109 protein-coding genes, 5 tRNA genes and 1 riboswitch are annotated in these 112827 nt (G+C 52.1%); of the genes, 59 read left to right on the top strand and 55 right to left on the bottom strand.

Annotated elements, in window-relative coordinates; translation table 11 throughout:
• Nucleotides 1–13: 13 nt before the first annotated feature.
• From AAGJ81_03455 to AAGJ81_03445, 3 genes are all read left to right on the top strand, one after another.
• Entirely contained in the window at nt 14–385 is a 372-nt protein-coding gene (locus AAGJ81_03455) for a hypothetical protein (GenBank protein ID MEM0965194.1), read from the top strand.
• Between the two features lie 98 nt (nt 386–483).
• Nucleotides 484–1041, top strand: coding sequence for a hypothetical protein (locus tag AAGJ81_03450; GenBank protein ID MEM0965193.1), 558 nt, complete (start codon nt 484–486; stop codon nt 1039–1041).
• A 152-nt stretch (nt 1042–1193) separates the two neighbouring features.
• Nucleotides 1194–1640 carry a GNAT family N-acetyltransferase gene (locus AAGJ81_03445; GenBank protein ID MEM0965192.1) on the top strand — a complete coding sequence of 149 codons (447 nt, stop codon included), beginning with the start codon at nt 1194–1196 and terminating at the stop codon, nt 1638–1640.
• A 61-nt stretch (nt 1641–1701) separates the two neighbouring features.
• On the opposite strand, the gene AAGJ81_03440 is transcribed toward AAGJ81_03445, so the two are convergent.
• The 6 genes from AAGJ81_03440 to AAGJ81_03415 all read right to left on the bottom strand — a co-directional run bounded on the left by AAGJ81_03440 (nt 1702) and on the right by AAGJ81_03415 (nt 11117).
• A complete protein-coding gene (locus AAGJ81_03440) occupies nt 1702–5703 on the bottom strand; it encodes an inverse autotransporter beta domain-containing protein (protein MEM0965191.1) in 4002 nt (1333 codons plus the stop codon).
• A gap of 336 nt (nt 5704–6039) precedes the next feature.
• The gene (locus AAGJ81_03435) at nt 6040–6594 is read right to left on the bottom strand and encodes an ABC-type transport auxiliary lipoprotein family protein (protein ID MEM0965190.1); all 555 of its coding nucleotides are present in this window, start codon (nt 6592–6594) and stop codon (nt 6040–6042) included.
• Complete coding sequence (locus AAGJ81_03430) at nt 6591–7586, bottom strand: MlaD family protein (protein MEM0965189.1); 996 nt, start codon at nt 7584–7586, stop codon at nt 6591–6593. Before AAGJ81_03430 ends, AAGJ81_03435 begins: the two co-directional genes overlap by 4 nt.
• Nucleotides 7583–8356 carry an ATP-binding cassette domain-containing protein gene (locus AAGJ81_03425; GenBank protein MEM0965188.1) on the bottom strand — a complete coding sequence of 258 codons (774 nt, stop codon included), beginning with the start codon at nt 8354–8356 and terminating at the stop codon, nt 7583–7585. The genes AAGJ81_03430 and AAGJ81_03425 overlap by 4 nt, the downstream gene beginning before the upstream one ends.
• Complete coding sequence (locus AAGJ81_03420) at nt 8353–9498, bottom strand: MlaE family lipid ABC transporter permease subunit (GenBank protein MEM0965187.1); 1146 nt, start codon at nt 9496–9498, stop codon at nt 8353–8355. Before AAGJ81_03420 ends, AAGJ81_03425 begins: the two co-directional genes overlap by 4 nt.
• The gene (locus AAGJ81_03415; GenBank protein ID MEM0965186.1) at nt 9495–11117 is read right to left on the bottom strand and encodes an aspartate:alanine exchanger family transporter; all 1623 of its coding nucleotides are present in this window, start codon (nt 11115–11117) and stop codon (nt 9495–9497) included. The genes AAGJ81_03420 and AAGJ81_03415 overlap by 4 nt, the downstream gene beginning before the upstream one ends.
• Nucleotides 11118–11188: 71 nt before the next feature.
• Between AAGJ81_03415 and AAGJ81_03410 the strand changes: the two genes are divergently transcribed.
• A complete protein-coding gene (locus AAGJ81_03410) occupies nt 11189–11494 on the top strand; it encodes a hypothetical protein (protein MEM0965185.1) in 306 nt (101 codons plus the stop codon).
• Nucleotides 11495–11649: 155 nt separating this feature from the next.
• Nucleotides 11650–12708, top strand: coding sequence for a DNA polymerase IV (dinB, locus tag AAGJ81_03405; protein ID MEM0965184.1), 1059 nt, complete (start codon nt 11650–11652; stop codon nt 12706–12708).
• Between the two features lie 10 nt (nt 12709–12718).
• Here dinB and AAGJ81_03400 read toward each other — a convergent pair whose 3' ends face one another.
• From AAGJ81_03400 to AAGJ81_03390, 3 genes are all read right to left on the bottom strand, one after another.
• A complete protein-coding gene (locus AAGJ81_03400; GenBank protein MEM0965183.1) occupies nt 12719–13087 on the bottom strand; it encodes an HPr family phosphocarrier protein in 369 nt (122 codons plus the stop codon).
• 66 nt (nt 13088–13153) lie between these two features.
• Nucleotides 13154–13870, bottom strand: coding sequence for a DUF374 domain-containing protein (locus tag AAGJ81_03395; protein MEM0965182.1), 717 nt, complete (start codon nt 13868–13870; stop codon nt 13154–13156).
• Nucleotides 13870–14901, bottom strand: coding sequence for a hypothetical protein (locus tag AAGJ81_03390; GenBank protein MEM0965181.1), 1032 nt, complete (start codon nt 14899–14901; stop codon nt 13870–13872). Before AAGJ81_03390 ends, AAGJ81_03395 begins: the two co-directional genes overlap by 1 nt.
• Nucleotides 14902–15042: 141 nt before the next feature.
• On the opposite strand from AAGJ81_03390, the gene AAGJ81_03385 reads away from it, so the two are divergent.
• Nucleotides 15043–15119: transfer RNA gene (locus AAGJ81_03385), tRNA-Asp, on the top strand.
• Between the two features lie 39 nt (nt 15120–15158).
• Here AAGJ81_03385 and AAGJ81_03380 read toward each other — a convergent pair.
• The 7 genes from AAGJ81_03380 to AAGJ81_03350 all read right to left on the bottom strand — a co-directional run bounded on the left by AAGJ81_03380 (nt 15159) and on the right by AAGJ81_03350 (nt 20532).
• Nucleotides 15159–15232: transfer RNA gene (locus tag AAGJ81_03380), tRNA-Gly, on the bottom strand.
• A 94-nt stretch (nt 15233–15326) separates the two neighbouring features.
• Nucleotides 15327–15812, bottom strand: coding sequence for a hypothetical protein (locus AAGJ81_03375; GenBank protein ID MEM0965180.1), 486 nt, complete (start codon nt 15810–15812; stop codon nt 15327–15329).
• Nucleotides 15812–17212, bottom strand: a complete 1401-nt coding sequence (gene dnaA, locus AAGJ81_03370) for a chromosomal replication initiator protein DnaA (protein ID MEM0965179.1) — start codon at nt 17210–17212, stop codon at nt 15812–15814. The genes AAGJ81_03375 and dnaA overlap by 1 nt, the downstream gene beginning before the upstream one ends.
• Before the next feature lie 546 nt (nt 17213–17758).
• Nucleotides 17759–18718: an HPr(Ser) kinase/phosphatase gene (gene hprK / locus AAGJ81_03365; GenBank protein ID MEM0965178.1), complete on the bottom strand. Its 960-nt coding sequence runs from the start codon at nt 18716–18718 to the stop codon at nt 17759–17761.
• Between the two features lie 84 nt (nt 18719–18802).
• A complete protein-coding gene (gene lptB / locus AAGJ81_03360; protein MEM0965177.1) occupies nt 18803–19543 on the bottom strand; it encodes an LPS export ABC transporter ATP-binding protein in 741 nt (246 codons plus the stop codon).
• Complete coding sequence (locus AAGJ81_03355) at nt 19536–20063, bottom strand: LptA/OstA family protein (GenBank protein ID MEM0965176.1); 528 nt, start codon at nt 20061–20063, stop codon at nt 19536–19538. The genes lptB and AAGJ81_03355 overlap by 8 nt, the downstream gene beginning before the upstream one ends.
• Before the next feature lie 13 nt (nt 20064–20076).
• A complete protein-coding gene (locus tag AAGJ81_03350) occupies nt 20077–20532 on the bottom strand; it encodes a hypothetical protein (protein ID MEM0965175.1) in 456 nt (151 codons plus the stop codon).
• A 77-nt stretch (nt 20533–20609) separates the two neighbouring features.
• Between AAGJ81_03350 and pdxH the strand changes: the two genes are divergently transcribed.
• The gene (gene pdxH / locus AAGJ81_03345) at nt 20610–21251 is read left to right on the top strand and encodes a pyridoxamine 5'-phosphate oxidase (GenBank protein ID MEM0965174.1); all 642 of its coding nucleotides are present in this window, start codon (nt 20610–20612) and stop codon (nt 21249–21251) included.
• A gap of 22 nt (nt 21252–21273) precedes the next feature.
• Here pdxH and AAGJ81_03340 read toward each other — a convergent pair whose 3' ends face one another.
• From AAGJ81_03340 to AAGJ81_03290, 11 genes are all read right to left on the bottom strand, one after another.
• Nucleotides 21274–21741 (bottom strand): tRNA (cytidine(34)-2'-O)-methyltransferase, encoded by a 468-nt coding sequence (locus AAGJ81_03340; protein ID MEM0965173.1) that lies wholly within the window; start codon nt 21739–21741, stop codon nt 21274–21276.
• Nucleotides 21734–22639: a homoserine kinase gene (thrB, locus tag AAGJ81_03335; protein ID MEM0965172.1), complete on the bottom strand. Its 906-nt coding sequence runs from the start codon at nt 22637–22639 to the stop codon at nt 21734–21736. The genes AAGJ81_03340 and thrB overlap by 8 nt, the downstream gene beginning before the upstream one ends.
• A 10-nt stretch (nt 22640–22649) precedes the next feature.
• Nucleotides 22650–23126, bottom strand: a complete 477-nt coding sequence (gene smpB / locus AAGJ81_03330; GenBank protein ID MEM0965171.1) for an SsrA-binding protein SmpB — start codon at nt 23124–23126, stop codon at nt 22650–22652.
• 101 nt (nt 23127–23227) lie between these two features.
• The gene (locus AAGJ81_03325) at nt 23228–23443 is read right to left on the bottom strand and encodes a DNA-directed RNA polymerase subunit omega (protein ID MEM0965170.1); all 216 of its coding nucleotides are present in this window, start codon (nt 23441–23443) and stop codon (nt 23228–23230) included.
• Nucleotides 23444–23550: 107 nt separating this feature from the next.
• Nucleotides 23551–25281, bottom strand: coding sequence for an ABC transporter ATP-binding protein (locus AAGJ81_03320; protein MEM0965169.1), 1731 nt, complete (start codon nt 25279–25281; stop codon nt 23551–23553).
• A gap of 123 nt (nt 25282–25404) precedes the next feature.
• Nucleotides 25405–26637, bottom strand: coding sequence for an ABC transporter permease (locus AAGJ81_03315; GenBank protein MEM0965168.1), 1233 nt, complete (start codon nt 26635–26637; stop codon nt 25405–25407).
• Nucleotides 26634–27347, bottom strand: a complete 714-nt coding sequence (locus AAGJ81_03310) for an ABC transporter ATP-binding protein (protein ID MEM0965167.1) — start codon at nt 27345–27347, stop codon at nt 26634–26636. Before AAGJ81_03310 ends, AAGJ81_03315 begins: the two co-directional genes overlap by 4 nt.
• A gap of 107 nt (nt 27348–27454) precedes the next feature.
• Complete coding sequence (locus AAGJ81_03305; protein ID MEM0965166.1) at nt 27455–28552, bottom strand: efflux RND transporter periplasmic adaptor subunit; 1098 nt, start codon at nt 28550–28552, stop codon at nt 27455–27457.
• Nucleotides 28549–30165 carry a TolC family protein gene (locus AAGJ81_03300; GenBank protein MEM0965165.1) on the bottom strand — a complete coding sequence of 539 codons (1617 nt, stop codon included), beginning with the start codon at nt 30163–30165 and terminating at the stop codon, nt 28549–28551. The genes AAGJ81_03305 and AAGJ81_03300 overlap by 4 nt, the downstream gene beginning before the upstream one ends.
• Nucleotides 30166–30207: 42 nt before the next feature.
• Nucleotides 30208–30912 carry a ribonuclease III gene (rnc, locus tag AAGJ81_03295; GenBank protein MEM0965164.1) on the bottom strand — a complete coding sequence of 235 codons (705 nt, stop codon included), beginning with the start codon at nt 30910–30912 and terminating at the stop codon, nt 30208–30210.
• A complete protein-coding gene (locus AAGJ81_03290; protein ID MEM0965163.1) occupies nt 30905–31699 on the bottom strand; it encodes a ParA family protein in 795 nt (264 codons plus the stop codon). The genes rnc and AAGJ81_03290 overlap by 8 nt, the downstream gene beginning before the upstream one ends.
• Before the next feature lie 50 nt (nt 31700–31749).
• Between AAGJ81_03290 and AAGJ81_03285 the strand changes: the two genes are divergently transcribed.
• Nucleotides 31750–32565 carry a hypothetical protein gene (locus tag AAGJ81_03285; GenBank protein MEM0965162.1) on the top strand — a complete coding sequence of 272 codons (816 nt, stop codon included), beginning with the start codon at nt 31750–31752 and terminating at the stop codon, nt 32563–32565.
• A gap of 108 nt (nt 32566–32673) precedes the next feature.
• Entirely contained in the window at nt 32674–33162 is a 489-nt protein-coding gene (locus AAGJ81_03280) for a hypothetical protein (GenBank protein ID MEM0965161.1), read from the top strand.
• Nucleotides 33163–33226: 64 nt separating this feature from the next.
• On the opposite strand, the gene AAGJ81_03275 is transcribed toward AAGJ81_03280, so the two are convergent.
• The 3 genes from AAGJ81_03275 to AAGJ81_03265 are packed head-to-tail and all read right to left on the bottom strand — an operon-like array spanning nt 33227 to nt 36796.
• Nucleotides 33227–33988, bottom strand: coding sequence for a succinate dehydrogenase/fumarate reductase iron-sulfur subunit (locus AAGJ81_03275; protein MEM0965160.1), 762 nt, complete (start codon nt 33986–33988; stop codon nt 33227–33229).
• 20 nt (nt 33989–34008) lie between these two features.
• A complete protein-coding gene (locus AAGJ81_03270; GenBank protein MEM0965159.1) occupies nt 34009–35988 on the bottom strand; it encodes a fumarate reductase/succinate dehydrogenase flavoprotein subunit in 1980 nt (659 codons plus the stop codon).
• A 22-nt stretch (nt 35989–36010) separates the two neighbouring features.
• Nucleotides 36011–36796: a succinate dehydrogenase cytochrome b subunit gene (locus tag AAGJ81_03265; GenBank protein ID MEM0965158.1), complete on the bottom strand. Its 786-nt coding sequence runs from the start codon at nt 36794–36796 to the stop codon at nt 36011–36013.
• Nucleotides 36797–37607: 811 nt separating this feature from the next.
• Between AAGJ81_03265 and ilvE the strand changes: the two genes are divergently transcribed.
• The 4 genes from ilvE (at nt 37608) to AAGJ81_03245 (ending at nt 42789) form a co-directional block, all read left to right on the top strand.
• A complete protein-coding gene (gene ilvE, locus AAGJ81_03260; GenBank protein ID MEM0965157.1) occupies nt 37608–38474 on the top strand; it encodes a branched-chain-amino-acid transaminase in 867 nt (288 codons plus the stop codon).
• A 181-nt stretch (nt 38475–38655) separates the two neighbouring features.
• Nucleotides 38656–39168, top strand: coding sequence for a UvrB/UvrC motif-containing protein (locus AAGJ81_03255; GenBank protein MEM0965156.1), 513 nt, complete (start codon nt 38656–38658; stop codon nt 39166–39168).
• Nucleotides 39152–40240, top strand: a complete 1089-nt coding sequence (locus tag AAGJ81_03250; GenBank protein MEM0965155.1) for a protein arginine kinase — start codon at nt 39152–39154, stop codon at nt 40238–40240. Before AAGJ81_03255 ends, AAGJ81_03250 begins: the two co-directional genes overlap by 17 nt.
• Nucleotides 40241–40302: 62 nt before the next feature.
• Nucleotides 40303–42789, top strand: a complete 2487-nt coding sequence (locus tag AAGJ81_03245; protein ID MEM0965154.1) for an ATP-dependent Clp protease ATP-binding subunit — start codon at nt 40303–40305, stop codon at nt 42787–42789.
• A gap of 16 nt (nt 42790–42805) precedes the next feature.
• On the opposite strand, the gene AAGJ81_03240 is transcribed toward AAGJ81_03245, so the two are convergent.
• Nucleotides 42806–43579, bottom strand: a complete 774-nt coding sequence (locus AAGJ81_03240; protein MEM0965153.1) for a class I SAM-dependent methyltransferase — start codon at nt 43577–43579, stop codon at nt 42806–42808.
• 37 nt (nt 43580–43616) lie between these two features.
• On the opposite strand from AAGJ81_03240, the gene AAGJ81_03235 reads away from it, so the two are divergent.
• The 3 genes from AAGJ81_03235 to glgA are packed head-to-tail and all read left to right on the top strand — an operon-like array spanning nt 43617 to nt 46380.
• Nucleotides 43617–43871: a hypothetical protein gene (locus AAGJ81_03235; GenBank protein MEM0965152.1), complete on the top strand. Its 255-nt coding sequence runs from the start codon at nt 43617–43619 to the stop codon at nt 43869–43871.
• Nucleotides 43868–44920, top strand: coding sequence for an exosortase/archaeosortase family protein (locus tag AAGJ81_03230; protein ID MEM0965151.1), 1053 nt, complete (start codon nt 43868–43870; stop codon nt 44918–44920). Before AAGJ81_03235 ends, AAGJ81_03230 begins: the two co-directional genes overlap by 4 nt.
• A 2-nt stretch (nt 44921–44922) precedes the next feature.
• Nucleotides 44923–46380: a glycogen synthase GlgA gene (gene glgA / locus AAGJ81_03225; protein ID MEM0965150.1), complete on the top strand. Its 1458-nt coding sequence runs from the start codon at nt 44923–44925 to the stop codon at nt 46378–46380.
• Between the two features lie 158 nt (nt 46381–46538).
• Here the strand turns inward: glgA and AAGJ81_03220 are convergent, their stop codons facing one another.
• Entirely contained in the window at nt 46539–47738 is a 1200-nt protein-coding gene (locus AAGJ81_03220; GenBank protein ID MEM0965149.1) for a porin, read from the bottom strand.
• Nucleotides 47739–47965: 227 nt separating this feature from the next.
• Here AAGJ81_03220 and AAGJ81_03215 point away from each other — a divergent pair, with 227 nt between their 5' ends.
• The 4 genes from AAGJ81_03215 to AAGJ81_03200 all read left to right on the top strand — a co-directional run bounded on the left by AAGJ81_03215 (nt 47966) and on the right by AAGJ81_03200 (nt 53190).
• Entirely contained in the window at nt 47966–49198 is a 1233-nt protein-coding gene (locus AAGJ81_03215; protein MEM0965148.1) for a serine protease, read from the top strand.
• Between the two features lie 184 nt (nt 49199–49382).
• Nucleotides 49383–50027: a hypothetical protein gene (locus AAGJ81_03210; GenBank protein ID MEM0965147.1), complete on the top strand. Its 645-nt coding sequence runs from the start codon at nt 49383–49385 to the stop codon at nt 50025–50027.
• A complete protein-coding gene (locus tag AAGJ81_03205; protein MEM0965146.1) occupies nt 50024–51361 on the top strand; it encodes an AarF/ABC1/UbiB kinase family protein in 1338 nt (445 codons plus the stop codon). Before AAGJ81_03210 ends, AAGJ81_03205 begins: the two co-directional genes overlap by 4 nt.
• 161 nt (nt 51362–51522) lie before the next feature.
• Nucleotides 51523–53190 carry a DNA repair protein RecN gene (locus AAGJ81_03200; protein MEM0965145.1) on the top strand — a complete coding sequence of 556 codons (1668 nt, stop codon included), beginning with the start codon at nt 51523–51525 and terminating at the stop codon, nt 53188–53190.
• 49 nt (nt 53191–53239) lie between these two features.
• Here the strand turns inward: AAGJ81_03200 and AAGJ81_03195 are convergent, their stop codons facing one another.
• Nucleotides 53240–54235 (bottom strand): hypothetical protein, encoded by a 996-nt coding sequence (locus AAGJ81_03195; GenBank protein ID MEM0965144.1) that lies wholly within the window; start codon nt 54233–54235, stop codon nt 53240–53242.
• 427 nt (nt 54236–54662) lie between these two features.
• Between AAGJ81_03195 and AAGJ81_03190 the strand changes: the two genes are divergently transcribed.
• Together AAGJ81_03190 and AAGJ81_03185 are read left to right on the top strand one after the other, a co-directional pair.
• Nucleotides 54663–55574, top strand: a complete 912-nt coding sequence (locus AAGJ81_03190; protein ID MEM0965143.1) for a TIGR01777 family oxidoreductase — start codon at nt 54663–54665, stop codon at nt 55572–55574.
• A 24-nt stretch (nt 55575–55598) separates the two neighbouring features.
• On the top strand, nt 55599–56009 hold the full coding sequence (locus AAGJ81_03185; GenBank protein ID MEM0965142.1) for a hypothetical protein: 411 nt from the start codon (nt 55599–55601) through the stop codon (nt 56007–56009).
• Between the two features lie 248 nt (nt 56010–56257).
• Here AAGJ81_03185 and AAGJ81_03180 read toward each other — a convergent pair whose 3' ends face one another.
• Nucleotides 56258–58462 (bottom strand): TonB-dependent receptor, encoded by a 2205-nt coding sequence (locus AAGJ81_03180; protein ID MEM0965141.1) that lies wholly within the window; start codon nt 58460–58462, stop codon nt 56258–56260.
• Between the two features lie 35 nt (nt 58463–58497).
• Nucleotides 58498–58613, bottom strand: a riboswitch (TPP riboswitch).
• Between the two features lie 151 nt (nt 58614–58764).
• A complete protein-coding gene (locus AAGJ81_03175) occupies nt 58765–59289 on the bottom strand; it encodes a rhodanese-like domain-containing protein (GenBank protein MEM0965140.1) in 525 nt (174 codons plus the stop codon).
• A gap of 271 nt (nt 59290–59560) precedes the next feature.
• Here AAGJ81_03175 and yidD point away from each other — a divergent pair, with 271 nt between their 5' ends.
• From yidD to AAGJ81_03160, 3 genes are all read left to right on the top strand, one after another.
• The gene (gene yidD, locus AAGJ81_03170; protein ID MEM0965139.1) at nt 59561–59812 is read left to right on the top strand and encodes a membrane protein insertion efficiency factor YidD; all 252 of its coding nucleotides are present in this window, start codon (nt 59561–59563) and stop codon (nt 59810–59812) included.
• Between the two features lie 90 nt (nt 59813–59902).
• The gene (locus AAGJ81_03165; protein ID MEM0965138.1) at nt 59903–61708 is read left to right on the top strand and encodes a phosphoenolpyruvate carboxykinase (GTP); all 1806 of its coding nucleotides are present in this window, start codon (nt 59903–59905) and stop codon (nt 61706–61708) included.
• Nucleotides 61709–61752: 44 nt separating this feature from the next.
• Entirely contained in the window at nt 61753–61932 is a 180-nt protein-coding gene (locus tag AAGJ81_03160) for a hypothetical protein (protein MEM0965137.1), read from the top strand.
• Between the two features lie 175 nt (nt 61933–62107).
• Here the strand turns inward: AAGJ81_03160 and AAGJ81_03155 are convergent, their stop codons facing one another.
• On the bottom strand, nt 62108–63847 hold the full coding sequence (locus tag AAGJ81_03155; GenBank protein ID MEM0965136.1) for an ABC transporter ATP-binding protein: 1740 nt from the start codon (nt 63845–63847) through the stop codon (nt 62108–62110).
• Between the two features lie 174 nt (nt 63848–64021).
• Between AAGJ81_03155 and AAGJ81_03150 the strand changes: the two genes are divergently transcribed.
• The 3 genes from AAGJ81_03150 (at nt 64022) to AAGJ81_03140 (ending at nt 65561) form a co-directional block, all read left to right on the top strand.
• Nucleotides 64022–64098, top strand: a tRNA-Met gene (locus AAGJ81_03150).
• A 421-nt stretch (nt 64099–64519) separates the two neighbouring features.
• Nucleotides 64520–65182, top strand: coding sequence for a hypothetical protein (locus tag AAGJ81_03145; protein MEM0965135.1), 663 nt, complete (start codon nt 64520–64522; stop codon nt 65180–65182).
• Between the two features lie 97 nt (nt 65183–65279).
• Nucleotides 65280–65561 carry a hypothetical protein gene (locus tag AAGJ81_03140; GenBank protein MEM0965134.1) on the top strand — a complete coding sequence of 94 codons (282 nt, stop codon included), beginning with the start codon at nt 65280–65282 and terminating at the stop codon, nt 65559–65561.
• Between the two features lie 74 nt (nt 65562–65635).
• Here AAGJ81_03140 and AAGJ81_03135 read toward each other — a convergent pair whose 3' ends face one another.
• Nucleotides 65636–68755 (bottom strand): efflux RND transporter permease subunit, encoded by a 3120-nt coding sequence (locus AAGJ81_03135; protein ID MEM0965133.1) that lies wholly within the window; start codon nt 68753–68755, stop codon nt 65636–65638.
• Nucleotides 68756–68762: 7 nt separating this feature from the next.
• Nucleotides 68763–69848: an efflux RND transporter periplasmic adaptor subunit gene (locus AAGJ81_03130; GenBank protein MEM0965132.1), complete on the bottom strand. Its 1086-nt coding sequence runs from the start codon at nt 69846–69848 to the stop codon at nt 68763–68765.
• A gap of 69 nt (nt 69849–69917) precedes the next feature.
• Here AAGJ81_03130 and AAGJ81_03125 point away from each other — a divergent pair, with 69 nt between their 5' ends.
• Entirely contained in the window at nt 69918–70625 is a 708-nt protein-coding gene (locus AAGJ81_03125) for a TetR/AcrR family transcriptional regulator (GenBank protein ID MEM0965131.1), read from the top strand.
• A gap of 150 nt (nt 70626–70775) precedes the next feature.
• Here the strand turns inward: AAGJ81_03125 and AAGJ81_03120 are convergent, their stop codons facing one another.
• The 3 genes from AAGJ81_03120 to AAGJ81_03110 all read right to left on the bottom strand — a co-directional run bounded on the left by AAGJ81_03120 (nt 70776) and on the right by AAGJ81_03110 (nt 74577).
• Nucleotides 70776–71564, bottom strand: a complete 789-nt coding sequence (locus tag AAGJ81_03120; GenBank protein ID MEM0965130.1) for a class I SAM-dependent methyltransferase — start codon at nt 71562–71564, stop codon at nt 70776–70778.
• 9 nt (nt 71565–71573) lie between these two features.
• Complete coding sequence (locus tag AAGJ81_03115) at nt 71574–72953, bottom strand: polynucleotide adenylyltransferase (GenBank protein ID MEM0965129.1); 1380 nt, start codon at nt 72951–72953, stop codon at nt 71574–71576.
• 67 nt (nt 72954–73020) lie between these two features.
• Entirely contained in the window at nt 73021–74577 is a 1557-nt protein-coding gene (locus AAGJ81_03110) for an MFS transporter (GenBank protein ID MEM0965128.1), read from the bottom strand.
• A gap of 317 nt (nt 74578–74894) precedes the next feature.
• On the opposite strand from AAGJ81_03110, the gene AAGJ81_03105 reads away from it, so the two are divergent.
• The 3 genes from AAGJ81_03105 (at nt 74895) to AAGJ81_03095 (ending at nt 77722) form a co-directional block, all read left to right on the top strand.
• Nucleotides 74895–75635, top strand: a complete 741-nt coding sequence (locus tag AAGJ81_03105; GenBank protein MEM0965127.1) for a class I SAM-dependent methyltransferase — start codon at nt 74895–74897, stop codon at nt 75633–75635.
• 222 nt (nt 75636–75857) lie between these two features.
• Nucleotides 75858–76964, top strand: coding sequence for a chorismate synthase (aroC, locus tag AAGJ81_03100; GenBank protein ID MEM0965126.1), 1107 nt, complete (start codon nt 75858–75860; stop codon nt 76962–76964).
• A gap of 17 nt (nt 76965–76981) precedes the next feature.
• Nucleotides 76982–77722, top strand: coding sequence for a hypothetical protein (locus tag AAGJ81_03095; GenBank protein ID MEM0965125.1), 741 nt, complete (start codon nt 76982–76984; stop codon nt 77720–77722).
• On the opposite strand, the gene AAGJ81_03090 is transcribed toward AAGJ81_03095, so the two are convergent.
• Nucleotides 77719–78105, bottom strand: a complete 387-nt coding sequence (locus AAGJ81_03090; GenBank protein ID MEM0965124.1) for a type II toxin-antitoxin system VapC family toxin — start codon at nt 78103–78105, stop codon at nt 77719–77721. The two genes, AAGJ81_03095 and AAGJ81_03090, sit on opposite strands and share 4 nt — an antisense overlap.
• Before the next feature lie 311 nt (nt 78106–78416).
• Here AAGJ81_03090 and AAGJ81_03085 point away from each other — a divergent pair, with 311 nt between their 5' ends.
• The 5 genes from AAGJ81_03085 (at nt 78417) to AAGJ81_03065 (ending at nt 80763) form a co-directional block, all read left to right on the top strand.
• Complete coding sequence (locus AAGJ81_03085) at nt 78417–78554, top strand: hypothetical protein (protein MEM0965123.1); 138 nt, start codon at nt 78417–78419, stop codon at nt 78552–78554.
• Between the two features lie 116 nt (nt 78555–78670).
• A tRNA-Leu gene (locus AAGJ81_03080) sits at nt 78671–78757 on the top strand.
• A gap of 360 nt (nt 78758–79117) precedes the next feature.
• Nucleotides 79118–79372: a GIY-YIG nuclease family protein gene (locus AAGJ81_03075; GenBank protein ID MEM0965122.1), complete on the top strand. Its 255-nt coding sequence runs from the start codon at nt 79118–79120 to the stop codon at nt 79370–79372.
• 26 nt (nt 79373–79398) lie between these two features.
• Nucleotides 79399–80070 carry an ion transporter gene (locus AAGJ81_03070; GenBank protein MEM0965121.1) on the top strand — a complete coding sequence of 224 codons (672 nt, stop codon included), beginning with the start codon at nt 79399–79401 and terminating at the stop codon, nt 80068–80070.
• 156 nt (nt 80071–80226) lie between these two features.
• On the top strand, nt 80227–80763 hold the full coding sequence (locus AAGJ81_03065) for a hypothetical protein (protein MEM0965120.1): 537 nt from the start codon (nt 80227–80229) through the stop codon (nt 80761–80763).
• Here the strand turns inward: AAGJ81_03065 and AAGJ81_03060 are convergent, their stop codons facing one another.
• Nucleotides 80764–80976 carry a hypothetical protein gene (locus AAGJ81_03060; GenBank protein ID MEM0965119.1) on the bottom strand — a complete coding sequence of 71 codons (213 nt, stop codon included), beginning with the start codon at nt 80974–80976 and terminating at the stop codon, nt 80764–80766.
• Nucleotides 80977–81261: 285 nt separating this feature from the next.
• Here AAGJ81_03060 and AAGJ81_03055 point away from each other — a divergent pair, with 285 nt between their 5' ends.
• The 8 genes from AAGJ81_03055 to trmD all read left to right on the top strand — a co-directional run bounded on the left by AAGJ81_03055 (nt 81262) and on the right by trmD (nt 88145).
• Complete coding sequence (locus AAGJ81_03055; protein MEM0965118.1) at nt 81262–81942, top strand: glutaredoxin domain-containing protein; 681 nt, start codon at nt 81262–81264, stop codon at nt 81940–81942.
• A 528-nt stretch (nt 81943–82470) separates the two neighbouring features.
• Nucleotides 82471–83145, top strand: a complete 675-nt coding sequence (locus AAGJ81_03050) for a DUF4136 domain-containing protein (protein ID MEM0965117.1) — start codon at nt 82471–82473, stop codon at nt 83143–83145.
• Between the two features lie 21 nt (nt 83146–83166).
• Nucleotides 83167–83637 (top strand): putative molybdenum carrier protein, encoded by a 471-nt coding sequence (locus AAGJ81_03045; protein MEM0965116.1) that lies wholly within the window; start codon nt 83167–83169, stop codon nt 83635–83637.
• A gap of 255 nt (nt 83638–83892) precedes the next feature.
• The gene (locus AAGJ81_03040; protein MEM0965115.1) at nt 83893–85092 is read left to right on the top strand and encodes a nucleoside monophosphate kinase; all 1200 of its coding nucleotides are present in this window, start codon (nt 83893–83895) and stop codon (nt 85090–85092) included.
• Nucleotides 85093–85182: 90 nt separating this feature from the next.
• On the top strand, nt 85183–85839 hold the full coding sequence (locus AAGJ81_03035; protein ID MEM0965114.1) for a prepilin-type N-terminal cleavage/methylation domain-containing protein: 657 nt from the start codon (nt 85183–85185) through the stop codon (nt 85837–85839).
• Nucleotides 85840–85848: 9 nt separating this feature from the next.
• Nucleotides 85849–86427, top strand: a complete 579-nt coding sequence (locus AAGJ81_03030; protein MEM0965113.1) for a hypothetical protein — start codon at nt 85849–85851, stop codon at nt 86425–86427.
• A complete protein-coding gene (locus AAGJ81_03025; protein MEM0965112.1) occupies nt 86427–87359 on the top strand; it encodes a type II secretion system protein in 933 nt (310 codons plus the stop codon). The genes AAGJ81_03030 and AAGJ81_03025 overlap by 1 nt, the downstream gene beginning before the upstream one ends.
• 120 nt (nt 87360–87479) lie before the next feature.
• Nucleotides 87480–88145: a tRNA (guanosine(37)-N1)-methyltransferase TrmD gene (gene trmD, locus AAGJ81_03020; GenBank protein ID MEM0965111.1), complete on the top strand. Its 666-nt coding sequence runs from the start codon at nt 87480–87482 to the stop codon at nt 88143–88145.
• Nucleotides 88146–88304: 159 nt separating this feature from the next.
• Here trmD and hemE read toward each other — a convergent pair whose 3' ends face one another.
• The 4 genes from hemE to AAGJ81_03000 are packed head-to-tail and all read right to left on the bottom strand — an operon-like array spanning nt 88305 to nt 92568.
• Nucleotides 88305–89390: a uroporphyrinogen decarboxylase gene (gene hemE / locus AAGJ81_03015; GenBank protein MEM0965110.1), complete on the bottom strand. Its 1086-nt coding sequence runs from the start codon at nt 89388–89390 to the stop codon at nt 88305–88307.
• Complete coding sequence (gene hemF, locus AAGJ81_03010) at nt 89345–90319, bottom strand: oxygen-dependent coproporphyrinogen oxidase (GenBank protein MEM0965109.1); 975 nt, start codon at nt 90317–90319, stop codon at nt 89345–89347. Before hemF ends, hemE begins: the two co-directional genes overlap by 46 nt.
• A complete protein-coding gene (locus tag AAGJ81_03005) occupies nt 90319–91191 on the bottom strand; it encodes a substrate-binding domain-containing protein (GenBank protein MEM0965108.1) in 873 nt (290 codons plus the stop codon). The genes hemF and AAGJ81_03005 overlap by 1 nt, the downstream gene beginning before the upstream one ends.
• A gap of 12 nt (nt 91192–91203) precedes the next feature.
• Nucleotides 91204–92568 carry a sigma-54 dependent transcriptional regulator gene (locus AAGJ81_03000; protein ID MEM0965107.1) on the bottom strand — a complete coding sequence of 455 codons (1365 nt, stop codon included), beginning with the start codon at nt 92566–92568 and terminating at the stop codon, nt 91204–91206.
• A gap of 429 nt (nt 92569–92997) precedes the next feature.
• On the opposite strand from AAGJ81_03000, the gene AAGJ81_02995 reads away from it, so the two are divergent.
• The 8 genes from AAGJ81_02995 (at nt 92998) to guaA (ending at nt 101229) form a co-directional block, all read left to right on the top strand.
• Nucleotides 92998–94032, top strand: a complete 1035-nt coding sequence (locus AAGJ81_02995; GenBank protein MEM0965106.1) for a sugar phosphate isomerase/epimerase family protein — start codon at nt 92998–93000, stop codon at nt 94030–94032.
• Nucleotides 94033–94075: 43 nt separating this feature from the next.
• Entirely contained in the window at nt 94076–95263 is a 1188-nt protein-coding gene (locus AAGJ81_02990; protein MEM0965105.1) for a Gfo/Idh/MocA family oxidoreductase, read from the top strand.
• 320 nt (nt 95264–95583) lie between these two features.
• Nucleotides 95584–96438 carry a glycosyltransferase gene (locus AAGJ81_02985; protein MEM0965104.1) on the top strand — a complete coding sequence of 285 codons (855 nt, stop codon included), beginning with the start codon at nt 95584–95586 and terminating at the stop codon, nt 96436–96438.
• A gap of 37 nt (nt 96439–96475) precedes the next feature.
• Nucleotides 96476–96883, top strand: coding sequence for a hypothetical protein (locus tag AAGJ81_02980; protein ID MEM0965103.1), 408 nt, complete (start codon nt 96476–96478; stop codon nt 96881–96883).
• A gap of 33 nt (nt 96884–96916) precedes the next feature.
• A complete protein-coding gene (locus tag AAGJ81_02975) occupies nt 96917–97474 on the top strand; it encodes a shikimate kinase (GenBank protein ID MEM0965102.1) in 558 nt (185 codons plus the stop codon).
• Nucleotides 97475–97498: 24 nt separating this feature from the next.
• The gene (locus tag AAGJ81_02970) at nt 97499–98215 is read left to right on the top strand and encodes a response regulator (protein MEM0965101.1); all 717 of its coding nucleotides are present in this window, start codon (nt 97499–97501) and stop codon (nt 98213–98215) included.
• The gene (gene creC / locus AAGJ81_02965) at nt 98212–99660 is read left to right on the top strand and encodes a two-component system sensor histidine kinase CreC (GenBank protein MEM0965100.1); all 1449 of its coding nucleotides are present in this window, start codon (nt 98212–98214) and stop codon (nt 99658–99660) included. The genes AAGJ81_02970 and creC overlap by 4 nt, the downstream gene beginning before the upstream one ends.
• Nucleotides 99661–99687: 27 nt before the next feature.
• Nucleotides 99688–101229, top strand: coding sequence for a glutamine-hydrolyzing GMP synthase (gene guaA / locus AAGJ81_02960; protein MEM0965099.1), 1542 nt, complete (start codon nt 99688–99690; stop codon nt 101227–101229).
• Between the two features lie 42 nt (nt 101230–101271).
• On the opposite strand, the gene AAGJ81_02955 is transcribed toward guaA, so the two are convergent.
• The 6 genes from AAGJ81_02955 to AAGJ81_02930 all read right to left on the bottom strand — a co-directional run bounded on the left by AAGJ81_02955 (nt 101272) and on the right by AAGJ81_02930 (nt 105475).
• Nucleotides 101272–102675, bottom strand: a complete 1404-nt coding sequence (locus AAGJ81_02955) for a tetratricopeptide repeat protein (GenBank protein ID MEM0965098.1) — start codon at nt 102673–102675, stop codon at nt 101272–101274.
• A gap of 67 nt (nt 102676–102742) precedes the next feature.
• Nucleotides 102743–102817 (bottom strand) — tRNA-Cys (locus AAGJ81_02950).
• 93 nt (nt 102818–102910) lie between these two features.
• Nucleotides 102911–103450, bottom strand: a complete 540-nt coding sequence (locus AAGJ81_02945; GenBank protein MEM0965097.1) for a fasciclin domain-containing protein — start codon at nt 103448–103450, stop codon at nt 102911–102913.
• A 99-nt stretch (nt 103451–103549) separates the two neighbouring features.
• Entirely contained in the window at nt 103550–104362 is an 813-nt protein-coding gene (locus AAGJ81_02940) for an energy transducer TonB (protein ID MEM0965096.1), read from the bottom strand.
• A gap of 8 nt (nt 104363–104370) precedes the next feature.
• Nucleotides 104371–104778, bottom strand: a complete 408-nt coding sequence (locus tag AAGJ81_02935; GenBank protein MEM0965095.1) for a biopolymer transporter ExbD — start codon at nt 104776–104778, stop codon at nt 104371–104373.
• A 10-nt stretch (nt 104779–104788) separates the two neighbouring features.
• Nucleotides 104789–105475, bottom strand: a complete 687-nt coding sequence (locus AAGJ81_02930) for a MotA/TolQ/ExbB proton channel family protein (GenBank protein MEM0965094.1) — start codon at nt 105473–105475, stop codon at nt 104789–104791.
• A 237-nt stretch (nt 105476–105712) separates the two neighbouring features.
• Here AAGJ81_02930 and AAGJ81_02925 point away from each other — a divergent pair, with 237 nt between their 5' ends.
• The 4 genes from AAGJ81_02925 (at nt 105713) to AAGJ81_02910 (ending at nt 109454) form a co-directional block, all read left to right on the top strand.
• Nucleotides 105713–106843, top strand: a complete 1131-nt coding sequence (locus AAGJ81_02925; protein ID MEM0965093.1) for a carbohydrate kinase family protein — start codon at nt 105713–105715, stop codon at nt 106841–106843.
• A gap of 125 nt (nt 106844–106968) precedes the next feature.
• Nucleotides 106969–107628: a dTMP kinase gene (tmk, locus tag AAGJ81_02920; protein MEM0965092.1), complete on the top strand. Its 660-nt coding sequence runs from the start codon at nt 106969–106971 to the stop codon at nt 107626–107628.
• Nucleotides 107621–108553, top strand: a complete 933-nt coding sequence (locus AAGJ81_02915) for a hypothetical protein (protein ID MEM0965091.1) — start codon at nt 107621–107623, stop codon at nt 108551–108553. The genes tmk and AAGJ81_02915 overlap by 8 nt, the downstream gene beginning before the upstream one ends.
• Before the next feature lie 79 nt (nt 108554–108632).
• Nucleotides 108633–109454, top strand: coding sequence for a DUF2470 domain-containing protein (locus AAGJ81_02910; GenBank protein ID MEM0965090.1), 822 nt, complete (start codon nt 108633–108635; stop codon nt 109452–109454).
• A gap of 276 nt (nt 109455–109730) precedes the next feature.
• Here the strand turns inward: AAGJ81_02910 and AAGJ81_02905 are convergent, their stop codons facing one another.
• Nucleotides 109731–110441, bottom strand: a complete 711-nt coding sequence (locus tag AAGJ81_02905; protein MEM0965089.1) for a PEP-CTERM sorting domain-containing protein — start codon at nt 110439–110441, stop codon at nt 109731–109733.
• 298 nt (nt 110442–110739) lie between these two features.
• Here AAGJ81_02905 and AAGJ81_02900 point away from each other — a divergent pair, with 298 nt between their 5' ends.
• On the top strand, nt 110740–111123 hold the full coding sequence (locus tag AAGJ81_02900) for a VOC family protein (protein ID MEM0965088.1): 384 nt from the start codon (nt 110740–110742) through the stop codon (nt 111121–111123).
• A 3-nt stretch (nt 111124–111126) separates the two neighbouring features.
• Entirely contained in the window at nt 111127–112023 is an 897-nt protein-coding gene (locus AAGJ81_02895; protein ID MEM0965087.1) for an alpha/beta fold hydrolase, read from the top strand.
• A gap of 118 nt (nt 112024–112141) precedes the next feature.
• Here the strand turns inward: AAGJ81_02895 and AAGJ81_02890 are convergent, their stop codons facing one another.
• Entirely contained in the window at nt 112142–112702 is a 561-nt protein-coding gene (locus AAGJ81_02890) for a transposase (protein MEM0965086.1), read from the bottom strand.
• Between the last annotated feature and the right edge of the window lie 125 nt (nt 112703–112827).

Raw genomic sequence — 112827 nt, 5'->3', positions numbered from 1 at the left:
GTGGGGTGAAAAAATGAAACCGAAACCAACTTTCAAAGGCGGTCGCAACATAGCGATGAAAGTACCACCCCATCAGTATGAAGAAACGGTGCGTTTCTACCGAGATTTACTTGGACTGAAGCAGTTAAAGGAGCATTTGCCCGCAGTCGGTTTCGAGTTCGGACGAAATCATCTTTGGATCGACAGAGTTCCAGGCATGAGCCAGGCGGAAATGTGGCTGGAGATAATGACTGATGATATTTCCGCTAGTTCGGAATTTTTTAGGGAGGAGAATGTGACTCGCTGTGATGAAATCGAAGACTTACCAGATGGATTCGAAGCCTTCTGGATTTCTAGTCCAGCATCGATCATTCATCTTGTCTGCAAGGAAGTCGAATCACGGTAAGCGAAGAGTAGCCTTAGCAGTCCGTTCGATTAAACGGCTGCAACTGTTCTGCGCTGGCTTCCCCGCATCCTCTCTACTATTTGAGTAACAGAATGAAAATGGTAGTACTGCTAGTTGTTCTCGCGACCACTTTAGCCAAGGGGTCAACCGAGATAGTCTACCTTCCGTCTTTGTCGGAAATTGTGGTCAAAGAGGACACCCTTGGTCCAGAGTGGAAAAGAATCGACGGGCTGGTTATTCCCTTCTTCAAGGACCTAAGCGGACTTGATGAAGAATCCAGAAACCAGGCCCTTCTACTCAGAGACCGCTTTTTATCCAAGGGAGTGAATGGAGTGGCTGACTTTTCATTCAGCAAGCGAAAATTCCCTCTAGACACTGCTACCTGTCGGATCTTCGTTTTCGCGTCCCCCGGACACGCAAGAAAGTGGTGGGAACAGAAATACGAGTTCCCGGGATGGGAGGAGAAGTATGAAAAGCACCCGCATCCAAACGGTTTTTATCTGGATTCAAAGTCGGAATCGAATCCTAAGAGAATCATGCTGCTATCCAATTTGATGATTTCTTCCCACCACATACAGCCTGGGGATGAACACCTTGCACTTTTAAAGGCGATTCTAGAAGAGCTAAGGAGGTATGGCGTGAGTGAGTCGGGATAGGCAACTTCCGGGGTTAGGCGCGCCACTTTCAGCAACGACCATGAGAAAGAATAACCGGCTTTTGCTTTACAGTAGCCACCGGCAATCATGCTACGCTTAGGGGCGTTTGAGAAGTGGGTTGAAGACTAAAACAGCCGGAGAATCCAATGGAAATGGACGAATCCAAATACACGATTACAGAAAGAAGACCCACCGCTGAAGAGTTTATTGATCTAATTGAATCGGTCGGGTGGAGTCGGTACACGAACCGTAAAGCGATACCGGATGCACTTAATGGCACACTCGTCTCTTACGTGGCAACCTGTGGTCAGTCTGTGGTTGGGATGGGACGTTTGATTGGTGATGGATACCGTTTTGTCTATATCCAAGATCTCGTGGTTCATCCCGATCACCAAAGAAGAGGAGTTGGAAGTGCCGTGATGGATAGAATCGTCGATTACATTAACCGTAATTGTCCAAAGAAGACCTACGTCCACCTGTTCACCACAAAGAAGGATTCTCCTTTCTATTCTCGCTATGGTTTCAAAGGTCCCGAGCAGCCTTTTTCCGGAATGTCCCTCAAAAAATTCGATAAGCCAATCGAAAGGAAAGGGGACTAGGCGAAAAGAAAAATCACTAGAATAACTCCTAAAGCTACTGGCTTTCGGTTGATCTTCCCGATTACGGGTAAGCAATCGTGTTGATCAGGATACCGTCTCCACCTGTGAAAGGTGCGGTCCCGGCGTCGTTGAATGGCACTGGGGTCGCATCCACGTAGACATTGTTCCCCAAGCTGGCACCGCTGAAGATGAGTCCGGCTGATTGCATCTCCGCTCGGACCGCTGCAGCACCGGTTGTCTGGATGAAGTTGGAATCAATGGTCACTTCCTTGGGTCCTTGCGTCGAAACGTTGATCGCGTTGGCTCCCAGACGTGCGAGACTGTTACTAGTCACAACTGCGGACTGGTCCTCTGTGCTAAAGAGGGTCATCCGAATTCCATCTTGAGAGGTATCGGAAATAGTGTTTCCGGAGAGGAGGATGCTTGCTGTGGTGGAGTCGCTAGTCTCGATCTGGACACCTTGCTGGGCAACGGGTCCGATTTGATTATTTTGGATTTGGATGACCGCGTCGTGGTCATCCAGATACGAGCCACGGATACCGCTCGCGTTCCCGGTTGAGGAAATCAGGTTGCCGCGGGCTTCGAAGCGGCTCGAGGAGTTGTCGGATCCAGTGAAGAGAATGCCTTCCTCGGTTGTGCTCGAAATATTGTTGTTCTCTGCAGTTAGATTGACGATTGATCCAGATTCAGCGTTAGCGAAGATCCCAGCTATCCCTGTATCCGAAATTACATTACTATTAGCGACAACAGAAAGGACTCCGTTGTTCAGTCCGACCAATTCAATTGCTGCTGCTACCGTTTGAGCGAACGTGTTCCCCGTCACTTCAATGCTTGCGTTGCTATTGTTCGCAGCACGGAGGCGCGCTCCGTAAGTGCCGGAGTTACTCGTCACATTGTTGACGAGGGTGGCAGATAGATTACCCGTCCCAGCGGAACGAATGAGAAAACCTCCATCCGAAGTGTTGGAAGTTCCGTTACCGGAGAGCGATGCTGTGACGCTGGCCGTCCCCCCTGAACGGATGTGAAATCCGTTGTTGGTAGCCGTATCAATCGTATTGTTGTTAGCGATAACTTCTGCAGATCCAGCAGTTGCATTGATAAAGATCGCCGTTCCGTCGGTAGCGGAAATTTCGTTTCCGGAAACTTCGAGGGTCTGAGTGTTGGTGGCTTCGAAGGCGATCGAGACAGCGTTTGTAGTGCTGTTGTTGACCGAGTTTTGACTGAAATGGGTGTCGGACGCGGCTGAATTACTAACCTGCAAGGAAAGTGCGGACTGGTTGCTCTCTAGGACGTTGTTGCGCATCTCTGAGACCAGCTCGGCAGAGTCGGAAACGGCGAGGGTGAATACACTGTCTGGATCGTTTTCAAAGCGAGTGCCACTAACTTTGAGGGCAATGTTCGAACTACCGGAGGCCGCGGTGTCGACACCGCCTCCGTCGATGGACGAGTTGGCGAGGTTGGCTGTTCCTGAAGCTGTAGAGTCTGCACTCACGAAAAGCCCCGAGTTCGCAAGTCCCGACGCTCCGGTCCGTGTGACTGTAACGTCGAATGAGGCGCTGTCTGTGGCGTGGATTCGAACGGCGTTGCCTCCGAGGTTTTCGAAGCCGGAATCCGAGACCTCGTAAGTGCCTTCAGCCGAATCGGCAAAGTCGAAATGAATACCGTGGTTCCCAGCATTGAAGATTCCGTTGGATGCGAATGTCCCCCTGCCGGAGATGGTTCCGCGGTTGATTACTTGAATGCCCGTTCCCCCAATGGTGTCGATTCGGTTGGAAGAGGCGACGGCGTTCTCCACGTTTACGAAAGTGATCCCGGCAAAACTCGCTGCCGTGTGGCCCCCCGTGATTTCGTAGCCCCTGACGCTCCCCTCTGGAATGATAGGGGAGGCCGCACTGGCTGGAAAGGAACCGAATAGGAAACCGCCGTTTACCACCGGACCGGGAAAGGTTCCCCCGAACACGCCTCCTCCCTGGCCTTGGATAGGTATCGCGTTGGAGATGAAACGAACCGAATCGGTAACCGTCACATTCTCATTGTAAGGGCCGACTCCTCCTTGAGTCCACACGGTCCAGATTCGACCGGAAGCACCGAGGTTGGCAATAGCGAGATCGGCTCCGCTCTGTATAGAGTTCAGTGGGTTTTCAAAGGTGCCCGCGCCGCTGATCGAGCCACGGGAGGCGTCCACGAAGATCAAGCGTGAAGCGAGTAGATTGCTTCCTGTAATAGAAGTGGTTGTGCTAAAGGAGCTAACGGAAACTTGTCGCCTAGCTTCGTCCTCAATGAAGGGGGAATCTATGATGACGGACCGGTAGTTCCGTGGGATTCTCTCAACCAACCGGGATTGGAACGAGGCGTAGGGGTTATAGGCCTCTAGCTTCGGTCCCTCCGTCGCGTCGTGAAGTGGTTTGGAGCTCTCGGGAGAAGCCGGTCCACCTCCGATAGTCATTCGCGCCCTTGCCCCAAGGAACCAAGTCGATCCGAGAAGCTCTTCGTCCTGATACCAGGATGCATCGAGGAGAAGGAACGAAAAAGGCCTTGCTTCAATACGAGCTTTTGGACCGGAGATGTCTTCGCCAAAGGGATTGTCGAATGAGTAAAAACCTCCGTAAATCCGTATGGGAAACAGGGTCAGATTGTCCGGGATCAAGATGCCTGCTTCTCCATCAAATCCCTCCAATGCTCTCTCGTATTGTTCAAAGAATCGGGTAGTTGTCGTCCGGCGGGTTATTGTGGTTTCGGTGGTGGTAAAGGGTTGCACCACCGTAAAGCCGGTAGCAAAAGGTTGCTCGAAGGTCGTCGTGCTTGTGGTTGAAGAGTTGCTCGACGTTCTCGAAGAGGAGGTTTCGGCAATCTGGTTTTCCGTATCCTCAGGAAAGTAAGCGTTGATCCGCAGATCCAGAAAAGGAGACATCCACTCAAGGCCTGCACCGAACTGATTGTAGTCAAAATCCCGTGAGGAGCGGGTGAAGTCGTAAAAAACATTGGCACCCATGATCCAGGGAAAACTATCTCCAAGGAAAGTTCCTTGCCCGTGCAGGCTCCGGACTCCAAGTCCGACCGATCCGTTGTTGATGTCTTCTCCGTCTGCTAGTCGTGGTGCGACGAAAAAGATCGTACGATAGGACTCATTTCCGATTTGGTAGAATGGAACAAGGGCATCGATGTAGATGTCGGAATTGGAATCTGCGAGCGTGGCACCCACACCGACTACGGCTGGAGAGGAGTGCTTTAGCAAAGGGTTGCTCGCGGGGACCTCGTTTTGCCGGTCCATATTTGCAGTCTGCACCGTAGTTTCGGCAGGGACTGGCTCCTTTAGTGTAGCTGAGGGAATTGCACTCGGGTCAAATCCCGGAATTTCGAGAGTCAGCGGAAACAGGATGCTCTCGTCCCGATCCGCCGAGACTTCCCGGTCCCCTAACTCGGCGAGAATAGAAGGCTCGACTCCTTCTGGACTAGTCCCAACCGAATCGGCAGTAGGGGGTGCTGGAAAACCTGCTGCGGTATCAATCACCCCGTCGGTTCCTAGGGGTTTTTCTGGCTGGAGAAGGAAGGTCGGTCGATCTTCGGATGCAGAGGCGATGTCCGAAAAGCCCGCAGACTCTCCAGCGGTCGTCTCCACATGCTCCGGAGAAGGAGCCTCGGAGAACTCTGCGGGAACTGATGAGGTATTTGATTGAACGGCAACTTCAGTGGGTAAAATCGCGGGAAACTGCACGGCTACATCATGAGGAGCGGTTTCACTTCGGTTACTCAATGAGGAAGGTGTGGCATCATTTGGGACCGTTTCTACGGTCGCTACAGGACGTAGCTCTTCGACTTCGGGAGATTGTTCTTCGGCAGAGATACCAGTGAGTGGATCGAATACCCGGTCCGAGACAAAACGGTAGCCGGTGAGAGGAGAGGGGCTTTCTTCGGACTCTATGGTTTCAGTGTCTGATCCCTTCGACTTAGAGGCGGATTCAACGTCTGGCTCTTCTGATTTAGCGGCGATTTGGAAGATGATAGAGAGGACTAATGCAGATACAGCTAAGCAGGAGAAAGAGTATTTTCCGAAAGTCTTCACAAAATCTGTTGGAGGATTTATCGGCTAGAATGAACGAATCGGCAAGGATTTACAAAGGACGCGAGGATGTCCGTTTGCCCACCGACCGCGGTTGAGCGATGAGTTGGGCACTTCGACACGGCCGGTCACGTCGTAGGCAAGTGCGCAGCGCGTCGCTTCGCCTCGTTGGAGGCCACAATCATCTTAGTCTGATAGTTCAAACAAACCGCAAGCACTCTAAACGAACCTTCCTGAATTCGGTATCACCAGGGCATCCTGTTTGAACTGCCTTGCCGGGATTTGTTACGGCCGAGTTAGAGTTCTCCAAACAAATCCAGGCAAATACTCCGCAAACCGTCACTTCTGCTCCAAAGAAGTCTCCATCTCCTTGGAGAGCTCTTCCGCAAGATCGCTCAGCAGTTTCTGGTAGCCTTTCAAAAAGGTTTTCGGTTCATCAGGATTCCAGATTTCCTTTGGTTTTACCGCAACAGCCGGAAGCATGTTTGCACCGTATGTCCCTGAAACCGAGACCTCTGCGACCGCGATACCAGAACCGTCCGAAAGGAGATTGAAGCGACCCAAGTACACGTTGATCCGAGTGCTCGGATGGAAGGCCTCATCCGAAGAAAGGGCGATTGCCAACTCACGCCGAACAGCGCGGTTAAGGGACTCTGCCCAGACGAAGTTAGGGAAGCTATACAGTCTTCCATTGGGGTCAGAATACCAAATGGTGCCCTCATTGAGATAGGAGGGAAGTGAGACTTCGAAGACAGGTGCCGCGAAAGAAGAGCCTGAGTCGATATGCTCCTCAAGAATCAAGGTAAAGCGTTCAGCGGTGTCGCTAACCGGCTGAAGGCTTACGCATCCGGTCATCCCGACCGTTAACAGAGTAAAAAATAGGAATGGCTTCATGGCTGTTGTTTTCCAAAGATAAGGGCGTTGGGATGGCGCCGAAGAAACTCGAGAAGCGACTGGAAGGCCGCGGTTGCTGAGCGAACTTCGTCGAGAGTTTGGTCAAGGCCCACGATTGGGCCGCTGCGGTTTTTGATGAGGAGGGAAACATCATCAAGCATTGCGCTGATTTGGCCTGTCGTGTCGGCAAGCTCACGGATTAGATCGGATAGTGGTTTGCCGAGGTTTCCTTTACCTTCTTGAATATCGACCAGTGCTGATTCGAGTGAGGAGGCCGTCTCCGTAAACTGGATGACCATGTTTTCAATCTCACCTGAATCGATCAAACCCTGCACAGAAACGAGGACACTGTTTACGTTCTCAGCAAGTTGCTCAGGCTCAATCTGCAATACTACGTCGTTCAGAGTAACGAGAAGAGCGTTCAGATTGTTTCCCAACTCTGGAAAGTCGATCTCGCTGACGTCGTTGATGATCTTCATGCTCTGGTCAGTGACGTCCGAAAGAAAAGAAGGAAGAGAGGGGATGTAGTGAAGGTTACCGTTGATGATCCACGGCTTCTCTGTGTTTGTCCCCGGACGAAAGTCCAGCTCGATGAAGAGCTGGCCCGTGAGGAGACTGGCGGACTCCAATTTTGCAGTCAGTCCGTCACGAATGGCGTTCTCGTAGGTTTCCTTATCCGCAAGATTTTCAAAGATCCCCAAGTTTTTCTGCAGATTGGTCATATCGATCTCGTAGGTCACCGGGATTCCGTCTGCGGTAATCTGCTCTCCCAGGCTGAGACGAATATCGGTCACCTTTCCAACCTCGACTCCTCGAAAACGGACAAGAGATCCTTTCGAAAGGCCGCGGACAGATTCTCCGAAAAACGAGACCATGTGCACTTGTTTTTCGAATAGGTTGGTGAGTCCGAAAAAAAACAGGCTGCCGATAAACAGGGCGATCGCCACTATAATGAAGAGTCCGATACGAAACTTCAGGATCGTTGGATTCATGATGCGTTTGCCGATTCCGGCTTCTTGCGGTTTAGGAAGTCACGGATTCCCGCGTAGGTCGATTCTGTTTTCATGATTCTGGGATCTCCCACCTCGATTTGCCTCTTGGTGGCGGCATCTAGAAAAACGCATCGGTCTGCGATGCTGAAGATGCTCTCCAGTTCGTGGGAGACGATGATGGTCGTCGTGCCGAGGCTGCTATTGAGTTCCAGGATGGTGTCGTCGAGCTGGCTGGAGGTCAGAGGGTCTAGCCCTGCAGAGGGTTCGTCGAAAAAGAGAATAGAGGGATCGAGGGAAAGTGCCCTCGCGAGACCAGCCCTTTTCATCATACCACCACTGATTTCATGGGGAAACTTAGCCGTAGCGTTCGAGAGGCCAACCAGACTCAGTTTGTACTCAGCAATTTCGAGTAGGTTCTTTTCGGAAAGACTAGTGTGAATACGAAGAGGCAAAGCGACGTTCTCCTGTAGCGTCATCGAGCTAAAAAGGGCACCACCTTGATAGAGAACTCCAGTATCCCGAAGAATGGCTGCTTGGGTGGTTGGATCGTTATCAGAGAAGGGCTTGTCTCCATAATGAATGGTTCCCGAAACAGGAGGAATGAGGCCAATCAAGGTCTTGAGGAGGGTACTTTTTCCTGAGCCGCTACCTCCCATGATGAAGAAAATCTCTCCCCGGGCGATTTCCAGATTGATTCCTTGCATGATCGGCTTTCCGCCGTAGCCGATGTTCAGGTCGGACATTTGGATCGCTGGATTCTCTCCGCTCATATGCCGAAAATGCTGAAAACTACCGCGAAGAGTGCGTCCGCGATGATGATCCAAATGATGGAAGTGACCACTGCAGAGGTTGCTGCCTGACCAACCGACTCGGCACTCGAACCTGCTGCCATGCCCCGATAGCAGCCGGTCAACGCGATAATTCCACCAAAAAAGACGCTTTTTACCGTCCCCGAAAGGAAGCTACCCCAGCCGAGTGAGTTACTGGTGCGGTCGAGGTATTGAACGGTAGTCAAATCGAAGAAACCAGTAGCGACCAGAAGTCCGCCAAAGACTCCGGAGAGGTTCGCTAGAAAAGCCAGTATGGGCATCATCAGGACGAGAGCGAGAAATCTGGGCAGGACGATAAAGTCAAAAGGGGATACACCCATGGTCTGGAGTGCGTTGAGCTCGTCGTTTGCTTTCATGCTGCCGATTTGCGCGGCAAATGCTGATCCAGTTCTCCCAGCAATAATGATACCCGTCATCATGGCTCCCATCTCGCGGAACATTGCGAGAGCAACAAGGTCAGCAATGAACACGTCGGCACCAAACTGGACGAGTTGCATGGCACCGACAAAAGCCATGATCAGACCAGTGAGGAAGCTGATCAGAAAAACAATTCCGATCGCTCTCCCTGTGGTTTCCCAGAGAAGGGCGAGGAAATCTGCGCTCTGGTAGATGGCCTTGCGCCGAACGAATCGAGAAAGGCTTTGGGCCATTTCCCCGAGAAAGACACAAAAGGAGGAAAAGCCTTTCCAGTTAGTAAGACCCCAATCTCCGAGGCGAACAATCGGACCTTCCTTATCCGTCTCAGTGACGAGATCGGTGCCGCCCGCATTCTCGCCAGCCCGATCCAGAAGCGCTTCGACGGAAGATGAGAACCCTTCAAGCCTAACCACGCCACTCTTTTGAGTCACCAAGTTCCTCAACCGTTTTAAATGGAGAATGAGCGCACTGTCCCACAACTCAATGGAACTACCGTCTACGATCACCGATCTGCCTGTAGAGATTTGGTTTGAAATGTCAGGTAGATCTGGCTGTGAGCCCTGGATAGTGAAAGAGCCGGAAAGGCGGATGCGCAGCGCGGTTTCGGAATCTTCTACCGAGTAGACGGGTGGAGAGTCTTGTAAGCTGTCTTCTCTTGCTCTCACAGGCCGAATGCCGAGGTCACCAAAAGTTTTGCAAAAACTGTCATGAGAATCAACGCTGCGGGATAGGCAGTCGCATAGCTGACGATTGGAATGGGGGAGTCAGTCTTGGAGCTGATCACTCCCAGAGCCGGAGTAGAGGTCATGGCACCGCAAGTTCCTCCCAGAGTTTGTAGGAAGGTGAGACGGAGAAAGCGTCGACAGAGATAAAACGCTAGGCAAAGAGGAAGCAGGACGATCAGAGCCCCAGCAAAAAGTAAGGTCCATCCCTGGGTTTCGAGAGTATCCACTATTTGGGCACCTCCCTGTATCCCTGCAGCCGCGAGGAAAAAAGCGAGGCCGAACTCTTGAAGGAGAAGGCGGGTAGGCCGTGGGATGTAGCCAGTGAGCCTGCCAACTCGTCCGAAATGGCCAAGAATGAGGCCTACCAGAATCGGTCCACCAGCCAGTCCGAGAGTAACGGATCCAGATCCCGGAAGGGCGAAGGGAATCATTCCGAAGAGGATTCCGAGTGAAAGGCCTATGGTAAGAGAAATCAGATCGGTCTCGCCCAGACTTTGCGGGCGATGCCCTACGGTTTCGGCAAACGCAGCCAGTTTGTCTGGTGGGCCTACAGCAGTGATCTGATCTCCGTTTTCGATCCGGGTGGTGCCGGAGGCTACGAACTCGTAGTCCATCCTTCGCACCCTGGTAATGATGACTCCATGTTCCCGGAGAGGATCGATTTCCCGAAGGATCCTTCCGACTACGTTCTTCCCGGTCACCAAAAGTACCCGGCGCTCATTTCCCGCTCCATCAGGCACCCGCTCGCTGCTAGCCTCTCCGAGGTAATCAACGGCGATCTGTAGTTCGCGTCCTTTTCCGACGAGATAGAGTTTTTGTTCGAGGCGAAATTGATCTTCGTAACTCAGTGGAACCAGTTGGGTGCCCCGCATCACCCGGGAAACATTGACCGAGTCAAGAACAGTAAGACCGCTATCGGATATGCGTTTGCCAACCAGGTTTGGGTTGGTGACGCGAACCAGCACGGTTGCTACGGTTTCTTCTTTCTCTTCTTCCCGGGATGCCTGCTCTTCCCGTTTGAGATCCACTTTGAGAATCCGCGGAAGAAGCTGAACGAAGAGAACCACCGCGATGACTCCGAACGGATAGGAAATTCCGTACCCGACCACAAGGTTCGACCTACCTGCCGTGTCGAGCGCTTCGGTTGCAGCTGCGAGGGCTGGTGTGCTAGTGAGGGCTCCTGCAAAGAGACCGCCGGCAAGATCGGCCGGGATATTGAACAGCCAGCCTACCACCAAGGTCACTACAGCACCGAGGGTAACGACGACCAGAGAGAGTTTCAGAAGGGAAAGTCCCTCCCGTTTCAAAGAGGAAAAAAAACGGTTGCCTGCTCCCACGCCAACGCAGTACGCGAACAACAGTAACCCGATGGTTCCGGCCCCTTCCGGGACAGAGTAGCCGAAATGGCCAGCCGCCAGAGCAAAAAATAGGACCCCTGAGGTCCCCAGGGTGATTCCTCCTACGGAAATTCGTCCAAGAGCCATCCCTGCGCCGACAAGCAGAAACAGCAGGAGATATGGATTTCCGAGTGTCGTTTCGATAAAGCCGGTTTCTGGCATGCTCGCCCAATCCAGTAGACGGCGACTCCTGTGGATGCAATCGGGAAAGCGACTGACTGTCTTGTCATAAAGTGCTGAAGTCTGTTAAACTAGGGCTTTCTTTTAAGTACGTGAATGCTGAGCTGATCTTTCTGGTGTTTGAAATCGGATTGCTGATTGCAGTGGTTGGATTCGGGTTTCGTTTCGTGATTTACGATGAAGATGGCCCCAATTTGGATTCTCTCTACGTCCGGTATTTCAATGGTCGCGTGCGAAAAAATCATGCTGAGTTTACCCAGACCGTTGGATGGCTGATGCTCAGCATCGCGGTAGTCTACATGGGCTTTCTAGTGTGGAATCAGTTTTCACCGCTTTCGCTCTTTTGGATAGGAGATTAGATTGATGGTTTCAAAGATTGTAGAGGCTCCTGAAGGTGTATCGGCCCAACGAAATACGAAAGGGATCGCAAAACCGATTCCTACACCGAATTCGGTGCTAGCAGCCCGTTTGCAGCTGCAACCGTAGTTTTCTTGCAGATTCGGTCTCCGTTACGGTGCGTAAAATCATCCACATCGACATGGACTGTTTCTACGCAGCTGTCGAGATGCGCGACCGGCCGGAGTTACGCAAAATTCCTCTCGCGGTTGGTGGAGGCGGTAGAAGAGGGGTTGTCTGCACCTGCAATTACCGGGCGAGGGGTTTCGGAGTTCGCTCTGCGATGCCAAATTTCATAGCGGTTGAACGTTGCCCAGACTTGGTTTTCGTTCGGCCGCGGTTTCACCGATACCAGGAGATTTCAAGCGGCATTCGAGCGATTTTTCGTTCCTACACTGAGCTGGTCGAGCCGCTTTCTTTGGACGAGGCTTATCTGGATGTGACTCATCTTGATCGCCCGGCGACTGACGTTGCTACTGAGATCCGGGAGCGCATCCGGGAAGAGTTTCGGCTTCCCAGCTCGGCTGGAGTAGCACCAAACAAGTTGCTCGCCAAGATCGCCAGCGATTGGAAAAAGCCGAACGGGCAGTTTGTTATTCGGCCAAACCGGATTGATTCCTTCATGAGAGAGCTTCCCGTTCGGAGCCTTTGGGGTGTTGGAAAAAGAGCTGAGGAAAAACTTCAGAAAATGGGTTGCGAGACGTGCGGCGATCTTCAGGCGTTTGAACTCCCTGAACTCGAGCTGACCTTCGGGCGATTTGGTTCTGATCTTTACTTTCAGTGTCGGGGAATCGACGAGCGGTTGGTTCAACCCTCGCGAATCCGCAAATCTCTGAGCAATGAAAGAACCTTTCCGGATGAGGTGACTAGTGAGGCAGAGTTGGTGGAGCGCATTCAGGATCTACATGAGGAACTTTGGGCAGATTTGGAAACGCGTCCGGAGCTCCGGGAGAGGATATCCGGGCCCTTTGTGAAGGTAAAGTTTTCCGACTTTTCTCAGACGACCGTCAGTCGAACGGGTATGCCGTGGGATTTGCCGAGCTTCATTTCGCTTGGGAAGGAGGCTTTTCAGCGGAAACCAAGAGGCGCCCGACTCATCGGTTTGGGTGTGAGATTCAGCGAAAGGGCGACGGTTCTCGAGCAAATGCTCCTACCCCTTGGGCCGGACTCGGTTTGAGCTCCAGCTCCTACGACTCCTCGAATTTCTTTTCGAAGAGATCGGTCATCTCAGATTTCATTGTGCTGGTGTCACCGCCAGCGGTGGAAAATTTTAGAACAGAACCGGGTCCTGCGGCCAGCATCATCAGGCCCATGATACTTTTTCCGTTCACCTTTTCTCCATCTTTTTCCACCCATACATCCCCTGAGAACCGATTGGCGATGCGAACGATCATAGCTGCCGGACGAGCGTGAATCCCCATCTTGTTGGAGACGGTTAGAGAGAAGCTCGCTGAGCTTTCCGGCTTCCCCGCTTCAGATTGATCGGCAACTGGTGACGTCATATGGCTGGAGATGGAGAAAATCGAAATGGTGTTCGCGATGCAATGGTTTTTCACGTGTGCAGTTTCGCTCCTGTTCCAGAAAGCCGGGCCGAGCAGGTTTTAAACCTTCTGAAGTCGGTGCTAGTCTTCTACCGCAGGCACCCCTAAAGGGTCTTCGGTAATCGCGAGGAGTTTCTTTTCGAGGAAACTTCGAGCAGACTCCATATTCGTATATTGCTCCAGTTCAGAAAATTCAACGAGATCGGTTCGAACGATTATCCGTTTGAACGGTTTTGGAAGGTAGAATCTGTCCCAGGACTTGACTCGCCACGCATTCTCGAAGGTCGCACTGAAAAGAAGAAGGGGGGACCTCGCTTCCCGAGAGAAGAACACTGCTCCCGGACGGAGGGAATAGATCGGGCCGCGAGAACCGTCTGGAGTCAGGCAAAGATCCTCACCGGAACGGTGGACTGCCAACATCTCGCGGGCGACTCTTGAGCTACGGGTATGAGCGGATCCTCTCACGATTGTAGTCCCAAGCATATGGAAAATCGCTGCGGGCCAAGCACCGTCTTTACTGGTGCTTGCGATTGCCGACATCCTGTAGGGCCTTGCAAACTTCTTCTTCGCAATCACTGCCAGAAAAATATGGTTGTGCCAGAAAAGGAAAAGGGCGGGCTCTTTCACCGAACGAACGAGATCGAGGGACTTTTGATCGATCTCGAGACGGAGGGTAAGGGACCAGATTTTGATCAACAGGAAGGCGGGATAGAGCAGTAACTTTCGAAAAAAGGACGGTTCGTAGACAGGAACTTCGGTGTTCCCGTAGCGAGCAGTCGTTTGTTCGCCCCGCGGCACTAGTCAAACGTGCGGTACTTCCCGTTGTTTCTTCCTGCGATCGAACGCATACCGGAGCCCACTCTATCGTCGTCGATATTTCTTGGATCTGGAAAACGCACCGTGTGAATCCGAACCTCTTCCTCCATCTGGTCCTGACGATCGCCGATCAAATCAAGGACCTCTCGCAGAGGAACGGCTCGGTTCGCTTGATCAAAGTAACCTCCATCGGAAATCAGGAAAATACTATCGGGATTCATGTCGAAAGCTCTGCCGAGGATGGGAATAATACCGGACGTGCCGTTGGGCCCTGAAACCGCTCCGCTAAGAGAAGCTGATGCATCGGAGGGAAATTTCTCAATCAGCCATTGGACGGCGCTTTCCTTGTTTGAAACCGTTGCCGTGACCATTGTGTCGCGCAGGACGAGAAACGTCCTCCGGTGAAGGATCACATTGAAGAGAGTATTGGAGTTTAGCTTGTTGATCAGTGAGATGGTTTCGTTCTTTACCTCTTCCATACTGAATCCTGCGGACTCAGCGGCATTGAAGACAGAAGTCGCCACATCGACAATAATCACGACTCGTTTAACAGAGTCATTGATGCCTAGAAAAGAGATTGAGGAAGCCTCACCAACGAGACCATCCATCATTCCTCCAAGACCGGAGTTCCCGAACATGGCGTTTCCAATCGGGCTTGGGTTGTCGGGAACGATGGGGGTGAACTCCATTGTCGGTAGCGCAGGTAATTGAGGGAGGTTGTCCGGAGTCAGCCGCTCCACCTGGATTTTCTCCATTTGCATGGGTGAAGGAGCCGATTGCTGAAACTCAGCTACCGCCATTTTGTGCTGTAGCTCTCTTTGGGGAAGGTAGATCGTCTTTTTGGCGACAAATTTTGGGTCTTCCCGTGCCGATGGGACGAGAACAACTACGAAAAGCGTCATCGCTACCAGAAGGACCTGAATGACGATCGCGAGGAAGAGCGGGCCAACTAGACGCCGTCGCCTCGCTCCCTCGGAGTCGGTAATTGCGTTTTCATTGAGAACCTCAGGCATACCAGACTCCGGAGTTTGCTTGGATCAGTTAGAAAAGGCGAATCTAAAGCGTAATTGACGCGCTAGGTTTTTTTCTGTGAGGCAAATAAGAACTCACTTGACTCGATTAATCCGCGCGGGATGATTGTCGGTTTTCCCGGAGGGGTAGTAGCTCAGTTGGTTAGAGCGCCGGCCTGTCACGCCGGAGGCCGCGGGTTCGAGTCCCGTCTATCCCGCCACCCCATGCTGATCCCCCAATCGGGTTCTCGTGAAAAAGATGGTGCGGGTAGACGGAATCGAACCGACATCATCAGCTTGGAAGGCTGAGGTTTTACCACTAAACTATACCCGCGGGGAATGGGGATCCTTGTTGGAATAGAGCTGGAGTCAAGCCAGCAACCGAGGAGGATCCTGCTTATGGTTAAAGCTTGTTTGCAGCGAATGCTCTAAAAGCCCTGTTTCTGCAGTTCGGATTGGAGCGACGCCTGAAAAGCCTGTATATCCTCCTCGCTGGGTTGGTAACCTTCTTCGGAGGGAACAAGGCGGAGCTGGCCCATTTGATCGAGCATCCATTGTGCAGATTTGGCGTCTGAAAAAGTAACCGATCCGCTGACTACTGCTCCAGGCCGGGTGATTTTATCAACGGAAACGGAAACGCGTCCAGATCCGGCAGCGCCGTCGAAACCAGCATCTTCGAGTTCGACGGTTTCTGCACTCTCTTCGGCTGAAGGTTCAGTTTCGCCATCCTCTTTCGGATCGGTGGATTCATCATCTGTCAGCTCAACGTTGAGATCTTCGACCAGGAAACGAACTTCCATGTAGGTCATTTTGACCCCGAATTCCGACGACAGCTTTTCCTGAATAGCGGACAAAGAGTCACCATTTGCCGCCCACTGGGAGACGAGTTCCTTTTGAGAAGAATCTAGTTCCATTAAGACGACCTACTCTCGGAAAGTTGTTTCGTCAAATAGTCTATGCTCCTGCGCATGGCAGGGTCCTGGTCCATCATATTCTCCACCGCACGGATCGCGTTGATAACGGTTCCGTGGTCCCTGCCGCCAAACGCGTCTCCAATCTGAACGAGAGAATGATCGGTCATTTGACGGCTTAGGTACATCGAAACCTGCCTCGGGACTACAATTTTAGCGGGACGTCTTCTACTGAGAAGATCGGCGACCCTCAGATGGTAGTAATCTGCCGTCTTCTTCTGAATTTTCTCAATAGTCACTTGGTTGAGGAGCTCCTCCTGAAGGACATCTGAGAGCAAACGTTCGACGACCTCGACCGAAAGAGGATCCCGGATGAGAGCCGCGTAGCCTGCCACCCGTGTGAGGGCGCCCTCCATTCGACGGACGTTTCTCGAGACTTTCTCGGCTAGAAACCCAAGAACGTCTGCTGGAATCTTGACCTCCAAAGAGCGTGCCTTCTTCGAAAGAATCGCGAGGCGGGTGTCGAGGTCCGGGCACTGGATATCAGCGACCAGTCCCCATTGAAACCGCGAGACAAGTCTGCTCTCTAGCCGGGCAATCTCGCTTGCGGGCCGATCGCTGGTGAGGACAATTTGCTTCTGATTCTCGAAGAGCTCGTTGAAGGTGTGGAAAAACTCTTCTTGGATCCTCTCCCGCCCCGAAAGAAAGTGAATGTCATCGATCAGGAGGATGTCCGCTTTGCGGAATCTACGACGGAATGTTGTGAGCTTATTCTCCTGAATCGCAGTAATGAACTTGTTCGTAAATTTTTCCGTAGAAATGTAGGCAATTTTAGCGTTAGGACGGGCGGAAACGACCTGATGGGCGATCGCGTGCATCAGGTGGGTTTTTCCGAGGCCGGTGTCGCCGTAGATAAAGAGTGGGTTGTAAGCACGTGCCGGGGCGTTGGCCACCGCTATAGAGGCAGCGTGAGCTAGTTGATTACCGGATCCTACGACAAAGTTGCGAAAGGTATTCTTCGGGTTGATCCCTGAAAGCGACGCTGTGGTTTTTGAAGACGCGGACTCATCGGTTTGAAGCCGATCAGCAGAATCCGGGTTGGAGGGTTTTGGAACTCGGTTGCTTTCCTGTCGATTCTTGGCGGAATTTTGTTCCACTTCAATAATCACCTTTCTAGGACCGCCAAATACCTCCGCGACCTCTGCGTGAATCACCTCCAGGTAATTGTCCTTTAGCCAGATTGAGACGAAGTCATTGGGTGCAAGGATCCTGATGGTCTCATCGGTCGCATCAGAAAATGAGAGCGGTTTAAACCACATCTCGAAAATGTCCGGATTTAAGCGGCTTTTGAAGCGTTCACAGGTGGCATCCCAAAGGGTTGAGGGCTGGGAAATAGAAGACATTGGAAACAAAAATGACTAAAATTGTTAACAGAGGAAAGAGGGGAATGTAGGGTGCCTAGCCTGAAAAGCGTAACCCACTGTGAACTAGGAGGTTCGAAGATGAAACGCTGCCTTGCTCAACGTACCTGTCGTCCGAGGCGAGGGGTGTCTTCGAATCTTCTAAATAGTTCATTTTCAGTATTTTAACGAATTTATCAGGCGCAGGAATGGTTCAATTGAGACTTTTTCAAAGACTTTTGGTTTCTTGTCGCCGAGAGGACCTTGAGACTTCTACCAAACGTCATTCACCTGATCATCCTTGGACGTCGTAGGGTTGCAAGTCGAAGTTACGCACAAGTTATTCACAACGGTTTTGCGGATAACTTTTGATCTTTTCGGTTGCCAGAATCGCCAACCGGGCCCACTAGGGCCGTGTAAAGGCAGAAACTACGGGTTCCGGTTCACTCCTGGAAAAAACTCAACTTCGGATGCCGTCATGGATCTGACCGCAGGTTTAAAGAAAGAACACCTGTTTTGAATCTCCCAAGGGAAGCGCCTAATCGAAGGTCAACTGACCGTTCCGGCCATCTGCCGAATTAGCCGTTCATTGAACTCCTTCGCCGAATCGTGGCCGAGAAGGCGGAGTGCCTGAACCATTGCAGCCACCTCGACCAGGCGAGCTAAATCCCTCCCTGGACGAACCGGAATGATGCTGTGAGGTATCTTTTGATTGAAAATCTCCATGTGTCGTTGCTCGAGACCAGTCCTGTCCTCCTCGATTCCAGGGGTCCAACTCACAAATGAAATGACTAGGTCGAGTCGTTTCTCGACTCTCACGGAATTGACACCAAAAAGCTTCGCTATGTCTATAATCCCGATACCGCGACACTCCATGTAGCCTCTGCTGAGTTCGGAGCTCGTTCCAACGATCTCGTGGTCTCGAAGTAATCGCAGATGAGTGAGGTCGTCAGCGACCAGACTGAAACCTTTCTCGATTAGGGCGAGTGCGCATTCACTTTTACCGATACCGCTCTCTCCTTGGAGTAACGTTCCGATGCCGCGAATATCCATTAGGGTACCGTGGATGGTTTTTCGCGGAGCAAACCTTTCTTCAAGGATCAAGGTGGCCTCAGTCGTGAGTGTCTTCGACTTGAGCTTGGATCGAAACAAAGGGATCTTATGTTCTTTGGCGATTTTAAGTAGCAGGGGGGTAGGAGCAAGGTTCCTGCTGATGATGATACAGGGAATGTTCTTTTCCGCTATCTTGGTGAGTGCCGGTTCAATTACCTTGGGATCGTTGTCTCTAAGGTGTCCCATTTCCCCGGCACCAAACAACTGGATCCGGCGATGGGCAAAGAATCGGAAGTATCCTGTTAACGCGAGCGCCGGACGGTTGAGACTCTTTTCTCCAATGATTCTATCCAACCGTTCCTCGCCGCTAATCAGCTCCAGTTTGAGTGGCTCGCGACAGGATTCGTAAAACTCCCGAACCGAGATACTTTCGATGATTTTCTCAGTCGGTTTCATGGCTCTTTAGAGTGACAGTGAAGAGGGTGGCCTGACGAGGGAAAAAGCTTGCGCCTAGAATGGGGGTCGGGGGGTCCAGTCTTCTCAAGCTTGAAAGCCTTCGCCTAAATAAAATTTTCGGGCGGACGGATCGTTGAGAAGAGTGTTCCGATCTCCTTCGCAAAGGACTTTCCCCTCGTAGAGGAGGTAAGAGCGGTCGGTGATCTCAAGCGTTTCTCTCACATTATGGTCGGTAATTAAAATTCCAATACCGATACCTTTCAGATCACGAATTACCGACTGAACGTCATCAACACTGATCGGATCAACTCCGCTGAATGGCTCATCCATCAGCAAAAACTCTGGCTTAGTGGCCAGTGCTCTGGCGATCTCGAGGCGTCGGCGTTCACCTCCGCTTAAGGTGTATGCTTTTTGGTAGGCAATCTTCTCCAGTCCGAATTGAGCAAGCTTTTCGTCTGCAGATTCTTCCCGTTCCTTCTTGGAAAGTCGCATGGTTTCCAGAACGGCAATGAGGTTTTCTCGAACTGTCATCTTCCGGAATACCGAAGCCTCTTGAGGAAGGTAACCTATTCCCTTGCGAGCGCGTTTAAACATGGGAAGTGAGGTGACATCTTTTCCCCTCAAAAGAATATTGCCCTCCGTCGGTTGGATAAGACCGACAATCATGTAAAAGGTGGTGGTTTTGCCAGCACCGTTCGGTCCGAGAAGACCGACGATTTCACCAGATTTAACTGAGAGCCCTACGTTATCGACGACACGACGCCTGCCAAAGTCCCTCGTGAGACCCTCAGTCTCGATGGATATCGATTGATTTGAATCACTCACCAGACTTGTCGGATCGAATCACCTCGAGCGAGGGGAGCTCGACCTGAGTGCGCGAACCATCCGGTCCGGGTTCTATTGAGATCCTGCGATCTTCGCCGTGAAGGGTCATACGGTAACCGGAAATCGTTCCGTTCTCGTCTCTCACCTGCGGACTCTCTTCGAGGAACACTTCATCGCTTTGCGGATAGATGATAGCCTTTCCTGCTGTAGCGATTCGAATGCCCTGTTGAATCTGGACATTACCAATAGCCTCGATCACGGCGATTGCTCCAAAGTCATCTTCTCCTTCGGAGTTGGTCCGGACTTCCATACGATCACATTTTGCCGTAAAATCTGCACCGACGATCGAAACGGATCCATCGAAGATAAACAGATTTCCTTCGTCTGTATTGATCACTTCCAGTCGATCACTGGAAATCACCGTGGACTGTCTTTGGGGAATCTCTTCCTCTTCCCGATCAGCCGGTAGTGTTGTGACGAATACAAACAGCAGGAGTAAGGAAAAACCGAGAAGTCTCATTGGGAGACCGTTCCTATTTGAGAATTCGGTCGATCGCCTCATCGAAGGTGACCCGGGCACCCCGCCTGATGTCGATGCGTCTTTCAGCTCCCTTCCATTCCCAGTCCTCTCCCTCGAGACTATATCCAGCTCCTTGAACGAAAAGAAGTCCTTCACCGGAAGCAGAGTTGTCCTCAACAAAGATATTTGCGCTTGGACTTCGCAAGACGGTGTCTTTTCCGCTGGCGGTTGATGTGACCGCGAGCTGCATTTCAATGACGCGGATGATACTGTCGCTCAGGAACACTGCCTCGTTACCGGAAAGATCCCACAGTCGAAGGCCGCGATCGTTGAATTTTCGAAAGGTAAAGGACTGGACCTTGGCGTCTGGCTTGATTTCGGCAGATGCAGGCAGAACCGGCGCGATGAAGACGATCGCAACGAAGGCAAAGCACGTCAATTGTTTGAGAGTACTTCGGGATTGCTTCATAGGGATAAACTAGTTGGTTCAGGATGAATGGCAACGGTGGGTTTGCCCTATTCGCAAGAATCGGTCAGGGTAGAAAAATGGCTAATTTAGGAGATCTTCGGCGTGAGTATTCGAAGGCTGGTATGCGGCGGGAGACCTTGGAGTCGGATCCTTTCAGTCAATTCTCATTGTGGTTTGAACAAGCGCGGACGGCTGACCTGGTGGAGCCAAACGCACTATCGCTGGCGACGGTAAGTCCGGATGGAGCTCCTACCCAGCGAATGGTGTTGCTGAAGGCTTATGATGAGAAGGGGTTTGTCTTTTTTACAAACTACCGAAGCCGGAAGTCAGGTCATCTGTCTTCAAATCCAATGGCTTCCATACTCTTTCCTTGGGTTTCTCTTGAGCGTCAGGTGATCATCGAAGGAGCCTGCGAAAAGATATCCACTGCGGAGTCCTTGCATTATTATATAAGCCGCCCGAGAGGAAGCCGGATTGGAGCTTGGGTGTCCGAGCAGAGTTCGGTGATTTCCTCGCGCAAGGTGATCGAAATGAAGTGGGAGGAGATGAAGAAAAAATTTGGAGAGGGAGAGATTCCTCTCCCGGATTTTTGGGGTGGTTATCGGCTCGAGCCAAAACGGTTTGAGTTTTGGCAGGGGCGACCAAGTCGTCTGCATGATCGGTTCGAATATCGCAAAAGCAGTGCGGGGATTTGGTCAATCGACCGATTGAGTCCGTAAGGCTCTCTAGAGGGCACTCAAATTATTCTCGTAGTTGGCGAAGTGCTTCGTACACTGCGATTCCCACACTGGTGGCGAGGTTGATCGACCTAAGATCGGAGCGAGGATGTGGAATTTTTACACTCTGTCTCGTCCCGATTGCCTGGTGAACCGCTTCCGGGCAACCATGACCCTCGTTGCCAAAAAGCAGCAGATCTCCGGGGGAGTAAGAGACGTCCCAAAAAGACTGGTTGGCTCTTGTGGTGAACAGCCATGTCCGCCGGGTTCCCTCGTTTTCACGGAATGATTCCCAATTCTCGTGGTCGCGTTTGTCGAGAGAGTGCCAGTAATCCATCCCGCTTCGTCGAAGATGCCGATCGGTTGTGGTGAAACCCAGGGGGTGAATGAGGTGAAGGCGACACCCAGTAATGGCGCAGAGACGGCCGATATTGCCGGTGTTTTGGGGGATTTCAGGGCAACGAAGGGCGACGTGGAGGAGCGGTTCAGTCATTCCCGAGGACTGCTGCCCCATCGTTGTCAGAGGAAAGACTGTGGAGACGGCACGGAATATTGTTGGATCGGTAGACCGACTCCATTGCTTTGCGAACCTTCAGTGCGGTCTCGCTTGGAGAGGCACAAATAACGCTGGATCCGCTCCCGCTCAACCAACCAGCATATGCGCCGGCGTCGACCCCAGCTTCGATTGCCTCGTCCACGAAAGGGTTGAGCACCCTGCGAAAAGGTTGATGGATGCGGTCGTCCGTGCTACCGCGAAGTCTCTTGTAGTTCCCCTTGGCGATCGCTGCAACGAGGTAGGCAAGCCCGTTTAAACTGGAAACTGCCTCCTCGAAAGGCAAGGTGTCCGGAAGAATCGCCCGGGCCTCAGGGGTTCGCACACGAATCTCCGGGCAGGCGACGACAAACTGCAGTTCTTCGCCGACAGGGAAGTGGAAAGAATCGACGTATTCTCTGGAGACCGGATCCACCCTTGAAACGCAGAATCCTCCCCGCACGAGAGCACAAACGTTGTCCGGTGCGTTATCAAGTCGGGCCAACTGTCTGATGCACTCGTGCTTGTCCAAAGGATTATCGTGGAGATGGTTGAGCGCTAAAAACACCCCTCCCAAAACATTCGAACTCGAGCCCAGCCCTCTCTCGGGGGGGACTTCACCCCAAAGCTCGTAGTCGAAACCGAAGGGTTTGATCCCTGTTCTTTTGAAAAAGGCTTCGGCTGCACGATTAGACATCTCCTCCATTCCGCCCGCGTCACCTCCGGTAATGACTTGTTTACCATCGGAACGAGGGGTGAAGCGGCAGAAATTGTAGAGTTGGAGGCCAATGCTCAGCGAGTCAAAGCCTGGTCCACAGTTCGAGGTGGAGGCTGGAAGTCTGAGTTCAACAGGTTCCATGTTCATATTTTTAACCTTTACGGTTGAATTCTCGGAGAGCCCGGTTCGCTTCGCGGTCTGCTTCCCGCTTTTTTAGAGCCTCCCGTTTGTCATGAAGCTTCTTTCCAGAAGCGATCGCGATCTCGACTTTGGCCATACCACGGGAAAAATAGACACGGAGGGGAATCACCGTCTTCCCTCCCATTTGAATCGCCTCTTTTATTTTGCGAATCTCGTTCCGATGGAGAAGGAGTTTTCTCGGTCTTCTCGGGGAATGATTGTGGTCTGTGCCGAAAGCATACTCATCGATGTGAGCGTGATAGAGAACGGGTTCTTCCCGCTGGAATCGGACGAAAGCGTCCTGAATCTGCACTTTGCCCTCCCGGATTGATTTAACTTCCGTGCCCTTAAGGATCATGCCTGCTTCGAGTTTTTCGTGAATGTGGTAGTCGTGAAAGGCTCGCCGGTTCCGAATCTCGGCTGGTTGCTGTTTCGTTGTTCGGGCCACGGCGGTGAAGCGGTTTAAAAGCGGGTGACCCGGGAAAGAAAAAAGCGGGAGGAACCCGCTTGATGGATGCGGAGCCAAAAGGCTCTGGCAACGAGAGTGCGTTAGACAGTCTCTTCTTCCGAATCAAAAAGTTGGTAACTAATTTTCTCGTCGATAATTTCCCGGAGAGCAATATCCTCAGGGTCGAGGCGCTCGAGGGACTCAACCAAGGGTTTGAAGCCGTTCTTCAATTGCTTTACGCGGCGGGATACCACGTTCACTAGAACGTTCGGGTCAGGGATCTTGGTGCGCGCTGCTCTTAGGTAGTCGTCTCTCACGGCGTTTGGTGGTTTGGAATTCGGAAAAACGGTGGAGAATGAAGGAATTCTAGATAGATGCAAGAACGGATTTGTTGGAGAATCTCCCCACAAGCCTCCCTCTATCTCTAGCTTGGAATGAGGTCGGTTTGATGTTGCCACAATTCGGAGTAGTGGCCCTCGTATTGTAGTAGGTCGTCATGGGTGCCTTTTTCGAGAATTCGCCCATGCTCTACCACGACGATTTGGTCGGCTCTCCGGACCGTAGAAAGGCGATGCGCAATCACGAGGACTGTTCGGTGCCGGACGAGCTGATCAAGCGCGGTTTGGATCTGTTTTTCCGTAATCGTGTCTACGCTTGAAGTCGCCTCATCAAGAATGACTAAGGGAGGGTTACGGAGGAGGACGCGTGCGATGGTCAGCCGCTGTTTCTCTCCCATACTTAGTCGAATACCTCTTTCCCCGATCAGTGTTTCCAAGCCGTTAGGGAGGCGGCGGACGAATTCCGCCGCCGAGGCTCCTTCGAGAGATTCCCAAATCTGAGAATCGGTGGCATCGGTCTTGGCGAGAAGCAAGTTTTCGCGCACGGAAGCATCAAAAAGGAATGGATCCTGAGCAACCACTCCAATGCTTCCCCGAAGAGAATCGAGAGAGATCTCACGAACGTCCGTTCCGTTGATTCGCACCGCTCCAGTGGAAGTTTCGTAGTAGCGGAGAATGAGATTTGCGATTGTACTCTTACCTGCACCTGTGTGCCCAACCAGTGCGGTTACCCGGCCAGCAGGTATCGAAAGGTGAAAATCGTGGAGAAGCGGACTGCGGTCTACATGGGCAAAACCGACATGATCAAAATCGACTCTTACCGGAGCCTCAGGGAAGGGAAGGGGACTTGCGGTATTTTCGATCTCAACCGGGTGATCGAGAATTTCGAAAACTCGCTCTCCCGCCGCTTTTCCCGATGCGAGCATATGATTGAGGGCGCTTAGTTGGAAAATAGGCTGGTAGAGCATCGTGCAGTATACATTGAAGGCGATGAACTGGCCCATAGTCAGCATCTCTTGAATGGCCATCCAGCCACCCAATCCCACTACCGCGACTACACCCATACTCGCGATAAATTGAACCGAGGAGATATACTTCGAATATCTGAACATCGCCTTGAGCACCTTGGTCCGGAGGTCTAACGACCGGTCACGGAAGCGTTCGGATTCCCGCGGTGCCAAATTGAAGCTCTGAATGAGACGGTTTCCCTGGATATCCTCGACCAAAAGGCTATTGAGTAGGCCGGAACTGTCGCGGACTTGACGCCAGTTTTTCCTCGTGATCTTCGCATGGTGGTAGGCGAGGACGCCCATCACGGGAATCGGGACGAAAACCAGTGCGGCAAGGATCGGTTGCATAGCGAAGAGTATGGCGGTGATCCCAATAATCTGGAGGACTGCGACCGATCCCTGTTCGGTTCCGTCCAGCAGCGCACGCTCCACCTCGGTAACATCATCAATCACTCGGGAAGCCACGTCCCCGCTCTTTCTTTGGTCAAAAAAGCTGATGGGAAGAAGGAGTAGCTTCCGATGAAGATCCCGGCGTATGTCGATCAGAACTTTCTGCTCGAGGGTATTGTTCAGCTGGATACGAAAACAGTTCAGTATCTCCCGCAATCCGAAAGCCACAAGGATTGCTCCCACTCCGAACCAGAGCATACCCACCCGTTTCTCAGCGATGTAGTTATCGACGATAAACTGGATGATTTTCGGAACTGCGATTCCGAACGCAGTGCTACAGACTGCAAGAACAAGGGTGCCCACAAAAAGCGGACGATAGCGACCAAGGTAGCCGGATACTCGGAGAATGATATCCATCGAATTGCTGAAACGGAAACTTAGGAACGAAACGGATTGAAAGGGAGATAGCGAATACCGAAAACCGAAGTTCAAGCGGTCGGACGCTTCAATAAATTCGTTATCTGACTGAAGAAACGCGCTCTATTCGTAGCGCAAAGCCTCGATGGGATCGAGTCTTGCCGCCTTAAGTGCAGGGTAGAGACCGGAAAGAACCCCAATTCCAGCACTGAATAAGAAACCGAAGGCCATGGCCTCTCCCGGAAAGAGATTCACATTCTCACCTCCTGGAACGATCGAAGAAAGCACCTGTAGAAAACCAACGCTGAGGAGCAGACCCAGTATCCCTCCGATGATGCTGATCAAGACCGACTCCACGAGAAACTGAAAAAAGATGTCTATCGAGCGGGCTCCCACGGCTTTGCGAACGCCGATCTCACGGATGCGTTCTGAAACGACCGCCAACATGACATTCATGATCCCTATTCCACCGACAAGGAGAGAGATACCTGCGACGCCGCCGAGGGAGAAGGTGAATGATCTCTCCAATTTCTCGAACTCGACCAATTGTTCCTCTCGGGTGATGATCTCGAAGTCCTGGATCCCATTGTGATTTTGAAGGAGAACGTTTTCGACCTGCGGGATTAGGTCAGCCAGGTCTTCAAATCGAGCCACTTTGATGAGGATCTCGCCGACAGATTCGTCTCCGGTAAAGCGTTGGGAATAGGTGTTTGCGGGTATGAAAATGCGTTGGTTTTTCCATCGGAGTGCATTCCTTCCCCCCTGATTATACTCGTAGTGTTGAAGGAGTCCGATCACGGAGAACGATTGGTTGTCGATTCGTATTTGGGAGTTGATTGGATCTTCATTCGGTTCGTAAAGCCGACGGTAGGTGTCAGATCCGATCACTGCCACAGGACGGGCGTTGAGGTTGTCCAAATCTCCGAGGAAGCGTCCTCTCTCGACAGCGTAGTTTTCAATGATTTGGACGTCGGGGGTCACTCCCAGCACCCGAGTTCTAGTGCGCTGGTTACCGCGAACAATCCTCGGCCAGCCACTCGATATTTCGGGGCTAGTATATTCGGCCAGAGGGACAGCGGCTTCAATGGCTTTGGCATCCGTAAGGGATAGCCCTGGAGAGAGAAAAGCGATATGACTTTGGTCTTCAGGAGGCTCCGCTGGTTCTATTTCGACCTTTTCAATACCGCCTGTCTCTTCAAAGAACACCGTAAAATTTCGGATCATTCCCTGAACAACGCCAATCATTGCCACGAGAGAAGCAACGCCGAGAATAATCCCGATCATCGAAAGAAAGCTTCGGAACTTATGGTTCCAAACTTCACGAACTCCCTGCCGGGTAATTGTCGCTAAGATCATCCGATAGCCTCCTCCGTCACTTTTCCATCGAGGACGCGGATCACCTTCCGCGTGCGTTTTGCAATCGACTCATCGTGCGTAACCAGAATGAGTGTGTTTCCCTCGTCCGCAAGTTGGTCAAACAAAGTGAGGATGTTGGCCGCATTGCGGCTATCGAGGTTTCCAGTAGGCTCATCTGCGAGAAGAACTCTGGGCTTGTTGATCAAGGCCCTGGCAATCGCCACTCTCTGCCTTTCGCCACCTGAAAGCTGTGCTGGCCGGTGATGGATTCGATGACTGAGACCCACCTTTTCAAGCACTTCCGCAGCAAGGGTTTGAGGAGTATCCAGTTTTCTGCGCGCATACTCGACAGGCAGGAGAACATTTTCCACGACAGAAAGGCGGGACAACAAATTGAAGGATTGAAAAACGAAACCGATTTCGGTGGCTCTGAGTTGAGCTTGTTCTTGTCGATTGATCCGGCTGACATCCTTCTCACCCAGAAGCATTCGTCCTTTCGATGGTTGATCCATAAATCCAAGGATATGCATCAGAGTGCTTTTTCCAGAGCCTGACGGGCCCAGTATTGCTGAATAATCGCCTCGTTTGATCTCTAAGTCGACCCCATCAAGAGCCTTCACAATCGTTTCTCCCAACTCGTATTCTTTGCAGATCCCCTCGAGCCGGAGCAACAGCTCGGCGTTTGACGATGTAGGTGAGGTGCCATTCATGGGAAACGGAAATTTAGCGGGAATGCGGTGCTATCTTGGAGTCAGGGTCTCGAAAGAACTATCGCTGGTCGGTCAAGAATGTGTGGAGGATGCTTAATCTTCCGCCATTAGCGAATAGGTCGCGTCATTCTTTCGATTCCTGGAGGTCGTGTGAGAGAAACCTCATCACCCAAACTCGCACCCTCTAAAATTTGGACGAACTCGGTATCACTAAGACCGGTTGTCACCTCTCTCATTTCGTATTCACCGTTTTCCATCAGGACCACCAGTGTCTGTTTGCCGCGAATATTAAAGACCGCGGAAATCAACACCGCTGGAACATCCGTGACCTCGGCAAGAGGAAAAAATAGGTTTGCTGTTATCCCTGACCGCAGCCTCGAATCATCGGCAGGAAACGTTACCTCAATCGGGAAAACCCTCACACTGTTGTCGGCTCTTCCGAAGCGCGAGATTTCAGTGATGTCTCCTTCGATGGTGAGATCAGGGATTGAATCGAAACTAATCAAGACTTCGGTTTTCTCCGATATACGCATCACGTCTACCTCGTTTACTGAAGATCGAACGATAAGTTCGCTGAGATCGTTCACGTTCATGAGAAGTGTGCCTTGGTTTACGGAGGTGGCTCCTACAATTACCTGGCCTTCATTTACGTCGAGGTTCGAGATGACTCCCGCCTGAGGAGCGAGAATGGTGGCCTTGTCGAGATTGTCTCGTGCTGTTTCTACCCTCGTCTCGCGTACCTCGAGATCGAGCTGCGCTAGCGCAAACTCTGTTTCGGCGTCCTCGAGTTCGCTCTCCCGGGCGAATTCCTGCTGACTAAGTTTCTGAAGGCGAAGAAAGTTCCGCTCAGCCTGCTCCAGACGCAGCTGAAATGACTGAAGATTTCGCTCCGCTTCGGTCAGTTCATTTTGCAGGGTGATTCTGTCCAATTCGATCAGAGGTTGGCCGCGCTCGACCTCGTCACCCTCTTCTACAAAGATGCTTTCGATTCGGCCACTGATCTCGGATCGAACCTCGGTCGAAACCTTTGGCTCAACGATTCCGGTGGCTTCGATATTCTCACGGATCGTTCGTGATACCACGGCAAAGGTCGCTCGACCGCTTTCGGCTGTAGCAGACTGAGAACTCTCGTAAGCACTCCAGAAGTACCATCCACCAGTTCCCAATAGTCCGAGAAGAATAACAACAATTAGGATCTTCTTCATTGATCTGAGGGATTTGTTTCTGGTGGGGTAGGTGGATCGGAAGGTGATTCTCCCTCGCCTATGGATCGGCCAACAAGGGCTTCCGCATCGAAGCCCGCCTTTTCAAAAATTGATCCGTCTAGCTCCGATAGACGAGTGCGTGCCAGAGTCGTTTCAAGAATGGCGTCTACCTCCCTCAATCGGGCATCATCGAGCAATCGTGCTGCTTCGAGGACGTCACTGATGTCGGCAAGACCTCGTTCGCGCCGAGCCTCCTCCGCCTCGACCACTTCTACCCGTAGTCGAACTGTCGCCCGCGCTGACTCCAGCTGTGCCAGCCCATTTTCATTCTGCCGCCATGCGGCACGAACTTCCTGCCGGACTCGCGCCTCCGCCTCTTCTACCTGGACCTCGGTCTGGCGCAGACGAAGAACGGATTGACGCTTTCTCGCTTTCTGCTCTGCGAATCCCCAAGGGAAACTCAGTTCGAGCCCCGCCCGCCAGCGGTAGCCGTCTCCGTCAATCGCCTGACGATAAGATTCACTCAACTCATCTTCCCTTCCCAAGTAATCCCCACCAAGGACTAAATCGAGGTCAGGCCGTGTCGTGTTGTTTGCGAGAAGTATATCGAAATAGCGTTGGTCAATCTCCTGTTCAAGCGATCGGCGTCCTGGGTCAAAAACGAGTGCGTCTCTCATGACTTTGGCGAACGAATCGGCTTCTTCAGCGGGAGGAGGCAGAGGGATAGTGCGAAACGGGGCTGAAGATCTAAGATCTTCTCCCAAGAGAAAGCGGAGCTCGTCTTTCCGATCGGATAGGTTTTTCTCCGACTGGAGCTTTGCCTCCTGTCGAGTCGCCAATTCGGCCTGAGCCTGAAGCACATCGGAGCGGGTTGCCAGGCCGAGCGAAAGTTCCTCTTCCGTTCTGCGGAGGAGAAGTTCGGCGAGACGGATACTCGATTCCCGTAGCTCGAGTCGGCGATTCGCGGCAGCTACCTGCCAATACGATGCGACGATTTGCTCGAAGAGACTGGCTAGTTCTCCCTCGTAAACGATCTGACTCTCCAAGAACCCCGACTTTGCGCTCCGCAACGAGGCAAGATTCACTTCTGTTCCAAAATCCCTCAATAACGGTTGCCGCACCTCGACTCCAAACTCCGAAGTGTAGTCCGGGTTGAGAAGGGCGTTTGCGGAGTTTGTCTCCCTGCGGTTTAGATCACTTCCTGCCGATACTTCAGTCCCCGGGCTAAATCGTTTGGAAATGGACGCCCCAGCATCCAGATTCTCATCTTGTGGCTGGGCAGCTCCCTCGAGTGTGCTAGCGGCCTGCGCAGACTTGGACTCTCTCCAAGAGACCGAAGCGCTGAGCTGGGGGTCAAATGTGGCTTCTGCAATCGAGGTGTTTTCCAGCTCTATGAGAGGGTTTAGAACTTGTACCCGGATCCCAAAGTTAGACTCCACGCCAATGCGAATGGCTTCCCGAAGAATCAGAAGCGGAATTTCCTCATCTTCTATCTCTCTTCCTGTCTGTTCATCTGCACCGGAGGAGAGGAGGACTCCAAAAAGGCTAGGGAGAGAAAGGAAAACAAGAAAGCGCACAGGGGTTAGACTGTGAACGAAGAGTTCAGCACGCAAAGAGTTTTTTAACGATAAAGCCTCGTTGAATGGGATAAAGACTCATACAGGATCTTGGCTCTTGAGGTAGAGGAGTCCCTCGACCGCAGCCTCGGTCTCTGCGGCTTTTTTTGATAGGCCTTTCCCCGAGCCGATGATCCGATCTCCAAGAGAAACCGAGGCAGTAAAGACCCTTTCGTGTGGCGGACCCTCCGCAGACTGGATCTCGTAGACAGGCCGCTGTTCATCTCCTTTTGCTTGGATCAATTCCTGCAACGCTCCCTTAGGATTCTCCTCCTCTTCGATGAGCATATCCCGATCAAAGCCGGATGTGGGAAAAATCTTTGTGATCACGGGGATAACCGCGTCGAATCCACCATCCAGAAAGATCGCCCCGATCAGTGCTTCAATGGCATCTTCAATAGCTGCCTCATTCTGCTGCACACGGGAATTTTTCGCGGACCTGCTGACAAGAAGGTACTCCGAAAGGCCGATCGATTGGGCTATCGCAGCCAGCGAGCTGCCACATACGAGGCTCGCTCTCATTCTCGTTAAGTCTCCCTCGTCAGCTTCAGGATTCTCTTCGAATAAGTGCTGGCTGACTACTAGTTGAAGAACTGCATCGCCAAGGAACTCCAAGCGTTGGTTGGAAGGACCTTGTTTTGGATCAACAACTGCTAGGGAGGGGTGCGTAAGAGCCTGACGAAGAAGCTCCTGATCCTTGAATTGATAGCCGATGCGACACTGGAGATCTCCAGCGTCACCCATTGGTTGACGGGTTCAGACCAAACCGGGAGGCGATCTCAGCAGCCAGTTTATCGTAGGCAACAGCCCCCGAGCTTGTGTTTTCGTATTCAAAAATGGTTTGTCCGAAACTGGGTGCCTCGGTCAGCCGAATGTTGCGCGGGATGATCGCTGAGAACACCTCGTTTCCAAAGTGATCCCTTACCTCGGATACGACCTGCTGCGACAGTTTTGTCCGAATGTCGAACATAGTCATGAGAATACCAGCCAGTTCGAGATTTGGGTTTACACCACCTTCTCGTATTTGTTTGAGAAGATTCAGGATTTCTCCCAAGCCCTCCATGGCAAGATACTCGCACTGTAGCGCGACGATCAAGTAGTCTGCTGCTGCTAAAGCATTGAGCGAGAGAACGGTCGAAGAAGGTGGGCAATCAAGAATGATAGCCTGAAACCCGTACTGCTCGCGGAGAGGATTGAGTAGGTTCCTCAGTCGCTGAAGGTAGTCATCCGTTGATGGAAGCTCAACTTCTGTAGCAACGAGGTCCCGCTCCGATCGGACCAGAAACAAGTGTTCGCGACCGGTTTCGACGATTTTATCTGAAAGACTGCCTTGGCCCATTAGGGGTCCATAGGCACTGGTGCCTTCCTCTTTTTCCAGCCCGAGACCGCTGGTCGCGTTGGCTTGCGGATCAAGATCAATCAGAAGGGTGTTGAGGCCTTTGGCAGCTAAACCTGCGGACAAATTGACCGCCGACGTTGTTTTACCGACACCGCCTTTTTGGTTTGCGATTGCGAATACGGGGCTCTCCATAAAGAATTCGAGTTTTTCGATCCGGTTCAGGTAAGCAAGAAAAAGGAAAGGTGGTTAAACGTTTTTCGTTGCGGCTTAATTCCTTTTCGGTTCTTCTGTTTGAGGAAGAGATGAAAGCAGGACGAATCATCCTTGTTAGCTCGGCATTAGCTATAGGGGCTCTCGTTTCGGCAGAGCCATTTCAGGATCTTACCTCACTCGATGGGACAGTGATTCGAGCCCAAATTCTGGCGGTTTCGGATTACGGCGTAACGATTCAGGTCGAGAATGGACGCCTTTTCGAAGATGTGCCTTTTTCACGATTCTCAAAGGAAACAATGCGTCTGATTGAGGATTGGAAGGAAAATGAGCGGTTGAGCGTGGATCAGGCGGAAATCAACAGTGGCTCGAAGCTCAAGATTAAGGTCCAAAGAGGTCGTGATGACGAAATGAATCGGTATGGCGATATCGACGACCGTGTCGTTGAGGTTCAGTCCACGGTTATCATTGAGAATGACGATATTGAGAAGACTTACACTGATGTGGATGGCACGTTCGTTCTAATCGCTCAGGGGGTAGCAATTGATGAGGGAAAGTATGCGGTTATCCTGCGGCAGGACTTTAAGGTGTCGATTTCTCCAAAAGATGAGGCCAGATGGACTTCTAAGAAGGTAAATTTTATCTATGATCCAGACTACGGTGGGATCGAGTATGAGGGTTATTTGGTTGTTTTAAGGGATCGGTCTGGCCGGATCGTTCTTGCGCGAAGTTCCCGTTCCCCTTGGGAGAAGGATCCTGGGCCATTGTTGGAGGCAAAAGTAAAACAGGGGTATGATAGAGACTTTACTCAAAAAACACGCTTCGCTGTAAAGTACGGCCGGAGGTAAAAATGAGAGTGCTCCCCCAGGGCAAAAATACTTGATAAAGCGGATTAAACCAGGGAATTGGGACGCCTGGGATTTGCGTTTGGGAAGACAGTTCTTAGGGTTGGTCAAATGGCAGACGGAAACAAGACGCTTATCTCGGTCCTTCGGGTAACTGCAAACCGGATCGCGGATGGCACCCAGTATAGCTGGACCCATCAGGGCCGTTGCAACTGCGGCCAGCTGGTTCAGACGGTAACTGGCTTAGGTGCAGCCGAGATACACCAGCGGGCTCTTCAGAAACCGGGGGAATGGTCGGAACACGCTAAGGATTATTGTCCGGTGAGTAGCCATCCTCTCGACCAAGTGATCCACGTTCTTCGGGAGATCGGGTTCAGCGCAAAAGATCTTGGTCATCTTGAATATCTCAGCGATCCATTCGTTTTGGCCGAGGTTCGTTTGCGGACTGGTCAAAGGTCTCTCAATCACAAAGACAGAGAAGACGTCGTGTTTTACTTTCAGGTCTGGGCAGATCTTTTGGAGGAGAAGCTGGATAGCCAACGATCCAAAGACGGAACTGAAGAGGTTTCGACGCAGAAGCCTGAGTTGGTTTTAGCGTAGGTTTTGTTTGCTCGTGTGCTTGCTCGAAGCAGCGACACACCGAGCTGCATGGGTTCAGGGCTGTCTAACTGGCCTTGTGGAAAATCTCTTTCACTGAGGCAATAGCGTAGTCGCGATTCATTTTTGCGATTACGTCCAGCTTGATTTCTTTTGGACATGCTTCTTGGCACTCCCCGTAGTTCGTGCAATTTCCAAACCCAGCATCGTCCATCGAATTGACGACTGCCATGACCCGGCGGTCTTTTTCCGCCTTGCCTTGAGGAAGGGAGTTGAGATGGGTGACCTTCGCACCGGCAAAGAGCATTGCTGATCCATTCGGACAGGCTGCGACGCAAGCACCGCAACCAATACAAGCGGCCGCGTCCATAGACTTGTCAGACACCCGCTTGGGAACCGGAATCTCATTGGCATCCGGAGCACTTCCAGTCCGTGCTGTAATGAAGCCTCCCGAGCCGACAATGTTATCAAACGCACTTCGATCGACAACCAGGTCTTTTTGAACAGGGAAAGCCTTCGCCCGCCAGGGCTCGATTGTAATGCTGTCCCCATCGTTGAAGTGACGCATGTGGAGTTGGCAAGCAGTTGTCGCTTTCTGCGGTCCATGGGCCTGGCCGTTAATCATCAGCGAGCACATTCCACAGATGCCTTCCCGGCAATCGTGGTCAAAGGCAACCGGAACCTCACCGCTATCGACAATCTGTTCGTTGAGGATGTCCAACATTTCGAGGAAAGAGGAATCCTCGGAAACGTCGTCAAGATCGTAGCCGACAAAGCCACCTTCATCGTCTGCGTTTTTTTGCCTCCAGATTCGGAGGTGGAGCTTCATACCTGTCTTATCCATTGGAACTACACATAGCTGCGGGTTACAAATTTCACCTCTTCGTATTCGAGTGCTTCTTTGTGCAGTGAGGGCTCTACTCCATCCCCGTTGAATTCCCACACTCCTACGAAGGCAAAGTCATCGTCATCGCGTTTCGCTTCTCCTGCAGAGAGGTAGCCGGACTGAACGATTTCGTCCTGCTCGGTGTACTGGTGCTCTACGCGGAAATGCCCTCCACAGGACTCTTCCCGCATCAATGCATCCCGGCACATCAGCTCTCCAAAGTCGATGAAGTCAGCGACCCGGCCTGCTCTCTCAAGTTCTTGATTGATTTCATTGGGTTCTCCGACGACCCGCACGTTTTCCCAGAACTCTTTGCGGAGCTCTTGGACTTGCCGGATGGCCTTTTCGAGGCCCTCTTTGCTGCGGGCCATTCCGCACTCGGACCAGATAATGTCTCCTAGTCTTTTGTGAAAACTCCGGGGGCTCTCAGTTCCCTGGATCGACATCAACTTGTCGATGCGAGCACGAACTTCAGCTTCGGTTTGATCGAACTCAGGAGCGTCGATAGTGACTTTTCCGGCTGCCGCGAGGCCCTGTCTGCCGAGGTAGTCCCCCACTGTGTATGGAAGAACGAAATACCCGTCTGCGAGGCCCTGCATTAAGGCGGAGGCGCCCAGTCGATTGGCTCCGTGGTCAGAAAAGTTCGCTTCCCCAGCCACAAAAAGCCCTGGGAGGTTGCTCTCCAAGTTGTAGTCAACCCACAGCCCCCCCATGGTGTAGTGGACTGCAGGATAGATCATCATTGGCGTCGTGTAAGGGTCGTCGCCGGTGATGCACTGGTACATGTCAAACAGGTTGCCGTACCGTTCTGAGATCGTTTTCTTGCCGAAACGCTCGATCGCGTCCCGGAAGTCTAAAAATACCCCTAAACCGGTGGAGGCGATTCCTCGACCGTCATCACAAGCTTCTTTTGCTGCCCGGGAAGAGATGTCGCGTGGAGCAAGGTTTCCAAAAGAGGGGTACTTCCTTTCGAGGTAATAGTCACGATCCTCTTCTGGAACCTCCCCTGGATGAAGTTCTCCTTCGCGAATTTTCTTTGCCGTTTCTCTGTCTTTAGGAGCCCAGACACGCCCGTCGTTTCGGAGCGATTCCGACATCAATGTGAGTTTGGACTGCTGGTCACCGTGCACTGGGATGCAAGTCGGATGGATTTGGGTGTAGCAAGGATTCGCGAAACCCGCACCTCGACGGTAGGCTCGAAAGGCTGCGGTTACATTACAGCCTTGCGCATTGGTCGAGAGGAAAAACACGTTTCCGTATCCGCCGGTGCACAGGACGACACAGTCTCCTGCGAAGCGATCTATTTTTCCGTTTACAAGATTGCGGGTGATGATCCCTTTGGCGTGTCCGTCTACCATGACAACGTCGAGCATTTCGTGACGGTTATACATCTTGACCTGTCCGAGACCGATCTGGCGGCTCAGCTGATGGTAGGCTCCGATGAGAAGTTGCTGGCCCGTCTGCCCTCTTGCGTAAAAAGTGCGGCTCACCTGGGCACCACCGAAGGATCGGTTTGCAAGGAGACCTCCGTATTCTCTGGCGAAAGGAACTCCTTGGGCGACGCACTGGTCAATGATGTTGCCGGACACTTCGGCCAGGCGGTAGACGTTTGCCTCTCTCGAGCGGAAGTCGCCTCCCTTGATCGTATCGTAGAACAGACGATAGACACTATCCCCGTCGTTTTGATAATTTTTTGCTGCATTGATGCCCCCTTGAGCGGCGATACTGTGCGCTCGCCGGGGACTGTCCTGGTAGCAAAAGCAGCTGACGTTGTAACCCATCTCTGCCATCGAGGCCGCAGCAGACGCTCCAGCCAGGCCAGACCCTACAATGATGACATGATACTTCCGCCGGTTTGCGGGATTAACCAGCTTGATCTTTGTTTTGTGACTGGTCCACTTCTCGGCCAGAGGTCCTTCCGGTATGTTTGCGTTGAGATCCATGGATGTTGGTGAAATGTCAGAGTTAGTGAGAAGATGTCGGATAGGAGACGTAGATTGGTTCTGTACCATTCCAAGCCTCCGTGGCGGAACGTACCTCGGAGCCGTAGACGATGTCAGGACCGCCATACCACGATATAAGAGAACTAATCGGGATCGCAACAAAGCCTGCAAAAACGATCAGCCCGAATGCGACAGCAATCTGGTTGAGGCGGGTCCTCCAAATCTCGTTTCTCAGGCCAAGCGTTTGAAACATGCTCGAGACACCGTGGCTCAAGTGCCAGCAGAGAAGAGCCATTGCCACCACATAGAAGCAAGCCACCCATACATTGGAGAACCCAAAGATAAGCATCGCGTAAACATCCTGAGTGTCCTTCCCGTCGAGATCAAACCGGAGGTTTTTGTAAGCCGGATCTATGTTTTGGACTGTGAAGTGTAACAGATGAAATATGATGAATGCCAAGACAACGACACCTGAGTATTTCATCGTTCGGGCTGCAAACGAGGCCTTCATGTATCTCTGACGTTCATAGGTCTCGGGGCGGGCTCGCCGGTTTTCGATTACCAGAAGGACCGCTGATCCGATGTGAAGAAGTACGGCAGCCAGAAGAACAAATCTGACCACCAGCAAAAACTCCCACGGAAGGACTTTGTGGAGGAAATAAGCGTATTTGTTGATCGCTTCCGGAGGACCGAAAACCTGGAGGTTGCCCAGCATGTGTCCGAACACGAAACCCACGAGAATGAGTCCAGTGAGCGCCATCACGAATTTCTTCGCGAGCGAGGAGGTCAGAAACGCTGGTATAGACATGACGGAAAACGTTGTAGAACAACAGTGTTAGGAGAGATCTGTATAAAGACTTAAATAAACTGCAAAGTGATCTAGCTGTTAATTTTTTTCTTCGAATTTTGAGTAAAATAAGGGCCTCTTAAATGAGACTTGATCTCACGCTAGAAGCGGCTTGGGGGCTGGTTGAGAGGCGCTCTTGAATGAGACGTAATCTCAACGGCTAAAAAAGGATCGTAGGAGCTATTTTGAAAGACTTTCAGGAGGATTCTTGGATGTCTATGGACGAAATAGATCCCAAATTTGGGCCTATCTGGCTAGGCCATTGAGGGTCATTAGACTATAAGATTTACTTCTTCTGTGTAGGATTTTCGTGAAGAATGATTCAACAAAAGCATCCGTTCCTCCTAATTTGTGCCACGGGGGATGAGTGGAGAGATGCGATTCTTCGTTATTGGTTTTTCCCTACAGGCTTCCCGTGCACCGTTCGGAAAGCTCTAACCGTCGACCACTTATTAAATCGCGCCTTATAAAAATCATGATCGCAAAGATCGAAATCGGTATCGCTATCGAATGCTCTCGAAACCCGATTTCGATCCCGGTATCGAATCCCAGGTGTGTTCTACTCCATTAGCGGGCTAACAACTTTGGTGTTCGACCGCATGGACCCATTCTTCATCTCTCTTGATCACCCAGGAGTGATGGACTCGGATTGATCGTTGGAGTTTCGGTACGAGTCGTTGGCATTTCCATTTTATTTTGGGAATCTCCTACCATTACTCGTTGAGTGATTTCGCATCGACATGAACAAAATGGTCCCTCATACCGCTGGCAGATGAAGATTTATTTGAACGGCGACTTCGTTGAGAAAGAAGACGCAAAGGTTTCGGTCTTTGACCATGGCTTTCTCTACGGAGATGGTGTTTTTGAGGGGATTCGGCTCTACCAAGGCAATGTATTCAAACTCGAAGAGCACTTGGTTCGCCTCGAGCAGTCCGCTAAGGCTTTGTTACTCGAAGTGCCGGTTTCGCGGAGTGAACTGAGTGAGTTGGTTTGCGAGTGTTGCCGGATCAATGGCCTTACAGATGGTTACATCCGGTTGATCGTAACGAGGGGAGTTGGGTCGCTTGGGCTCTCTCCCAATGGATGTGGTCCTTCGGGATTGGTGATTATTGCCGATAGCATCGAGTTGTTTCCCGCTAAGTATTACGAAGAAGGTCTGAAAATTATCACGGTTCCCACTCGTCGTTCCAGTGGCGCAGGCCTTCCACCGATGATCAAGTCCCTCAACTACCTGAACAATATTCTCGCGAAGATTGAAGCGCAGTCGATGGGCTACCTGGAAGCCTTGATGCTCAACGAGCAGGGTTATGTTGCCGAGTGCAGCGGGGATAACCTATTTCTTTTTCAGAGCGATGTTCTGGTGACCCCTCATACGGCTGCTGGTAGCCTGCGGGGAATTACACGCGATGTCGTTTTGGAAATTGCTGCTGACCTCGGATACAAGATCGAAAAGAAGAATTTGACACGATACGATGTCTGGGTGGCGGACGAGTGTTTCGTGTCGGGGACGGCGGCGGAAATTGTCCCGGTTGTTGAGGTGGATTCGCGGGTGATTGGGACTGGCGAACCAGGCGATTTGACGATGAAGCTGCTGGCCGCTTTCCACGAGCGTGTTCTTGGAGACGGCACCCGCATTTGACCCGTTTACAAGTGGCACTATCTTGCGGGCGTGGAAAAAAAAGGTCAGTCGTTCGCTCAAAAAAACGGAGAGGGAAACCGGACAAACGGTTTCTGGGCTCTACCGTTACGCTCTGCTCGTTAGACGAAAGGCTCCAGAAACGGATAGTTGAAGAGAACCACGAACGTGTAGATTTTTAGAGATGGCAAAGGCAAAAAAGTGTATCCACTGCGAGAAGACCGCTACCATTCACCTTACCCAAATTGTAGGGGGAGAGATCAAGAAGGTGGACCTCTGTGAGGACTGCCAGTTCAAGGATAGCATGGCCGCGGATTTCGACTTGGAACCGTTTGCTAAACTTGCCGAGGAAGTATCTGCGGCAACCCCGGTTGAGCTGGGAGGCGAACACGTGTGCCCACAGTGCGGCTGCGACGACGAGCAATTTCACAAAGCGGGTCGTTTTGGATGCCCGGAGTGTTATGATGCGTTTGAAGAAGTGGTGCCTGATATTCTCCGAAAGATCCAAGCAGGGCTCGTTCACTCTGGCAAGGCACCGGCTAATGGGGAAAAGGATCTTGTTTCGGGGCGTTTGAAGACGGAGGCTCGAAAAGAGCTTGAGTCCGCTGTGCGAGAAGAACGGTTTGAAGATGCAGCGGTTCATCGGGATCGACTGAGACGATTGGAGAGAGGAGAATTAGATGAAGCTGAAGATTGATTCATTGATACAAACGGACGCCGAGTTAACGAGGCAGCCAACGTCTTCAGATCCGATCATTTTGATGACAAGGATTCGGCTGGCGCGTAATTTGGCTGGTTTTTCTTTTCCCAACCACTCCGATCCCGAGGCCCGGGAACAGGTCTTTGAGATTTGTAGTGAAGCGATCCCGAGGGCTGATGGAATGGAGTCGCCGTTTCTTCTGCGGATGGGCGACCTGTCTGAGATGGAGAAAAAGATTCTCGTGGAGCGCCATCTGGTAAGCCGCGAGCTGATTGATTCGGATTCGGGAGCAGGGGTTGTAATCAACAAGGATCAATCTTGCTCGGTCATGATCAATGAGGAAGACCATTTGCGAGTTCAGTCCATGCTCGCGGGTTTTCATCTCGATAAGGTCTGGACGCTCATCAATTCCCTGGATGACTCTTTGGAAGAGCGCCTTGACTACGCCTTTTCGGACAAGCTGGGATTTTTGACTGCATGTCCGTCTAATGTGGGAACGGGGCTGCGGGCTTCAGTGATGATGCATCTACCTGGGCTGGTGATTACGAAAAACATGGAGAAAGTGATCCGTGCGGTGAACCAGATCGGCTTGGTCGTTCGCGGTTGGTTGGGAGAAGGCTCTGACGCTTCGGGAAGCGTGTTTCAGATCTCTAACCAACAAACGCTTGGCGAAGCGGAAGAGACTATTCTCAAACGCTTGCGAAACGTTTTGAAAACGGTGCGTGTCCAGGAAGAGAATGCGAGGATCCGCCTCCTCCAGACCGATAGAAACCGCATTCTTGACAGGATTGGCAGGGCGTACGGAATTCTTCGGAACGGGCATCTTTTAAGCTCCGGTGAAGGTATGAGTCTTTTGTCCCTCATTCGTCTTGGAACTGACTTTGGAATGTTTCCGGAGGAGACTCGTTTCTCAGTCGACCGTCTTTTCATTGAGACACAACCAGCTCATGTCCAATACCTTGCGGAGTCAGAACTGGGGTCTGGAGCCAGAGATTCGCTTCGCGCTTCTTCAGTGAGAAACGTATTTGCAGAGGTCCCGGAACCAGACTTTGATGCGGCGTCATCCTGACCTCATGAGACAAAGAATTCTAATCTTTTGACTCACACGAAACTAGACATAAGAAGATACTCATGGAGCCAATGAATAATTTCACTCCTCGAGCGCAGCAGGTTTTGGCTTTGGCGCGGAAGGAAGCAGATCGTTTTCACCACACCTATGTGGGGACGGAACATCTTTTGCTTGGGCTGATCAATTTGGGACAGGGTGTTGCGGTGAACGTTCTGCAGAAGCTCGGTTTGAGTCTAGACACGGTCCGCAGTGCGGTGGAGAAGCAAGTGGGGACAGGTCCTGAGACGAAACCGACCGGCAACATTCCGTATACCCCGAGGGTAAAGCAGGTTCTAGCCCTTGCGAACAAAGAGGCAAAGGCTCTCAACCACAGTTACGTTGGAACCGAGCACATTTTGCTTGGACTGCTGCGAGAAGGGGACGGAGTCGCCGCGCGGGTTCTCAGATCACTCGACGTGGATATTGAGCGCTGCCGGAATGAGATTCTGATCGAATTGGACCCCAACTTTAGTGACAACCCAGAGGCTGGAGGCGAACCGGCAGGTGTCGGAAGCAACCCGCAGGAAGACCGCAAGGAGGTAAAAACCCCAGCGCTGAAGTCTTTTGGACGAGACCTGACCGAGATGGCGAAAAAAGGAGAGCTCGACCCCGTCATAGGTCGGGAAAAGGAAATCCGACGGGTCATTCAGATTCTGTGCCGCAGGACGAAAAACAATCCGGTTTTGATTGGTGAAGCCGGTGTTGGGAAGACCGCGATTGTAGAGGGCTTGGCACAGGAGATCTCCTCAGGCGTAGTACCCGAGATCATCCTCGATAAGAAGGTGATCACCCTCGATCTTGCTCTGATGGTAGCCGGGACAAAATACCGCGGCCAGTTTGAAGAACGGATCAAGGCAGTGATGGACGAGATCCGGAAATGCGGTAACATCATTCTGTTTATTGACGAGCTCCACACAATAGTCGGCGCCGGTGCCGCTGAAGGGGCTATGGATGCATCGAACATCTTTAAGCCAGCACTGAGCCGTGGAGAGCTTCAGTGCATTGGTGCAACCACCCTTGCCGAGTACCGGAAACACATCGAGAAAGACAGTGCCCTTGATCGGCGCTTTCAGTCGGTAAAGGTCGACCCACCTTCGCTTGAGGATTCCATCGAGATTCTGAAGGGGATCCGGGTCAAGTACGAGGAGCACCATAAGGTCGAGTTCACAGATGAGGCGATCGAAACAGCGACCAAGCTTTCAGACCGATACATCACTGGACGGTTTCTGCCAGACAAGGCAATCGACGTGATTGACGAGTCCGGGGCGAGGGCACGGATCAACTCATTGAAAAGACCTCCGGAAATCGAAGAATTCTCAGACCGGATCGAAGGAGTGTGCACCCGGAAGGAAGAGGCCATTAGTGCACAAAACTTTGAGGACGCAGCTCGTTTTCGCGATGAAGAAAAGCGCCTCCGCAAGGAACGTGAGGAGAAGCTTGAAGAGTGGAAAAAGAGCCGGGAGGAGCAGCAGATTACCGTTGGAGAGGATGACATCCTTCACGTCGTTTCGGATTGGACGGGGATCCCTCTCACTCGGATGGAGGAGAAGGACAGTGCGAAACTTCTTCATTTGGAGAAAGACCTACAGGAGCAGGTGATCGGTCAGGACCCTGCCACCGTTGCGATCTCGCGGGCGTTGAGACGTTCTCGTGCAGACCTTAAGGATCCTCGCCGCCCAATAGGCTCGTTTATGTTCCTCGGGCCGACGGGTGTGGGAAAGACTCACCTCGCTAAGACTCTTGCGGAATCCATGTTTGGAAGCTCGGATGCGATCATCCAAGTGGATATGTCGGAATATATGGAGAAGTTCTCTGTTTCACGGTTGATCGGGTCTCCTCCGGGTTACGTCGGTTATGAAGAAGGAGGGCAGCTTACCGAGGCGATCCGCCGTCGTCCCTATTCAGTGATTCTACTAGACGAAATCGAAAAAGCGCACCCGGATGTGGTCCAGCTTCTGTTGCAGGTCTTGGAAGAGGGTCGACTCACAGATAGCCTTGGCCGAAAGGTCGACTTCAGAAACACGATTTTGATTATGACCTCAAACGTGGGTGCGGAGATTCTCCAGAAGAACTCTTCAATGGGTTTTGGTTCGGAGGACACAACTGCAGACTTCGAAAAGGCACGCGACCGGATTCTTGATGAAACGAAACGGTTGTTTAAGCCCGAGTTTTTGAACCGTTTGAATGAGCTGATCATCTTTCAGCCTTTGGATCGAGCGCACATGAGGGCGATCGTAGATCTAGAGCTCGGAGCGGTATCGAAGCGGTTGGCTGACCGGGGGATTACCTTTGAGCTCTCTGACGCAGCGAAAGACTTCCTACTCGAGGAGGGCTACGATGAGAAATACGGGGCCCGACCGCTTCGGCGTGCAATCGAGCGCCATATTGAGGACGGCCTCGCTGAGTCTATTCTCGCTGGCTCGATCAAAACCGGAGAACCGATCCAGATCGATGTGGATCCCGACGAGAAGGAGCTTACTTTCCGTCAGGAGACGTCGTCTTCGGTGTAAGCGGTAAGCAAAGAATTTAGGAAGACCGCTTCTTTCCTGCTCCAATCACAAAGCTGCACTGGGTCACCCAGGCTTTTGGGTCGGAGAAATGTGCCATGGCAGCGTCGAAGACCTCTTCGGACAAAAACCCTGTTGATAGAAGTTGGGATTTCAGCTCGGTGTAGGTCTGAATCCAGAACTTGGAGAGATCGGAGCCGCCCTGAAAGGTTTTGGTGTCTCCATTGACGGAAATATCGACCAATCCCTGCTCGCTCAACCACGGACCTAACCGACGCCCGATTTTGTAGTCGACGCTTCGATTCTCAGACCATTCGAGAAACCCAGTCCAGAACGATTGGACCGCCGAATTTAGCGTAGTGTGGACTGGATAAAAGTCCGGTTCTTCGAGGACGAGCCATCCGCCCGGATTCAGGGCTTCTGCCATCCGCGAGATGATATCGTAGCGCATCGGAAGGTGATGAAGGCAATTCCTAGTCACGATCAGGTCGTAACCCTCTCCGAGGAAATCAGTCTGCAGGTCAAGCTGGCGCACCTTGAGATTCCCTCCAGCGAGTTCATTGATGAATTTGGTGTCGAGATCAGAGACCGTGACCTCGCCTTTCGGCCCAACCTGCTCGGAAAGCCATTGTGAGACGGTTCCAATGCCGGCCCCGGCTTCAAGACATTTCCATCCGGGCTTTACGCCGATCTCTCCCAGTCGAAAGAAGAGGTTCGTATCGAGCATGGAAGCAAACATTTCCAGCCTTTCCCGCTCTCCCGGTAATGAGTGAGGAATGATGTAGCGAACCATAATCTTCAGTAGACGAGTCGATACTCTTGGTCATTCAATGGCTAGCTTTTTGTTTTGTCGCGTTTGGGAAGGGCGTAGTCCCGATTCATCGGGACAAGCCGCGATGGTTGAACCAGAAACGGGGATTTGTTTTCGAGTCGCCCGGCTTGTCCCGCGTCCGCGGGACTACGCCCTACCCAGAGGTTTCTTTTTAAAGCCCGACTTTAATATCGATAACGAAAATCCGACTGGTTCCGGTCTTGTCTTCGACGCGATTTGTCAGGATTTTGATCGTTTACGGTTTTTCCAATGAAAGCTTTAAATACTCCTGATCGTTCTCTATCGCTGCTTCCGCTTTATCTGCGCAGCACGGGGGTTCTTTTGATCGCGATGGCAGTCTACCTGGTTTTTGACCAGTTCAAATGGTGGGCCGATCGGGAAGACTACAGTTTTGGGTTCATTGTTCCTTTTTTCGTTGGTTACGTGGTGTATGAAAGGTGGCCGAGGATCCGCGCTTTTCTCCTTAAACGGGAGTGGAATGGTGAGGTTTGTTCTCCAGTTCCAAGCAAAGAAGCACCGATATCGGTCATTTTGGTTTTCTTGGCGTGGTGCACTGCTTTTGCAGGGCTGGGTCTATTTTTTCTCGGTGGATTCCTTCAGGCGATTGCAAATAATCCTCTGGTCCCCGGAGGACAAGCTCTCGCCTATGGTTTTGCCGCGACCTGTCTTTCAATCGCTTTTGTCGGAGCAGGTTGGCTGAACCGCGAGCCGGGAACGACAGTCTCGGCCAAGCAGCGTTTCCTTTTTGCCGGCCTCTTCGTATTCCCTGCCTTGATATGGGCACTCTCGATCCCCATGTTTGATTTTGCGGAACGCCGGGTGAGCCTTTTCCTTTTGAATAAGGTGACAATTATAGTGTTCAACACCTTCGATATACTCGGCATTCCATTAGAACGTCAGGGAAATGTGCTGATACTCGAAAAAGGGCGGGTTGGTGTAGAAGAAGCCTGTTCCGGTATTCGTTCTTTGATGGCGTGCTTGTTTGCAGGGTCGTTCCTCGCTGCGGTCTTTCTGAATAAGTGGTGGAAGAAAATTCTGTTGGTCGCCTGTGCGATGTTGTTCGCGTTCATCATGAACATTTTCCGCAGCCTCTTTCTCACTACTTGGGCACATTTGTACGGTTCCGACGCGATTGCAGGAACGGTCCATGATGTGACAGGCTATGCAGTTCTAGGCTTTACCTGTGTCGGTCTCTTGATCCTTCTTCCGCTTTTCAACCTGAGGTTGAACCTCGAAACGTTTACGGAAGATGATCCTGACGATGGAAAGGATCCCACTTCCTCGGAGCAGCCTAAAACGTAAGCATGAGAATCCTAATGATCTCTCCGGAGGTCAGCCCTTTTATTAAAGAGGGTGGTCTGGCTGACGTTGTGGGTGCACTTCCAAAGGCGTTGGCCGCTTTGGGTCACGATGTAAGGGTCGTTTGTCCTCGCCATGGAGGCCTATCGGTAGAGTCAAGTTGGAACAGGAGGGATGGGATACTCTTTGTTCCGAGTGGCTTCGAAACCCACTATGCAGCAGTTTGGGAGACCTTTCTGGATGATCGGGGGCAAGTGCCGCTCTACTTCATCGAGTACGAGCAGTTCTTTGCGAGGGGAGAAGTTTACCACGGTCCCTGGGGTGCTCATGAGGATAACGGCGAGAGGTTCGCGTTCTTCGCAAGGGCCTCGTTGGAGATTTGTTCGTTTCTCGGGTGGATCCCGGACGTGGTGCATTGCCACGATTGGACTACCTGCCTCGTCCCGGTTTATCTCAACACACTTTATCGGGGGATTCCGTTGGCAAGGACTGCCTCCGTATTGACGATACATAGCCTTGAGCACCAAGGCCATTTTCCTTACTCGGTGTTTCCCTACACTGGGCTCCCTGAGTCTGTATTTAGGGAGGATGGGCTCGAATCCTATGGTGGGATGAACTGGATGAAAGGTGGGCTTTATCACGCGACCAAAATCACGACGGTAAGTCCGACTTATGCGGAGGAAATCCGATCACCCGAAGGAGGATTTGGACTGGATTCCGTCCTCCGGTTTAAGGGAGGTGATTTAATCGGTGTCCTCAATGGGATAGATACCGAAGTTTGGAACCCTGAGGTGGACCCATTTCTCAAAGATCACTACTTTTCTTTTGAAGATCTTACTGGCAAACGCCGTTTGAAAGCGTTGCTCCAAAGGCGATTGGGACTCGAGCTCAGGGACGACATCCCTTTGTTCGGCGTGGTCTCCCGCCTGTTCCATCAAAAAGGTCTTGATCTCTTGGCCTCTGTAGTGGAGCGGATGGTCGATCAAGGAAGAATGCAACTGGCGATCCTAGGTTCGGGAGAAGCATGGGAGGAACGCTGTTTTCAGGAAGCAGCCTCACGCCACCCGGGTCTGATCTCTGCAACGATTGGATTCGATGAGGCACTTGCTCACGAAATCATCGCTGGGAGCGATTTCTTTATCATGCCAAGCCGATTTGAGCCCTGCGGACTTGGGCAGCAGTATGCGATGCGATATGGAACGATACCAGTCGTTCGAAGGACTGGAGGCCTTGCGGATACGGTAGTTCCCTATCGAACGGATGGAGCGACCGGCTTTCTCTTCGACGATCCCCATCCTCGACCGTTGCTCGAAAAGATTCTGGAAGCTACCACTCTTTGGAAACACGCCCCTGAGGAAATTAAAACCCTGCAGGAGAATGGGATGAAGCGGGATGCTTCGTGGGCAAGCTCTGCCAAAGACTACGAAAACGTCTATCAGTGGGCAGTTGAAGCAAAGAAGTAATCCTGAATTCGGGATAACAATGGGTTGGGTCGAAGTGCCCTGGAAACGGACTCAGAGCCATCGCAACGTGCTTTGTTCGATCTTTTTAAGAAAAAGGCGGACCGGCTTTCACCGGCCCGCCGTGGGTTTATCCAACTGATCGGCAGAATTGAATCTCTTTAGAAGCGCATCCGCAGCGCACCGTAAACGGTAATCGCTTCGACAGCGGTCACGTCGTCAGTGTTGGTGAGTTCTGCCCACTCAACACCGCCCATAAGCTTCAAGTTGTTTCCGGCAATATAATAATTCGCACCAAGGTATACAGCCTGCCACTCATTCCCTTCGTCAGCGTCTACATCGCTCTGGTCGTCAATCGCAGCCCGTCCAATGTAGCGCGACTGAACGCCGATGGCGTTGCCCTCGTCGGACTCAAGATAGTTGTACTGTGCAACCAGCTGTAACTTTTCGGTCACGTAGAACCAAGGCATGACAACGAATCCGAATACGTCATTGTCGTCCTCAGTGAGAGTTCCCCAAAGGTAGTTACCCATCAAACCGAAAGGACCAACCTCAATTTCAGCACCGATTGAGTAAGCTTGCTCAAACTGATAAGCCTCTTCGCTGTCGTTGTCTTGGTTCTGGACGGTTTCGAAGAAGATTCCGCCTTCCATATCGTCAGGAAGATAGTCACCGGCATCAAATCCTGCGCGTAGGATGTAAAGGAAGTGAGAGTCATTGTCCGAATCTAGAGCGTTTTCGTTCTCGTTTTCCCCGTTGAAGATTCCGACGTTCAGCCCAACCGGGCCGGCATCTCCCTCTGCCCAGATCCCCACATTCTTATCGACTGCGAAAAAGTTCGCCGGGTAAGAACGTTCAACCGTGAGGATATCTGTCGACGAAGTTGACTCTTCCATACCGATTGCTGGTTTTGTCTTTCCAACGCCAATATCGATTCCTTCAAGGCCGGTATAGACCAGTTCAGCGGTATCGAGATCCGCTCCTTCCGGAAGGACGTTTGCGCGAATGTCGAACGACAAGTTTTGGAAGAGTGCACCTTGGGTGCCGATACGGAGGCGGCGGATCTCAAAAGTGCTGTAGTCGTTTGTGGGCGCGCCTTCGATATCAGAATCGGGTGAGACGTAGCCAAATTGCCACTGAGCGCGTCCGCGGATGGCCAACTTTTTCACATCCGAGCGTTTGGGAGTTACATAAACGGCATCTTTGTCGGATGAACCTTTCATGCTTTCCGCCTGAGCTTCGGTAATGAACCCGTTGGAGACCAACACATCGAGAAGCTGCTCGTCCGCAAATGCACTTGAGGAAGCTCCTAATAACGCACCTGCGGTTAGAATACCGAGGATCTTCGTTTTGTTTTTCATGTTCTGGGTTTATTTGTTTTGTTTCGCTTGCCGAGATTTGGGCTAGCTGAGCGGATCGAAGCGGTCGAAATCCGAACGGGCAATCCTCAATCAAATGTGTGTCTTAAATGTCACAAAATGGAGGAAATGCTGTGAAAAACAGGTTTTGGCCGAAAGAATACTCTCTCTTGGGCAAGTAGTTTTCCTTCAGTCTTGCGGCGGAGGGAATCCTACCTAGTCTTTCGAGCGTGACGGAACAACTGAGGTTTATCGGAAGCCTGAAACACTGGCTCGTACCCCTTGTGTTTGTCCTCACCTCTTATTCCTACTCACTTGGCGAGGAGGGTGTCTTTCAAGAGTGGACATCAATTGACGGCCGTGTCCTTGAGGGTCGTATCGTTTTTCGAGATGGCGACAGCGTTCGAATAGAAAGGAAAGACGGGCGTGAGTTTTTGATTCCTTTGGACCGTTTCATCGAGGAAGACCGCGAACGGATGCGGCTGTGGGTACCGCCTGAAATTATGGTTCCAGAGCCAGACAATGCTGTGCTCGTCTTAGAGACACCCACTGGGCGCGGAAGTGGGTTTCTGGTGCAGGAAATGGGTCGAGTCTGGGTCTACACCAACCAGCATGTGATTGGTGATGCCGTAAATTTGAATGCTTTCGATATCAATGGGGAACAAGTACCGCTGGGTGATCTGGAGCTCGCGGTCGACCGTGATTTGGCTCGGTTTGTGACGACTGTAGAACGCGGTCTAAAATTAGCGGAGAGCGGTAAAACGGGTGACGCGATCCGGGTTTTTGGAAACAGCCAGGGGACGGGAGTAATCACACGGGACGATGGTGAAATTCTGGGAATTTCTCCGCTGACGATCGAGGTCTCGTCAGAGATCGTTTCTGGAAACTCCGGAGGGCCGGTCTTGAATGAAGAAGGCGAGGCCATTGGGGTGTCCGCTTTCGTCAAGTTTGGAGAGTACTCCTCTGATGCCACCATGGAAGACACCCGTTACGAAAAGCCTCGCCGCTTTGCGCTTCGCCTTGATCGGGAGATCGACTTCCGCAAGGTATCCCGCGACGAATTCGTGGAAACTTACAAGGTGTTCAATAATTCAACCGCAGTGTTTGACGAGGGTGTCGCACTCACAAGTCAGATTCTCGGGGACCCGTTCACTCGGGTAATGGTGGGGACGATTGATTCGAAAGAGCTCGCAGAAGTGGCTGAGGATCACAATAAGGACGTAGCAAAGTTCTCGGCCCTCAATTACTCGGGAATGCCTTACAGAAGCAAAATGAAGAGAGTATCTGGACGTCTCGTTGATACACTGGAAGATGCTCTGGGGGTTTGTGAGGAGTCGTTGAAAACGGCGCAGTTCCTCTTTCGTGACGAACGGTTTGGTTGGATGAGTTCGGAACTGGATCGGCGGCAAGAGCTTCTGGATCGGTTGAAGGAGGTAGTGGTGGAAGTAGAGGATTCCTTCTAGCGAAGGAGCCCACATTTGGTGGGCGAAGAGATCGCGAACGTTCAACTTGAAACTTCCAACGCTGAACTTTGAACAATCTCTTTTCTTAACTTTGGAGGTTTCGAGTTGGGAGGTAAGGTTCGCTATCTTTGGACCCAAACCCACCCCAACATTTGAGTAATTGGGTTTTTGGTTCTTTGGTTCAATGATGAGCGAGGAAAATGTCAGTCCGGTTGAGGGGTGGATCGAGGCCTATCGTATCCACGTTCTTGAAGAAGGGGAACCGCCAGCTTCGGTCTACGCTTTTTGTTCAAAAATTGGCATCGAAGAGTCGGAGTTTTTTAAGGAGTTCTCTTCGCTTGAGGCGCTCGAGTCCGAAATTTGGGCAGAGCGGATCCGATTTGTGCGTGATACTTTGAACGGTGACAAGGATTATGCTGACTACTCACCTCACCAAAAGTCCCTCGCTTTCTTCTACACTTTTTTGGAGGCGATTATGGGACAGAGGTCTTGGTATCTGGCGCGGTTTCCAAGGGAGTATCCCTCGCGGGATCCGCTTTTTCTACAGGGATTTCGGAGATCCTTCATGGAGTGGGCGAATGAGGTCGCGCAGGAGAATCGTGACGGTGCGATTGCGAAGCGGATTAACGCAAAAACGATCGTAGCAAATCTCCTTTACGCGCACTTTCGCTCGATCATTAAGTTTGCCCTTGAGGACAAGTCGAAAGGTTTTGAGCGAACGGATGCCTATGTCGAAAAGTCCACGAGGCTTTTCTTTGAGCTCGCCGATGCCAATCTGGCAGAGTCCGCAGTTGATCTTTTCCGCTTTCTTTCAGGCCGCCAGTCATGAAGGAACAGACTTCGATTCCGAAAGGCAAGGTAGGGCGAGCTGCCGCTTTGATTGGAACCGGTGCTAAGATTGGCGGCAACTATGCCAAGTACCATGCCAAGAAACTCGTTACTGGAAAGGACGATCGTGAGGGTCTCCATCGAGCAAACGCGAGCGATACTTACGGAACCCTTAGCAGGCTTAAGGGCGGGCCGCTAAAGATTGCCCAAATGCTCAGTATTGATACGGCTCTTCTTCCGTCCGAGTATGCGACTGAGTTTTCCAAGGCACACTACCAGGCTCCTCCGCTCTCTTACCCTTTAGTGAAGAGGACCTTTGTCCGCGAGTTCGGAAAAGATCCGCTCGACTTGTTTGATGAATTCAGCCAAGCCGCAGTCAGTGGTGCGTCGATCGGTCAGGTCCACAAGGCGAGGTTAGACGGGAAGGAGTTCGCGGTGAAAGTGCAGTACCCCGGCGTTGCCGAAAGCCTTCGCAATGATTTGCGACTCATCCGGCCTTTCGCGATGAAGATCTTTGATTTATCAGCAAGGGAAATTGACCCTTACCTCCAGGAGGTGGAAGCACGGTTGGTTGAGGAGACCGACTACGACCTGGAGTTGAATCGAGCACTTGAGCTCATTGAGAAAACGAGGGACGAAGTTCCAGTGCGTTTCCCCGGCTATCACCGGAGACTCTCTGGTGCCCGGGTTCTCACCATGGATTGGGTCGACGGGGTTCCACTCGACCAGTTCTCAAGGACCTGCGAGGATGGTGGTCTCCGTGACCGGATTGGCCAGGCTTTGTGGGATTTTTATCACTTCCAGATTCACGAGCTGAAAGCCTTTCATGCGGATCCCCATCCGGGGAATTTCTTGGTTCATGGCGACGACCTCTGGGTCTTGGATTTCGGGTGCGTCAAAGAGATTCCGGCAGACTTCCACAACGCGTATTTTCGGCTTCTCGAGCCGGGGATTGCCGGTCGAACTGACGAGATGGCGGCGGCACTTCTTCGACTGGAGTTGATACTCGATTCCGATTCGGAAAAAGACCGGGAGATTTTGCTGAGAATGTTTGGAGAGTCTGTGGAGCTTCTGTCCCGGCCCTTTGCGCAAGGAACTTTCGACTTTAGCGATCCGGGTTACATGGAAGAGATTCGCGAGTTTGGGGAGAGGACTGGAAATGATCCGGATATTAAGCGGCTCGGTTCCGGCAGAGGATCGACTCACGGTCTCTATGTGAATCGAGCTTATTTTGGGCTATACTCTTTGATGGGATTGCTCGGAGCAAAGATCCAGACCGGACTACCGGAATTGGGAGACGAGGCGTCTTCGGATTTAATGGTTGCCGTGGGGTAGGGCGTAGGATTCTACAATCCTCGCTGGTGGTAAATTAAAAAGGGGTCTTGATCAAAATAGGCCCGGCTTGCGGAACGCGGCGCCCTACCTTTTTGCCCTCGCCTCAGTGCATGCACCCTTTCGGTTTGCCGTTTCGGTGGGTCTTTGCGAAGAAGGGTTGAATGCTGCAATTTCTCAAAGTCGAAAATCTCGCCTTAATCGATTCGGTCGAGATGGAGTGTGAGGCGGGATTCACGGCAGTTACGGGAGAAACGGGAGCAGGAAAGAGCCTTTTGATGGGTGCCTTAGCGTTACTCTCTGGTCAGCGCGCGGACCGTTCAATGATTCGGGATGAGGCCGAATTCTGTGAAGTGCAGGCAGTTCTGTTTTTTTCGGATCCGCGGCGGGTGAACGAGGCACTGGAGCGGCAAGGTCTGGAACCGTTGGAGAATGGAGAGATGATTCTGATTCGCCGCATGCAGGCTGGAGGAGGGCAGCGGATTCAAATCAATGGTACGGTATCCACTCTCACACAGTTAGCAGGGGTTGGAGAGGCATGGTTGGAACTGCATGGACCCGATGCCCCGCTTGCTCTGTTCCATGAGGCCGAACAGATCGACCTGCTGGATGCCTTCGCGGGAAACGGTGCACTGCGGCAAGAGTTTGAAGGAATTTTCAGTCGTTGGACGGACACCCGGAAGCGCATTGAGGCGGTTGAAGGAACAGCGGTTCTTTCGGAGGATGAAATGAGTTTCTTGCAGTCCCAGATCGACGAAATTCGAAGTCTTTCTCTCTCCGAGGCGTGGGTAGAGAAACTAGAAACGGACTTCCGGCGGGTGTCTCATGCACGGGAGATCGACGGGTTCTTTGAGAGTATCGAGGAAGCCCTGACGGGTGAGAATGGTGTTCCCGAGAGATTATCTGAAGTCTACCGTTATGCACTGAAGCTGCAGGAATTGGTGCCGGAAAAGGTGAGTTCACAGGTAAACCGACTGGATGCCCTCCTGATTGAATTGAGTGATTTCGTTACCGACCTGAACGGATTGCGGTCAATCCTCGAGGTCGACCCCTACGAGATCGAAGAGGTGGAGGAGAATATGAAACGATGGATGGGGATCCGTCGAAAGCATGGGGCTTCGGTGGAAACGGTTCTCGCAAAGTGTGCTGAGATGGAGGAGCGAATTGCTGCCCAGGGCGATTTAGAAGGCACGCTTGGAAGACTTCGCGAAGAAGAGCAGAAGCTCCGGGTGGAGGTAGAAGAGGTTGGCAGGAAATTGACAGAGAAACGAAAAACAGAGGCGAAGCCCTTAGCCGATAAAGTTACGGATCTCTTGAAGCGCCTGGGATTCAAACGGCCCACTTTCCGGGTCGATGTCGAAACAACCGAACGTTGGTCCAAACGTGGAACATCGGTCTGTGAATACCTTTTTTCAGGGACGGCCGGCCAAGGTGCCTTACCGCTGGCAAAAGTGGCCTCAAGCGGAGAAATTGCTCGTGTGACCTTGGCGCTGAAAACCGTTCTTGCTGCGGTGGACCGCACGGCAGTTCTGGTCTTTGATGAAATTGACGCCAATGTTGGGGGAGAAGTCGGTCGGGAGATCGGCAGGGAAATGGTGCGCCTCTCTAAAGAGAATCAAGTTTTCACGATCACCCATTTGCCGCAGGTTGCTGCCTTGGCCGATGGCCACTTTGTTGTCAGGAAAGACCAATCGGAAAACGATTCTTTGGTCCATCTTGAGGACCTTTCTGCCAATCAAGATGAAAGGATCGACGAGATCGCTCGTATGCTTGGAGATCGAAGGTCAAAGACCGCACGATCGCACGCAATAGAGATGCTCGGAGGAGCGTGACAAGGCGCTCTCCAAGAGCAGGTTGGACTGATTAGAGATCACGGACGCTCTACTCGTTTGTATCCTTGGTCGGCTCGATTGCGACGTTTGGAGTGCTGCTCAGCCTTTCCTCAAAATCGTCAAGAGTTGCCGCCTCATCCTTTTCCCTCAATAGGCGATAAACCTCAAGAGCCTGTCCCATTCCGGCCGCTTCATTACTTTCGAAGATCTTTGTCTGTAGCTGAGCATTGACCTGCCCCGCTAGGTAGGCTCCCAACAACTCGCTCGTGTATGGGTAGTTATCAACCTCGAGCCACGGCATGGACTCTGGATCAATGTAAATCTGAATGAGAGGACTCTTTTCCGCGTAGGCGACGATCCCTCCGATAACCTCCCGACCCCGCTCCGAAAGAGGATCAGCCATATATTCCGTGAGCCAACCTTCCACCTGAGATCGTATCTCTACCATCAGCACCAGATTCACAAGGTCATTGACGAACTCGTCCCTGATTCTCTCCTGCTCTTCAAGGTTCTTCCCCTTCCTAATGCTATATCTGAGTTTTACATAGGACCCATCGAAAAGCCCGACTCCCACAAGAGAAACTCGTTGTCTACGCTCAATCGGCTCCCTTGTGTCGAAATCCAGAACCTGGTCAAAGTTGATTGGCATTGAAAGAAATGTAAACGTGCCGTCTTTACCCGATTTGCGTGCAGAGTTGCCGAATACCACGTTTTCGTAGATGCCTAGTTCCTCTACTTTTCTGATTTCGCCGAGAGTTGCCGATAGTTCCTCAACGATAGCTTGATGGTTGGGATCGTCTTTCAGGTCCGTTCGGTTCTTGTTGTATATGTAGACTGTTGCGTAAGCGCCATCCCCGGAATACGTCACTGATTTCCCTAGACCCGGTTCATCATAGACATGCTTCTCACCGATCTTCAGCCCGGCAATCTCCTTAGGTAGGATAATGCCCGTCTCATTGTTTAAGATCGAACTGTTCGCGTCTAAGGACAGGGAAAGAGCAGACAAAGCGATCGACAGAAAAAGAAGGAAAGAAGTGCTTTTCATGGTTTTTGCGTCAGTAGGCTGGCCAGATTTAACTGGTAGGGGAGGGACAAAGAATACTGCATATTCTATCGAGGGGATACATCTCTTGAGAAAATCTAAGAGCTTTCAGCGGGATGGTAATCGAAGTGTTTACCAGTTCTCCATAAAAAAGATTCGTGAGGAACGAAGGAGGCTTGATTGCAGCGGGATACAAAGTAATTGGTTAGTGCGTTGACTATCGTCCAAGGAACGGCGACTTCAGTCGCCGATAGGAGACTTGCCTGAACCACTTGAGCGGCAGCTGAAGCAGCCGCTCCCTTTCTCCCGCAATCGCGAGCCAAAGGAGGTTAATCGAAGTGCCCTCTAGGCGAAATTTGAGTTTGCAAAAGTTGAAAAAGAACAAACAGTCTTGCAAAGTTTCAATAACTATTGAAACTATAAGAAGATTATGAATAGGAGAAGGGTGGTTCTAGCCGGGGGAACGGGTTTCATGGGTCGGGCATTGAGTCGCCACTTCATCGACAATGGCTACGAGGTGGTGGTTCTGACTCGACAAAAAAGGTCCGACGAGGATGGCCTCCACTACGTGCGATGGGATGGTAGGGCGATTGGTGATTGGGTTGGGCAAATAGATGGAGCTTGGGGGATCATCAATTTGACGGGTAGAAACGTTGATTGCCGATACAATAAGCGAAACCGGCGGAAAATTTACGATTCGAGGATCGATTCTGTCGGTGTGCTCGAACGCGCAATTCAACTAGCAAAAATTCCACCAAAAGTCTGGGTTCAGACGGCTACTACGGCAATTCTTGGGGATGCCGGAGAGGAGATTTGTGATGAAACGGCTCCTGAGGGACACGGTTTCTCACCTGGCGTAGCGCGGGCTTGGGAAGAGGCCTTTAACTGGGCGAGAGTCGATCCCGTCCGAAAGGTCCTGTTTCGAGTCAGTTTCGTTCTGGGGCGCAATGGCGGAGCGCTTAAGCGGCTCAAGCTTCTCGGTCGGTTCTTTCTGGGTGGAGCTGTTGGAACGGGCAAGCAGTTCTACAGCTGGATCCACATCGATGATCTTTGCAGGATGTATGAGTGGGCTATCGAACACGAAGAGATTGCCGGACTCTACAACGCTACTGGTCCCGGGCCTGTGAGGAACAAAATTTTCATGCAAGCACTTCGGAGAGCGATAGGCAGGCCATGGGCGCCTCGTGCGCCTACGTTCCTCGTTAAATTCGGGTGTTTCTTTCTACGGACAGAGCCGGAGCTTGCCCTTCTTGGGAGGCGCTGCATCCCCAAACGATTTCAGGAAGCCGGATTCACGTTTAAGTATCCTGTAATCGAGAACGCACTCGATGACCTGATCTAACGAACAATCGAAAGGATAAAACCAATGAATACTACGATACCGATAATTGTCTATGCCACTTACTTCTTCGTCAGCCTTCTGATGACGGTTTGGGTCGCCCGGACGCTTCACCGAAATGGACGCCTTTTTCTTGTCGATGCATTTCATGGCGACGAAGAGAGAGCAGACGCGGTCAATCATCTGCTGGTAGTCGGGTTCTACTTGATTAACATTGGGTTCGTCCTGCTGTTTCTGAGCGCTGGTAGAATCCCGAGAGACGCAGTGGCCGGGATTGAGTATACCACCACTAAATTAGGGGTAGTGATGCTGGTCCTTGGAGCGATGCATTTCTTCAACATGTACAACTTCGATAAGATGAGGAAGAAGGCGGCCAACAGAGAGAGGTTGGCTGAACCTCGGCTTCGAGAAACCAAGGAAAGAACGAATCAGGTCTGAGTAAGTGGTAGTAAGAAAAGGTAGATTTGTACATCTCGTAGTGGAAGGGCTCACCTGCTTTGCTGGGAAAGTTTGACCGTGCAAGGAGCGGCGACTTCAGTCGCCGATAGAATGCTTGCCTGAACCACTTGATCGGCAGCTGAAGCAGCCGCTCCTGAATGGAGTGTCTCCCCGCACCCGTGCTGGAATTCTACACTTCCAGCAGTTAATAATGGTAGTTGGGAAAACGAATACCGACGATCTCCCCTCTAAAAGAAATAGCGCAAGGTCACTCCGACCTGCCGCGGCTCTCCAAGCTCTTCATATTGAGCACTGGGATCAAAGGTTGGGTCGTTGTAGTCGCCGAAGTAAAGGGCTTTTGTCCCGTAGTCGGTATCAAAGACGTTGGTGATCCAGAGACTCAGTTCGAAGTCGCCCAGCTGATACCCGAACCAGAGATCTACAAGCTGGTAGGCATCTCCTCGGCCGTTGAAGAAAGAATCGTAGTAGACCGAATCTTGCCCTCGAACGGTAACCCTAGCGAACGCGGGATCAATGGGTCGAACTTCGGCGTAAGCGGAGAAAGTGTAGGCCGGAGCCATAGCCTGGTCACGGCCGTCTACCAAAGTGGGAATGTTGTTGGCCTCAATCCGTGACTGAAGCAGTCCCAGCGAGCCTCCGAGCTTTAGCCAGTCTCTCGCCACCCAATCCACTGTTCCTTCGGCTCCATACCCGTAGGAACGTTCGGCGTTGGTTTGTGTGAGAACAAAGTTAAATCCGGGATCCAATTCCCAGCGGCGAACCTGTGGGTCATCGCGGTCGAAGGCAAAGAGAGAAATCCGGGTTTCGAGTGTGCCATCGGGCTTGTTGTAGGTCCAACCTCCTTCGACCGCATAGAGGGTCTCTGCCTCGTAGAAGAGTTCGAGGGCGTTTGGGTCAGCGTTGATTCCGCCGCCTTTGTATCCGCGTGAGAGTTTCGCGTAGAAGGATTGATCGTCAGTGTAAAGGTAGCGGTAGGATACATCCCCTCCCCAGAGAAACTCTTCATCATCAGTGCTTCCGTCGAAGGAAGGATTGTTGGCATCCTCCAGATCCACGCGGCGCCCTTCCAAACGAAGAGTGCCTCCGAATTCATGCCTCTCGTTTAAGGGATAAAGAACTTCTCCAAAAGTGTAGAACCGGGTCTCGGTGAAGCGGTTCCTTCGGAAAAAAGGGACTCCATAGTTGGTTTCTCCGTTGGAATCCTGGTCAATGTAGTCTCCACCAACACCAACGGTGTAGCGAGTGGTATCAGGGCCTTCGTTGCGAAGGTAAAGAAATTCCTGCTTATAGCGTTCGGCTTCGCGATCGAATTTCTCCGACCATGACTGTGGGCCGTCGGTTCCCCAGACATTTTGCCAGAAGGAAACGTTCTCTGGATCGTTCGTGGTGTTGAGCCAATCCGCATCGAAGCTGTAGGTCGTGTTGGTGCGCTGGAGTGTAGTCCGAGAGAGGATCTCCTTTTCAAGAGGTCCAAATCCCGCTTCGACTGCGAGGGCTCTCGAACGTTGGTTATCAGATCCCGGATAGTCACTGTAGACGGTCCGGGTGCCCTCGTTGGACCGCAAGCTGAAGTTGTCGTAGCCGTTTTGGAAGTCGCTATAGAGTCCTGTTACGCGAAGACGGAAGGTGTCCGAGGGATCCCAATGGAGCTTTAGGCGGGATGTAAACTCATCTTCGTCTGCGCCACGATTTCTTCCAATGAAGGCATTCTCTGTCGGTCCGTCGGAGGTATTTTGGAAAACCGAAAGCCGCATGGTGAGGTTCTCGTCGATCGCTGTAAGCGGCCCCCCGACTGCGACCCCACCACGGTAGGTATCGTATTCTGCGATCGTTCCCTCGGCTTGGCCCGTCCAGTAGTCGGTCGGATTAGTGGATTCAACATAGATAAGACCGGCTAGTGCTTGGGTTCCGTAGAGTCCACTTTGCGGGCCGCGAAGGACTTCGACGCGCTCCACATCAAAGAGCGAAACAATGTTTCCGAAGCCGCTGAAGTCGATCCCATCGATCACCAGCCCAACAGAAGGAGTAACGGGTTCAATAAAGTTATCGTATTCCCCGATACCGCGGATTTGAAAGAATCGCGCGCGGGAGGAGCCGCCTGCGAAGGTAAGGTTAGGCGTGTCGAGGACGAGGTCTTCGAGGTGGCTGGAGTTAGGGTCAAGCAGCTCGTCGCCAGTGAATACGGAAATGCTCGAGGCGGTTTGCTGTGCGGTTAGGTTGAGAGAGGATGCCGCAACGGTAAATGGCTCAAATTCGTGATGCTCCTTCGGATCAGGTTGGTCAATGGGTTCTGTTGTAGGCCCCTCTTCCTTTGGCTCAGGAAGCGGGGGTTTGGGCTCCGGCTCGGGATTGGCGGTCTGCCCGAGAACCGTTGAAGCGGTCAAAGCCCCTGCAAGGAGGTGTGTGAATATACGAGACGGTTTCTGAATCATTGATAGTGCGGGTCCGATTGTAGAATCGGAGGAACGATCCAAACCCTCAACCGTTCCTCCGCCGGTATGAGCCGGATCAGGTTCAAAGGGTTTGGGAGGCTGCCCCCTCCTGTCTCAGCTCCCGGATTCGGAAGCACCCCTGGTTGATGTCGGGAAGCTACGGAGAAGTGCGTCTGTGTGTCAAGAGGATAGCCTTCACCAGAGAAAGCCGAACTTTAAACATCGAACTCCCAACGACACTTTCGCTGTTGGATTTTCGAAGTATACTCTTCGCCGCTCGCTGGCGTTCTCGGAGTTGACCATCAACGATTCCAAGGCATCCGTGCCAGGAATAGTCCCATTCCGCAAAAATCGGTTACTCCCGAGACGACTAGACCAAAGCCCGCGAAACCAGGGAGAATTAACCAGAGTGGATCGACGAAGACGCCAAGGAGAACTCCTGCAAAGATGATTGATCCGGCCCCAATCCGAACCTGTCTCTCGATGGAAATTACGCCTTTGCCTTCGAAGAGAGGGAGGGATGCTTTTCGCCAAGCGGTTGTTCCGCCTGAGATGGACGCGCTAGATGGGAGATCATCTGCCTCGCTGATTTTTTCGACCGCGTTTTTAGAGCGCTTTCCACTTTCGCAAATGAAAAACACTCGGGAGAATCCATTGGCGATCGAACGGAGAGAATCAGCATCCAATTGATCAAGGGGTAAGTTTACGGCTCCGTCTGCATGCGCCCTGCGAAACTCTGCAGGAGAACGCACGTCGACGAGGATGGTGTCGGGTGAGAAGAGTTGTGTGTGCGCTTCTTGCGGAGAAATCGTTGGAATTGAGGACATTGCGGGAGCGTGAAAGTGTAATGCCCATTCGTCAATCGGATGCGAACTCTGGAATGAGCAAAGGAAGGGAAAGATGCGGTCTTCTCCTTTCGTTTTTTTCTGGCTTGAGTCGACCGGTGACCGAAAAACTGGAGGGCTCAGCGGCTTGCCGCTCGCTCTGGATTACCGAAGGCACCTGTAATGATTGAACTCTTGCAGTTGCCCGAAACTCCAAACGAAATGCTACTTTTGGTGTCGCTCTACGAATCGTGATTCGGGAGACTCTTGGTGGATGGCTATCGTATTTCGCTTTATGATTCGCTTTTATCAGCTGGTCCTAAGTCCGGTAAAGGCTTCCTTTGGGATCTCGGCCACTTGCCGCTACATCCCTACCTGTTCTGAATATGCAGAGGAGGCGATCCGGGTTCACGGAGTCTTTCGCGGAAGCTGGCTGGCTATGAGAAGACTTTCCCGATGCCATCCGTGGGGTGGCTACGGATACGATCCTGTGCCTCCACCCCGAAAGGCCAGAACAGCGGATTGACTGGCTCTGTTTTGTCTCTACCGGTTCTTCAAAGTCTTTTATCGGGAATCCGTTGACGCTCTTCCTCTCTGTCGCTTATGAGAGTGAACAATGACTACTGAATCTGCACCGCCCAACGTCAATAAATACGTCCGCCGTTGGGTGGATGGAATCGTTCGTCTTTGCGAACCCGATAGCGTCCACTGGTGTGATGGGTCGAAAGAGGAGTTCGATACGCTGATGGGGGAGATGGTTGACTCGGGCGTTGCAATCAAACTCAACGAAAAGACGCGGCCCAACAGCTTTCTTTTTCGGTCTGATCCACGGGACGTAGCCCGGGTAGAGAGCCGGACATTCATCTGCAGTCTGGGTCCGGACTCGGCGGGGCCGACCAACAACTGGGTCGATCCGGATGAGATGAAGGAGAAGATGAACGCTTTGTCGGCTGGATGTATGAAAGGCCGGACGATGTATGTGATTCCCTTTTCGATGGGCCCTCTGGGATCCGATATCGCGAAGATCGGGATCGAGCTCTCTGACTCCCCTTACGTCGTTTGCAACATGCACATCATGACGCGGGTCAGTGCGAAGGTCTGGGAGATCCTTGGCAAGAGCGACGATTTCGTAAAATGCGTGCACTCGGTGGGTGTTCCCTTAGCTGACGGCGAGAAAGGCCCTGCCTGGCCCTGCGATCCTGAGAACACCACCATCGCCCACTTCCCGGAAGAACGGACCATTCTCTCGATCGGCTCCGGCTATGGGGGGAATGCGCTCTTGGGTAAAAAATGCTTTGCCCTCCGGATTGCTTCAAAGATGGCTTACGACGAAGGTTGGATGGCCGAACACATGCTCATCCTTGGAGTAAAGGAACCTTCGGGACGCAAGAACCATGTGGCCGCAGCATTCCCGAGTGCTTGCGGAAAGACGAATTTTGCCATGCTGATTCCCCCGAAACCCTTCCGCGAAGAGGGTTGGGAGGTGACGACGGTGGGCGATGACATCGCATGGATCAAGCCAGTCGACGGAGAGTTGCGAGCGATCAATCCGGAAAACGGGTTCTTCGGGGTAGCTCCGGGAACGTCAGCCGAAACCAATCCGAACGCGATGGAGTCGTGCTCTAAGGATACGATCTTCACTAACTGCGCACTTACTGATGACGGTGACGTCTGGTGGGAGGATATGACAGCGGAGCCTCCAGCCCATTTGATTGACTGGAAGGGTAACGATTGGACCCCGGATTCGGAGACCACTGCCGCCCATCCGAATGCCCGCTTTACTGCGCCCGCTCGCAATTGCCCGATCATCGATCCAGAATGGGAGAATCCAAAAGGGGTCCGGATTGATTGTTTTCTCTTTGGCGGACGCCGGATGAGTGATATCCCGCTCGTCTTCCAGTCCTTCAATTGGATCCATGGAGTTTATCTTGGGGCAACAATGGGGTCAGAGCTTACGGCTGCTGCCGAGGGGACAGTCGGCAAACTGCGTCGTGACCCCTTTGCGATGTTACCATTTTGTGGATACAATATGGGGAATTACATGCGCCACTGGTTCAAGATGGGTAAGGAGATGAAGGAGCCGTGCCGGATCTTTCACGTCAACTGGTTCCGCAAAGGAGAGGATGGGAAGTTCATCTGGCCGGGTTTTGGCGAGAATATGCGGGTTCTCAAATGGATTCTTGGCCGCGTGAATGGAAGTTCCAAGGCGTTCGAGTCGCCGGTTGGATGGATGCCCCGCTTCCGAGACTTTGATTGGAAAGGACTCGATTTTTCGGAAGAGGATTGGAATGAACTGATGCATGTGGATCGGCACAAAATGAAGATGCAAAGCCTTCAGCACGAAGAACTCTTCCTACAACTCTCGGAGCACCTCCCGCCTCAAATGACCTACGAGAGGGAATTGATTATTAGTCGGATGTAGGTTTTCGGATTGTCTAGAGAGTGAGCTTTTGTCGTCCTATACCCATGAAATTTTTTCTCTTTCTCTCCTCATTCGGTCTAATGGGTATCTTTACGGGATGTTCGTCCCTCGATTCCAGCGACAGTGCCGAGTTCGAGCGGTTGCAAGCAGGAGGTGAACTGGCGGAGGATGAGCAGGAGGAGATGGATGATTCCATCTCCGGTTCGACTGGGGCAGGGGAGTAGTCTCTTACCCTTTCTGTCTCTGTAGCGGAAGCGCGATAGCGATTTCGAGGCGTGGACGTGGGAAGAGGGTTCAACCCTCGATCATTTGTTCTTGAGATAGGAGGAGATTATCGAGGCATGAAGCTTCATCCTACGAAGAGGATCGTTAACATTCTGAACCTTTGTTCGCCAGCACTCACGATTGCGCCCGAAGCATGTCTCGGAATGGGCCTTCCTCCTCCGCCAGTTCCTCCCAAGTTCCTTCCGCCACACTTTTTCCGGACCGGAGTACAATAATTCGATCGGCACCTCGAATCGTGCTCAACCGGTGTGCAATGGTGATGGTCGTCCGGCCGCTCGCGAGATAATCAAGTGCGTTCTGAACGGCCTTCTCGCTCTCATAGTCGAGTGCGCTGGTCGCCTCATCGAGAATCAAGATGGGAGGGTCACGGAGCAGTGCGCGGGCGATGGCGATTCGCTGACGCTGACCTCCTGATAGGCTAACCCCTCGCTCCCCGACCTTGCTATTGAATCCGTCCGGTAGTGCGTCGATAAACTCTAGCGCATAGGCGTGTTGTGCGGCTTCCCGCACTTCCTCCATCGTCGCATCTGGTTTTCCGAATCGGATGTTATCTAGAAGGGTACCCGAGAGAAGAAGGTTGTCCTGCATCACGATGGCACAGTTCTGCCGGAGGTGCCGAATGTCCCAATCGGACTGGGAAGTTCCATCGATGAGGATATCGCCTTCGGTCGGAGCATAGAAACCGAGGATGAGACTTACGAGGGTGCTCTTTCCTGAACCGCTGGGGCCGACAAAAGCAACGTGTTCGCCAGCCTTGATCAACATAGTGAAGTGATCGATTGTCCGCTCCTCTGAATTCTTCTCGTAGGTAAAAGAGACATCGCGGAATCGGATAGTTCCTTTCATCTCCTCGGGCTGGAAAGTTCCTTTCCAGTCCTCAACATAGGCGGAATCGAGCAGCTCTTTGATGCTGCGATAGCTTTCCGCACCGAGGAGATACTGAGTGCTGAATTGACTAATCAGGGTGACAGGGGTCAGGCAAACCGGCAGGGCTCCGATCAAGGCGACCAATGCTCCGAGACTCATCTGATCCTCAATGACCAGCCAGCCGCAGAAAGCCACGGCGAAGAGGGAAAGGGCCGTTACCACACTGAACAGCATGTAACCAAGAGATTGGTTGATCTTCATCTGTCCAGCTCGCGTCTCTCCATACTCATGACTGAGTCGGTTCATTTCCTCCCGAGCCTCGTCCTCGCGACCGTAGCCACGAACCAGCTTGATGGCCGAAATAAACTCGCTTGCCTGGCCCGTCATTTTCTCGCGGGCACGACGAACGGCCTCATTGTTCTTCTCGAGCGGCTCAAAGTAGATGATTCGAACCAACGCAAAAATCGGGACACAGATAAGAACAATGACGACTAGCCATAAGTTGATCCAAGCAAGAGCCGCAACGAGGAGCAAAGACCGGAAAATCTCTGGGATGATCATGGCCACGGACTGGATGGTCGTCATTTCGATATTGCTGGTATCGAACGCGTACTTCGAGAGGAGCCGACCCGTCTGGGTCGAGTCGAGGAATCCGAAGTGCATGAAATTCAGTTTATGAAATATTCGCGCACGCATTCTGCGGAAGATGTCTTGGGTCTCCTTTGTTAGGAAGGACACGGCAATCTTCATGAAAATCAGGTGGAGCAAGAGCAGTACGATCGAGAGCCAGGTAAAGAACCAAACCTCACCAATGTCTTTGTTGGGTATGGATTTATCGACGATCAACTGGGAGATGACCGGAAATGGGGTGATCGCAATGATGGACAAACTTCGGAGGGTCAGAAAAGGGAGAAGCTTCTTCCGCTGGCTCCAGAGAAACCCCTTTAATTTTGGCCTTTCGAGTCCCTCGAGGGTATGGTGATGCATGATCGGGAGACGATGTTGAACCTGCCTCTGTCTTAGGTTCAACCAGAAAGGGACAAAGGCACTAACCTCTTGGTGTAGTGTGAGAGATGCGGCTGCTTTTAATCTTCAAAATCTGTTTCGAATTCAGACTTGCATTCCAAATACCGCCTCTTTGTGATGTTCCTTTGCATTCGATGCAGGGTGGAGCAGCCCGGTAGCTCGTCAGGCTCATAACCTGAAGGTCCTCAGTTCAAATCTGAGCCCTGCACCCAACGGGGGTATTCGGTAATTCCGGATACCCCCGACCACTTTTGCTTCCGGGGAGGTTTGTGAGGTCTGGATTTCCAAAAAAAGGAATGGAGCTCTTGGTTTGCCTCAGCAAAGATACGAAAGAGGCTGGGTGGGTGTGGAATGTTGCTTGGTTGAACTAAAATTTGGCTTAAATCTTCCAGTAGGGCTCGAGCTTGACTCGATGCCATCGGATAGTTGCATCAGTCGCCAATGAGGGGCGGCCGGCGTCCATTCGGCTGGGCTCATGACGGACAAGCACCGGCTCTACACTAAGGATTGAGTTTGATGGTTGGTCAGATTGTTTCCTCTTGGCCTCGGGCCAATCAGGGTCAGGGAATTCAAAGCTTCGTCTTTTTCACCTTCGACTTTTGGTCCAAATTTTGATGAGATTGCGGCGAGCTTATGGGAAAAAACAAAGCATCCGCTGGCATTGTCTCGCTTCTAGCCGCTGCAGGTCATGGGGCACAGGCTCACATTATTCAATCTCCCACGGTAGGAAGTGGACTTATGCCTCCGGCATTCGGCGATGAGTTGCTATGGAGTGTCGACGGCGACGGTGACGGTGAATTCGCTCTTTACCGCGTCGATGACAATGCCATTTTTGCCGGAGCGCTCACGGGGGCGAATTTTTCAGGAAGGGGCTCTGTCATTGGGCGGGCGGCTTTGCCGTTTGCTGCGTATGCTCTGCCACCAGGGTTTTCGATCGGGGCAACTCTTGCAACCGGCTATGCCTTCAAGCAGGAGAGTTCGACGGGTCCAGTTGTATTCACAGTGAACAGTGCGATTTTTGTTTATGCAGAATCTGCGGGCTTTTCGATTGGTCAGTCTTCGCTGATTGGATTCCGGTTTGATATTTCGGGGAACACTCACTACGGGTGGTTGCGGTTAGAGCCGACAGCCGGTCCAGTAGGGCGGGGGATAACGATTAGCGAGGCGTATTACGAAAGCACGCCCGATACCCCGATTGCAGCGGGTGCGATCCCCGAGCCGGCGAATGCGGCGGTTGGGCTGGGACTTCTGGCGCTGGGTGCTGCGGGGTTGCGCCGCTGGCGGCGGGACAGGTAGGTTGGATTCTTTGTTTGGGGCAGGATTGGTTGATTAGTGTAAGACCCAGTTGATTTTTTGGTAGCGCGGATTGGTTCAATCCGCAGATGGGGGTTGAATGGCAGAACTATTGTTTTATCAGCGGAGTTTGTTTCTAGAAAGACTTTTGAGCCGCCAATCCGCTGTTTTTGCCAAAGAGTCGCTGGAGGGTCCGCGTCTCGCGGATCGTTTGATTCTTCGAACAGCCCTGAATTGTGGACGCCGAGACGGCGGCCCTCCATGGTTGAGGATGGGCGTGCGTTTTGGGTATGATCCCCGTGCCGTTGGGGCCCAACGGCGCTATCTTGGGTTTCGACTCAACCGTAGACGAATCGTGATAGCGATTCCTTGGGGGAGATAGTGGCGGGCTAAAAGAAGGGTTATTTGGATTGGCGGCCCGGTCCGGGCGGAGCCGGACCCTCCCCATACCATACCCTACGCAGTATTCTCCGAGGCCTTCTCGCACCCCAAGAACCAACGATACAGAGCTGGTGTGAGGGTGAAGGCGATGAAGGTGGCGCCGCCAACTCCCCCTACTAGAATGATTGCAAGCGGTGGCCAGAAGTCGCCTCCGATGATAAGGAGGAGAGGGATGAAGCTTCCAATCGTAGTAAAGGTGGTCGAGATGAGGTGGCGTCCACAGTCGAGGGTTTCTTTAACGATTTCATTGATCCCCATTTTGCCTTCCTTGGCTCTCGCGGTGATCGCCGCCAAGACAACAATGTTGTCGTTAAAGGCGAGTCCGACGAGCCCCATCGAACCGATGATCGTGTTGAAGCTGATCGGAAAGCCCATGAGCCAGGTGGCTAGGAGTCCGTAACCGATCGCTAGAGGAGCGGCGATGACCAGAATGATCGCATGGCGGACGCTGCGGAACGTCAGGATCAAAGTGGCGATCAGAGTGACTCCGATGACGGGGAGGAACTTGGCCAGGTTGCCGACCGCGTCTCCCTGATTCTCGGACTCACCCCCTAGCTCGAGCTGATAGCCGGGTGGGAGAGTGAAATCAGAGTCCTCGAGTGCCCCAACAACGTCGTTGGTGATGTCGATAGGCAGGGCTCCGGTCTCTGCAAATCCGAGGATGCTGTTCACCCGCTCATTGTTGCGGCGATCAATGCCGGCGGGTGCCGGACGGAGAGAAACACTACCGAGAGCTCTCGCCGGGATCCATTCACCTGCTGAGGCTTGAGGACTTGTGAAGATGAACTCGGATGCTGCAGAAACGCTATCCCGCGCCCGAATTGGTCGAACGATTCGAATGGGGATATCCTCGATTTCTTCGATCACAGTGCCGACAGTCAAACCGCTGAGCTGCGCGTCGAGCTGTTGCGCGGCTTGCAATGGAGAAAGACCGGTCAACGCCATCTCCTCCTCGTTGAGATCGAGCCAGATCTTTGGCTGCCCGCTCGGCATAGTAGCCTGTGTGTGGAGAATACCCGGATGCTCAGCCAAGAGCAGGCGGATCTCCTCGCCAAGTTCACGCAGGGTTTTGATGTCGGGTCCGGACAGACGGAACTCTACGTCCGAATCCGCAGGCGGGCCTTGGGCGAACTTTCGGGCGACCATCTGAATCTCGGGAAGCTCTTTGTCGGCCCAACTCTGAAGCTGGCGAACCATCCGGTCGCTTGCTTCTGGACTCGCGGTCCAGATCGTTCCGTGAGCGTAGTGAGAGGAACCGTCTTCCCCCATGATCAGGTTGTAATACACCGTCGGAAAGCTGGAACCGACCAGCCATCCACTCCGCCTCAGTTCCGCGTCGTTGGAGAGGTAGTCATCGATCTTTTCGACGAATCGTTTGGTTTCATTCAGTGACGTTCCTTGGGGAAGCCACAGATCCACCTCAAACATATCCCGGTCGGTCCGCGGGAAAAACTGGCTACCAAGAGTTCCGGCGAGATAGAAACCGAGGATAGGGATAACGAGATTGAGCCCGACAGCGAGTAGCGGACGACGAACGAGCACCTTGAGGAACCAGGAGGCAGCCTGGGTCAGTCGGTCGCTTCCGATCCCGCTTCGTAGCCATTCAATTCCGCTCTTTCTTTTGACCGGCCCAGATCGTCCAGAGGCTGCGAGACAGGCAATGATGGTAAGCGAAAGAAAAAACGAGGAGCTAACCGCTACGATGACGCTGATCGCGATCGAACCGACAAAATCCCCAGCTCCGCCGGCCAAAAGGGCAATTGGCATGAACGCGAGGACGGTGGTGAGCGTTGAGGAGAGAAGAGGGAAAGTGAGATGGCGAACAGCACCGGAAGCCGCTTGGATTGGCGACAGGCCCTCCCTCTTTCGTTTCCGAACTTCATCCGTGACGACGATCGCGTTGTCGATCAAGAGCCCGAGAGCGATGATCATGCCGAAGATCGACATCTGGTGGATCTTCCCGCCGTTGAGGTTGAGAATGAAGAAGGTGAGGGCGGCAGTCAGCGGAAGCGCGAATCCAACGATCACTGCGGATCGCCAGCCCATTGTGAGCAGGATGACGATCACGATCACTCCCGCACCCAAGAGTAGGTTCTCTCCGAGCGATTGGAGGCGCTCTTCGATGTAGTCGTTTTGGAGAAAGATGGTTTCGATCTTGAGGCCCCCGCCGATCTCGCTGCGAAAATCCTCCAGAACGCTTTCGGCCCTCTCGGTCCATTCTCCGACGAGACGGTCAGAGCGGATACGGGCTGCGAGTAAGACCGTGCGTTCGCCGTCGACGAGGGCAACTTCGGTCGGCGGATCCCTCTCGTTTCGGGTGATGGTGGCAATATCGGAAAGGCGAACGGTTTGGCCTTCCGGTGTCTGAACGACCGGGATTTCCGAGATGCGTTCCACCGAGTCAAGCTCACCCGTCACTTCGATGCTTAGGTCGATCTCACTCGTCGATAGGGTTCCTGCTGGCACTTTGCTGTCACTGGTCTGCAGCGCGTTTGCCACCGATTCGTAGGTGAGGCCGAGGTTGGCGAGTGCGATTGGATCCACTTCTACGGTGATCTCCTCTTCGGCAGCCCCAAAGAGACGAACCAACTCGGTGCCGAATACGCCGCGCAGGCGATTGGCTAACTCATTTGCGGTTCGGGTGAGGACCCGTAGATTGGGATCACCTTCTGGCCATCCCAGAGAGACGATCATGGTAAAGGCAACTGCGTTTCGTTTGTCGTCAAAGAACGGAGTGCCGACGCCGGGGGGAAACCGTGAAGCGACATCGCCAAGCCGATCACGGATTTCCGAGAAGATCCGCTTGTTCTCCGGTTCGTTGATCGTGTCCAAAAGCTCAATCACTACGACCGAAACACCGTCACTGGAGGATGATTCGATAAACTTGATCCCTCGGATTTCCTGAAGCGCCTGCTCGATCGGCTCGCTGACGAGGGCTTCGACGCGGTCGGCACTGGCGCCCGGGAACTGGGTGAGGATTTGAGGGTTCCGATTGTTGATGACCGGATCCTCCAAACGAGGCATTGATTGCAAGGCGGTGTAGCCGCCAACGAGGATGACGACGATCGAGAGGACGAGCAGGTGCCGGTTCTTGTAAAGAAGTCGGACTACCGGATGCGGCGCTTCCTCACTCATTTCACGATCACTCGTTTAGCTTGATCGCAACTTGTTGACCTGGCACCAGCCGGTGGAGTCCAGAGACGATGTATTGGTCGCCGTCTTGGAGAGGTCCTTGGATATAGGCACGGTCTGTCTCGAAAAAGAGGATTTCAATCGGTCGACGGGAAACCTTGGTTGCTGAAGTCTCGTCCTCTTCCAGCACGAAGAGAGCCCACATCCCTCGAACGTTCTCTGAAAGGGCTTTTCTCGGCACCCAGAATCCGGATAGATCCTCGGACTCTTTCAGGATGACTTCGATGGGATCTCCAGGAAGCAGCGTTTCCGAACTCTCGATATCGACAATTAGGTCGACCGTCCGGGTGCGGTTATCGCGCTTGGAGGCAACGCGTGCCACCCGTGCGATTTCACCGAGGGATCTGCCCGAAGAATCGACAATCTCAAGGGGATCTCCCGGCTGATAAGTTCTGGCGGTGACCGGGCTAACTCCGATTTTCGCTTCCAGATGGCCGTCCTCCATCACCTGAAGTACCGGTTGGGCGGGACCTACACTGGCCCCACTGTCTAAGTAACGTTGCGCTACCGTTCCATCGTAAGGTGCGATGAGCGTTGACTTTTCCAGATCTACTTGGAGTGCGTCCACCTCCGCACTAAGGCGGTCGATGGAGGCGAGAGCAGTCTCGCGGGCCTGCCGGGCCTCGTCGAGTTCCTGAACGGACGCAGCGTCGCGCTCGACGAGTCGAGTCAGCCGATCCAGGGTGATTCCAGAGAGTTTGGCGCCTGCCTCCGCCTCCTTCACAGCCGCTTGGGCTGCCTGAATGCGGGCCTCCAAACGAGTGGAGTCGAGGAGGGCCAGCTCCTGTCCGGCGGTCATTCGTTCGCCTTCGTCGACGAGTATCTCGTCCACCGTGCCGGATAGCTCGAAGGAGAGTTCGCTGGTTTGGCGCGGCTCGACCAGTCCGAAGTAGCTGACTGGCTTTTCCGCCGAAGACTGTTTTTGGGCCGTTTCGACTTCAACCAGAAGGACTCTCGGAGATTCTTCCTCTGGTGCCGGAGCGCATCCGGCCAGAAGGGCTACCAAAGAGAGCGAGCCTGCGAACATGACTTTCATTTAAAATTTAACTTTGAGTTATTTTCTGAACACTTGTCAAATATGAGTTTTTAATTTAGTGCTAATCCCGTGGAGACGTTGTCGCGAAAGCAGAGAGAATGGCAGGAACGGACCGATTTGATTCTGAACCATGCGGACCGTCTGCTCGCGCAGGGCGGCTACCATGGCCTGAACTTGGATGAGCTGGCAGAGGCTATCGAGTATTCGAAGGCGACGATCTACAATCACTTCCAGAATAAAGAAGACATTCTCTTGGCGGTTGCGGTTTCCCACTACCATCGCAGGGCGGATTATTTCGCTCTGGCTGCGGACTACTCGGGTCTGTCCCGGGAGTGTATGTGTGCGGTAGGGGTTGCCGATGAGGTTCTCGCCGAAGAGTTGCCTCATGGCTTTGAGGTCATGCAGCTCGCCGGAGCGCACTCGATCTGGGATAAAGCAAGTGAGGAGCAGAGGAATGGCTTCCACGAGGCGTCAGCGCGATGCATGGAATCGATGAGTGTGATCATGCAGCTTGCCCATGATCAGGGTCACTTTGCTGAAAGCTCACCGGATGAACTGAATATTTTGCTGGGACTGATCAGTATTTCGAAGGGGTCTCACCTTTTGGGAGGGGGACTTCCACTTTTTGAAGGGATGGAGGGAGCCGACCTGATCGGGATTCGCTACGACAATTACGACCGATTCTTGGACGGAGTCGGGTGGACACCACTGAGTAGTGAATACGACTACAAGGAGTCGAGGAAAACGATTCGGAAGAAGCTGTTTGGAGGAAAGTAGAGGTATCGAGAGAACGGTTTTCTGGAGGGACGGCGGCCTCGCCGTCCGGGTTCCATCCTGCCCCTAGAGCCGGACATCGCCGTTCGACAGGCTCAGGCCGGGAGGGCCGATGTCCCTCCATGAAATAGTCTTCTTCAGATCCTTTGTATTTTAGATTCTCTTGCGCTTAAGCAAGAAGATCATCTCTGGCGATTCTGCGGTTAAGGCTTCTTTGCTAAATCCTCCAAAATTTTCTACCACCTCGAGTCCAGCGAGTCGGAAGAGTGCCATCAGATGGGGATAGGTATAAAAACTCATTTGAATCTGATCGATCTCTTCATTGACGACCTTCTCATCCTCATAAGTGCGGAAAATGAATGAGCCAGTGAAACTCATGCCGATTTTATCGACGCTGTCTTTGCGAAAGAATCGTTTCACAACCCGTCCATCGTGATTCCACTCAAAATCAAGAAACTCTTCTCCAACTCCCGAGAAGATTTTATCAAATTTCGGATTAAAGACGTCGAAAGCCAGAAGACCATCATCGGAGAGCGACTCTTTTGCTGAGACCAGAGCATTCACCTGGTCGTCGATGGTATACATGTGCTGCATCGCACGGAATGGCACGGTGACCAGCGGGAACCTACCCAAGCCTCGAAACGTTCGGATATCGTCTTGGACCCAATCTACTTTGGAACGGACTTCATCCTCTTCGTCGGCCAATTTATCTTTCAAAATCGTCAGCATAGGTTCCGAAACATCGAGCCCGGTGATCCTGATCCCAGCTCGAGCAATAGGAAGTAGGATACGCCCGGTGCCGCATCCCAGTTCGAGAACCGGTCCTCCTATTTCTTTGGCCAACTCCAAGTAAAATGGCGCGTCCACCAAGTTGGGCTTAGCAGCGTAAGCTTGATCGTAGTATTTGGAGGTAATCCCGTATTCCTGACTCTGTGGTTTCATGCTCATTGGCTAACTAGAGACCTTTTCCTTCGCTCGCTTTAATCCCTCCTCGCGATCTGTGAACACACCATCCAACTGTTCTTCAAACAGCTCATTGAGAAGCGCCCCCATAGTGGGGCCGGGTGGAACTCCTATTTCCATCAAATCGCGACCTTGAAGAATCGGTTTCGGCCGGCTCGCTTCGACTTGCAGCTCGCGGGCTTTGGCGAGAAGCCAAGGACCCTCCTCGAAATCACCTGGTGGAAGGGGAGGGCGACCCGCTGAGTCAGCACGACATACGCGTAGAAGTCTGTCCAGGCGTCCCGCTTTTTCGGCTAGACGGCGTACCGCGCTCGCACCGGATTGATGTTCAAAAAGTTGTCGGGGTCGCATGTGGGTGGCCACGAGCGGTTCGACTGCCTCGGGCCAGAACCTTTCACGTGTCAGGCGTGTCAGAAAGGATCGTGTTGGTTCAATACCTGCCTTCTCATGCCCGGGAGAGCGGATACCGCCGGATGGGTCGGTCTCGGTAGTAAGAACTTTTCCTAAATCGTGACAGAGCACCGCGAGCCCAACGAAGAGGTCTTCCGTTTCATCGCCGATTCGTTCAGTGGCGAACGCATCGAGACAGAAACAGGTGTGCCGCCAGACCGATCCTTCGGGATGCCAGCGCGGATCCTGCGGACAATCGACGGTTGCTTCCAGCTCAGGGTAAAAGCGAAGCCATCCGATAGTTTCTAAAAAGAAGAGACCGAGGGAGGGGCGGACGCCCTGAAGGATCAACTTTTTCCATTCGCCGAAGATCCGTTCTTCAGCGAGGTGGGTTTGGACGAGGCTGGCACAGATTGAAATTGTATCCGGTGATGGGGTGAGCTCGAAACGGGCGATGAACTGCATGGCGCGGAGAACGCGGAGAGCGTCCTCCCCAAATTGCTCTGACACAGGACGAAGAACACGATTTTTTAGATCAGTTTCTCCGTCGTAGGGATCGAGAATGTCGTTCGTCAGTGGATTCCACGCAATGGAGTTGACCGTGAAGTCACGGCGGCGTGCTGCGGCTGGATAGTCGATGGTGGGATCTGCCTCGAAACCAAAATCGGTGTGGGCTTCTCCGGTTTTCCATTCCTTGCGAGGAACCGCCAGATCGATAGGAAGATCTTTGATTTTGAAAACAGGAAAGGAGCGGCCCACGGGGATGAGATGAAACGACTCTCCCAGATGGGTGCGGATTTGATCCGGGGTGAGTCCGAAAACCTCAAGGTCGAATTCCTTTGGTGATTGGCCAAGAAGTAGATCGCGGACCGCGCCTCCCACCACGTAGAGATGACCTCCAACTTCCTTCGTCTTTTGAGCGAGTAGTTGGATACAGTCCGCAGAGGGTTTTGGGATTTCTGTGAGGGTGAGGGCCACTGACGCTCTCCACTGCGCGGCATCCTTACCGGCTGTGCAACGTCGTTTTTCGGCGAGCTTCGAGTTTTTAAGAAGAGTTCAACGGTTGCACGACCTGTCCCTCTTGATCTTCCTCTGGTTTCTCCGATGGCCTGCTTCGCAGGGTGATTCCTGTGAGTGCACCGAGTAGGCTGACCCCCCCAAGAAGAAAAAGGCCGGCGCTAACTCCTGTTGAAAAAGATCTTGAAAGAATGGCTACCGCTTCCTTTCTCGCGGGATCTGGCAGATCCTTGGTCTCGTTTTCCCACGAACCGTGAGACACGAGAAACTCATCCATTTGCTGGAGGGTAGGAAAGTTTGAGTGATTGGAGGGGTATCTCTTTTCGAGGTCTCTACTGGCAACTTCATGAAGAACGATCGTGACGATCGCGATTCCAAGAGCTGTTCCCAGCCACCGAAACATCAACGAAGTGCCCGTTGAAACGCCCACAAGATCAGACGGAAGATGTGCATGGGCGATTGTCAGCGAGCCATTGTTTGCACCCACAAATCCAAGTCCAAGCGCGAAGAAAGGTATGGTCAGGAGGATTCTGCTGAAGTCTGTCTGCCAGATTGCCAGAATGATCAAGGCGGTGCCCAAAATCACAAGTCCTCCCGAGAGCACATTGGTCCATCCGATTCGGGCTCCTAGCGGCGCAGATAGGATTCCTCCTATGAGAAACGAGAAGGCATAGGGTGTGAGAGAGATACCAATGGATAAGGGCGATAGCTCTTCAACCCGATGCAAATAGAGACTGGTGAGAAAAAGCCATCCCAGTGCGACAAAATAGGAGAAGAACCCGATCATGCTCGCTGGAAAATAGCTTTTGATCCGAAAGATGCGAAGCTGCAGGAGAGCATGATCCGTCTTGATCTCCCTGATAAGAAAAAGGGGTAGACCCAGGAGAAAACCTACGATCAACAAAAGGGTTATTGGATCTCCCCAGCCCCAATCGGGACCTTGGCTGAGAGCAATGGTTAAACACAGGATCGTGGCCGATAGGAGAAGGAGTCCCGTCAAATCAAGGCGAACTCTTCGTGTAGGAGGATCTTTTTCAAGGGTGAGCGCGGTCAACAGAATCCAGAGTGCACAATAAGGTAGATTGATCCAAAAAACCGCCCTCCAGTCGAAGAGATCCACGACTGCTCCTGCGATGAGTGGACCGACGCCCATCCCGAGACCCGAGGAAGCCATAATATAGGAGAAGACTCGGGCGCGTGCCTGTCCTTCATAGCGGGAACTCGCAAAGGCAAGACTGCTCGACATCATAAAAGCACCAGCGATCCCCTGGAGAAGTCTTGCGGATATCGCGAAGAGACTGGTTGGGGCTACTGCGATCAGCGCTGAACCTATTCCGAAGAGGAGTAGGCCGAGAAGATTCGCCTTTCGAATCCCCCAAGAGTCAGAAATTTTCCCTGCCGTGATAAAGAATGTGGCTACCCCAATTCCATATCCTGAGAGAAACCACTGGGTCGTAGCAAGGGACGCATCGAGGGAAGCAGCCATAGGGCCGATGACGACTCCGATGGCAAGTGAGTCCGCTCCAATAATAAACGCTCCACCGCAGATCCCGATGATCCGGAAAGCGTTTTTAGTGCGACCCATTGTATTAGGCATGGGATTCTCGGGAGCAACGTTTTGCAACGTGATTCTACACCTAGGGTAGGAAGGGATGCAATTAGATCCACGGGGTATTATAGAAAAAACGCCACTCCACCGGGGCGGACTGAAGTCCTCGCTCCTAAAGACTACAACAATGGAGCGCGGACTTCAGTCCGCATCAGTGCGATCAGCCCGATACCTAGCACTTTTAATTGAACCCGTAGGCAGTGTTGGCGCCATGCTTCGCAATCTAAAATCTCTTCCTTCTTGATTCATGGGGGTCATCCGGGTCTGTTTACTTTCATGAGTCGGGTTCCCGTATGAAGTCCTCGGACATTCGTAAGTTCTACAATCAGGACGACGTCGTCGATCATTATGCACGAGCGACTTCGCACGTGGGATTGTGGATCTCGGAAGAAAAAATCTTCCAAAGAGTCTTTCGTCCTGAACAGCATATTCTCGAATTGGGATGTGGGACGGGGCGTATTGCTATCGGACTCTACGAGCTTGGCTACCGCGATGTATTTGCGACGGATTATGCGAGAAAAATGGTCGCTCGGGCACGCAGTGCAGCTGAAATCCTTGAGTATGACGTCAAGTTTGCGGTTCAGGATGCGACTGAGCTCACGTTTGGAGACAAGGTTTTTGATGGGGCGATTTTTGGCTTTAACGGGCTCATGCAAATCCCGAAACGGGAGATGCGGAAAAAGGCGATGAAGGAGATCTTCCGCGTCCTGCGCCCCGGTTCTTGGTTTGTCTTCACCAGTCATGATCGCAACGCGTCGGAGCATCCGAAATACTGGAAGGCAGAGACGAGACGCTGGCGCGAAGGCAAACAGGATCCGGATCTCATCGATTTCGGAGACCGGATCGGGGCGACTCCTTGGGGAGACCTCTACATCCACGTCCCCGAGCCAAATCTGATCCGAGCCGATCTGAAAGAGGCTGGTTTCCGCATCGAGGTGGATGTCCTGCGTTCACAAATTGCCGATGAACCGCCCGGTGTGAAAGAGTTCTCCGATGAGTGCCGATTTTGGGTGGTGCAGCGACCGGAGGAGTAGAGAGTATATCGAGCCATGGAGCGGCGACTTCAGTCGCCGAAGGGTTTGTTTGAGAATTGTTTGAGCTGTAATTGATCTCATTGGACGGCGGCTAAAGCCGCCGTTCCCACAAGTGCGAATGAAGGCAACAGGGCAGTCGTCGCTCCAAAAAAATCGTTTTCTACATCTCTCCTTCCATAACTTACCGGTTGTCTGAAAGCCGGAACTGGATCACAAAAAGGAATGAGTAGTATTTTCGGCACACTGTTCCGGATTTCGTCCTGGGGAGAAAGCCATGGGAAGGGAATTGGTGTGGTTGTGGATGGTTGTCCGCCGCTCTTACCCATCAGCGAGGAAGAGATTCAAGCCGCTCTGGATCGAAGACGTCCGGGGCAAAGCACGATCACCACTCCTCGGAAGGAAAAGGACGCGGTCCAGATTTTGTCGGGCGTCTTCGAAGGCAAGACCACGGGCACACCGATCGCGATGGCAGTCTTCAACGAGGACCAGCGGTCGTCCGACTACACGGAGATGAAGGAGAAGTTTCGCCCGTCTCATGCTGACTTTACCTATCAGGAAAAGTACGGGATCCGTGACTACGCGGGCGGCGGACGCTCTTCGGCTCGGGAGACGATCGCCCGTGTCGCGGCTGGAGCAATCGCTGAGAAGATTTTGCTGGTTGGGTCAGGAGTCGAGGTGCGGGCTTTTATCCGTTCCATTCATGGAATTGAAGCACCCGATGATCTGTCGTTCCCCACTTTGGAGGAAGTGGAGGCGACCCCGGTGCGGTGCCCTGATTTGCCAACCGCAGAGCGAATGATCGAGCGGATTAAGGAAGTTCGGGATCAGGGCGACTCGGTTGGTGGCGTTGTAGAATGCCGGGTAAAGGGCTTGCCTGTTGGCTGGGGCGACCCGGTTTTTGACCGTCTCGAAGCAGATCTTGCGAAAGCAATGTTATCCCTCCCGGCGACGAAAGGATTTGAGGTAGGTTCCGGATTTGCAGGCACGTTGCTCAAAGGTTCCGAGCACAATGATCCTTTTGAGATGAGGGAGGGGAAAGTGCGCACATCCGCTAATCGGTCTGGTGGGGTCCAAGGCGGTATTTCCAATGGGGAAGAGCTCGTGTTCCGCATTGCATTCAAGCCCACGGCGACGGTGCGGAAGAACCAAAAGACTGTTTCGAAGGACGGGGAGGATGCGGAGTTGGCAGCCAAAGGGCGCCACGATCCCTGTGTGGTGCCCCGGGCAATCCCGATCGTCGAGGCGATGACCTCACTTGTTCTTGTGGATCACGCGATGCGCCACAACGCTCAGACCGGAACGTTTTCCTTCCCGGACCTTGGACAGTAGTCTGTCTCCCTAGACTCGTGAACGAGCCTTTGCATTGGTTGACCCTGTTGCTATCCGGTCCGAATCCGAGCCGTTGGCCGGTGATCCGTGCGGCTTTGTCCTTGGGTCTTCAAAAAGACGAACTATTGACTGTTTTGGTTGCGCCATCGGAGGAGTCCGAGGCACGTTCCGAGCTTGCTGATCAGCGATTTCGAATAGTGCTATGGACGATGGAGGATGGGAAAATTCGTTTTTCCGAAGCTCTTGTCGAAGGCGAAGCGAATCTCTTGCTCTACAGTGGTAATCCGTTTCCCGACGAGCTGATCGAGGCCATCGCAAAAGAATCGCAATCCGGCGTTTTCGAGATCAGCCGGGTCATCACGCAGGTCCACTGTGGCTGGTGTAAAGAAAGTCGCGAGGCCAAAGCTTGGTTCGACGCCTGTATCCATTTTTCGGATCTGGTACTTCTCGATAACCGAGGAGACGTGGAGGACGCGTGGGTCAGGGATTTTCAGGAGCATTATCGGAAGGAGCACTATCCCTGTTATTTTGATCTGGTGAAGAAAGGAGTGCCCAAGCATCCCGAATGGATCTTCGACAGCCAGCCGCGTCGGCTCTCGCTGATCTTTGATCCCGATGATCTCTCGGGAATGGACTTGGCGGGTTATGAAATTGAAGGTGATGAGCCGGAGGAAGAGGAGGAGCTCACGGGCGACCCCTACCTGCGCCGCAACGCGGCGGGCGAGCGCGAACGCAAAGTCCGACCGCTGCCAAGCTAATACTCCTGAGTGATAAGGTCAGGGACCCTTCGCGAGTCGCTTCCTTTGCGAGTCAAGAGCGGCAGTTTTAGGGTTATCGCGTGACAGGCAATCCAGAGATCGTTCGAACTGATTAGCCGACCCTCGGTTTTCAAATGGCGATAGATGTGGCGGTAAGCCAATGCGACATTCATGCTTAAATGAGGAAAATCCAAACGGTCGCGAGCGAAGGCGATGTAAGGATCTTCTTCGCTTTGGAAACCCGCCATAAACTCTCCCCAGGCAATGGGAGAAATGGACAGGCGCTCGTCCGGGTGCGCCTCCAAGAAGGCAATCGTTTGACCGTGCGTCCCTGCCTTTGCCTCCCGCTGATAATCAATCAGGAAGCAGGTATCGATCATCATGCCCATTTGTCCTTCGGCGGAGTATCTTCGTTCTGGGCAGCTTCCCAATCGTCTAAGACCGCATCGGAAACGATCGGGGTCTTTTGAAAACTGTCCAGCCAGGACCTAGCGATTGGAGTGGTCGAGTCCCAGTGACCTCTACGAATGACTTGGGAAAAGGACTCGCCTGGATGACGCCGTGCTCTTCTTAGGATTAGGTAAGCATCTTCAGAAATAGAGACATTTTTTGAACCCATACCCATGTATGTATAGGTCTTAGGAATTAAGTCAATGAAATCTTCGATCGTGCTCCATCCTAAAAGCGGTGACTCATGACTGTCGTATTTGTTGGCGAAGGCGGTTCAGTCGGGTCGATTCTAACTGATGGAAAAGGAGCGGCGACTTCAGTCGCCGAAAGCGAGATGCCTCGGAACTCCCATTCGGCAGCTGAAGCAGCCGCTCCCACTTAGCCCTTGATTCTATCCTAACCTGACATCGACTAGAATCTCACCCGGTTCAGCCTCCCATCGGATTCCATTCTTGACGGCCGGTCTCCAACGGGAAATCCTTTTCGATTCCTTCGCACGCTGGGGTGGCGGAATTGGTAGACGCGCATGATTCAGGTTCATGTGTCCTTACGGATGTGCGGGTTCAAGTCCCGCCCTCAGCACCAGCCTTCGCTCAAGCGCAGCGCAGGGCGAAGGCTGTCACGCCGAAGTCTCGAAGAGCGCAGGCGGACTTTTACGTTTCGGCAGAAGTGCTTGAGTCTACGGCTTGGCAAGCCAGCAACGTCGGAAATTGTGGCTATTGGGAAAGAGAACCATGACCGAGCAGCCGATTTCGTTTGATGCGTTGATCTCTTCGCTCAAGCGCAGCGCAGGGCGAAGGCTGTCACGTCCTCCTACGCTCTAAGAGCTTCGGCGGGATAAACCGAAGTCTCGAAGAGCGTAGGCGGACTGAGAGTCCCCGTGTTCAAGCCGCTTGAGACTACGGCTTGGCAAGCCGGCTCATTTCGTTTCTCGTTCGTTTAGTTATGTCGGATAGCGAATACACTTACGTCTATATTTTGGTTTCAAAAATCGATCCAGCGCGGCTTTACGTCTGGATTACAGCGGATTTTAATACCCGATTGAAGAAGCACAATCAAGGTGGCGTCCCGCACACCTCTAGATTCAGGCCATGGACTGATGAAACGGTTCTTCGGTTTCGGTCGAAAGAGAAAGCAATAGCTTTCGAGAAATACCTTAAATCAGGATCCGGGCGTGAGTTTTCCCGAAGGAGGTTTTGAACGATTTTTATCTAGCCTTTGAGAAGATGAAAGACAAAGGAAACGCCGCCTACCAACTAACGTTACTTGCTTTAAGCATCTATGTTCTGGTCGTCCTTTTTCTCGATGCGTTCGTCGTCTCCAACCCGCAGATTAGATCGGTTTTCCAGTATATCGATCTAGCTGTCTGCCTAGTATTTCTCGCAGACTTTTTCGTAAATTTATTTTCCGCTAGAAACAAACTAGGCTACCTGAAGTGGGGATGGATAGACCTCCTATCGTCGATTCCTTTGGTAGATCCTCTTCGCTGGGGCAGGATCTCTCGGATCGTTAGGATTTTGAGGTTTCTCAGGTCGATTAAGTCAACAAAGGTTCTACTGAATCAGTTGCAGAAGAGTAGATATCAGAGCGTTACCTTTGCCGTGATTCTCATAACGTTCGTGACCTACACAGTGTGCAGCGCACTGATTCTCGAGTTCGAGTCTAGAGCGGATGGAGCGATCCAATCAGCAAAAAATGCGCTATGGTTGAGTTTCCTGAATATCATGAATGCTAAAGTAGCGATCACCCAAGCTCAGACCACTGGTGGAATGATAATTACAGTACTTCTAAACAAGACCGGCCTACTGCTGTTTGCCTACTTCAACGCCATGATTTTTGCGTGGCTTATCGGACGAAGAATCAATCAAAGGGATAGTGGCGTTCTTGGCGGGGTTTGAATCAACGTATTGGGATTGAAAAGAGACCTTCTTTTGTATCCGAGAGATCACTCGGGAACTGAAAGAACATCAAGGTTCGGAGGTGAATTTCGTGAAACCAGTTTCGCTCGCGTACAGTGAGATCAGCTAATAGCATCTGGTCACTCTAGATCTAAAATGAAAGTCAATTTTCTTGCTATTGCTTACTTGCTAACATTCTCGACTGGAACGTGCTTCGCTACTTGGAAAGAAGAATTCAGGGCACCGGAACCAGGAACCTACCTTCTCATCATTCAGCCTGACACCAACAAACCGTGGGGAGTCTTTGCACCATCTGTGATTCAAGTGATGGTAAGCAAGGAGGATGATAATCTCTGGATTGAGTTGGCTTACTTTGATGGGAAACGGGAAAAGGTTGCCATTGAACTATTGAGCGAGAGTTTCTTTTTTTCCGAAACCCGCAGAGTTGAGTATACGTTATACGACAAGCACGTGTCTTCTCTCGTTTCAAATGTCTACTCAGCCTCGAAAGTTCTCTACCACACTGGTGGTATGAAGTTCTATTCGGGCATCGTTTCCAAGTTGGTGACCCCTAGGCGTATGGATGCTGACGACGCAGTGCCTTTCGGTTTAAGCGAGACAGATCCCGACGTTGAGTCTGCACGGTTCATGCTCTTGGAATGGCCCTCTACGGGGGAAGTAGAGAACGAATAATCATCCGATCCGCTCGATGACGTCGTCGAGGCTGTAGAGGTCTTCCTCTTCTTCCATTCCTTTCATAGCCCTTTCTAGCGAGAATTCGGTAAATTTGCTCAGTTCCTTTTTCTCTTCCCGAGACTTGAGGAGCTCGGCGAATTCAAGAACTTCTGCCTGTCTAACGGGGGTCAAATCCCCAACCGTGGCAGCGATCTTATCTGCTGTGCTCATGAAAGGAGCGTCTTTCAGAGCAGCGGTTCTTGCAAGCCGATCTTTGGAGTCTGAGCAGCGCGAAACACGTCTGATTCATTCAACTCTGGATCAAATACCGGTTCTTTGTCGAATGTGGGGTTTCGTTCAAGCCGCTTGAGACTACCGCTTGGCAAGTTAGCTGTTGTCGTGAGCTTTCGATTTCCGCACAAGCAACCACCCATACGAAAAATGTTCCGCCCAGGCGGAGCTCCAAGCGAATGTTTTTTTACACTAAAGCATCGAACAGAGACTTCGAATACTGCAATGGATAGACTCGTGCTTGCGTTGGTTCGTTTTGAAACCCATAAAGTGGGGGTACATGAGCGGCTTCTACTCACCCATTTTGAGATTCCACCCATGAAACTGTTTATTGTACTTATTTTACTGGCTGGAGCGGCTGCTTACTTCTACCTGAATAAAGATGACGAGTCTGATGTCGTCGTTTCTTTGCCGACACTTAGTGTATTTGAGTTGGAGGATAACAGCGGCAGGCGTTTGTCGTGCAAACTATTGGACAGGAGTAGTGACTCCGTTGTTGTTCAGAGAAATGCGGATCAGGCCGTCTTTGAGATTGCTTTTGAAACCCTGAATGTGGATTCGGTTCAAAAAATACAGGAGTCTAAGATTGATCTGACGTCCGAGGAAAAGACGCTACTGGACTCCTTCTATTTTGATGAAGCGAAGGGCACCTTGCCAGTCGCCATGGTTGGCGCAAAGTGGTGCGGTTACTGCACGAAGGCGAAAGACTACTTTCAGGCGGAGGATATCAATTACAGATACTACGACTTGGACGTTTCTATGACGGCAAAGGAGCTCATGAAGGAGTGGGGGACTAGGAGCGTTCCTGCGATCAAAATAGGTGACCGAATCATAAAGGGGTTTCCCCGCGATGACGGCATCCGTGACATTATGGTCGAGGAGTATAAGAAACAGAGGCAGTTGTAGTGTAAGTTTTCGGGTTGGCGCTCCCGAAGCCACTCGACTGATCGACCAAAGTCGGAAACCGTAGTTTCCCGGTTAGGTTTCTTTGAACAAAACTTTAGGGCACTTCGATTAACCTCTTTTGGACGTGACGAGAGCAATTTTAGTTCTGAGCAAGGCGACGGCTTCGCTTGGTGGGCTAGAAGCCCGTCTGCGAAGCCGCAACGCGGCTCAAACCCAAAAGTGCCTCGGCCTTTAGGGGTTGCGGCAGCACCGGTTCCGGGCAGCGTTAGCGGAGAGTCCCGAGGGCCTCTGGCCCGCAAACCTCTCCGCAGCCTCACCCGGATTCCGGCGGTGCCGCAATCACGAGTCAAAGGAGGTTGATCGAAGTGCCCTTTAAATGCTTTCCGGAATCACCAACTGCTCGACTGCCCGAATATCAATCTTCATTGCTCAAACGTTGTATACTGAAAAAGGAGACAGTCCCCGTGACATTGATGCTTACTTGCACACACTAGCGAAGCGGATGGTCATATGTTCCGGGAAAATATAATGAAGAATCACCTATGCATCGTAGCTGCGATGGTCTCGCTTGCTTTGCTGTCTGGTTGTTCGACAGTCAAAGTCAAGTCCTCAACGGCGAGGTTCCACACACTCCCGCCGGAAGGGAGTGGGCAGACGTTTCTTTTCGACCCGACCCAGTCCCAAAGAGGCAGTCTGGAGTATGAGGCCTATGCCGAACTCATTGAAGAAAAGTTGATACAATATGGTTGGGTTCCTGGCACTGACCCCGAGGATGCCGACTATCTGGTCGTGTTCCTCTATTCAATCGACGGAGGAGAAACGGTTTCAGGCTCCAGACCGATTTACGGTCAAATCGGCGGTGGAATATCCGTAACAAGCGGTTCGGTTCGCGGACCCGGAGGTAGGTCGAGTTTTACCGGAACGACCTACACCCCATCTACTTTTGGGCAGGTAGGCTCCGCTCCTTACACAAAAGAGGTTTATGGCCGATCTTTTGACCTATCGATTCTCGACAACCAGAGATCAACGCCGGAAGAGACGGTGATCGTTTACGAAGGGAGAGTCACGAGTCGCGGCTCAGCGGGCCAACTTGCGGCCGTTATACCAACAATGATTGAGGCACTTTTTCTGGATTTCCCAGGGGTATCCGGTGATGCAGGCGAGGTTGCACTCCCATCGAAAAATGAGCCGGACCAGTCTTGAGGATGGTTCAGGTTTGGAGCGATGATTTCCGAAATTCGCTCAGGTGGGCAAACGGGTGCGGATCGGGCGGCGTTTGACGCGGCGATCGCAGTTGGGATTCGAATCGGTGGTTGGGTTCCAGCCGGCCGATGGGCAGAGGATGGTGTCATCAGTGATTCGTACCCAAACTTGAAGGAAACAGGATCGTCAGATGTGTCCGTTCGAACACAAAGGAATGTAGAAGACTCAGATGGTACCCTTGTGGTCACGATGGGTCGGATAGGAGGGGGAACCCAACAGACTATTGAATTCGCTCAATCGTTTGAGAAACCCTTTCTCCATCTTGGCCCAAGTGATCCTGATGAGGTGAATTTGCTCCTCACTTGGGTGAGAGAGAACAAGATCCAAATCCTCAATGTAGCAGGTCCTCGTGCGAGTGAGGAGGAGGAGATCTACTCTCGGGTGTTCGGGATTGTTTTTGCACTTCTGATGAAGCAGAGGGAAGAAACGTAACACCTAAACGGCTCGTCTTCGGATCTACGAGGGTGTCATGCTGTTGGGTTACCAATCGAAACCTGAGGATTTCGTTGGCGGTCAGGATCTACCGGGATGGACAAGGGTCGCTTTTCAACTGAATCTGCCCATTCGACGATTCTCTCCCTCCACGAATCGATAGAGGTTTCAAAGTGATTGGCCAATTCTTTTCGGTATCTGGGACTCTTCCTTCCGCATTGCATGCAGTCTTACTTTCCTCCTAGCGTGTTCCCAATGAGTTCTCCGCAGGTTGAAGCAAAGGTAGAGGTCCAAGACCTCGAGGTGAAGGATCCGCATATCATTTTCGAACGGGTCTGGTCACGTTTGTCGGAGGAATTCGGCGAACAGAACCTTCACTTCCCTAAAGAGATTTTCTGGCTGAATGGATCTCCAGGAGCTGGAAAAGGAACCAATACGCGCTTTATCATGAGAATGCGCGACCTCACAGCATCGCCGATTACGGTCAGTGAATTGTTGAAAAGCCCGGAAGCCAAAAAAAGGATGGACGCGGGTTTGCTGGTAGGTGATCGGGAGGTGACCGAGCTTGTTTTTCGTCGGCTGCTCGATCCGGATTATGAACACGGTGCGATTGTCGATGGCTTTCCTCGCACGAATGTTCAGGTGGAGTGTTTGAAACAGCTCTACGCGAAACTGAACGAGCTGCATCAGAAGTATCACGACGGAAGCAAGAGCTTATTTCCAAAGTGTCGGTTTCACATTATCGTCTTGTTTATCGATGAAGAGGAGAGTGTCCGCCGGCAGCTCAACCGTGGGCGACAGATGATTGCCTACAACGAGAAAGTGCAGGAGTCGGGTGTTGGCGAAATTCGCGAAGTTCGTAGGACCGACTTGAGCGAGGAAGCGGCCCGTGGAAGATACCGCACTTTTAAGGAAATCACCTACCACGCTCTGCGAGAACTGGGTGTGATCTTCTTGTACCACTACATTGATGCGCAGGGAACTCTAGGTGAGGTCCAGGACAGGATCGTCGAAGAACTGCAGTACCAAAGCTCTCTCGAGCTCGATGAGAATACCTATCATCGGATGGCTCGCATACCGATTGCGTCGAAACTCGTAGTGCATGCCCGCCAGGAACTTGTAAATCGCCTCGATTCGTACGAAGAGGACCACCCGGAGTTGTTTGCTCGGGTCGTCGAAGATATCCAGGAATCATTTCTCCCGATTATCAGTCGCCATGCCATTCCGGGGATGGCATTGATTAACTCGGAAAGTGACCTTTACGGCAACGATCTGGCGCTTGCGATGCTCATCGACGTGTTCTCCGAGAGAGGGTTTCATGCAGTAGTGGATATCCGCAAGGAGGCGACTCCGGAAACTGTGGATCTGAAAACGGGTGTGATTCGATTTCGTAAAAAGAGGGTTTATCGCTTCCGAATTGTCTTTGGAGGCGCGGATATCCGGAAAAGTCGATAAGGAACGTTCCAGATTAACGAAATGAGAGATCGGGATTTCCGCTTGTCAGGTTGCGGGGCTAAGCCTACCTTCGAGATTACCCAACCTCCTATGAAAGCTCCTCCCCAACAAACCCGTTCTGCTTTTACGCTCATTGAACTGCTAGTCGTGATAGCGGTGATCTCGGTTTTTGTCGGCGTATTTGCGACTGCACTCCGGCCGGGTAGTCCGACAGTCGCTGTCGAAGGTGCGCAGTCTCAGATCGCTTCTTTACTGACCCAAGCCCGTGGGGTGGCAATTTTGAGAAACTCAAACGTTCGGTTGATAGTCCATAACGATATATCAAACCCTGATCGCTACCTTCGGTTCTTTGGAATCGTCTACGGACCCTTTGAATACGACGATAACAACGACGGGACTCCGGATCGGACCGAATGGGAGCCCGCTACAGACGGAATCACCCTTCCGTCGTCTGTCTATGCTTACATTGATGACCCTGCAAACATGGACACTTCCCCTTTTTCGATTCCTTACATCTCGAACGAGAACGAAAGGTATGCATTCATCCAGTTCAACAGCAACGGAACGGTTCGTCAGGTGGGCAATGCTTCTCCGATTTTAGCGGTTAGCTATGGAGAGCCTGAGGTTAGTTCCTCTGGGGATTTAACGGGCGTGTTTAGAAACGATGAGACACGGCGGGGGGCAATTGTCCGGCAGTACGGCTCATTCGTTCTTCTCAATGAGCCAGCTGCATTCCCTAACAATTAGAAAGAGTCGATGACGGGCATTCCACAAAGAGGCCGAAGAGAGGGTTTCTCTCTTGTAGAGGTAATTTTGGCGATTGGAGTTTTCGCTCTTACCATCGTCGCTGTGATTGGACTTCTTGGGCCTATCGCCCAGCAGGTTCGCGATTTGCAGGACACAAAGGTTGCCAACAGTCTCCCAGCGCCGATTCGCGAAGAGCTGAATCGGATCGGATTTCAGTATTTTGTTTTACAGAATTTGAACGGCACCCAAAATTTGCCAGCGGTACTATTTGGAACTGAAGATGGATCCCGTGTCGTGGGCTACCAGGGAACCATCGATGGTCCGGGTGCTGTGATTCCACGGGACGGGAGCGCTCCGCCAGGGATCGATGCCGCTGATCGTTATTTTGGAATCGAAATCATTCAACCTGATCCGTCGAGTAATCTTGCTTACAATAACGGCGATGCCCATGTAGCGTTTGAGGTCAGGATCACTTGGCCGTTCAACATCAAGACAGGGGTTGGGGCAAATGACTTTGAGACGGTAGCAGAAGAAGATCGAAGCGAGTTTACCTATTTCACAGCGATCGTTGTTGGGGAGCCATTCTGATGAAAAGAAAAAAAGTTCAAGGTTTTACCCTCATTGAACTGCTGGTCGCGACTGGGGTTACTGCAATTATAGTTGGGTTAATGATCACAATGGTGTCCAACCTGCTAACGGCCTATAATCGCAGTAGCGGTGCCCTCTCTGCCCAGAGTCAGGCCCGGTTTGTATTGGACCAGATCGCGACCGAAGTTGAGAGTATGGTTTTACGCAGTTCGACTGACGTGATGCTTGGTGCCACCATACGGGGAAATCCGAGCGGCTATCAGTGGACTCGATCTGATAAACCATCCGGTGGTGATTCACTTTCCATACCCCCTGTTGGTGTAGGCGACCGTTTCAATGAATTGGATCCGATCGAAGACCTTCGATTTAATCAGGGAGGCGTCTTTCTCACCTTTTTCTCTGCAGCTCCGACACTTGCCAATGATGTTGACACGGGAGTACGGGCAATCGGTTATCGAATGGAGTTTGATAGCGTCACAAATCTTGGCACCGAGCCTTACCAGTACCTCTTGTACCGGGTTGAGATTCCGGCCAGGGACACTTTCGATCTGGGTTATGATCTCTATGACTCGGGCTCATTTGTCGGACCGCCTGACCTCCTTTCGCCGGATGAAAACGACATTATTGCGAGCAACGTGGTCGATTTCGGCGTAAGGTTTTACGAGATAAGTGACGACACTCTTACCCGGGGTCAGCGAGGCCTGCTCTTCCCATTGAACCAAGGTGAAGATGAGTATTTCGCAGCCGGATCAGGAGCGCAGGCCTACCCGAACGTGATTGAGGTAATGATCCGGATTCTGACTCCAGAAGGAGTTCGGTTACTCCGGGCCCTCCGAGACGACAATCTTACTGGGACGGAATGGTGGGGTATCGTGGTCGAGAACTCCGAAGTGTATTCACGGGTGATCAACATTCCATCGGAGGTGTTGTAAGATTGTTTTGTGCGGGAGCGACCGACTCTCGTTTTGGGTGTTTCTCGTGTTGCGGCTGATGGGTAACCTAGATGATCCGAGGATAGCGATTGGATCGCACTTCTTTAGGCGGTAGGTCGGATGAGATTCGATGTGATTACTCTTTTTCCTGCGATGCTGGATGGATTTCTATCGGAAAGTATGGTGGGAAAGGCCATCGATCGCGGATTGGTCGAAGCTGCCGTTCACAACCTTCGGAAATGGGCAACCGATAAGCATCAAATAACCGATGACCGACCGTTTGGGGGTGGTGCTGGAATGGTTTTGAAACCGGAGCCCGTTTTTGCTGCGATTGAGGAGCTGCAAACCGATTATTCGACCGTGGTCTATCTGGCACCGGACGGAGAACCATTGAATCATTCAATCGTCATGGACTTGGCAACAGTTCCTCATCTTATCCTCTTGAGCGGACATTATGAGGGGATCGACGAGAGGATTCGGGAGAAGTTAGTGGATCATGAAATTAGTATCGGTGATTACGTTCTTACCAATGGAACGCTTCCCGCGGCGGTTTTGATTGACGCGGTATCGAGACAGTTGCCCGGGGTGCTTGGAGAGGCGCAGTCTCTTGGACAGGACAGTTTTGTCGAAGGTCTCCTCGGTATTCCCCAATACACGAGGCCAGCCGAGTTTAACGGGATGAAAGTGCCCGAGGTGTTGCTCTCGGGAGATCACCAGAAGATCGAATTGTGGCGGAAAGCGAAACGAAATGAGCGGACCTCCAAGCGGAGGCCCGACTTGTTGTAAACGGGCGAAGGGACTCAAACGTTCGGTCGGGTGAAGTGTGCGGCGAGATTCTTTGGGCGAGAGAGACGGGGTTCTGTTTGCGGATTTTTTCGAGCCGTACTGGATGAATTTGAAACGTGGATCTAGTTTCAAACTGCCCGGCTTGCGGAACGCGGCGCCCTACCTTGCTGGTTTTGCACTCGCTCTGCAGACTTCCCCCAAGAGGGCCTCCACGCATTCGATCTTCGTGGATGGACTTAGGCCGTGGCCTCCGTTGAGGACGAAACCGGGATCGTCTTTTCGTTCCTCCAAAAGACTCCGAATTTCTTTGGATACCATTTCTGGTTCGGTCTCAAGAATGAGCGGATCAAAATTACCCTGCAGCGCGACTTTATCCCCTACGATTTCCCGTGCCTGAGAAAGAGGAGTGGACCAGTCTACACCCAATGCATTTGGCCTTAGGGCGCATTGATCGTGGAGGCGGTGGCCTGCTCCACGAGAAAAGAGAATGAGGGGCCGATTGCAGGCCTCCTGAATCTTTCGCACCGGTTCAAGGCACCAGACTTCGTAAAAATCAGCTGGGCATAGGCCCGCCCAGGAATCGAAGAGTTGGATCGCATCTGCCCCTGATTCACACTGCAACCGGACGTACTCGATACACGAATCGGTGATTTTGTCTCGTAACTGGATTGTCAAATCAGAGGAACGGTAGAGCAGGGAACGAAGGTTTTTTCCCTCTCCGGGCGAGCCACCCTCAACGAGGTAGAGTGCCAGAGTCCAAGGAGCTCCGCAGAATCCGATGAGGGCTTTTTCTCCGTTGAGCGAGGAGCGCAACTGTCTCAGCGCATCTCCGACATAGTTTAAACGTTCGGCCGTTCCAGCGGGCTCGAGAGTGGCCAATTCGGATGAAGTGCGTACGGTTTTTTCGAGCTCGATACCGCCTTCATCGCGAAACCGATAATCAACACCAAGCGCCTCTGGAATGACCAGAATATCGCTAAAGAGGATTGCGGCGTCAATGGTAGGAAACCGTTGAAGGGGTTGTAGGGTCACTTCGGTCGCCAAGTCAGGAGTCTTTACGAGAGTCCGAAAGGAGTAGCGATCCTTGAGGGCACGATATTCCGGTAGATAACGTCCTGCCTGACGCATAAGCCAGACCGGTGCTCGGTCCTTGTTTCGGCAATGCAGAGCGTCAAGAAAACGTGTGCGGGACAAACCCATCAGGTTGAATGAATTGGCTCCAGCGGAGCTCCTGGGGCTAGCCAATCTCTCGGTTGTAAAAAGCGTGAATGAAGCAGTGCCTCAGGTGAGTTTGCTTGTGGCTTCCAATCGTATGACCAACGTGCCTCAAGGGGCATTGACATTAGGATTGATTCTGTTCGGCCACCCGAGGCGAGACCAAAGCGGGTTCCTCGATCATACAGGAGGTTGAATTCCACGTAACGGCCTCTTCGCAACCGCTGGAATTCTTTCTCCCGATCCCCGAAGGGAGTGGTGTGCCTTCTATCGAGAATAGAGAAAAAAGATTCTCCAAAAGCGGAACCGGTACGAAGGCTGAGCTGAAACGCGTTTTCAAAGCCGACTTCATTGAAGTCGTCGTAGAAGATCCCACCGATACCACGTTGTTCCTGGCGGTGAGGTAGGTAAAAATACTCGTCACAGGCAACTTTGAACCGCCGATAAAGCCCAGGGTCGACCGTCTTGCAGACGTCGCTTGCTGCTTTGTGCCAAGCAATTGCGTCTTCATCAAAGCCGTAGCAGGGGGTGAGGTCGAACCCACCTCCAAACCACCATTCTGTCTTTTCATCGCTGTTTTCCGGATAAACAAAAAATGCCCGAACGTTCATGTGGGCTGTCGGAGCGTATGGATTTCGGGGATGAAAAACTACCGAAACCCCGATCGCTTCGTAGGGCCTACCCGCAAAAGAGGGACGAGTGGCAGTAGCAGGGATGGGTAGACTGGACCCACTAACTCGAGAGAAGTTTACACCTCCCTTTTCGATCAATAGTCCATTTTCTACCGCGCGTGAGATCCCGCCGCCTCCGCCTTCTTTGGACCAACGGTTTTGTCGCAACGCCTCCTTTTTGTCTCGCTTTGTGATCTCGCTCGTTAGGTCGTCCTGTAGTTTTCGGAAGGCTCGATCTACAGCTTCAGGATTCAGAGAATTCGAATCTTTCTGATCCTCTCCGATCACTAGCTGGTGGGTAGTTCCTCGATGAGTTGAAGACGCCTTGAACGCAGGAGCGGAAAGAAGCGTTCTCGCTGAAGAATCTCGGCTACCTCGTCGGACAGGAGAAACTCGATGTAAGGCGCAAGGAAACGGTATTGGCTCATCGGAACGCAGACGAAGTATTCCAAGGAAAGAGGGTAGTCTCCGTAGTTTATGTTCTCTAGCGTTGGGCCGAAAGAAACTCCTCCATCAGAGGTCTGAATGCGGATTGTCTTCAAATCGCTGGAAAGTGGGAGTGAGTCTACGATCCCAATGGTAGCATCGTCGTTGCTTACGAAAGACTCTAGCCGAATGTCTGAAGAGAACTCTTGGATTCCCGAACGAATAGGATCCCCTTGAAGGAAACGATTGCTGAATAGATCGAGGATCGGACTCTTTCCCGAGTTTGCGTAGGCTGCAGCGATATTCCGGTTTTGCCAAGTTCCGGTGAGACCGAGTTCCGACCAGCGGGCGATGGCGTTTTCGTTGAGCGCACCAAACACGCCACCCAATTGCTGTTGGGTCATCGAAGTGATTGGGTTGTCTGCATTGACGACGACTGCACCAATCTGGAAGCCGAACGGGAAAACCGGGAACTCCAAGTCTTCCGGGCGCTGAAAAGGCATGGCAACGAGGATGATATCGGCCTCTCCCTCATAGAATTGTCGGAAGGCAAGTAAGCTCCCTCCTAAATCGACTTCGAGCTCGTCTCCTTCTTTCGAGGCAAATTCACGCAACGCATCAATCAATGCTTCTGGAATGTAGTCCGATCCAGCAACTTGTACATCTCTGGCTTTTCCGGAAAGGGTTAGGGAAAGGAAAACAAGCAGACAGACGAAAAATTGGGGAGTTTTCATTTTGGTGGGATGTCAAGAATCAGTAAGTTCCGGCCATCGTGCAAGCTTCCGATGAAGCGTTCGGCGGCTAACGCCAAGCAGATCGGCAGCTTTTGTCTTGTTTCCGCCGGTTTGAGCCAGAGCGTTTCGGAGAAGTCTTTTTTCATTTTGCTCCACTGAAAGAGGGTTCGAGATTAGCGAAGGTTCACCTCGTGTCTTTTGCTCTTCATACCCAAAGAATTTGGAGTCGAGGTCATACTCGGAGATTCTTGCGCCCCGTTTGAGAATAACGGTGTTTTCGCAGAAGTTTCGAAGTTCCCGGATGTTTCCCGGCCAGCTGTAACGAGTCAATATCTCTATTGCTTCAGAGGACAAGGTAGCAGGAGGGATACCGTTCTCGCGGCTAAAAGTCTCTATGTAATGGTCCAGTAGAAGGGGTATGTCCTCCTTGCGCTCGCGCAAGGGAGGTAGATCAACTGTGATCACGTTGAGCCGGTAGAGGAGGTCTTCGCGGAACTCACCTTTTCTTGCCATTGAATCGAGATCTCGGTTAGTCGCACAGACGAGTCGCACATCCACTTCGACCGGCTTCACACTTCCGAGTCTCTCAAAGGAACGTGATTCGAGAAACCGCAAGAGCTTGATTTGAGTCGAGGCATCGATTTCGCCGATCTCGTCGAGGAAGAGGGTACCTGAGTCTGCCGCTTCGAATCTTCCAATTCTTCGCTCTGTAGCTCCTGTAAAGGCTCCCTTCTCGTGCCCAAAGAGTTCACTCTCGAGGAGATTTGCGGCTAGTGCAGCACAGTGAACTGCGACAAATGGCTGTCTCGCGCGTTCACTGTTCTGGTGGATAGCCTGAGCGATCAACTCTTTTCCAGTTCCCGTTTCTCCCTCGATTAATACGGTGGCTTTTGAGGGCGCAACTAGCCGAACGGTTTCGAGAACGCTCCGGAGGGAAGATGAGTTTCCTAGGATTTCGTCAAAGCGGAACTTCTTGTCGAGTCGCTCATGGAGAATTTGGTTTTCTTCTTTGAGCTTTTCCGACTTAAGAGCCCGTTCGATCAAGAGCTCCAGTTTTTCCAGGCTTACAGGTTTCGTCAGGAAATCGTACGCGCCGCGTTTCATCGCTTCGACAGCCGTCTCAACTTTCCCGTAGGCGGTCATCATGATACAGACTGGCTGGGGAGATTGCTTCAGGGTTCGTTCGATTACCGACATCCCCGATTTTCCTGCCATTCTAAGATCAGTCAGCACGACATCGAAGACATCGTTATCCAAGTGGTTGAATGCCTCCTTTGCGTTGCTCGCCGTCGAGATATCGTAGCGGTCTTCAAGAGCAGTTTCGAGACCCTCCAGTGTGTGCGGCTCGTCGTCGACAATGAGAATCGATGCAGGCATGCCTTGCTCTAAGAACTCGTTCCGGTTTTCTCCAGAATGGCCACGACAACGAGGATGCTTAGCCGAGTTCTCTCCACTACTTGTCCTCTTTTGAATCAAGACCCCGCTCTGAAGGAGCTTCAGCGAGATAGAGGTCGCTTTGCAGGGTCAGTTCCTCGTGGTTTCTTGTGTTCGCCGGCATGAAGTAAAAAAGTATCTTCGGCTCGGTCGGGTTCAACTGCAAAAGGGGAAGGGTTGTCTGGGTGAGAATTGAAAGGATTCCCGGTTCTCTTTCGCACGAAAGGTTTGGATGGAAAGGGTTCTGTTCTCGATTTGTCAGCTTGTTTCGGCAAAACTTGACCCAAGCGTTTAGGGGTTTTTCCGGGATCGATAGGTCGACGTGGAGAAGATTTCGTTGTCATCGTTTTGAAAGTAGTTTTGCGTTTTCAAATGAGTCGAAAAGTTACCCTATTTACCGGCCAATGGGCTGATTTACCCTTGGACGACCTCCTACCGCTCGTCAAAGAAATGGGCTACGACGGCGTTGAGCTTGCCTGTTGGGGCGATCACTTCGAGACGGATAAGGCTCTCGAGTCGGATCGTTATGTAAATGACCTCTGGTTGAAATTACAGGGGAACGGCCTGACCTGTTACTCGATCTCCAACCATTTGGTGGGACAAGCGGTCTGTGACTTAATCGACGAACGCCACGAGGCGATTCTGTCTCCCAAAGTGTGGGGGGATGGCGAACCAGAGAGTGTCCGTTCTAGAGCCGCTGTTGAGATGATGGACACAGCCCGGGCCGCACGAAAATTCTTTGATGCCCGGCCCGATGAATCTGTGGTCCATCCGGTAGTCAATGGCTTTACCGGATCGTCGATTTGGCACTCGATCTACGCTTTTCCACCGACTTCCCAAGACTACTACGAGAAGGGCTTTAAAGATTTTGCAGACCGTTGGCTGCCGATTCTCGATGTTTTTGAGGAAGTGGATGTAAATTTTGCTCTCGAAGTCCATCCGACCGAGATCGCTTTCGATATTGCCTCCTCCCAACGTGCGATCGAAGCAGTTGGGGCGCACAAACGTTTCGGCTTCAACTACGATCCAAGCCATCTCGGTTATCAGGGGGTTGATTACGTGAAGTTCATTCGCGAGTTCCCAGACCGTATCTATCATTGCCACATGAAAGACGCTTGGTGGGGGCACGGAGACGGGACAGTCGGCGTTTTTGGTGGACATACCGATTTCACGGATCCCCGGCGTTACTGGGACTTTCGCTCCCTCGGCCACGGTGACATCAAGTTTGAGGACGTAATTGTCGCTTTGAATGATATCGGCTATGCAGGTCCACTTTCCGTTGAGTGGGAGGATGGCCGCATGGATAGAATTTATGGCGCCACTGAAGCATCATCATTTACTCGCAAAGTTGACTTCCCACCGAACTCAATAGCCTTCGACGCTGCTTTCGATAAAGAAAACCAGTAGCGAGGAACACTTCTCCAAAGAATTAACCCCAACGAATCCGAGAATGGCATCTAAACAACCCCTTAAAATTGGCATGGTTGGTGGCGGGGCTGGCGCGTTCATCGCCAACCCCCACCAAAAGGCAATTCATTTTGACGGAACCCGCAAAGTCCACTCTGTCGTGCTTCGTGCCGATCCTGAAGCTGCTTTGGAAGAGGCTAAAGAATGGGCGTATCCGGTTAAGGGATACGGGAGTTATGACGAGATGATAGCAGCTCAAAAAGACCTTCCCGAAGAGGAACGTCTCGACTACATTCTCATAGTCACGCCGAATTTTGTTCACTTCGACCCTGCTTACAAAGCGCTCGATGCAGGTATCCCGGTGATGTGCGAAAAGCCTCTAACGGTAAATCTTGAGGAGGCAAAGGAGCTCGTAAAGAAGGTAGAAGAGGTCAATATTCCGTTTGCCGTCGCTCATACCTATGTTGGGCACTGGACGAGTTGGTTGAGTCGCTTCATCGTTCAGTCAGGACTCATCGGTGAAGTTCGCTGGGTCGATAGCTACTACCTGCAGGGATGGCTTGCTGATAAACTGGAGGATACGGGCCAAGTGCAAGCGGCTTGGAGAACAGATCCCAAGCGGGCCGGGGCTTCTGGAGCTGGTGGGGATATTGGAATTCATGCCCTTGAGCAGCTTCGATTTGTTACCGGCCTTGATGTGACTGAAGTCTCTGCGCACTGTGAGTGCATGGTCCCGGGCCGCCCGATCGATGATCACTTCACGGTTTACGGGAAGCTTTCGAATGGTGGTAAGTGTTTGGTTCGTGCATCGCAGATTTGCCATGGGCACAAGAACGATCTCGGCATTCTCATTGCCGGAACCAAGGGGCTTTTGAAGTGGAACCAGGAAAACGCGGAGGCGATCACGATCTGCCTACCGGGTCAGCCGGATCGAGTCTACTGGCGGGGAGAAGTCTCACCGAACGATGGGTTCTTCGGAGACATTCCCCAAGAGCTGTTGGACGAGCCGACCATTCCTTCTGGCCACGTGGAAGCATTTCATGACGCGTATGCTCGGTTGCATCGCGAGTTTGAAAAGGACGTCCGCGCTTGGAAAGAAGGTGAACCGTGGAACTGCGATGGAAGCCGATATGCGAACGTTGAGGATGGGTGCATGGGCATGGCATTTATCGACGCCGCAGTAACCTCCCACAAAAACGGAAACGCTTGGACAAAGATCGATCTCGGCTGAGGATTGGTCCCAAAGCAAGGCTCCTTGGGAGAGGGTGCCGATCCTGGCCAAGGAGATTCTTTCTGTAGTCTTTTGGCTGAAGACGGAAGACAAGTCGCAACGGGAACGCTCTTCGTTCTCATAAATTGACGCTTTCGCATAGCCCTCAATTTGTCGGATCGTCAAGTCAATCGACGAATGCGGGTTTTACCGCATCATTCCACTAAAGAGCTGTAGTTCCGCCCGTCTTGTTTGGGCACAGGGACCGGAATTGATGAATCGCGGGAGGCGGGCCGGAAATTACCTTGCCGGGTTACCCTGAGTGGAGGAACGTAACTGCAATGGCCGCAGATCGGTTTTCCATACTGATTCCATCATGGAACAATTTACCTTTCTTGAAACTTTGTGTCGAGGCGATCCGTGAGCACTCGGCGACCGAACACGAGGTGATCATTCATCTCAACGAGGGAGCGGACGGAAGCCTGGAGTGGGTTGAGCAGGAGAATTTGCCCTACACCATGACCCCAAAAAACGAGGGAGTCTGCGTTGCCCTCAACAAAGCGTCTACTTTGGCGGGCACCGATTTCATTTGTTATGTTAACGACGACATGTACGTTCTGCCCGGTTGGGATGAGGCGTTGTCGGCGGTTGTGGATGATCTCGATCACTCCGAGTGGTTTCTTTCCGGGACAATGATCGAACCCACAGTTTCCCGGAACGCCTGCGTCATCGCACCGCGCGATTATGGTAGGACTCCAGAAAGTTTTCGAAGATCGGAGTTGCTTAGAGAATTCCTCGAGCAGCCAAAAGCCGACTGGTCTGGCGCGAATTGGCCTCCGAATCTGGTGTCGCGGGCTTTGTGGAACAGAGTCGGTGGCTACTCGGAAGAGTTTAGTCCGGGAATTTCCTCCGATCCTGATTTCTCACGAAAGCTTTGGGAGGCAGGGGTTCGTCATTTTCAAGGGGTCGGAGGTAGCAGGGCCTATCACTTCCAATCCGCGTCTACAGGTAGAGTGGAGAGAAATGACGGGCGGAGACAGTTTCTTCGAAAGTGGGGTATGACTCAGTCTACCTTTACCCGTTGTTACTTGCGGCTGGGAACGCCATGGACGGGTCCACTTTCTCCTCAGCCCTATTCCCCACGGATGATTTTCTACCGTCTTAAGTCTGCTTTTCGTCTAGCTTTCAGCCGGTAGTTGGTTGTTCTTGCGATAGGCTTGCACGATTAGAGTAGTGATTGAGTGGCTGGAGGATAACAGCATTTGGCTGACAGTTCTGGGGATCGGGAGTGGGTTGTTCTTCTTGGTTTCCATCTTCTTAATACCTTTGGTGATCGTCCGTTTGCCTGTTGATTATTTCGTGCGTGATCCGGTTTCATGGAGAAAGTTGAGTCGGGCAGCTTTGCTTCGACGCGTTCTAAAGAATCTTTTGGGTATTGGTTTGATAGGGACGGGACTTCTCATGTTGATCTTGCCGGGGCAGGGTCTTCTTACACTCCTGGTTGGATTTAGTCTTTTGGATTTTCCAGCAAAGAGGTATTGGCAGTTGAGGTTGATTGGTGTGCCAGCTGTGGGTAAGTCGATCGATTGGATTCGCGAGAAGGCAAACCGCGTCCCATTGAAGCTACCCAACCGCCCTTGACTCGCGACTGGTTGGATTGGATCTTTGGTCACGATGCCCGACTCGCCATGTTTTGCCAGCTCTACACCAAACCTGTATCTGACCGGGTTTATGGGAACGGGTAAGAGCTCGATTGGTCGCGAGGTGGCGAAAGCTCTTCGATACCGATTCATCGATTCTGATCGCGCGATTGAGAAAGCGGCTGCGATGAAAATACCGCAGATTTTTGCTGAGAAGGGTGAGTCGTGGTTCCGGGAAAGAGAGAGAGAGTTTATAGAAACGGGTCATCCCTCCGAAAGGTGCGTTGTGGCCTGCGGAGGAGGTTTGATTGTTCCGGAAGGTATGCGCGAACTGGTTGAGAGTCGGGGAGTACTCGTTGCTCTCTTTGCCTCTCCCGAAACGATCCTTGCGCGCACCTCAAGAAACAAAAACCGTCCTCTTCTGCAAGTGGCGGATCCGGAGTCCGAGATTAGGAAACTGTTGGCGGAAAGAAGTCCGATCTACCATCAGGTGGATCGAGCCGTTTCGACCGACGGAAGATCTTTTTCGGAGGTGCGCGAGGCCGTTCTAAGGATTTATCGCTCCGGTGCCTCCTCACAACTCAGCGGGTAACACTTACTAGAGTAATTTCGAGTGATGAGCAGGGTTTTAGTGGTAGAGGACGAACCTTCGATATTGGAGTCTGTTGTCTACGCACTTGGGAGCGAAGGAATCGAGACCTTGTCTGCTCACACTTTGGGTGAGGCGCGTGGGCTGATTTCTGCCGAAAACTGCGATCTTGTGGTGCTCGACATCGGGCTTCCCGATGGAAACGGTTTTGATTTTTGCCGGGAGATTCGTGCTGCTTTTGAGGTTCCGATTATTTTTCTGACTGCTCGTTCTTCGGAAGTGGATCGAGTTGTCGGTTTGGAGGTGGGCGGCGGGGACTACTTAACAAAGCCCTTCAGCACTAGGGAATTGGTAGTGCGGGTGAGGAATCTCTTACGGATGAGGATAGAACATCAAAGAATTCAGAGACCGGTAACACCTCGGACGCAAAGCGGTTTTTCCGGCCTTTCGGTGGACGTAGAAAGTGCGACTGTTGTGCTGCACGGAGCCGATGTAGAGGTTTCAGCCAGTGAGCTTCGTCTTCTCGCGGTGCTGGTTGAAGGCTCTGGAAGAGTTTTTTCGCGGGACCAACTAATGGAGCTAGCCTGGGATGATCCCGGTGCCAGTTTGGATCGGACCGTGGATTCCCACGTTAAGAACTTACGAGCAAAGTTTAGAGCTGTTGACCCATCCACTGAGGTGATTCGAACCCACCGTGGTCTAGGCTACTCGATCGGGAAAGATCTCGTTTCCAATTTACGATGAAAATCCGTTCCACGCTGGTATGCTCCTCTGCGATCCTCTTCGCGTTGGCCGGATGGTTTTTCTACCGATGGACGACTGTTGAGATACGGCCTTCCTACTTGAAAGTCGTTGAGGAGAGTCTTGTCGATTCTTCCAGACTTCTCGCGGCGATTCTCAGGGAAGAGATCCAACAGCTTGAGGGCGATTTTCCTGACATGGAGGGTCCTGCGCGGTTTTTGCGCAATGACCGTTTCAACGCGAAGATCTACGACTCGGTAAAACAATCCTCCGACTTGGAGTTTTACATCGCGAACCAGAACGGGTTTCTGGTCTTTCATTCCCACATTCCTGAAGAGATTGGAGCGGACTACTCTCAGTGGAATGATGTCTTTCTCACTCTCCGTGGAGAGTACGGAGTGAGGTCAACCCGGAGTGACCCTGACGACCCGGCATCATCGCGACTTCACGTTGCTGCACCACTCAGAAACAACGGCGAGATTGTCGGTGTCGTGACCGTAGTGAAGCCAATTGAGTATCCCTTCCTCTACATTGAGCAGAGTCGCCGTCACGCTCTTGTCGGAGTGATCCTCCTTTTTGTGGCAGCAACCTTGCTCGCGTTTGGCCTGTCCTGGTGGATCTCCAAGCCGATTGAAAGGTTGACCGCTTATGCGATGAAGGTGCGAAGAGGAGAAAGAGTCGATGGGCCTCGAATAACCGGAGCAACGGAGATTCGCAAGTTGCACGAAGCCATCGACCAAATGAGGGTGGAGCTAGAGGGAAAGAAATATGCGGAGACTTACGTGGCAAACCTCACTCATGAAATCAAAAGCCCGTTAACCGGTCTGCGCTCTGCAGTTGAGATCCTTAGAGGTGACCCTCCAGCGGTTGACCGATTGCGTTTTCTCGAACACGTGGACGCAGAATCGGAGAGGATTCATAAGATTGTCGAGCACATGCTCCTTTTGAGCACTTTGGAGGGTAAGGTTTCCTTGGAGCGAGAGGAGTGGATCGACCTTTGTGCTCTAACGGATAGGGTAATGGCCGAGTATCAGCCGTTAGCTTATGCGCGGAGAATTAAGCTCACTCTGAATGGAAGGCTGCAATCAGGAGTTGTTGGAGATGAAGAACTGCTGAAAGCAGGTATTGGAAACCTGCTGCAAAATGCGATTGAGTTCTCTCCATCCGATGGTGAGGTGCGTCTTTCTCTGGCGGAAGAAGGAGATTGCACGATCCTCCAAATTGAGGATCAGGGCACCGGTATCCCTGACTATGCGAAGGACCGTGTGTTCGACCGGCTCTATTCCCTTCCAAGACCGGACAGTGGGAAAAAGAGCTCAGGGCTGGGCTTGTCTTTGGTCAAGGAGATTGCCGAGCTACATTCCTCTCAGGTGAGTTTTGATTGTCCTTCAGAGGGTGGCACAATCTTTCGGTGGATGTTCCCGCGAATCGAAGTTCCGCTTGCGTGACCGATTGTGAGAGGTTCCAATCTCCCCATGAAATCGCAAAAGATAGCCGTTCTCGATTTCGGATCCCAATACACGCAGGTGATCGCGCGTAGGATCCGTGAGTGCAACGTCTATTCGAAGATCTTTCCTTACAACGTTTCTGCGGAGACCCTTCAAAAAGAGGAGATTCAAGGCCTTATTTTTTCAGGTGGTCCTGCGAGTGTTCTCGCAGAAGGAGCACCAAAACCGGATCCCGCAGTCTTTGATCTAGAGGTTCCGATCCTTGGGATTTGTTACGGAGTTCAATTGATTGCCCACATGATGGGGGGAGAGGTGTCCCGCTCTGATAGACGCGAGTACGGGCACGGAACGCTGAGAACTGTGGGAGAGAGCCGCATCCTTGCATCATTGCCAAAAGAGGTGAGGGTCTGGAACTCTCATGGTGATCGGATCATCCGTTTACCAGATGGTTTTCGACCGGTAGCTGAGACGGAGAACTCTGAATATGCGGGAATTGAGCATGCGGATAGAGCGATCTTCGGTCTACAGTTTCACCCGGAGGTCTCTCATACTGAATGTGGATCGGAGATCCTCCGGAACTTTTTGATCAAGGTGTGCGGTTGCACGGGTGACTGGTCTATGGCCAACTTTATCGAGCGCTCAGTGGAGGATATCCGGGAAGCAGTGGGTGATGAACATGTAGTCCTCGGATTGAGCGGAGGAGTGGATTCTTCGGTAGCCGCTGCTTTGATCCATAAAGCAGTTGGAAAGCAGCTTACCTGCGTCTTTGTCGACAACGGTTTACTCCGCCTGAACGAAAAAGAGCAGGTCGAGCTTCTCTTTAGGGAGAATTTTGCGATGGACCTAAGGGTCGAAGAGCAGGGTGACTTTTTTCTCGAGCGTCTCAAGGGAGTCGAGGATCCGGAAGAGAAGAGGAAAAAGATCGGTAACGCTTTCGTGGAGGTTTTTGAAATGGCTATCCAGAAGATTGGAGAAGTGACCTTCCTTGCTCAGGGCACTTTGTATCCGGACGTAATTGAAAGTGTGTCCATTGATGGAAATCCTGCAGCATTGATCAAGAGTCACCACAATGTGGGTGGCCTGCCGGAAAAAATGCGACTCAAGCTTCTCGAGCCGCTTCGAAACCTCTTTAAGGATGAGGTCCGCCTTCTTGGGCAGGAACTCGGTTTGCCCAAGGAAGTCCTCTGGCGCCAGCCTTTCCCTGGCCCCGGTCTTGGAGTCCGTGTTTTGGGAGAGGTGAAAGAGGAATATTTGGAAACCCTCCGGCGGGCCGACGCTATCCTAACGGAAGAGATGTATGCGTCAGACTTTTATTACAAGGTCTGGCAGAGTTTCTGCGTTTTTCTTCCCGTCCGGACAGTCGGAGTGATGGGGGATGAACGCACTTACGATCATGTGGTTGCGCTCCGTATTGTCGAAAGTGCTGACGCAATGACTGCCGATTGGGCACGAATGCCTCATGATTTGATCCGGAAGATTTCGAATCGCATCATCAACGAGGTGGATGGCGTAAACCGGGTGGTCCTCGATGTGAGTTCGAAGCCACCAAGCACCATCGAGTGGGAGTAAAACCCTAAAGGACGGGCTTTTGGCTACCCGGTAAAGCTAAGTCTAGCTTTGATTCCTACTGGCGTAAAACGCGTCGATCTTCTTGGAGACGTCGCGGAAGCCGATATCCGACGAATAGATTTCCTTGTAGTGATCGATCGCCTTTTGGTCCTCATTCATCCTCTCATAGCACTGAGCGAGATTGTAAATGATGTCCTTTTTCACGTCCGTCATTCCGTTGATTTCTCCTTTTGCCGTCGCGAACTGTTCGGCGGCCATGTCGAAGAACTCTTTGGACTTATAAGCTTTCCCGAGAAGGTTAAGACTGGAGATACGCACCTTCGGATTCCGTTGTGCAATTTGTAGCTGCTGGATTGCTGCATCCGTCTGATTGTCTTCGAGAAGAAGCTCTCCATACTGGTGGCGCGCAGAATAGTCATTCGGATAGCGTTTCACCATATCGGCAGCCTGTTCAATCAAGTAGTCTTTCCGCTCGCTGACCATGCGTTCAAGTTCGGACTGCAGTTCTCCATTCTCTGGATTCGCCGCTATTTCCTCTTTCTTCGCTGCGATCAAGGTATCTACGTACTCCCGATACAACTTTGTTTCGAGACGTTCGAGGGTGACATCAGCTTTACCTCCTTCGAGTTTGCGCGCTTCCTGAATCCAAGAGATCGCGGACTCATAGTCGCCCGACCGTTGGTAGTAACCACTCAATTGGCGGTAGTTGGTGAGATTCTCCGGTTCGCTTTGAATTCGTTCGTAAGTCTCTTGAATGAGCTTTTCGAGGCTCTCTTCGCTAGTCTGGGACCGGCTTGCCTGTTCGAGACTTTCGGCAACGTTTTTGTCCGCCAGCTTTGAACGGAAGTCCTCGTCCTCTTCCCAGTTCCCTTTTTTCATGGACTGTGCGACGGAAGCCTTCTTCACAATATCCTGTGCCTCTCCATCCCCTGGGTGCTCACGAATGATTTTTTCGCACACGCGGATACAGTCCTCCACACGGTCGGCTTCCAGATAGAACGTGGCGAGCTTTTTGCCCACGTTCAGGTCGTCAGGGTTGATATTGTAGGCAGCCTCAAAAGCAAAGGCGGCAGTGTGTGGGAGCTCGCAAGCTGCTGCTCCCTCACCCAGGAGCTTTAGGGCATCCACACTTTCAGGGTCGTCCTTAAGGATTTTTTCGGCTTGGACCATTGCTTTCGCTGGATCTTTCTTGAGGGAGACCGAGCTAATTTTCGAAAGTGGCTTGGATGTGATCCCAGACAGAAACGACTTCTTCTTTCCAGCATTCGCAGCCCGTTGCGCGTCATGGAGAACCTCCCGTGCTTCTACGCATCCAGGATACTTTTCGACTAGGCCCATGCAGATTTCGATCGCGAAAGCGGCGCTTCCTGAACGGATACTGTTACGAGCTTTTTCGACTTGTTTGCGGATGCGAGGGTCTAGGTCTTTGAGTGGTTGGTCTGACATGATATTGCGGTAAGCAGAAACGATCAGTATTAAAGGAAAGGTTGGTTCCGTCTAGTCAAAATAGAATTGGAGGCGCGGGACGGAATCGAACCGTCGAATAGAGGATTTGCAGTCCCCGGCCTTACCACTTGGCTACCGCGCCACTCCCGTCCCACACACTTGTGGGAATCGAGGCGATGACAAGAAAAAAGCCCGGCATTGCTGCCGGGCTTGGTCCAAACCAGAAAAGGGTTTCCTAGAGCTCGACGCTTGGCGGAAGGATAACCTGATCAATTACGTGAATCACGCCGTTGCTGGCTTCCACGTCAGTTGCGATCACGGTTGCATCGTTGACCGTCACGGTTCCGTCGGTGATGGCAATTTCAATCGGCGAGCCTTCCAGCGTATTTACCGAACCGGGGGTCACATTTGCTGCAAACACCTCGACCGGAATGACGTGGTAGGTAAGAATTGCGACAAGAGTGTCTTTGTTCTCAGGGAGGAGCAGTGTCTCGACTACGCCGTCGGGGAGAGCCGCGAATGCTGCGTCGTTCGGAGCAAAGACGGTGATGTTGTCAGCCGACTGAAGCGCGCCAGTTAGACCAGCAGCTTCAATTGCTGCTACGAGGGTGCCGAAGTCTCCAGCACCGGCCGCGGTTTCGACGACGTCCATACCGATAGGCGTTGATGTCTTGGCTGCCTTGGCGCCTCCCGCGCATGCAGCACAAGAAGCTGCGTAGGAAACTGAGGCTGCAACGAAAAGCGAGCCGAGGACTAATGCGATTTTTGTTTTCATAATTGTGGTGGTGTTAAGTGAAAGGAGAGGGAATGGAACCGTTATTTTGGGGTTTTCAAACAATCGAGGCCGATTTTTCAGGTGCTTCTACTGTTCGATTTACCTCCCCACCGTATTGCGGAAGGGGATGTTGTAGTTTCGAGCGGCTTGCGGTGGGGGCGGGTCCACTCTGTTTACCGTCTCGAACACTTGGACGATCGAAGAGTCAAAGAGACGGTTTCCAGACGAGTCGATGATTCGAACATTACTCAGGGTTCCATCGCGATTGACGCGAAAATTCACGATGGCCTGTAAATCCCTTCCCGAGAGACTCGGCGGTCGATTCCAAGCTGCGTTTAGCCTTGCCCGAAGCGCTTCAACATAGGTCAAAATGGCCCTCTGCTGCGCGGCACCCAAACCCGCCGCCAAATCGCGATCCGAGGCGGCGAGTAGATCGTCAAGAGCACTTGTGTCTGGGCGAATGTCAGGAATTTCCACTGGGTTTTGAGGCCGCGGGGTTTCTCTAACGATTGGTTTTGGCTGCCCATGCATTTTTACAAAATCTTCGTAAGAAACGCGCTCGGGTTCCGGTTCGGGGGCAGGCTCAGGTTCCGGCTCTGGTTCGGGTTCGGGCTCTGGCTCTAGTTCTGGTTCCGGCTCTGGTTCAGGTTCGGGCTTAGGCCGAATAGCACTCAAAGATTCGGGAGGAAGAAGGATGAGAGTGGTCAGATCCAGTGGGATTTGTGGGAGATCCTCAATCGGAAGAAGTGGATCCACCTGAACTGGCTGCGGCAGGGGTGGAGAAACGCTGGCAGACTGAAAAGCCTCGATCTCCTCTTCGCAGGAGACGAGTGAAATGACTACAAGAGCGAGAAGGAAAGCAACGTGAGTTCCGGAGACCCACTGAAAGACTTTTTTGTAAAGAGGAGTCATCGGAGTGCCTACTCTGAATAAGCGACGACCACCCGCGATAGGCCGAGGTTACGAAAAATATCGAGAACCTCAGCCACTTTTCCGTAGCTTACCTCCCGATCGCCCCTGACGATAAAGATGCGGTCGTTGGAATAGCCGCTGAGAATCTGTCCTAGAGCCGTTGCATCGACCAGCTCTGAACCGAAATAGAAATCACCCTCGCTGTCGATAGACACTTGGATTGGGTCCTCGGGAGCATCGCGGACGATTTCTTCAGATTGGACCAAATTGGGAAGCTGAACTGCCACCGGTTGCTCCAAGAGCGGCGTGGTGATCACAAATATGATCAGAAGCGCAAAAGCGAGATCGAGAAGTGGGGTAATGTTGATCTCGGACATCGCCCCCAGCTCTCTCTTGCTCTTAAAGCGTCTTGCCATGAAAAAACGTCTATCGGATCTCGAGTTCAATCCGGTCGGCAACCGAACTGGCGAAATTTTCCAACTCCATTGTTAGGTTTCGGATCTGCGAGAGTAGGTAGTTGTAGCCGAAGACGGACGGAATCGCTACCAAGAGACCCGCCACGGTGGTGAGTAAAGCACCGGAAACGCCAGGCGCCAGACTTTGAATGGTGGCCGAGCCAGCCAGGGCAACCCCGCCAAATGCATCCATTACCCCCCAGACGGTTCCAAGTAGTCCGAGAAAAGGGGCACCAGTAACAATGGAGGCCATCATGACCATTTTCGATTCGTAGGCGACCGTCTGCTTTGCAATGACTCGCTGCAGAGCGTTCTCGACCTGATTCATTTGCTTGGGATGACCTTCGGATTCAGGACCCTCCCACCGGTAGAACGCCTGAACCGCCGCAACGACCAGAGTAGCATAGGGGTTTCTCCTGGTTTTCATCGATTTTACGTCAATTTCAACGAGTGGTGAGTCTCTGTTCAAAGACTTCTCAAATCGGAGATTTCCGCGCCGAATCCGTTTGAGCTCGTAACCCTTTGCAATCATTACAGTCCAAGCGAGGATGCTTCCCAATCCCAATAGGAAAATGATGATTTTCCCAGCGAAATTGGAGAGGAGAAAATAGGTGAAAAGCGATGGATCGGACGCAGCTAAAAAGGAAACTTCGGTCATAGTCGGAGACGGTGAAAGAAGTAGTGGAAGCACGTCGAAAGGCTCAACCGTAAAAGGGTTGATCTTTGATTTTCATCTCTTGATCGGCTGTTCGGTCGTCTTGAGGAGCGCGGACTTTAGTCCGCCCCGTTGAAGTGGTGTGGTTTCCACATGACCTCGTGGCTCTAATTGCACCCTGAAGAAAGGCGCGACTGAAAATGATTTGATCCATGTCGCGGAAGTCTTTTCCTTCGGCGGATGGATAAGAAAACCGCAGCGATTCAAGAGCTCTCGGCAAAAGCGAGTGAGGCATCCACAAGAAGTGTGTTGGTCGGTCTCGATGGTTTCGTCGATACCATCATCAATCCGGTGGATCGGCGATTTGGTCCCGGTGACAACTATGAACCGATTCGTGAGATGGCCGCTTTTGGGAATCGCATCGTGGCTGCTGCGGGCAAGAGCACAAACATCGAGATGGGAAAGATCACTGAGAAACTGGGTGGAAACGGACCCATACTTGCCAACGCCGTTCTTGCTGCGGGTTTCCCAACGCGTTACGTAGGGGCTCTGGGGATTCCGGAAATCCATCCGGTATTTAAAGATATGGCAGCGAAAACCGATGCGGTGTCTTTGGCTGAACCCGGTGTGACGTATGCGTTGGAGTTTAAAGATGGCAAGGTGATGCTGGGTTTGATGGATTCTCTCGAGGAGGTTACCTACTCAAAAGTGCTGGAAAAAATGGGAGAAGGTGCGTTTTTCGACCTGCTTTCTCGGACGGATTTGTTCGCTGTAGTCAACTGGACGATGCTGCCGTTCCTCACCGGGTTTTTGCAGAGTCTGATCGACCAGGTCTATCCGAATTTAGGTCCCCGTGACCACCGGAGCTTCTTTTTCGATTTGGCAGACCCCGCCAAACGCTCTGATGGTGACCTGGTAGGCGTCCTTCGTCTCTTGGGACGCTTCTGCGCTTTTGGTTCCACTACTCTCGGATTGAATTTGAGTGAAGCTCAGCATGTTTCGCGTGTTTTGGGCCTTCCGAGCGGACACGGCAACGAGGAAGACATTCGGGGGATGGCGCGTTCCATTCGTTCCGAGATCGGAGTAGATTGCGTGGTTGTCCATCCGCTGGATTGTGCTGCGTGTGCGACGAAAGAGGACACTTTTTACACCGATGGCTTTTTCACCGCAGATCCCACAATTACGACGGGCGGCGGTGACCACTTCAACGCCGGGTTTGTGGCTGCACGGCTTCTCGGATTGTCGCCAGACTCAGCTTTGGTGATCGGTTGTGCGTTTTCGGGGTATTACGTGAGGTCAGCCGAAAGCCCCTCTTTGGGGGCCATAGGGGCCTTTTTGCAAAATACGGAATTTGCGACGCTCCCTTCTTAGAACATGACCTTGAACATCTTGAGGGTGCGTTTTCGCTGTGGGCGTGAAGCGAGGGGGATCGTTTGACCGTAAATTCGTGGTTTTGGGTCTCGTCAACCGTCGGTCAGGCAGAATAAAAAGTAGGGATGTCGAAAAATGTCCCGGAACGAAACGGCTTGTTGATCTCTTTTGAGGGATCTGAGGGAAGTGGTAAGACGACCCAGATCAGTCTTCTGTCGAGTAAACTTGAGGATGCTGGTTATGATGTGGAAGTCACCCGCGAACCGGGAGGAACGGATCTCGGTGAGGAAATTCGGCATCTTCTCAAACATTCAAACAGTGGCTCGGGCATGGTGCCTGAGGCGGAGCTACTCCTTTTCGCGGCTGCCAGAGCGCAACTCGTTAGGGAAAAGATCCTCCCGGCGATCGATGAGGGCAAGATCATCATTTGTGATCGTTTTCTCGATTCGACAACCGTCTATCAGGGGGTAGCTCGCCAGCTCTCCAAGGAGCCCGTCACGGTGATCAATCGGTTTGCAGTAGGAAATTTTATGCCGGATTGGACGATTATTCTCGATATCCCCGCTGAAATCGGGATCGAACGTATTCGTCACCGGGTGAGCGACTTGCCGGATCGAATGGAGGCTGAAAACATTGGTTTCTACCGAGCCGTTCGCGAAGGGTATCTTCTTCTCGCAAAATCCCTACCGGGCCGCTACTCGGTGTTCGATGGAACCCAATCGAAGGAGTTGATCGAGGACGAGATTTGGGAAGAAACTCAAGAGCGTTTCTTCCGGAATGGTTGAAGCGAAGAAGGATCACTGGGATCCCGCCGGGATTCCTCTAGAGACCTTTAGAAAGGGAAGGTTGGGGCATGCTGTGCTTCTTCATGGACCGATACTAAACTCGTTGGAGAAAGTAACGGAGAAGCTTGCTGGTGAAATTCTAGGGACAAGCGGCTCGCCAGCAAAGCACCCGGACTGTCGGATCATTCGCCCGATAAACCGCATGCGGCAAATCGGAGTCGAGCCAATCCGCGATCTGGTAAAGGTCGTCAGCCACACGGCAAACCAGGGTGGCCGGAAGGTGGGTATCATTGTCGAAGCTGATCGAATGAACCTTCAGGCTTCGAATGCCTTTTTGAAAACCCTCGAGGAGCCGCCTGCTGATACCAACCTTATTCTGATTAGCGCCCGGCCCAATGATCTTTTGGATACGATTCGGAGCCGCTGCCTTAGCTTCAAGATCCCTGGTGGCCTCGTCCCGATCGAGACACCTGAGTGGAAATCGTGGCTTGAGGATTTTGACCTTTGGTTGACTCGAATTGAGAAGCCTCCACGCGACCGGAAGGAGACCTCAGAGACGGTCTTGCGCACGTATGGGCTTGTTCAGCGTTTTCAGGAAACCCTTACTCTTTTGTCCGCGAGTCGATTGGAAGAGGCTCTCGAGGATCTTCCGGATGACATGGATGACGAGCAGCGAGCCGCTGTCAGTGCAGGGGTCGAGAGAGGCGCGCGAAGCGATTTGCTCGCGGGAATTTCGTCAGCTTTACGCGATTGGGTGGTGTCACGCTCTAAAGAACGCAATGAGGTCGTTCAGAGGATTCGCAAGTTGGTTCTTGCTGTCGAGGAAACGGAAATGACCGCCGGATTGTTGGCTCTCAACTTCAACGGGACCGCTGCGATTGAACAGTTACTGATCAAAATTCTCCGCGTTTGGAGTCGCCAGTAGCCGAAAAGGCCCTCTGCGTTCATCCGGGGCTTCAAAAGAACTGTTTGCCACGGCACCGGATTTGCTTCTGGGTTTACCCATGGCCACCACTGCTAAACTTTCGCCGGAGCAATCCGCACTTCACGAATACGAGGAGCTGCTCAAGGACTACAAGAGCGTGATGGTAGGGTCAGTGAGTGCTTCTGGTGTTCCGGAAGTGAGCTACACGCCTGCGATCCACACAGCCAATCGTGACTTCTTCATCTACGTGAGCGAGATGTCGGCTCACACCCAGAACATTCGCGAGCAGAAGACCGCATCGCTCATGGTGATTGAAGATGAGAAAACGGCGAAGCAGCTTTTCGCTCGTAAACGGGTGACTTTTCAATGCGAGGCTGAGGAAATCGAGCGCGACTCAGAGCCATGGAAGGCAGCGATGGTCGAATTTGAGACTGAACTCGGTGGGGTGGTGAGGGCTTTAATGGGAATGGCTGATTTTCACCTGATCCGCCTAAGGCCATCGGAAGGGCGTCTAGTCGTCGGTTTTGGTAGAGCATTTGACGTGACCGGTGAAAACCTGGATGTGGTCGAGCATGTCAAAGGCATCGACGGTAAAGGTCACAAAATGATCAAGAAAAACGCCGAGCCATTGAGCCCGGAGGTGGTTCAGCGCATGGTCAATCACATGAACGAGGATCACAGCGACGCCGTGCTCCTCTATGTGAAGCACTTCGCGCAACGGGAAGCGGATTCGGCGTCCCTCGAGGACATCACCCACGAATCGATGAAAATTAAAGTTGATAACGGAGAGGAGTTAGAAATCCCCTTTAGAAAGCCGCTAGCAGACTCTCACGACGCTCACATGACGATGGTCAAAATGGCGAAACAAGCGCGGAAAGCCGTCGAGGCTGAGTTGGTTTGAAGGCTTTGGCCAGTAGTCCTCCTTGTCTATTTCTTCGCGATTTCTATTGACTGATTCAGTGTGGATCGCACTGGGCCGAGACACAGGCCGTCTGGCTCAGCTTTCCGAATTCCTAGGATAATTTCCAAGGGGGTCAGCCGTTCGGGTTCAACGCATGGAAATCATTCAAAGGCGTTGGTTCCCATCGTATGGTTGAATGAGAAATGGTTCCTATCCACTTTGGATAGGAAATTTACACATGATAGTGTTGATGTCTCTCGAGAGGCTCTGAGAAACCTATGATCTTATTTGTCTTCCGCGTCTGCGTAGTAGGACCCCCACTCCAACGATAAGGCCAGAGAGCAGTGCATAAGAACTCGGTTCAGGGACCACGCTAACGTTGTCTATGTCGAATTTCAGAGAATCAAAGGCTGTGGATGCAGGTAGATACAAACCAAATTGAAGATCATTGAGGTCAGAAAACACCGAACCAAACGTTCCGCCACCATACGACAAGAAAGGGGGATTACTGTCTTCGATGGGAAGTGTTATTTTTGTCCAAGTGTTTGGGGCGATTGAGTAGACAGCGTTGTTCGCGGTGCTAGCAGCTTGCCCGAAACCACGGTTGAGACGTGCGTAAAAATTTAGATCCGATCCAAAATTGTGACGAACGTTTACCGAGATTTCAGTTACCCCTTCTGTGATCCAATCTCCCACGAACGCATCGCCACTAGCACTACCTGCGTTTCCGCGCATCAAGATGGCTAGAGGGTCACCAAAGCCCCCTGGACCAGTCGTGCCTGTAGTAAAAGAGGCCGGGCTGAAGGAAATGTATCCAGAGTCTCCAACACCATCCGAAGAAAAATAATCTGGAGTTCCAGAATCACCATCCAGCCAACCAGAGTCGTTGGTGTCAAAAGTCTCAATGAAAGGAGGATTAACCATTCCGAAACTACTGGTGATTGAAAATCCAGCAACACATGCCGAAATGAAAGAAGCTTTGTCCATCTTCATATGCAATAGAAACAATCCAAATCTATTGTTGTGCAAGCAATTTTTGTGTTTGTGTCTCATTTTCATAGAAAGTCTAGGCCTCGGCGGCGAGAACCAGACTCTTTGGTTTGTTTTCTGGTTTACGCAGTAACAGCTGGCGGTGGCGACGCCGAGTTTTGGCCTAGCTGGTTACAATGGCTATCGCCTTCGTGCTACAGGGCTCGGTTATCCCGCGGGTTTGGTGTTACTCCAATCGAACGTTTAGAGCAATTTCCGCTGGCAACCTCTCCGGGCATGAGACTTACTTCACGGTATGGGTATACGATTCCTCCACACTCGAATTCGCGTAAGCGATCTGGAAAAGTCGATTGAGTTCTACTCTAAGACTTGCGGTTTCGTGGTGGCGAAGCGGAACGACAAGTCCCCGGCGGGCAATCAGATCGCCCACCTCGAGCTTCCGGGGAATGCGCACATGCTGGAGCTGACTTACTCCCCGGATTTCAAAGTCGAATTTCCTGAAGATCTGATGCATACCTGCATCGGGGTGGATGATATCGTCGAGCATTGCCAAAAGCTGGAAGACGAGGGTGTTGAGATCTGGCCGGAGAATTGGAAAGAGAAATTTACCAGCGGCGGAAGCAAGATGGCCTTCATTACTGATCCTGACGGCTACGAGGTAGAGATTCTCGAACGGTAGGGGATGGTGGTCGAGGAAGTCCCGCCTTCCCTCCGGTTGCTTTATCCGTTCACGCCGAGGAGGGTCCGGGTGAAGACCGGCGAGCTGTCGGTGGTCAATGAAGGAGAAGGTCCTGTTGTTGTAATGGTTCATGGGAACCCCTCTTGGTCGTTCCTGTTTCGAGACCTGATCCTTCGGCTCCGATCCTCCTATCGTTGTATCGCTGTAGACCACCAAGGGTGTGGTTTGTCCGATCCCCAGAAGGCTCCGCTACGAATGGAGCAGCATTCGGACAATCTTGGAATGGTCCTTAGCGAATTGGGTGTAAACCGCTACGCGCTGGTCGCTCACGATTGGGGTGGGGCGATTGGAGCCCACCGGGCTGGTCTTCAGGCAGAGAAAATACTGGCGACAGTCTTTCTCAATACCGCTGCCTTTCCAGTCCATCGTATGCCGTGGCAGATCCGTTTGGCCCGGGTTCCTTTGCTCGGCCGGATTTTGATGGAACAGTTCAATGCGTTTGCGATTGGTGCTGCACGGCAGGGAGTTGTGAACCCATTGGCTGAAGCAGTGGAAGATGGTTTTCTATTTCCTTGGAGAGAAAGAAAATCGCGCCGCGTCGTCTCTCGGTTTGTCGAAGATATTCCATGGCGGAGAAGTCATCCAACTTGGAAGACAATTCTTCAAGCGGAGAAAGGTTTGAAGAATTTGGCGACCAAACCCTGCCTACTGGCCTGGGGGCTCAAAGATTTTTGCTTTGATGAGGTGTTTCTCAATGAATGGATCCAAAGGATGCCAAATGCGGAGGTAGAGCGTTACGAAAATGCCGGCCATTACGTGTTCGAGGATGCAGGTGAGCCTTTGCTGGAGAGGATTGAGGTCTTTATAGGAGAGAGTGTGGGAGCTGTTCTGGGAGGATGAGGTTTTCGATCGGCAATCCTCTATGGAGGGACGCCGGCCTCGGCGTCTTTGTTGCATCCATCTGGGAGCGCGGACATCGGGGCCGATGTCCCTCCATGGTTTATTTCTCGCGTAAATCCTATGAGAAAGACAATTGACTCAACTCGCCTTGGTAAAGCCAGTCGTTTGGTTCTGATACGAGCCCCGCTCGAACAGGATTCTCTCTAACGTAATTCCATTTTGCTGAGTAGCTCTCCCCACTCCGCATCTGCGTATCCCAGAAATCCCTTTGCCACATGAAGAGTGAATTCGTCTTTCGGATATTCATCGTAAAGATCCGTTTCCAGTGGCTGATCCAGTTCTTAAGGGGCATGGGAGGATCTTGTGCGGGTGAGCAAAAGAAGTGAACGTGATCGGGCATTAGCATAAATTTGCCAACGATCCAGCGATCCGTTTTAGCGAACGTTTTTCGAAACGCTTCCAAAGCAGTAGGATTGGCGAGGCTTGCCCTTCGGGACTGAGTGCAAATGGTGACGAAAATCAGGATCGAGCAATTGAACCTTGTAATTGGAGGATGATGTGCGGGGCGTTTGCGCCGTGGATTTTCGTTTTTTGTGTCGTTTGAAGGCACAATCTTTTTATTGAAGAGATTTTGGTTGATGGCAATGGAATGCGGACATCGGGGCCGATGTCCCTCCATGGATCTCGTTTTGGAGGGACGCCGGCCTCGGCGTCTTCGTTGCGTCCTGCAGGAATCCCGGGCCCCGCGTCCGCGGGGTCCCTCAATGAGTTCTTTGAATTGAGTCGTCTCTCATGATCTTCACT

This window comes from Verrucomicrobiota bacterium, from assembly GCA_038744685.1.
In the GTDB taxonomy this organism is placed as follows: domain Bacteria; phylum Verrucomicrobiota; class Verrucomicrobiia; order Opitutales; family Puniceicoccaceae; genus Puniceicoccus.
The sequence above is the reverse complement of the archived record's forward strand: the minus strand, read 5'-3'. Positions and strand labels throughout refer to the sequence as shown.

What these genes read in the sequence shown, in the direction of transcription:
- AAGJ81_03140 (MEM0965134.1), top strand. Translation starts at nt 65,280, where the DNA reads ATGGCAGAACTATTGTTTTATCAGCGGAGTTTGTTTCTAGAAAGACTT.
- tmk (MEM0965092.1), top strand. Translation starts at nt 106,969, where the DNA reads ATGTCGAAAAATGTCCCGGAACGAAACGGCTTGTTGATCTCTTTTGAG.
- AAGJ81_03105 (MEM0965127.1), top strand. Translation starts at nt 74,895, where the DNA reads ATGAAGTCCTCGGACATTCGTAAGTTCTACAATCAGGACGACGTCGTC.
- AAGJ81_03200 (MEM0965145.1), top strand. Translation starts at nt 51,523, where the DNA reads ATGCTGCAATTTCTCAAAGTCGAAAATCTCGCCTTAATCGATTCGGTC.
- AAGJ81_03120 (MEM0965130.1), bottom strand. Translation starts at nt 71,564, where the DNA reads ATGAAACCACAGAGTCAGGAATACGGGATTACCTCCAAATACTACGAT.
- AAGJ81_03235 (MEM0965152.1), top strand. Translation starts at nt 43,617, where the DNA reads ATGGCTAGCTTTTTGTTTTGTCGCGTTTGGGAAGGGCGTAGTCCCGAT.
- thrB (MEM0965172.1), bottom strand. Translation starts at nt 22,639, where the DNA reads ATGGAACCTGTTGAACTCAGACTTCCAGCCTCCACCTCGAACTGTGGA.
- AAGJ81_02985 (MEM0965104.1), top strand. Translation starts at nt 95,584, where the DNA reads ATGGCCGCAGATCGGTTTTCCATACTGATTCCATCATGGAACAATTTA.
- hprK (MEM0965178.1), bottom strand. Translation starts at nt 18,718, where the DNA reads ATGAAACCGACTGAGAAAATCATCGAAAGTATCTCGGTTCGGGAGTTT.
- AAGJ81_03050 (MEM0965117.1), top strand. Translation starts at nt 82,471, where the DNA reads ATGAAGAATCACCTATGCATCGTAGCTGCGATGGTCTCGCTTGCTTTG.
- dnaA (MEM0965179.1), bottom strand. Translation starts at nt 17,212, where the DNA reads ATGTCTTCTATTTCCCAGCCCTCAACCCTTTGGGATGCCACCTGTGAA.
- AAGJ81_03070 (MEM0965121.1), top strand. Translation starts at nt 79,399, where the DNA reads ATGAAAGACAAAGGAAACGCCGCCTACCAACTAACGTTACTTGCTTTA.
- guaA (MEM0965099.1), top strand. Translation starts at nt 99,688, where the DNA reads ATGAAATCGCAAAAGATAGCCGTTCTCGATTTCGGATCCCAATACACG.
- glgA (MEM0965150.1), top strand. Translation starts at nt 44,923, where the DNA reads ATGAGAATCCTAATGATCTCTCCGGAGGTCAGCCCTTTTATTAAAGAG.
- AAGJ81_02995 (MEM0965106.1), top strand. Translation starts at nt 92,998, where the DNA reads ATGAGTCGAAAAGTTACCCTATTTACCGGCCAATGGGCTGATTTACCC.
- AAGJ81_03255 (MEM0965156.1), top strand. Translation starts at nt 38,656, where the DNA reads ATGGCAAAGGCAAAAAAGTGTATCCACTGCGAGAAGACCGCTACCATT.
- AAGJ81_03250 (MEM0965155.1), top strand. Translation starts at nt 39,152, where the DNA reads ATGAAGCTGAAGATTGATTCATTGATACAAACGGACGCCGAGTTAACG.
- AAGJ81_03425 (MEM0965188.1), bottom strand. Translation starts at nt 8,356, where the DNA reads ATGAGCGGAGAGAATCCAGCGATCCAAATGTCCGACCTGAACATCGGC.
- AAGJ81_02900 (MEM0965088.1), top strand. Translation starts at nt 110,740, where the DNA reads ATGGGTATACGATTCCTCCACACTCGAATTCGCGTAAGCGATCTGGAA.
- AAGJ81_03145 (MEM0965135.1), top strand. Translation starts at nt 64,520, where the DNA reads ATGGGAAAAAACAAAGCATCCGCTGGCATTGTCTCGCTTCTAGCCGCT.
- AAGJ81_03180 (MEM0965141.1), bottom strand. Translation starts at nt 58,462, where the DNA reads ATGATTCAGAAACCGTCTCGTATATTCACACACCTCCTTGCAGGGGCT.
- AAGJ81_03390 (MEM0965181.1), bottom strand. Translation starts at nt 14,901, where the DNA reads ATGCCTGAGGTTCTCAATGAAAACGCAATTACCGACTCCGAGGGAGCG.
- AAGJ81_03065 (MEM0965120.1), top strand. Translation starts at nt 80,227, where the DNA reads ATGAAAGTCAATTTTCTTGCTATTGCTTACTTGCTAACATTCTCGACT.
- AAGJ81_02940 (MEM0965096.1), bottom strand. Translation starts at nt 104,362, where the DNA reads ATGACTCCTCTTTACAAAAAAGTCTTTCAGTGGGTCTCCGGAACTCAC.
- AAGJ81_03130 (MEM0965132.1), bottom strand. Translation starts at nt 69,848, where the DNA reads ATGAAAGTCATGTTCGCAGGCTCGCTCTCTTTGGTAGCCCTTCTGGCC.
- AAGJ81_03430 (MEM0965189.1), bottom strand. Translation starts at nt 7,586, where the DNA reads ATGAATCCAACGATCCTGAAGTTTCGTATCGGACTCTTCATTATAGTG.
- aroC (MEM0965126.1), top strand. Translation starts at nt 75,858, where the DNA reads ATGAGTAGTATTTTCGGCACACTGTTCCGGATTTCGTCCTGGGGAGAA.
- AAGJ81_02955 (MEM0965098.1), bottom strand. Translation starts at nt 102,675, where the DNA reads ATGTCAGACCAACCACTCAAAGACCTAGACCCTCGCATCCGCAAACAA.
- AAGJ81_02905 (MEM0965089.1), bottom strand. Translation starts at nt 110,441, where the DNA reads ATGGACAAAGCTTCTTTCATTTCGGCATGTGTTGCTGGATTTTCAATC.
- AAGJ81_02930 (MEM0965094.1), bottom strand. Translation starts at nt 105,475, where the DNA reads ATGACCGAAGTTTCCTTTTTAGCTGCGTCCGATCCATCGCTTTTCACC.
- AAGJ81_03230 (MEM0965151.1), top strand. Translation starts at nt 43,868, where the DNA reads ATGAAAGCTTTAAATACTCCTGATCGTTCTCTATCGCTGCTTCCGCTT.
- trmD (MEM0965111.1), top strand. Translation starts at nt 87,480, where the DNA reads ATGAGATTCGATGTGATTACTCTTTTTCCTGCGATGCTGGATGGATTT.
- ilvE (MEM0965157.1), top strand. Translation starts at nt 37,608, where the DNA reads ATGAAGATTTATTTGAACGGCGACTTCGTTGAGAAAGAAGACGCAAAG.
- AAGJ81_03415 (MEM0965186.1), bottom strand. Translation starts at nt 11,117, where the DNA reads ATGCCAGAAACCGGCTTTATCGAAACGACACTCGGAAATCCATATCTC.
- AAGJ81_03350 (MEM0965175.1), bottom strand. Translation starts at nt 20,532, where the DNA reads ATGAAGCAATCCCGAAGTACTCTCAAACAATTGACGTGCTTTGCCTTC.
- AAGJ81_02945 (MEM0965097.1), bottom strand. Translation starts at nt 103,450, where the DNA reads ATGAAAACAAAAATCGCATTAGTCCTCGGCTCGCTTTTCGTTGCAGCC.
- AAGJ81_02935 (MEM0965095.1), bottom strand. Translation starts at nt 104,778, where the DNA reads ATGGCAAGACGCTTTAAGAGCAAGAGAGAGCTGGGGGCGATGTCCGAG.
- AAGJ81_03000 (MEM0965107.1), bottom strand. Translation starts at nt 92,568, where the DNA reads ATGCCTGCATCGATTCTCATTGTCGACGACGAGCCGCACACACTGGAG.
- AAGJ81_02915 (MEM0965091.1), top strand. Translation starts at nt 107,621, where the DNA reads ATGGTTGAAGCGAAGAAGGATCACTGGGATCCCGCCGGGATTCCTCTA.
- AAGJ81_03085 (MEM0965123.1), top strand. Translation starts at nt 78,417, where the DNA reads ATGACTGTCGTATTTGTTGGCGAAGGCGGTTCAGTCGGGTCGATTCTA.
- AAGJ81_03455 (MEM0965194.1), top strand. Translation starts at nt 14, where the DNA reads ATGAAACCGAAACCAACTTTCAAAGGCGGTCGCAACATAGCGATGAAA.
- AAGJ81_03240 (MEM0965153.1), bottom strand. Translation starts at nt 43,579, where the DNA reads ATGGTTCGCTACATCATTCCTCACTCATTACCGGGAGAGCGGGAAAGG.
- AAGJ81_03275 (MEM0965160.1), bottom strand. Translation starts at nt 33,988, where the DNA reads ATGAAGCTCCACCTCCGAATCTGGAGGCAAAAAAACGCAGACGATGAA.
- AAGJ81_03135 (MEM0965133.1), bottom strand. Translation starts at nt 68,755, where the DNA reads ATGAGTGAGGAAGCGCCGCATCCGGTAGTCCGACTTCTTTACAAGAAC.
- AAGJ81_03450 (MEM0965193.1), top strand. Translation starts at nt 484, where the DNA reads ATGGTAGTACTGCTAGTTGTTCTCGCGACCACTTTAGCCAAGGGGTCA.
- AAGJ81_03210 (MEM0965147.1), top strand. Translation starts at nt 49,383, where the DNA reads ATGATGAGCGAGGAAAATGTCAGTCCGGTTGAGGGGTGGATCGAGGCC.
- AAGJ81_03205 (MEM0965146.1), top strand. Translation starts at nt 50,024, where the DNA reads ATGAAGGAACAGACTTCGATTCCGAAAGGCAAGGTAGGGCGAGCTGCC.
- rnc (MEM0965164.1), bottom strand. Translation starts at nt 30,912, where the DNA reads ATGGGTGACGCTGGAGATCTCCAGTGTCGCATCGGCTATCAATTCAAG.
- AAGJ81_03340 (MEM0965173.1), bottom strand. Translation starts at nt 21,741, where the DNA reads ATGACTGAACCGCTCCTCCACGTCGCCCTTCGTTGCCCTGAAATCCCC.
- AAGJ81_03270 (MEM0965159.1), bottom strand. Translation starts at nt 35,988, where the DNA reads ATGGATCTCAACGCAAACATACCGGAAGGACCTCTGGCCGAGAAGTGG.
- creC (MEM0965100.1), top strand. Translation starts at nt 98,212, where the DNA reads ATGAAAATCCGTTCCACGCTGGTATGCTCCTCTGCGATCCTCTTCGCG.
- AAGJ81_02895 (MEM0965087.1), top strand. Translation starts at nt 111,127, where the DNA reads ATGGTGGTCGAGGAAGTCCCGCCTTCCCTCCGGTTGCTTTATCCGTTC.
- AAGJ81_03035 (MEM0965114.1), top strand. Translation starts at nt 85,183, where the DNA reads ATGAAAGCTCCTCCCCAACAAACCCGTTCTGCTTTTACGCTCATTGAA.
- AAGJ81_03220 (MEM0965149.1), bottom strand. Translation starts at nt 47,738, where the DNA reads ATGAAAAACAAAACGAAGATCCTCGGTATTCTAACCGCAGGTGCGTTA.
- AAGJ81_03355 (MEM0965176.1), bottom strand. Translation starts at nt 20,063, where the DNA reads ATGAGACTTCTCGGTTTTTCCTTACTCCTGCTGTTTGTATTCGTCACA.
- AAGJ81_03155 (MEM0965136.1), bottom strand. Translation starts at nt 63,847, where the DNA reads ATGCATCACCATACCCTCGAGGGACTCGAAAGGCCAAAATTAAAGGGG.
- AAGJ81_03310 (MEM0965167.1), bottom strand. Translation starts at nt 27,347, where the DNA reads ATGAATGGCACCTCACCTACATCGTCAAACGCCGAGCTGTTGCTCCGG.
- AAGJ81_03090 (MEM0965124.1), bottom strand. Translation starts at nt 78,105, where the DNA reads ATGATGATCGATACCTGCTTCCTGATTGATTATCAGCGGGAGGCAAAG.
- AAGJ81_03040 (MEM0965115.1), top strand. Translation starts at nt 83,893, where the DNA reads ATGAGTTCTCCGCAGGTTGAAGCAAAGGTAGAGGTCCAAGACCTCGAG.
- pdxH (MEM0965174.1), top strand. Translation starts at nt 20,610, where the DNA reads ATGGCTAATTTAGGAGATCTTCGGCGTGAGTATTCGAAGGCTGGTATG.
- AAGJ81_02970 (MEM0965101.1), top strand. Translation starts at nt 97,499, where the DNA reads ATGAGCAGGGTTTTAGTGGTAGAGGACGAACCTTCGATATTGGAGTCT.
- AAGJ81_03245 (MEM0965154.1), top strand. Translation starts at nt 40,303, where the DNA reads ATGGAGCCAATGAATAATTTCACTCCTCGAGCGCAGCAGGTTTTGGCT.
- AAGJ81_03160 (MEM0965137.1), top strand. Translation starts at nt 61,753, where the DNA reads ATGAAATTTTTTCTCTTTCTCTCCTCATTCGGTCTAATGGGTATCTTT.
- AAGJ81_03165 (MEM0965138.1), top strand. Translation starts at nt 59,903, where the DNA reads ATGACTACTGAATCTGCACCGCCCAACGTCAATAAATACGTCCGCCGT.
- AAGJ81_02890 (MEM0965086.1), bottom strand. Translation starts at nt 112,702, where the DNA reads ATGGAGGGACATCGGCCCCGATGTCCGCATTCCATTGCCATCAACCAA.
- yidD (MEM0965139.1), top strand. Translation starts at nt 59,561, where the DNA reads ATGGCTATCGTATTTCGCTTTATGATTCGCTTTTATCAGCTGGTCCTA.
- AAGJ81_03005 (MEM0965108.1), bottom strand. Translation starts at nt 91,191, where the DNA reads ATGAAAACTCCCCAATTTTTCGTCTGTCTGCTTGTTTTCCTTTCCCTA.
- AAGJ81_03025 (MEM0965112.1), top strand. Translation starts at nt 86,427, where the DNA reads ATGAAAAGAAAAAAAGTTCAAGGTTTTACCCTCATTGAACTGCTGGTC.
- AAGJ81_03075 (MEM0965122.1), top strand. Translation starts at nt 79,118, where the DNA reads ATGTCGGATAGCGAATACACTTACGTCTATATTTTGGTTTCAAAAATC.
- AAGJ81_02990 (MEM0965105.1), top strand. Translation starts at nt 94,076, where the DNA reads ATGGCATCTAAACAACCCCTTAAAATTGGCATGGTTGGTGGCGGGGCT.
- AAGJ81_03195 (MEM0965144.1), bottom strand. Translation starts at nt 54,235, where the DNA reads ATGAAAAGCACTTCTTTCCTTCTTTTTCTGTCGATCGCTTTGTCTGCT.
- AAGJ81_03175 (MEM0965140.1), bottom strand. Translation starts at nt 59,289, where the DNA reads ATGTCCTCAATTCCAACGATTTCTCCGCAAGAAGCGCACACACAACTC.
- AAGJ81_03030 (MEM0965113.1), top strand. Translation starts at nt 85,849, where the DNA reads ATGACGGGCATTCCACAAAGAGGCCGAAGAGAGGGTTTCTCTCTTGTA.
- AAGJ81_03190 (MEM0965143.1), top strand. Translation starts at nt 54,663, where the DNA reads ATGAATAGGAGAAGGGTGGTTCTAGCCGGGGGAACGGGTTTCATGGGT.
- AAGJ81_03435 (MEM0965190.1), bottom strand. Translation starts at nt 6,594, where the DNA reads ATGAAGCCATTCCTATTTTTTACTCTGTTAACGGTCGGGATGACCGGA.
- AAGJ81_03265 (MEM0965158.1), bottom strand. Translation starts at nt 36,796, where the DNA reads ATGTCTATACCAGCGTTTCTGACCTCCTCGCTCGCGAAGAAATTCGTG.
- AAGJ81_03315 (MEM0965168.1), bottom strand. Translation starts at nt 26,637, where the DNA reads ATGATCTTAGCGACAATTACCCGGCAGGGAGTTCGTGAAGTTTGGAAC.
- AAGJ81_02975 (MEM0965102.1), top strand. Translation starts at nt 96,917, where the DNA reads ATGCCCGACTCGCCATGTTTTGCCAGCTCTACACCAAACCTGTATCTG.
- AAGJ81_02925 (MEM0965093.1), top strand. Translation starts at nt 105,713, where the DNA reads ATGGATAAGAAAACCGCAGCGATTCAAGAGCTCTCGGCAAAAGCGAGT.
- AAGJ81_03320 (MEM0965169.1), bottom strand. Translation starts at nt 25,281, where the DNA reads ATGGATATCATTCTCCGAGTATCCGGCTACCTTGGTCGCTATCGTCCG.
- AAGJ81_03305 (MEM0965166.1), bottom strand. Translation starts at nt 28,552, where the DNA reads ATGAAGAAGATCCTAATTGTTGTTATTCTTCTCGGACTATTGGGAACT.
- AAGJ81_03185 (MEM0965142.1), top strand. Translation starts at nt 55,599, where the DNA reads ATGAATACTACGATACCGATAATTGTCTATGCCACTTACTTCTTCGTC.
- AAGJ81_03055 (MEM0965118.1), top strand. Translation starts at nt 81,262, where the DNA reads ATGGATAGACTCGTGCTTGCGTTGGTTCGTTTTGAAACCCATAAAGTG.
- AAGJ81_03045 (MEM0965116.1), top strand. Translation starts at nt 83,167, where the DNA reads ATGATTTCCGAAATTCGCTCAGGTGGGCAAACGGGTGCGGATCGGGCG.
- AAGJ81_03445 (MEM0965192.1), top strand. Translation starts at nt 1,194, where the DNA reads ATGGACGAATCCAAATACACGATTACAGAAAGAAGACCCACCGCTGAA.
- AAGJ81_03060 (MEM0965119.1), bottom strand. Translation starts at nt 80,976, where the DNA reads ATGAGCACAGCAGATAAGATCGCTGCCACGGTTGGGGATTTGACCCCC.
- AAGJ81_02910 (MEM0965090.1), top strand. Translation starts at nt 108,633, where the DNA reads ATGGCCACCACTGCTAAACTTTCGCCGGAGCAATCCGCACTTCACGAA.
- AAGJ81_03375 (MEM0965180.1), bottom strand. Translation starts at nt 15,812, where the DNA reads ATGGAACTAGATTCTTCTCAAAAGGAACTCGTCTCCCAGTGGGCGGCA.
- AAGJ81_03110 (MEM0965128.1), bottom strand. Translation starts at nt 74,577, where the DNA reads ATGGGTCGCACTAAAAACGCTTTCCGGATCATCGGGATCTGCGGTGGA.
- AAGJ81_03280 (MEM0965161.1), top strand. Translation starts at nt 32,674, where the DNA reads ATGGCAGACGGAAACAAGACGCTTATCTCGGTCCTTCGGGTAACTGCA.
- AAGJ81_03290 (MEM0965163.1), bottom strand. Translation starts at nt 31,699, where the DNA reads ATGGAGAGCCCCGTATTCGCAATCGCAAACCAAAAAGGCGGTGTCGGT.